General features: G+C 31.2%; 110 protein-coding genes, 1 riboswitch and 2 other annotated features (1 of these 113 only partly in view). Of the genes, 19 read left to right on the top strand and 91 right to left on the bottom strand.

What is annotated here, in order from left to right; genetic code table 11:
- Positions 1–2: 2 nt before the first annotated feature.
- The 4 genes from KQ51_RS06125 to KQ51_RS06110 all read right to left on the bottom strand — a co-directional run bounded on the left by KQ51_RS06125 (position 3) and on the right by KQ51_RS06110 (position 4,556).
- Entirely contained in the window at positions 3–908 is a 906-nt protein-coding gene (locus KQ51_RS06125; protein WP_052609284.1) for a bifunctional riboflavin kinase/FAD synthetase, read from the bottom strand.
- A gap of 1 nt (position 909) precedes the next feature.
- On the bottom strand, positions 910–1,791 hold the full coding sequence (gene truB / locus KQ51_RS06120; protein WP_038470226.1) for a tRNA pseudouridine(55) synthase TruB: 882 nt from the start codon (positions 1,789–1,791) through the stop codon (positions 910–912).
- Positions 1,792–1,855: 64 nt separating this feature from the next.
- Positions 1,856–2,164 (bottom strand): thioredoxin, encoded by a 309-nt coding sequence (gene trxA, locus KQ51_RS06115; protein WP_038470222.1) that lies wholly within the window; start codon positions 2,162–2,164, stop codon positions 1,856–1,858.
- Positions 2,165–2,237: 73 nt separating this feature from the next.
- Complete coding sequence (locus tag KQ51_RS06110) at positions 2,238–4,556, bottom strand: endonuclease MutS2 (RefSeq protein ID WP_038470219.1); 2,319 nt, start codon at positions 4,554–4,556, stop codon at positions 2,238–2,240.
- 66 nt (positions 4,557–4,622) lie between these two features.
- Here KQ51_RS06110 and rnhC point away from each other — a divergent pair, with 66 nt between their 5' ends.
- The 3 genes from rnhC to KQ51_RS06095 all read left to right on the top strand — a co-directional run bounded on the left by rnhC (position 4,623) and on the right by KQ51_RS06095 (position 6,607).
- Positions 4,623–5,549 (top strand): ribonuclease HIII, encoded by a 927-nt coding sequence (gene rnhC, locus KQ51_RS06105; RefSeq protein WP_038470216.1) that lies wholly within the window; start codon positions 4,623–4,625, stop codon positions 5,547–5,549.
- Positions 5,550–5,614: 65 nt separating this feature from the next.
- Positions 5,615–6,118, top strand: coding sequence for a ferritin (locus KQ51_RS06100; RefSeq protein ID WP_038470212.1), 504 nt, complete (start codon positions 5,615–5,617; stop codon positions 6,116–6,118).
- A 78-nt stretch (positions 6,119–6,196) separates the two neighbouring features.
- On the top strand, positions 6,197–6,607 hold the full coding sequence (locus tag KQ51_RS06095; RefSeq protein WP_038470209.1) for a hypothetical protein: 411 nt from the start codon (positions 6,197–6,199) through the stop codon (positions 6,605–6,607).
- 49 nt (positions 6,608–6,656) lie between these two features.
- Here KQ51_RS06095 and KQ51_RS06090 read toward each other — a convergent pair whose 3' ends face one another.
- From KQ51_RS06090 to KQ51_RS06075, 4 genes are all read right to left on the bottom strand, one after another.
- Positions 6,657–7,268 carry a hypothetical protein gene (locus KQ51_RS06090; protein WP_038470206.1) on the bottom strand — a complete coding sequence of 204 codons (612 nt, stop codon included), beginning with the start codon at positions 7,266–7,268 and terminating at the stop codon, positions 6,657–6,659.
- A 62-nt stretch (positions 7,269–7,330) separates the two neighbouring features.
- On the bottom strand, positions 7,331–7,708 hold the full coding sequence (locus KQ51_RS06085; protein WP_038470203.1) for a GntR family transcriptional regulator: 378 nt from the start codon (positions 7,706–7,708) through the stop codon (positions 7,331–7,333).
- Positions 7,708–8,343, bottom strand: a complete 636-nt coding sequence (locus tag KQ51_RS06080) for an ABC-2 transporter permease (RefSeq protein ID WP_038470200.1) — start codon at positions 8,341–8,343, stop codon at positions 7,708–7,710. Before KQ51_RS06080 ends, KQ51_RS06085 begins: the two co-directional genes overlap by 1 nt.
- Positions 8,340–9,188 carry an ABC transporter ATP-binding protein gene (locus tag KQ51_RS06075; protein ID WP_038470197.1) on the bottom strand — a complete coding sequence of 283 codons (849 nt, stop codon included), beginning with the start codon at positions 9,186–9,188 and terminating at the stop codon, positions 8,340–8,342. Before KQ51_RS06075 ends, KQ51_RS06080 begins: the two co-directional genes overlap by 4 nt.
- A 211-nt stretch (positions 9,189–9,399) precedes the next feature.
- Here KQ51_RS06075 and KQ51_RS06070 point away from each other — a divergent pair, with 211 nt between their 5' ends.
- Positions 9,400–10,368, top strand: a complete 969-nt coding sequence (locus KQ51_RS06070) for an NAD(P)-dependent alcohol dehydrogenase (RefSeq protein WP_038470194.1) — start codon at positions 9,400–9,402, stop codon at positions 10,366–10,368.
- A 51-nt stretch (positions 10,369–10,419) separates the two neighbouring features.
- Here KQ51_RS06070 and KQ51_RS06065 read toward each other — a convergent pair whose 3' ends face one another.
- Complete coding sequence (locus tag KQ51_RS06065; RefSeq protein WP_038470191.1) at positions 10,420–11,187, bottom strand: alpha/beta hydrolase; 768 nt, start codon at positions 11,185–11,187, stop codon at positions 10,420–10,422.
- Positions 11,184–11,477 carry a hypothetical protein gene (locus KQ51_RS06060; RefSeq protein WP_038470188.1) on the bottom strand — a complete coding sequence of 98 codons (294 nt, stop codon included), beginning with the start codon at positions 11,475–11,477 and terminating at the stop codon, positions 11,184–11,186. The genes KQ51_RS06065 and KQ51_RS06060 overlap by 4 nt, the downstream gene beginning before the upstream one ends.
- Positions 11,478–11,750: 273 nt before the next feature.
- Here KQ51_RS06060 and KQ51_RS06055 point away from each other — a divergent pair, with 273 nt between their 5' ends.
- Entirely contained in the window at positions 11,751–13,256 is a 1,506-nt protein-coding gene (locus tag KQ51_RS06055; protein WP_052609282.1) for a SulP family inorganic anion transporter, read from the top strand.
- A 59-nt stretch (positions 13,257–13,315) separates the two neighbouring features.
- On the opposite strand, the gene KQ51_RS06050 is transcribed toward KQ51_RS06055, so the two are convergent.
- The 4 genes from KQ51_RS06050 to KQ51_RS09450 all read right to left on the bottom strand — a co-directional run bounded on the left by KQ51_RS06050 (position 13,316) and on the right by KQ51_RS09450 (position 17,809).
- Positions 13,316–14,623: a DEAD/DEAH box helicase gene (locus KQ51_RS06050; protein ID WP_038470185.1), complete on the bottom strand. Its 1,308-nt coding sequence runs from the start codon at positions 14,621–14,623 to the stop codon at positions 13,316–13,318.
- Between the two features lie 262 nt (positions 14,624–14,885).
- Positions 14,886–16,397: a hypothetical protein gene (locus tag KQ51_RS06045; RefSeq protein ID WP_038470182.1), complete on the bottom strand. Its 1,512-nt coding sequence runs from the start codon at positions 16,395–16,397 to the stop codon at positions 14,886–14,888.
- A gap of 259 nt (positions 16,398–16,656) precedes the next feature.
- A complete protein-coding gene (locus KQ51_RS06040; RefSeq protein WP_038470180.1) occupies positions 16,657–17,313 on the bottom strand; it encodes an NAD(P)H-dependent oxidoreductase in 657 nt (218 codons plus the stop codon).
- On the bottom strand, positions 17,294–17,809 hold the full coding sequence (locus KQ51_RS09450) for a flavodoxin family protein (RefSeq protein WP_052609280.1): 516 nt from the start codon (positions 17,807–17,809) through the stop codon (positions 17,294–17,296). Before KQ51_RS09450 ends, KQ51_RS06040 begins: the two co-directional genes overlap by 20 nt.
- A 202-nt stretch (positions 17,810–18,011) precedes the next feature.
- Here KQ51_RS09450 and KQ51_RS06030 point away from each other — a divergent pair, with 202 nt between their 5' ends.
- The 4 genes from KQ51_RS06030 to KQ51_RS06015 all read left to right on the top strand — a co-directional run bounded on the left by KQ51_RS06030 (position 18,012) and on the right by KQ51_RS06015 (position 21,374).
- Entirely contained in the window at positions 18,012–18,635 is a 624-nt protein-coding gene (locus tag KQ51_RS06030; protein ID WP_038470177.1) for a hypothetical protein, read from the top strand.
- A gap of 177 nt (positions 18,636–18,812) precedes the next feature.
- Positions 18,813–18,979, top strand: a riboswitch (Lysine riboswitch).
- 85 nt (positions 18,980–19,064) lie between these two features.
- The gene (locus KQ51_RS06025; RefSeq protein ID WP_038470174.1) at positions 19,065–19,871 is read left to right on the top strand and encodes a transporter substrate-binding domain-containing protein; all 807 of its coding nucleotides are present in this window, start codon (positions 19,065–19,067) and stop codon (positions 19,869–19,871) included.
- A complete protein-coding gene (locus KQ51_RS06020) occupies positions 19,871–20,659 on the top strand; it encodes an amino acid ABC transporter permease (RefSeq protein ID WP_038470171.1) in 789 nt (262 codons plus the stop codon). The genes KQ51_RS06025 and KQ51_RS06020 overlap by 1 nt, the downstream gene beginning before the upstream one ends.
- A complete protein-coding gene (locus tag KQ51_RS06015; RefSeq protein ID WP_038470168.1) occupies positions 20,652–21,374 on the top strand; it encodes an amino acid ABC transporter ATP-binding protein in 723 nt (240 codons plus the stop codon). Before KQ51_RS06020 ends, KQ51_RS06015 begins: the two co-directional genes overlap by 8 nt.
- 58 nt (positions 21,375–21,432) lie before the next feature.
- Here the strand turns inward: KQ51_RS06015 and KQ51_RS06010 are convergent, their stop codons facing one another.
- The 12 genes from KQ51_RS06010 to KQ51_RS05955 form a co-directional block, all read right to left on the bottom strand.
- Complete coding sequence (locus tag KQ51_RS06010; protein WP_052609275.1) at positions 21,433–23,280, bottom strand: ABC transporter ATP-binding protein; 1,848 nt, start codon at positions 23,278–23,280, stop codon at positions 21,433–21,435.
- Positions 23,255–25,093 (bottom strand): ABC transporter ATP-binding protein, encoded by a 1,839-nt coding sequence (locus tag KQ51_RS06005; RefSeq protein WP_038470165.1) that lies wholly within the window; start codon positions 25,091–25,093, stop codon positions 23,255–23,257. Before KQ51_RS06005 ends, KQ51_RS06010 begins: the two co-directional genes overlap by 26 nt.
- A gap of 100 nt (positions 25,094–25,193) precedes the next feature.
- A complete protein-coding gene (locus tag KQ51_RS06000) occupies positions 25,194–26,156 on the bottom strand; it encodes a sensor histidine kinase (RefSeq protein ID WP_081909967.1) in 963 nt (320 codons plus the stop codon).
- Positions 26,157–26,212: 56 nt separating this feature from the next.
- The gene (locus KQ51_RS05995; RefSeq protein ID WP_038470162.1) at positions 26,213–26,926 is read right to left on the bottom strand and encodes a LytR/AlgR family response regulator transcription factor; all 714 of its coding nucleotides are present in this window, start codon (positions 26,924–26,926) and stop codon (positions 26,213–26,215) included.
- 420 nt (positions 26,927–27,346) lie between these two features.
- The gene (locus KQ51_RS05990) at positions 27,347–30,115 is read right to left on the bottom strand and encodes an AAA domain-containing protein (RefSeq protein ID WP_038470159.1); all 2,769 of its coding nucleotides are present in this window, start codon (positions 30,113–30,115) and stop codon (positions 27,347–27,349) included.
- A gap of 180 nt (positions 30,116–30,295) precedes the next feature.
- Positions 30,296–31,048 carry a hypothetical protein gene (locus KQ51_RS05985; protein WP_038470156.1) on the bottom strand — a complete coding sequence of 251 codons (753 nt, stop codon included), beginning with the start codon at positions 31,046–31,048 and terminating at the stop codon, positions 30,296–30,298.
- Positions 31,049–31,092: 44 nt separating this feature from the next.
- Positions 31,093–31,743, bottom strand: a complete 651-nt coding sequence (locus tag KQ51_RS05980; protein ID WP_038470152.1) for a hypothetical protein — start codon at positions 31,741–31,743, stop codon at positions 31,093–31,095.
- A complete protein-coding gene (locus KQ51_RS05975) occupies positions 31,743–32,639 on the bottom strand; it encodes a nucleotidyltransferase domain-containing protein (protein ID WP_232958001.1) in 897 nt (298 codons plus the stop codon). Before KQ51_RS05975 ends, KQ51_RS05980 begins: the two co-directional genes overlap by 1 nt.
- Before the next feature lie 290 nt (positions 32,640–32,929).
- Positions 32,930–33,976 (bottom strand): DUF4238 domain-containing protein, encoded by a 1,047-nt coding sequence (locus KQ51_RS05970; protein WP_038470147.1) that lies wholly within the window; start codon positions 33,974–33,976, stop codon positions 32,930–32,932.
- A gap of 101 nt (positions 33,977–34,077) precedes the next feature.
- Complete coding sequence (locus KQ51_RS05965) at positions 34,078–35,892, bottom strand: UvrD-helicase domain-containing protein (RefSeq protein WP_038470144.1); 1,815 nt, start codon at positions 35,890–35,892, stop codon at positions 34,078–34,080.
- Positions 35,893–35,896: 4 nt separating this feature from the next.
- Complete coding sequence (locus tag KQ51_RS05960; RefSeq protein ID WP_038470141.1) at positions 35,897–37,912, bottom strand: ATP-dependent nuclease; 2,016 nt, start codon at positions 37,910–37,912, stop codon at positions 35,897–35,899.
- Between the two features lie 255 nt (positions 37,913–38,167).
- Positions 38,168–39,067: a hypothetical protein gene (locus tag KQ51_RS05955; protein WP_038470138.1), complete on the bottom strand. Its 900-nt coding sequence runs from the start codon at positions 39,065–39,067 to the stop codon at positions 38,168–38,170.
- Between the two features lie 387 nt (positions 39,068–39,454).
- Here KQ51_RS05955 and KQ51_RS05950 point away from each other — a divergent pair, with 387 nt between their 5' ends.
- The gene (locus KQ51_RS05950; protein WP_038470135.1) at positions 39,455–43,918 is read left to right on the top strand and encodes an immunoglobulin-like domain-containing protein; all 4,464 of its coding nucleotides are present in this window, start codon (positions 39,455–39,457) and stop codon (positions 43,916–43,918) included.
- Positions 43,915–44,436 (top strand): immunoglobulin-like domain-containing protein, encoded by a 522-nt coding sequence (locus KQ51_RS05945; protein ID WP_038470132.1) that lies wholly within the window; start codon positions 43,915–43,917, stop codon positions 44,434–44,436. The genes KQ51_RS05950 and KQ51_RS05945 overlap by 4 nt, the downstream gene beginning before the upstream one ends.
- Positions 44,437–44,501: 65 nt before the next feature.
- Here the strand turns inward: KQ51_RS05945 and KQ51_RS05940 are convergent, their stop codons facing one another.
- The 3 genes from KQ51_RS05940 to KQ51_RS09445 all read right to left on the bottom strand — a co-directional run bounded on the left by KQ51_RS05940 (position 44,502) and on the right by KQ51_RS09445 (position 48,785).
- Entirely contained in the window at positions 44,502–45,137 is a 636-nt protein-coding gene (locus KQ51_RS05940) for an alpha/beta hydrolase (protein WP_038470129.1), read from the bottom strand.
- An 86-nt stretch (positions 45,138–45,223) separates the two neighbouring features.
- On the bottom strand, positions 45,224–46,981 hold the full coding sequence (locus tag KQ51_RS05935; protein WP_038470126.1) for an ABC transporter ATP-binding protein: 1,758 nt from the start codon (positions 46,979–46,981) through the stop codon (positions 45,224–45,226).
- Complete coding sequence (locus KQ51_RS09445) at positions 46,974–48,785, bottom strand: ABC transporter ATP-binding protein (RefSeq protein WP_052609272.1); 1,812 nt, start codon at positions 48,783–48,785, stop codon at positions 46,974–46,976. The genes KQ51_RS05935 and KQ51_RS09445 overlap by 8 nt, the downstream gene beginning before the upstream one ends.
- Positions 48,786–49,036: 251 nt before the next feature.
- Positions 49,037–49,252, top strand: a binding site (T-box leader).
- 42 nt (positions 49,253–49,294) lie between these two features.
- Between KQ51_RS09445 and KQ51_RS05925 the strand changes: the two genes are divergently transcribed.
- The 3 genes from KQ51_RS05925 to KQ51_RS05915 are packed head-to-tail and all read left to right on the top strand — an operon-like array spanning position 49,295 to position 51,454.
- Positions 49,295–49,993 (top strand): amino acid ABC transporter permease, encoded by a 699-nt coding sequence (locus tag KQ51_RS05925; protein ID WP_038470123.1) that lies wholly within the window; start codon positions 49,295–49,297, stop codon positions 49,991–49,993.
- Positions 49,980–50,696 carry an amino acid ABC transporter ATP-binding protein gene (locus KQ51_RS05920; protein ID WP_038470120.1) on the top strand — a complete coding sequence of 239 codons (717 nt, stop codon included), beginning with the start codon at positions 49,980–49,982 and terminating at the stop codon, positions 50,694–50,696. Before KQ51_RS05925 ends, KQ51_RS05920 begins: the two co-directional genes overlap by 14 nt.
- An 11-nt stretch (positions 50,697–50,707) precedes the next feature.
- Positions 50,708–51,454 (top strand): transporter substrate-binding domain-containing protein, encoded by a 747-nt coding sequence (locus KQ51_RS05915; RefSeq protein ID WP_038470117.1) that lies wholly within the window; start codon positions 50,708–50,710, stop codon positions 51,452–51,454.
- Positions 51,455–51,817: 363 nt separating this feature from the next.
- Here the strand turns inward: KQ51_RS05915 and KQ51_RS05910 are convergent, their stop codons facing one another.
- Complete coding sequence (locus KQ51_RS05910) at positions 51,818–53,089, bottom strand: RCC1 domain-containing protein (protein ID WP_038470113.1); 1,272 nt, start codon at positions 53,087–53,089, stop codon at positions 51,818–51,820.
- 551 nt (positions 53,090–53,640) lie between these two features.
- Entirely contained in the window at positions 53,641–53,958 is a 318-nt protein-coding gene (locus KQ51_RS05905) for a DUF6933 domain-containing protein (RefSeq protein ID WP_437178357.1), read from the bottom strand.
- Between the two features lie 90 nt (positions 53,959–54,048).
- On the opposite strand from KQ51_RS05905, the gene KQ51_RS05900 reads away from it, so the two are divergent.
- Together KQ51_RS05900 and KQ51_RS05895 are read left to right on the top strand one after the other, a co-directional pair.
- Positions 54,049–55,470, top strand: a complete 1,422-nt coding sequence (locus KQ51_RS05900; protein WP_038470107.1) for a pyridoxal phosphate-dependent decarboxylase family protein — start codon at positions 54,049–54,051, stop codon at positions 55,468–55,470.
- Positions 55,463–56,374, top strand: coding sequence for an alpha/beta hydrolase (locus KQ51_RS05895; protein ID WP_038470104.1), 912 nt, complete (start codon positions 55,463–55,465; stop codon positions 56,372–56,374). Before KQ51_RS05900 ends, KQ51_RS05895 begins: the two co-directional genes overlap by 8 nt.
- A 505-nt stretch (positions 56,375–56,879) precedes the next feature.
- Here the strand turns inward: KQ51_RS05895 and KQ51_RS09440 are convergent.
- From KQ51_RS09440 to parE, 41 genes are all read right to left on the bottom strand, one after another.
- Complete coding sequence (locus KQ51_RS09440) at positions 56,880–58,256, bottom strand: HD domain-containing phosphohydrolase (protein ID WP_052609270.1); 1,377 nt, start codon at positions 58,254–58,256, stop codon at positions 56,880–56,882.
- 327 nt (positions 58,257–58,583) lie between these two features.
- Positions 58,584–59,534, bottom strand: coding sequence for a hypothetical protein (locus tag KQ51_RS05885; protein ID WP_038470101.1), 951 nt, complete (start codon positions 59,532–59,534; stop codon positions 58,584–58,586).
- A gap of 43 nt (positions 59,535–59,577) precedes the next feature.
- Complete coding sequence (locus KQ51_RS05880; protein WP_038470098.1) at positions 59,578–60,768, bottom strand: hypothetical protein; 1,191 nt, start codon at positions 60,766–60,768, stop codon at positions 59,578–59,580.
- A 124-nt stretch (positions 60,769–60,892) separates the two neighbouring features.
- Positions 60,893–61,222 carry a YolD-like family protein gene (locus KQ51_RS05875; protein ID WP_038470095.1) on the bottom strand — a complete coding sequence of 110 codons (330 nt, stop codon included), beginning with the start codon at positions 61,220–61,222 and terminating at the stop codon, positions 60,893–60,895.
- Positions 61,215–62,486 (bottom strand): Y-family DNA polymerase, encoded by a 1,272-nt coding sequence (locus tag KQ51_RS05870; RefSeq protein WP_038470091.1) that lies wholly within the window; start codon positions 62,484–62,486, stop codon positions 61,215–61,217. Before KQ51_RS05870 ends, KQ51_RS05875 begins: the two co-directional genes overlap by 8 nt.
- A gap of 254 nt (positions 62,487–62,740) precedes the next feature.
- Entirely contained in the window at positions 62,741–63,244 is a 504-nt protein-coding gene (locus KQ51_RS05865; protein WP_038470088.1) for a hypothetical protein, read from the bottom strand.
- Positions 63,237–63,734, bottom strand: a complete 498-nt coding sequence (locus tag KQ51_RS05860; protein WP_158497949.1) for a hypothetical protein — start codon at positions 63,732–63,734, stop codon at positions 63,237–63,239. Before KQ51_RS05860 ends, KQ51_RS05865 begins: the two co-directional genes overlap by 8 nt.
- A gap of 72 nt (positions 63,735–63,806) precedes the next feature.
- The gene (locus KQ51_RS05855; RefSeq protein WP_038470082.1) at positions 63,807–64,136 is read right to left on the bottom strand and encodes a hypothetical protein; all 330 of its coding nucleotides are present in this window, start codon (positions 64,134–64,136) and stop codon (positions 63,807–63,809) included.
- A 2-nt stretch (positions 64,137–64,138) separates the two neighbouring features.
- Positions 64,139–64,570: a hypothetical protein gene (locus tag KQ51_RS05850; RefSeq protein ID WP_038470079.1), complete on the bottom strand. Its 432-nt coding sequence runs from the start codon at positions 64,568–64,570 to the stop codon at positions 64,139–64,141.
- A 129-nt stretch (positions 64,571–64,699) separates the two neighbouring features.
- A complete protein-coding gene (locus tag KQ51_RS05845; protein WP_038470076.1) occupies positions 64,700–65,095 on the bottom strand; it encodes a hypothetical protein in 396 nt (131 codons plus the stop codon).
- Positions 65,092–65,529: a hypothetical protein gene (locus KQ51_RS05840; protein WP_158497948.1), complete on the bottom strand. Its 438-nt coding sequence runs from the start codon at positions 65,527–65,529 to the stop codon at positions 65,092–65,094. Before KQ51_RS05840 ends, KQ51_RS05845 begins: the two co-directional genes overlap by 4 nt.
- Positions 65,522–67,123 (bottom strand): recombinase family protein, encoded by a 1,602-nt coding sequence (locus KQ51_RS05835; RefSeq protein WP_038470070.1) that lies wholly within the window; start codon positions 67,121–67,123, stop codon positions 65,522–65,524. Before KQ51_RS05835 ends, KQ51_RS05840 begins: the two co-directional genes overlap by 8 nt.
- Positions 67,124–67,270: 147 nt before the next feature.
- Positions 67,271–67,819 carry a hypothetical protein gene (locus tag KQ51_RS05830; RefSeq protein WP_038470067.1) on the bottom strand — a complete coding sequence of 183 codons (549 nt, stop codon included), beginning with the start codon at positions 67,817–67,819 and terminating at the stop codon, positions 67,271–67,273.
- A gap of 1 nt (position 67,820) precedes the next feature.
- Positions 67,821–68,438 carry a hypothetical protein gene (locus KQ51_RS05825; RefSeq protein ID WP_038470064.1) on the bottom strand — a complete coding sequence of 206 codons (618 nt, stop codon included), beginning with the start codon at positions 68,436–68,438 and terminating at the stop codon, positions 67,821–67,823.
- An 81-nt stretch (positions 68,439–68,519) separates the two neighbouring features.
- Positions 68,520–69,005, bottom strand: a complete 486-nt coding sequence (locus KQ51_RS05820) for a hypothetical protein (protein ID WP_038470061.1) — start codon at positions 69,003–69,005, stop codon at positions 68,520–68,522.
- A complete protein-coding gene (locus KQ51_RS09435; RefSeq protein WP_255350830.1) occupies positions 68,989–69,777 on the bottom strand; it encodes an RHS repeat-associated core domain-containing protein in 789 nt (262 codons plus the stop codon). Before KQ51_RS09435 ends, KQ51_RS05820 begins: the two co-directional genes overlap by 17 nt.
- Positions 69,778–70,113: 336 nt before the next feature.
- The gene (locus KQ51_RS05810; RefSeq protein ID WP_038470058.1) at positions 70,114–71,052 is read right to left on the bottom strand and encodes a zinc dependent phospholipase C family protein; all 939 of its coding nucleotides are present in this window, start codon (positions 71,050–71,052) and stop codon (positions 70,114–70,116) included.
- A 13-nt stretch (positions 71,053–71,065) separates the two neighbouring features.
- Complete coding sequence (locus tag KQ51_RS05805; RefSeq protein WP_038470056.1) at positions 71,066–71,962, bottom strand: RluA family pseudouridine synthase; 897 nt, start codon at positions 71,960–71,962, stop codon at positions 71,066–71,068.
- On the bottom strand, positions 71,944–72,438 hold the full coding sequence (lspA, locus tag KQ51_RS05800) for a signal peptidase II (protein ID WP_052609264.1): 495 nt from the start codon (positions 72,436–72,438) through the stop codon (positions 71,944–71,946). Before lspA ends, KQ51_RS05805 begins: the two co-directional genes overlap by 19 nt.
- A gap of 12 nt (positions 72,439–72,450) precedes the next feature.
- Positions 72,451–72,798 (bottom strand): hypothetical protein, encoded by a 348-nt coding sequence (locus tag KQ51_RS05795; RefSeq protein WP_038470053.1) that lies wholly within the window; start codon positions 72,796–72,798, stop codon positions 72,451–72,453.
- Positions 72,791–73,813 carry a S16 family serine protease gene (locus tag KQ51_RS05790; protein WP_038470050.1) on the bottom strand — a complete coding sequence of 341 codons (1,023 nt, stop codon included), beginning with the start codon at positions 73,811–73,813 and terminating at the stop codon, positions 72,791–72,793. Before KQ51_RS05790 ends, KQ51_RS05795 begins: the two co-directional genes overlap by 8 nt.
- A complete protein-coding gene (locus tag KQ51_RS05785; RefSeq protein WP_038470048.1) occupies positions 73,813–74,280 on the bottom strand; it encodes a deoxycytidylate deaminase in 468 nt (155 codons plus the stop codon). Before KQ51_RS05785 ends, KQ51_RS05790 begins: the two co-directional genes overlap by 1 nt.
- Positions 74,281–74,282: 2 nt before the next feature.
- On the bottom strand, positions 74,283–75,206 hold the full coding sequence (locus KQ51_RS05780; RefSeq protein ID WP_038470045.1) for a pseudouridine-5'-phosphate glycosidase: 924 nt from the start codon (positions 75,204–75,206) through the stop codon (positions 74,283–74,285).
- Positions 75,196–76,083 carry a carbohydrate kinase family protein gene (locus KQ51_RS05775; RefSeq protein ID WP_038470042.1) on the bottom strand — a complete coding sequence of 296 codons (888 nt, stop codon included), beginning with the start codon at positions 76,081–76,083 and terminating at the stop codon, positions 75,196–75,198. Before KQ51_RS05775 ends, KQ51_RS05780 begins: the two co-directional genes overlap by 11 nt.
- Entirely contained in the window at positions 76,073–77,056 is a 984-nt protein-coding gene (msrA, locus tag KQ51_RS09665) for a peptide-methionine (S)-S-oxide reductase MsrA (protein WP_158497947.1), read from the bottom strand. The genes KQ51_RS05775 and msrA overlap by 11 nt, the downstream gene beginning before the upstream one ends.
- A complete protein-coding gene (locus KQ51_RS05765; protein WP_038470039.1) occupies positions 77,049–77,729 on the bottom strand; it encodes a tRNA threonylcarbamoyladenosine dehydratase in 681 nt (226 codons plus the stop codon). Before KQ51_RS05765 ends, msrA begins: the two co-directional genes overlap by 8 nt.
- Positions 77,730–77,768: 39 nt before the next feature.
- Entirely contained in the window at positions 77,769–78,200 is a 432-nt protein-coding gene (locus KQ51_RS05760; protein WP_038470036.1) for a hypothetical protein, read from the bottom strand.
- A complete protein-coding gene (locus tag KQ51_RS05755; RefSeq protein WP_038470033.1) occupies positions 78,200–79,330 on the bottom strand; it encodes an AI-2E family transporter in 1,131 nt (376 codons plus the stop codon). The genes KQ51_RS05760 and KQ51_RS05755 overlap by 1 nt, the downstream gene beginning before the upstream one ends.
- 57 nt (positions 79,331–79,387) lie before the next feature.
- Positions 79,388–81,136, bottom strand: coding sequence for an aspartate--tRNA ligase (gene aspS / locus KQ51_RS05750; RefSeq protein WP_038470030.1), 1,749 nt, complete (start codon positions 81,134–81,136; stop codon positions 79,388–79,390).
- A 1-nt stretch (position 81,137) separates the two neighbouring features.
- Positions 81,138–82,463 carry a histidine--tRNA ligase gene (gene hisS, locus KQ51_RS05745; protein WP_071162092.1) on the bottom strand — a complete coding sequence of 442 codons (1,326 nt, stop codon included), beginning with the start codon at positions 82,461–82,463 and terminating at the stop codon, positions 81,138–81,140.
- A gap of 45 nt (positions 82,464–82,508) precedes the next feature.
- Positions 82,509–82,717: a binding site (T-box leader), on the bottom strand.
- Between the two features lie 24 nt (positions 82,718–82,741).
- Positions 82,742–83,350, bottom strand: coding sequence for a GNAT family N-acetyltransferase (locus tag KQ51_RS05740; RefSeq protein ID WP_081909923.1), 609 nt, complete (start codon positions 83,348–83,350; stop codon positions 82,742–82,744).
- Positions 83,334–84,134 (bottom strand): GNAT family N-acetyltransferase, encoded by an 801-nt coding sequence (locus tag KQ51_RS05735; RefSeq protein ID WP_038470027.1) that lies wholly within the window; start codon positions 84,132–84,134, stop codon positions 83,334–83,336. Before KQ51_RS05735 ends, KQ51_RS05740 begins: the two co-directional genes overlap by 17 nt.
- Positions 84,131–84,580, bottom strand: coding sequence for a D-aminoacyl-tRNA deacylase (dtd, locus tag KQ51_RS05730; protein WP_038470024.1), 450 nt, complete (start codon positions 84,578–84,580; stop codon positions 84,131–84,133). Before dtd ends, KQ51_RS05735 begins: the two co-directional genes overlap by 4 nt.
- Positions 84,580–86,751: a RelA/SpoT family protein gene (locus KQ51_RS05725; protein WP_038470021.1), complete on the bottom strand. Its 2,172-nt coding sequence runs from the start codon at positions 86,749–86,751 to the stop codon at positions 84,580–84,582. The genes dtd and KQ51_RS05725 overlap by 1 nt, the downstream gene beginning before the upstream one ends.
- 12 nt (positions 86,752–86,763) lie before the next feature.
- Complete coding sequence (locus KQ51_RS05720) at positions 86,764–87,276, bottom strand: adenine phosphoribosyltransferase (protein ID WP_038470018.1); 513 nt, start codon at positions 87,274–87,276, stop codon at positions 86,764–86,766.
- A gap of 78 nt (positions 87,277–87,354) precedes the next feature.
- Entirely contained in the window at positions 87,355–88,929 is a 1,575-nt protein-coding gene (recJ, locus tag KQ51_RS05715; RefSeq protein WP_052609260.1) for a single-stranded-DNA-specific exonuclease RecJ, read from the bottom strand.
- A 40-nt stretch (positions 88,930–88,969) separates the two neighbouring features.
- Positions 88,970–90,622: an arginine--tRNA ligase gene (argS, locus tag KQ51_RS05710; protein ID WP_038470016.1), complete on the bottom strand. Its 1,653-nt coding sequence runs from the start codon at positions 90,620–90,622 to the stop codon at positions 88,970–88,972.
- A 13-nt stretch (positions 90,623–90,635) separates the two neighbouring features.
- Positions 90,636–91,457, bottom strand: coding sequence for a carboxylating nicotinate-nucleotide diphosphorylase (gene nadC / locus KQ51_RS05705; protein ID WP_038470013.1), 822 nt, complete (start codon positions 91,455–91,457; stop codon positions 90,636–90,638).
- Between the two features lie 8 nt (positions 91,458–91,465).
- Positions 91,466–92,536, bottom strand: a complete 1,071-nt coding sequence (locus KQ51_RS05700) for a hypothetical protein (protein ID WP_038470010.1) — start codon at positions 92,534–92,536, stop codon at positions 91,466–91,468.
- Positions 92,537–92,670: 134 nt separating this feature from the next.
- Positions 92,671–95,184, bottom strand: coding sequence for a DNA topoisomerase IV subunit A (gene parC, locus KQ51_RS05695; RefSeq protein ID WP_071162091.1), 2,514 nt, complete (start codon positions 95,182–95,184; stop codon positions 92,671–92,673).
- Between the two features lie 11 nt (positions 95,185–95,195).
- Positions 95,196–97,124 (bottom strand): DNA topoisomerase IV subunit B, encoded by a 1,929-nt coding sequence (gene parE / locus KQ51_RS05690; RefSeq protein ID WP_052609258.1) that lies wholly within the window; start codon positions 97,122–97,124, stop codon positions 95,196–95,198.
- Between the two features lie 125 nt (positions 97,125–97,249).
- Here parE and plsY point away from each other — a divergent pair, with 125 nt between their 5' ends.
- On the top strand, positions 97,250–97,921 hold the full coding sequence (plsY, locus tag KQ51_RS05685; RefSeq protein WP_038470007.1) for a glycerol-3-phosphate 1-O-acyltransferase PlsY: 672 nt from the start codon (positions 97,250–97,252) through the stop codon (positions 97,919–97,921).
- Here the strand turns inward: plsY and KQ51_RS05680 are convergent.
- Genes KQ51_RS05680 through KQ51_RS05670 form a run of 3 tightly spaced genes read right to left on the bottom strand, consistent with a single transcriptional unit; the run spans position 97,918 to position 98,949 of the window.
- A complete protein-coding gene (locus tag KQ51_RS05680) occupies positions 97,918–98,313 on the bottom strand; it encodes a VOC family protein (protein WP_038470004.1) in 396 nt (131 codons plus the stop codon). The genes plsY and KQ51_RS05680 overlap by 4 nt on opposite strands.
- A gap of 10 nt (positions 98,314–98,323) precedes the next feature.
- Positions 98,324–98,668 carry a DUF4440 domain-containing protein gene (locus tag KQ51_RS05675; protein WP_052609256.1) on the bottom strand — a complete coding sequence of 115 codons (345 nt, stop codon included), beginning with the start codon at positions 98,666–98,668 and terminating at the stop codon, positions 98,324–98,326.
- Positions 98,669–98,724: 56 nt separating this feature from the next.
- Positions 98,725–98,949 (bottom strand): YneF family protein, encoded by a 225-nt coding sequence (locus tag KQ51_RS05670; RefSeq protein ID WP_038470000.1) that lies wholly within the window; start codon positions 98,947–98,949, stop codon positions 98,725–98,727.
- 211 nt (positions 98,950–99,160) lie between these two features.
- Here KQ51_RS05670 and KQ51_RS09605 point away from each other — a divergent pair, with 211 nt between their 5' ends.
- On the top strand, positions 99,161–99,328 hold the full coding sequence (locus KQ51_RS09605) for a DUF362 domain-containing protein (RefSeq protein ID WP_071162090.1): 168 nt from the start codon (positions 99,161–99,163) through the stop codon (positions 99,326–99,328).
- A 29-nt stretch (positions 99,329–99,357) separates the two neighbouring features.
- On the opposite strand, the gene KQ51_RS05665 is transcribed toward KQ51_RS09605, so the two are convergent.
- The 11 genes from KQ51_RS05665 to rpsU all read right to left on the bottom strand — a co-directional run bounded on the left by KQ51_RS05665 (position 99,358) and on the right by rpsU (position 108,977).
- Positions 99,358–100,140, bottom strand: a complete 783-nt coding sequence (locus KQ51_RS05665; protein ID WP_038469998.1) for a Nif3-like dinuclear metal center hexameric protein — start codon at positions 100,138–100,140, stop codon at positions 99,358–99,360.
- Complete coding sequence (locus KQ51_RS05660; protein ID WP_038469995.1) at positions 100,137–100,790, bottom strand: tRNA (adenine(22)-N(1))-methyltransferase; 654 nt, start codon at positions 100,788–100,790, stop codon at positions 100,137–100,139. Before KQ51_RS05660 ends, KQ51_RS05665 begins: the two co-directional genes overlap by 4 nt.
- Complete coding sequence (gene rpoD / locus KQ51_RS05655; RefSeq protein WP_038469992.1) at positions 100,790–102,037, bottom strand: RNA polymerase sigma factor RpoD; 1,248 nt, start codon at positions 102,035–102,037, stop codon at positions 100,790–100,792. The genes KQ51_RS05660 and rpoD overlap by 1 nt, the downstream gene beginning before the upstream one ends.
- Entirely contained in the window at positions 102,030–103,829 is a 1,800-nt protein-coding gene (gene dnaG / locus KQ51_RS05650) for a DNA primase (protein ID WP_052609255.1), read from the bottom strand. The genes rpoD and dnaG overlap by 8 nt, the downstream gene beginning before the upstream one ends.
- An 8-nt stretch (positions 103,830–103,837) precedes the next feature.
- On the bottom strand, positions 103,838–105,214 hold the full coding sequence (locus KQ51_RS05645; RefSeq protein WP_038469988.1) for a glycine--tRNA ligase: 1,377 nt from the start codon (positions 105,212–105,214) through the stop codon (positions 103,838–103,840).
- Between the two features lie 83 nt (positions 105,215–105,297).
- A complete protein-coding gene (gene recO, locus KQ51_RS05640; RefSeq protein ID WP_038469985.1) occupies positions 105,298–106,020 on the bottom strand; it encodes a DNA repair protein RecO in 723 nt (240 codons plus the stop codon).
- Between the two features lie 11 nt (positions 106,021–106,031).
- Positions 106,032–106,931: a GTPase Era gene (era, locus tag KQ51_RS05635; RefSeq protein ID WP_038469982.1), complete on the bottom strand. Its 900-nt coding sequence runs from the start codon at positions 106,929–106,931 to the stop codon at positions 106,032–106,034.
- Positions 106,931–107,323, bottom strand: coding sequence for a cytidine deaminase (gene cdd / locus KQ51_RS05630; RefSeq protein ID WP_038469979.1), 393 nt, complete (start codon positions 107,321–107,323; stop codon positions 106,931–106,933). The genes era and cdd overlap by 1 nt, the downstream gene beginning before the upstream one ends.
- Before the next feature lie 10 nt (positions 107,324–107,333).
- Entirely contained in the window at positions 107,334–107,750 is a 417-nt protein-coding gene (ybeY, locus tag KQ51_RS05625) for an rRNA maturation RNase YbeY (RefSeq protein ID WP_052609252.1), read from the bottom strand.
- Complete coding sequence (locus KQ51_RS05620) at positions 107,722–108,711, bottom strand: PhoH family protein (RefSeq protein WP_437178356.1); 990 nt, start codon at positions 108,709–108,711, stop codon at positions 107,722–107,724. Before KQ51_RS05620 ends, ybeY begins: the two co-directional genes overlap by 29 nt.
- 95 nt (positions 108,712–108,806) lie before the next feature.
- Entirely contained in the window at positions 108,807–108,977 is a 171-nt protein-coding gene (gene rpsU / locus KQ51_RS05615; RefSeq protein WP_038469973.1) for a 30S ribosomal protein S21, read from the bottom strand.
- 165 nt (positions 108,978–109,142) lie between these two features.
- Here rpsU and KQ51_RS05610 point away from each other — a divergent pair, with 165 nt between their 5' ends.
- Entirely contained in the window at positions 109,143–109,703 is a 561-nt protein-coding gene (locus KQ51_RS05610; RefSeq protein WP_038469969.1) for a hypothetical protein, read from the top strand.
- Positions 109,704–109,710: 7 nt separating this feature from the next.
- Here KQ51_RS05610 and mtaB read toward each other — a convergent pair whose 3' ends face one another.
- The 5 genes from mtaB to hrcA form a co-directional block, all read right to left on the bottom strand.
- Positions 109,711–110,997, bottom strand: a complete 1,287-nt coding sequence (mtaB, locus tag KQ51_RS05605) for a tRNA (N(6)-L-threonylcarbamoyladenosine(37)-C(2))-methylthiotransferase MtaB (RefSeq protein WP_038469966.1) — start codon at positions 110,995–110,997, stop codon at positions 109,711–109,713.
- Between the two features lie 169 nt (positions 110,998–111,166).
- Positions 111,167–112,273, bottom strand: coding sequence for a molecular chaperone DnaJ (dnaJ, locus tag KQ51_RS05600; protein ID WP_038469963.1), 1,107 nt, complete (start codon positions 112,271–112,273; stop codon positions 111,167–111,169).
- Positions 112,274–112,327: 54 nt separating this feature from the next.
- A complete protein-coding gene (gene dnaK / locus KQ51_RS05595; RefSeq protein ID WP_038469960.1) occupies positions 112,328–114,154 on the bottom strand; it encodes a molecular chaperone DnaK in 1,827 nt (608 codons plus the stop codon).
- Positions 114,155–114,171: 17 nt separating this feature from the next.
- A complete protein-coding gene (grpE, locus tag KQ51_RS05590; protein ID WP_038469957.1) occupies positions 114,172–114,711 on the bottom strand; it encodes a nucleotide exchange factor GrpE in 540 nt (179 codons plus the stop codon).
- On the bottom strand, positions 114,711–115,343 hold the 3' portion of the coding sequence (gene hrcA, locus KQ51_RS05585) for a heat-inducible transcriptional repressor HrcA (protein ID WP_038469954.1). The gene runs 387 nt beyond the window's last position; the window shows 633 of its 1,020 coding nt (coding positions 388–1,020); the start codon falls outside the window, past its right edge; it ends in the stop codon at positions 114,711–114,713. The genes grpE and hrcA overlap by 1 nt, the downstream gene beginning before the upstream one ends.

The following is a 115,343-nucleotide window of genomic DNA, read 5'->3' as shown; positions in this document are numbered from 1 at the left end:
TATTATATGATATCTTGTAAAATCTTAAGTGAATCTACACCATCTTGATCAATTTGTGCAACAAGGGCTTCAACAGAGTCGAATTTTAATTCATCTCGTAATCTTTTAATGAATTTAAGTTCGATTGTTTCCCCGTATATCTCTTGATCAAAATCAAAGAGATATGATTCAACACTAACATCTGTCATACAGTTTAATGTTGGGTTGTGACCAACACTACTCATTGATTTATGCCAAACTCCTTGAACTTTTGTTAAGGTAACGTAAACACCAGTTTTAGGAATTAAGTAATCATTCGTATCAATGTTTGCTGTTGGATAACCGATAGTTCGTCCTTTTTTAGCTCCGTGAATTACTTCACCTCTAACACTGTAGTAATCACCCATTACATCAAAGATTTGATCAACTAAACCGCTATTTATTAAATCTCTAATATGAGTACTACCAACTTTATAACCATCATAAGTGATTTCATCAACGATGATGGTATTGATTTCTGGATGCTCTGTTAAGGTTTTAACACTTCCACTACCTCTGACACCAAATTTGAAGTCAAACCCACAGACAATCGTATTTATCCCATTTAAATAGTAATTAATAAACTCATGGGGATGTAATGATGCTTTCTCTTTGGTAAATTCGATAACATATAAATAATCGATATCAAATTCTTGGATGATTTCGATTTTTCTTTTAAGTGGTGTGATATAAAAATAATCTAACCCAAATAAAATACTTTTGGGATGGATATCAAAAGTTATTACGGCTTTTTTTAGATTGTGCTTATTTCCGTATTCTACTGTTTTATTAATTAAAGCTTTATGCGCTAAATGGACACCGTCAAAAAAGCCGATAGCTGCGACTGTGTTTGGGGCTATTTTTCTACCATTTAGTTTTATTACTTCCATATTATTCAGTCCTTTTATAAATATTGATTGCTTTCATTTTTGGTTCTGTTGGATGTTTATCATAAATAGCTAATAGGTTATTGTCTTCATCAACTATTTTAGTTAAAGTGTGTTTATTAAAATATCTAAGACTTATTGCCATTCCGTTCTTGATATGATGTCTAAAGTCATCATGAATAACAACTGTTTGTAATTCGTCTAAAGCATCTGGTAGAGATATTAGTTTGTAGTTCCCTTTTTCGATTTCTTCTAAGGTATAACTATCCTCTATCTTAAACTTACCTGCTTTGGTACGATGTAGCTCATAGTTATGACTAGGATATCCTAGTTTTTTTCCTATATCATAAGATAACGTTCTAACATAAAGACCTTTAGAAGCAAGGACTCGGTAGCTGAAATAAGCTTTATCTTCCTTATATACAATATCACTTATTCTTTCGATGTCAAATACTTCGATATCCCGAGAGGGGATATCAGGTATTGTGATACCTTTTCTAGCGTATTCGTATAGTCTTTTACCTTGATATTTAATGGCGCTATACATAGGAGGTGTTTGGGTATATATACCTTTAAATGAAGCGATTACTTCATCAACATTCTCTAAGTCTTTTACAACAGCTGTATCGATAACTTCTCCGGTTTTATCTAGAGTTTCCGTTGAAGAACCAATACAAATTTCTGCGATATATTCTTTTATATCATTGTTTAAATATTTAATTATTTTTGTTCCATGGTTAACACCTAATACTAAAAGACCAGTTGCGTCAGGATCTAAAGTTCCTGTATGACCGATTTTCTTGGTTTTTAGGTATCTTCTTAAGACATTAACTACGTCATGAGAAGAGTAGTCTTTTGGCTTGTTTACTAATATAATTCCGTTCATAATATCACCGTAAGTATTATAACAAAAATGCAAAAAAAAACCAAGTTTTAAACTTGGTTATTTTTTATGCGTTTTTAGCCCATTCAACAAGAGCGTCTTTTGGCATAAATCCAGCTCTATTAGCTACATTTTTACCTTCTTTTAATACGAATAATGCAGGGATTCCTCTAACACCAAAATCTTGAGCTAATCCTTGGTTTTCATCAACATTAACTTTTACTACTTTAATATCTTCGTTTTCTTCTGCGATTTGTTCAAGTACAGGACCTAACATACGGCATGGTGCACACCAATCTGCGTAGAAGTCTAAGATGATTGTACCTTCTTTTGTTTTTTCTGCAAAGTCACTTGCATTTGCGTAAATTACTGCCATTCAAATTCCTCCTTCAATAATATTCAAATTAATTATAAATGTTTTTAAACAGTTATTCAAATATTTTGCCCATTTATTTAAAATAAACTACAGTAACACCTTGTCCTCCTTCACTACCTTCACCATCACGGTGTTTTAAAACGAGACTATTACTGTCTAAATAGGTTTTTACTAACTTTCTTAAGGTAAGCGTTCCGTACCCATGAATGATGCTAGCAAATGGCATATTTGTCATTATACAGTCATCAATATATCGATCTAGCTCTATTCGAGCTTCTTCATATCTAAGTCCTCTTAAATCAACTTCACCTTTTACGTGTTTTTTAATCTTTGATGTTACTTTACTTTTTAATACTTGGGGTTTCTTTTCTTCAATAAATTCAAAATCAGTTTCTTTAAATACTGAACTTAATGCGCCCATTTTTACAACCCATTTATTCTTCTGTTTTTTGATTAATTCACCAGTTCTACTAAACTTAAGGACGTTTACTAAATCACCTGGTTTATATTCATGGTTTTTAGTCGATGATTCTAATGATTCTTCTAAGTTTAGTTGCTTAGTTTTATACTTCATATTAGCAATCTGGTGATCTTTAATCTCCCCAGATTTCTTAATCTCTTCAATTTCTTTGATAAGGTTAAGAGCTAATTGTTTTGTTTCCTTAATAATTTGACTCTGTTCTACTGATACTTTCTTACTTAAAGACTGTTTTTCTTTAATAAGGTCAACCTTTAACTTCTCGTTCTCTTTGACCAATGATTTTGAATTAGAGATAAGATCTTCGTATTCTCTAATCTTTTGGTCGAGAGTGTTACCTTGTTTTTCTAACTTATTAATAAGGTCTGTTACTTCACTTTTTGAAGTTAAGACATTTTCTTTAGCTGCTTTAATTATCTTTTCATGAAGTCCTAGTCTTTCACTAATTAATAAGGCGTTAGATTTTCCAGGAGTTCCGAGTAATAACCTATATGTCGGACTTAAGGTATCAACATCAAATTCAACACTAGCATTTACTACTTCATCTTTATTATAAGCATAAGCTTTTAGTTCCGGATAATGAGTCGTTGCGATAACATAAACTCCTCTGATTCTAATATAGTCTAGAATACTTATAGCTAGACTTGCTCCTTCTTTTGGATCTGTCCCACTACCAAGTTCATCTAGTAAGATTAAACTACCAACACTTAAATTAGTTATGATATCAATGATTCTTGTCATATGAGAACTAAATGTTGAAAGTGATTGCTCAATTGATTGCTCATCTCCGATATCAGCGAAGATATTTTCAAAAATAATTGTTTTACTTTCTTCATCAACGGGTATCAGCATTCCTGATTGAACCATTAGTGATAATAATCCCATTGTTTTTAACGCAACAGTTTTACCACCGGTATTAGGTCCTGTGATAATTATTAATCTTTCTCCTTCATTAAAAGTAATTGTATTAGCAACAACTTCTTTTTGATTGATTAAAGGATGTCTTGCCTTCCTTAAATTAACTTCAGATTCAGTTATTTCTGGCATCAAGCAATCATATTCAAGTGCAAACTTTGCCTTGGCAAAGATTGCATCTACTTTTGTTAGCAAAACAAAGTTATTAGATAATGGCTCATGTTGATCTGCGACTTTAATTGTTAAATCTCTTAAGATTCTTTCAATTTCTTTTTGCTCATCTAATTTTAATAGACTGATTTTATTATTGAGTTCCGCAACAACTGTCGGTTCCATATATGCTGTTTCACCACTTGATGAATAATCAACGATAGTTCCCTTAAAGTTATTCTTTTCACTTAGTTTAACGGGAACAACAAAACGGTTGTTTCTTATTGTAATTAAACTCTCAGCTAATCTAGTTTTTTGAGTGTTTAAGATATTATTTAGTCTTTCGGTTATTCTTCTTTCATTTGTTTTAATCTTATTTCTTATTTTAAGTAAATCATTTGAAGCACTATCGTGGATATATCCATCGATAGAAATCACTTGTTCGATTTCTTGTTTGAGTCCGGGTAATTTCGAAATACTTAAGAAGTAATCATCGAGATATTCACCTTCTATAAGGTTATCTTTAACGTTATCATAAAATCTAACGTTATTCCTACTCGCTTCAATCAAACCAATAATATCTAAAAATTCAGTTGGTCTAAGAACTGAATAGATACGGGCTTTTTGAAGGGTATCAGATAAATCTCTAATTCCACCAAATGGTGGTTCTTTGTATTTAACTAAAATATCAAAAGCGTGGTTTGTTTCATTTAATTGTCTGGTGATTTGTAAGGAGTTATTTGTTGGTGTAAATTCATCAACGAGTACTTTCCCTTTTAAAGTATGGGCTTTTTGTTTGATAAGGGCTTTAACTTTATCAAATTCTAATGTGTTTGTATTAAAATGCATATTCATCACTCCTGAATATTATTTTAACAAATAATGTGTTAAAATAATAGAGGTGAGGTGGATTTAATGAACTTTGTGCTTAAATTAGATGAACCAGATGTATTAAGAGTCATCGCTTTCTATCAAGATTATAAAAAATCTTCGAATAATGAACATATCCGTTTTTTCGCAAAAACGGATTTTATTAGTGTATCGGTTTATAAATCAGGTAAAGTAATGTTTCAAGGTGAAGATAGTGAACCGGAATACGACATGTGGAAGATTATGTTAAATATAAGTGAAGAGCCTAAGGAAAAGAAAAAGGTAAAAACACCTTTATACAACGACTACTTCTATCCCTCAATCGGGAGTGATGAAGTTGGGACTGGCGATTTCTTTGGTCCGGTTACTGTATGTGCTGCTTATTTAAGGAAAGAGGATATCGAATTTGTTAAAGGATTAGGTATTGATGATTCTAAAAAGATATCTGATGATAAAATATTGATAATTGGTGAACAGTTGAAAGACCGTGTTCCTTTCAGTTTATTAACTTTACATAATGAAAAGTTTAATGAGTTAACAAAGCGTGGCTTTAATATGAACAAGATAAAGGCTTATTTACATAATAAAGCTATTCTTAACTTGTTAGGAAAAATAAACGGAACTCCAGAAGTTATTATTGATCAGTTTGCTGAAGAGAAACTCTATTTTAGATATTTAAATGATGAAACTAAAGTATATCGAAACGTTACCTTAACAACAAAAGCTGAAAGCAAATATGCTTCTGTTGCAATAGGTAGTATTATCGCAAGATATGCTTTCTTAAAGCATTTTGACAATTTAAGTAAAGAAGCTGGGTATCACTTACTAAAAGGTGCTAACGCCGAAGTAGATAAGGTTGCAGCTAGAATGATAAAGGATAAAGGTATTAATTATTTATATAGTTATGCTAAACTAAATTTTAAGAATTTAGAAAAAGCTAAGGCAATCTGTGAGGATTTACTAAAAAGGTAGTTATATAGTTGTTTTTAAATAATCAAAGGTATATAATATAAAACGAAAGAATGAAGGAGTGAATAATAATGAATAAAAGATTAGAAGACGCAATTAATGAACAATTAAATTTCGAAATTGAATCAGCTCATGTATATTTAGCTATGCAAGGTTATATCGCAACATTAGGGTTACCTGGATTTGAAAATTGGTTAGCTGTTCAATATCAAGAAGAGTTAGCTCATTCAACTAAGTTCATGAAATATATCAATGAACGTGGTGGAAGAGTACTAATTAAAGGATTCGAAGATCCTCGTACTGATTATAAGAGTGTATTAGAAGTATTCGAAGTTGCTTTAAATCATGAATTTGAAGTTACTGCAAGAATCAATAACATCATGAAGATAGCTCACGAAGAAAGTGATTACGCTACAATTAGCTTCATGGGTTGGTTTGTTGATGAACAAGTTGAAGAGGAAGATAACTTCTCTACATTAATCGATAAAATCAAATTAGTTAAAGATGCTGGTCTTTATATGTTAGATAAAGAATTAGCAACAAGAGTATTTGTCGATCCAAATCAAGCATAGAGTAAAAAGCGCTAATTAGCGCTTTTTTTATTTTAATTTATTTGATATAATATTAAAAAATAGGTAAAGGGGTGTACTATGCAAAGTTTAGAGCAGAATATTAAAAAATTAAAGCCAACTTATACAGTAGATTTTGTTTTTCTTACAATAGGACTAGCTGGATTAGTTGCAGGGTTTATATTGTCAAACTTAGTTTTCAGTGTTGGTGGAGGTATTATCGCTATCCTAGGAGTTCTTATGTTTGTTAAGAGCCATAGTGGGATTAGAGATTATAACTTCATATTAGAAAACTATAAAACAAGTCCAGAACAAGCTCTTGGTATTTTGAATAAAGTAATAGACCAGCAAAAGAAATCAATTGCGGTTGATCAAAGAAAAGCTGATGGTGGCGGTAAAGATTCTCGAGATAGCGCTAATGACGTTATTAGAAAAACCGCTAAATTAGAAATCATGTTAGCTGTAAAAGAGCATATTAAGCAATATAACTAAAAATAAAAAGCGCAAATTTGCGCTTTTTTTGTTAGTTATTCTGTCTCGATTAAATTAAGTCTTCATTTACAATTTCATTTTGAATTCTTGGCCCAAATAGTTTTATATATAGTTGCTTACCGAAATAGACAATAACAGTAAATAATATAATTAACAAGATACCAACATATTCAGGAATATTGTCAGTTATAAAGCTGAGTAACCCAAAATATACTAACGTGTATATTGAGTATAGAAACATATAAGCACCTAATACGGTAATAAAGTACCTTTTAAATGATAGGGTAGTAAAAGGAAAAGCTATCTTTAAAAAGAATGTTGGTACTAGCGGTAATCCGATAACAATTATGTGTTTCCATGATGGGGTTGATTCTAACCATTTCAATACATAACCACTTACTTTCTTTTTATAGAGATAGTGTTCGGTTCTATTATCAATTTTTTTAATGAATATAAATAAGATGATGATACCTAAAATGTTACTTACTATCAATAGTAAGAAACCTAATTGAAAGCCTAGTAAAGTAAAACTTAAACTCATTGTAAAGAAAGCCCATGGATTATCAATAATGGGATGAAGAAGTCCAAAGATAATTACGATTATAAAACCGTAATTTCCAAGAAAAAGCATTATTTGATCAAATAGTATATTAAAATCCATAGTATCACCTAATTTCAGTATATAAGAAAAGATGATGGAGAACCATCATCTTACTTTTTTATTTAAGTTACATTATATAATTCAGAAACCACTATGAGTAATTCTTCTTCTGACATACCCATTTGCTTACATCTATTTACGTTCTCTTCTAGAACGTTTTTTATAGTCTTCTGTCTCTTCTTTTCTAGGGATTTCTTTGTATTCTTCATAACATATGATCCTTTTCCAGCTACGGTATAAATATAGTTGTTTCTTTCTAATAATTCCCATGTTTTTTTAATAGTAATGATACTTACACGTAATTCTTTCGCCATGCCTCTGATGGAAGGTAATATGGTGTCAGATGTTAAGATGCCATTTAATATTTGTGATGATATTTGCTCATATAATTGTTGGTATATCGGCGTTTGTGATTGATTACTTACTGATAGAAATTCCACTAATTAATGCTTTCATAATTTTGGATTGATCGTTTGATTGTTATAATACTTAAGATTATTGAAATACCAACGCCTACTACCATAACAATTAATTGTGTTCCGATACTTCCTTCAAAGATATCACGTGCAATTTGCAGTTTGAATTGACTAAACTCTAATAAAAATGCATATATTAGGACAACTATGTTCCCATAAATCACTGGTTTTCCGAAATAATATCCAGTTTTGAAGTAGTTAGGTAAGAATACAATATTGAATATCGCATATAGTAATACCATTGCTCCAAAGAAAGCATAATTTATATCTAAGAAGAAATTCCATTGTCCGTAAATCATATTGTGGATTATTCCAAAGAAGAATCCTACAGCTAAATGTACTCCTTCTATAATAAATAAGGCTACTACTTTTGATAAAACAATTTCTCTCTTAGATACAGGGAGCATTGCGTTAAAACTATGATCTTGTTTTGCAATATAACCTGAGTATATTTGTGATATGGAAATCCAGAAGAAATACATAAACACAAGTGAGAATATCCAATTAGGGATAAACATTAGTAATCCCAATAATACTGGGAGTATAAAGAAAAACTTATGTATTGATAATTTCAGTTCTTTATATACTAGATTTCTCATTTGATTTCCTCCTTGTTAGCATAATATATCATGATGTCATCTAATGATGGCTGTCCATATCGTATTGAATCGCTCTTAACTACTTTATCTGTCTGTATTAAACCGTTAAACCCAAATGCATTTGTTTTATAAGAAATAAGTTTACTCTTTATTGAATCTAATTCTTTGACAGTTCCGTTAACCAATCGGTATTTATCAATTAAATCGTCCTTAGAACTTGATTCAATCATTTTACCTTTTTGGATAAAAGTGATATAATCAGCACATTTTTCTAAATCACTTGTGATATGTGTTGAAAACAAAATACTTACGTTTCCATCTTCTACTAATGATTGAAATAGTTCAAGTAATCCATCACGAGCAACTGGATCTAATCCACTTGTTGGTTCATCAAGGATTAGTAGTTCTGCGTGATGTGATAACGCAAGAGCTATTGAATACTTCATTTTCATACCTTTTGAAAGTTCTTCTAGTCTTTTAGTAGGATCTAAATCGAATTTCTTTAAATATTCTTGATATACATTATTATCCCATTCAGTGAAGAATCTTTTATATACATCAGTAATATCATTAACTTTACTTTTTAGATAAAACGAATCTCCTGATACAAACCCTATATTCTTTTTTAGTTCAAGTTCATGTTCATCTATGTTTTTACCAAACACAGTAACTGTCCCTGAATCTTTTTTTATTACATTTAATAGCGCATTGATTGTGGTAGTTTTCCCAGCACCGTTTTCTCCTATAAACCCCATAATATATCCTTTTGGAATTGAGAATGATATATTATCTAATTTAAACTTTTCATATGTCTTTGTTAAGTTTTCTACAACTAAACTATCCATAATTACACCTCTTTCACTGTGCTCACTGCACATACACAGTATATACGCAGAATATTGGTTTGTCAAGAGTTAAGATTAGGAACTTTAGGGAATCTCTATACGCTTCTGTAAAGTGTTAATTTTTACGCTTCTTCTTTATATATTAGCGTACTTGGCCACTGAAAAATAATATTATGATATCATTATGATATATAGTAAAAAGGAGAAATATATGAAGGCAATTATAAGAAATAAGTATGGTGGTTATAATAACATTCAATATACAGATGTAGAAGAACCAGAACTTACAGATGATTCAGTTCTAATTAAAGTTCATGCTGCTAGCATCAATCAAGCTGATGTTTATATGCTTCAAGGAAAACCATTACCATTACGCTTTATGACTGGTTTATTTAAACCTAAGAATAAAGTTCTTGGTTCTGATGTTTCTGGAGTAATTACTAAAGTTGGTAGTAATATTACAGACTATAAAGTTGGAGATGCTGTTTTTGGTGAACTTTTGATGAATCAAGCTTCAGGTTATTCTGAATATGCTGTAATGATTCCAAAGCAAATGACATTAAAACCTGATAACGTTACACATAGTGAAGCCGCTGCTGTTAGTATGGCTGGTTTTACAGCATTACAAGGTGCAAGATTAGCTAACGTTAAAGAAGGGGACAAGGTATTAATCTATGGTGCTTCAGGTGGGGTTGGTACTTTCATGATCCAAGTATGCAAATACTTTAAAGCACATGTTACTGCCGTAGTTTCTACAAGAAATATCGACGTTGCTAAAGCTTCTGGAGCGGATATAATTATTGATTACAAAGTTGAGAAATGGGATGCTAGTAATATTAAGTACGATGTCATTCTTGCTTGTAACGGATATAACAAGCTATCAAGATATCGAGATGCTTTAAAGAGTGATGGAAGATATGTTATTTCCGGTGGTTCAATGAAGCAAATAACTGATATTATGATTAAGAAACCTTTCTTAAGAGGAAAGAAAGATATGCTCTTTACAAACTTTGTTGCTAAAATTTCTAAAGACGATTTAGATTTAATGGCAGATTTGCTAAATAAGAAATTGATTGTTCCTCATATTGATAAGGAATTCCCCCTTGCAGCTGGAAAAGATGCAATTAAACACTTCATGGAAAACAAAACAATTGGTAAAACAATCATAAGAGTAATATAATATGTAAAATAAAAAAAAGCCCTCGGGCTTTTTTTATTTTACTATTTTTACCTAATTAAACAGGTATTTAATTATACTAGGGAAACGTTTATCCCAATCTTCTTCTATATGTTGCGAACCTTCTATTAATTCAAATTTGATTTTATCTGGGTGGGTTTTATCTTTTAAAATATTAGCTATTGTCTGATTGGTATCGACATATAATTTACTAACATTCTCATTTGGTGATTCATTCGTTCCAACATCTAGATACATTTTATTGATATTAGAAAAATCACTTTCTTCCATCAACTCAACCATTTCGTTATAGTTAGGTCTTAGAGCACTTGAAATACTGGCAAACAATTTGAAATGCTCTGAATGTGAGGTTGCTGCATACATCGAGCATACTCCACCAACTGAGATCCCTAAAATTCCTGTTTTATCTGGTGTTGTTAATACTCGATATTTTTTATTTATTACCGGCATCAATGTATTTACGATATAATCCAAATAATCCTTTGCCTTCCCACCAAACACTGCATCACTCTTACGAGATTTAAAAGTGAATGGGAACAATTCATTATTTCTTACTTCTGCTGACATAATTCCAACTAATACTACTTCTGGTGAACTTGGATCAGTTTTAAAACTTTCCATAATTCCCCAACTCTTACCAGTATATCCGTCGTAATCATTAAACAAGATTTCGCCATCATTCATATATAGTACTGGATAAGATTTGTCACTATTGTGGTAGTTATCTGGTAGTGAGACATATACTTTTACGTCTCTTTCTAATTCTTCTGAATAAGTAATTATTACTGTGTATTCTTTCATTTAGTATCCTCTTCTTTTTTTATTTTTTGAACCCAGTTATGTAGTGTTGCTACTTCCTGAATATGACCATTCAATGCATGATCTGGCATTTCTTTACTGATTAAACATACTTTTACTTCATTTTGATCGAAATCATAAATGACATCAATCACGCTTTTGTGTTCGACAAATATATTGTCTTTTACTTTTTCTCCGATGTTAGGCACAACACTTGCGTCATACATTTTATTAAAGATGAACCCGTTTGGTCGTTCTTTACTAAATACTTTTATTTCTAATTTTATCTTCACTTTTCACAACTCCCTAATTACTGAATAGTAGTTTATTTTTCTAACTATTAAAATTTTACTACAGTTCTATTAAATCAACAATAACTAGAAAATTGAATTTATTCAACTGGTAGTTGAACTGCTAAAATTGAAGTTGATATTACCTAAAATTTGATCATTTGATAATACAAGCGTTTTCTATTCTAGAATGTAATAATTACGCATAAAAAGGGTGTTTTCGGACTCTGAATATGGTACTATTTGTCTTGTGTTTTTTCGAAAGGCGAGGATTTTATGACAAGAATTATTAATAATCTCTTTAATAGAAAAAGAGATATCAAAACAGAATTATTAGCAGGAATTACAGTATCGTTAGCATTAGTTCCTGAGGCTATAGCATTTTCTTTTGTAGCCGGAGTTTCTCCTTTAGTAGGATTATACTCTGCCTTCATTGTAGGTTTACTAACAGCAATTTTTGGTGGTAGACCAGGAATGATTAGTGGAGCTACTGGTGCATTAGCAGTTGTTATGGTTGAGTTAGTATTTGAACATGGTGTTGAGTACTTATTTGCTGCTGTTGTGGTAATGGGTCTAATTCAAATATTGGTTGGTCTATTAAAATTAGGTAAATTCTCTAGAATTATCCCTGAAACTGTTATGTTAGGGTTTGTTAACGGATTAGCTATCGTAATATTTTTGGCTCAACTTGGTAACTTTAAAACAGATGGCGTTTGGGTATTTGATTTACGTTTTGTAGTTACTATCATTATTGTTATTATTACGATGTTGATGATGCAATATTTACCGAAGATTAAAAAGAGTATTCCTGGAGCTCTAATTGCGATTGTCGCAATTAGTTCAATTGTCTTTATCTTTAATATTGATGTAACTACAGTTGGTGATTTAGCGAGTGTTAAAGGTGGTCTTCCTTCTTTCCATATTCCTGTAGTCCCTTTTAAATCAGAAACTTTAAGCATCATTCTTCCATATGCATTTATCTTTGCATCAATTGGATTAATTGAATCACTAATGACCCTTAGACTTGTTGATGATATTACCGATACTAGGGGTAGTACTGATAAGGAATGTATTGGCCAAGGTATTGCCAATACAGTAACTGGATTATTTGGTGGTATGGGTGGTTGTGCTATGATTGGACAATCTATGATCAATGTTGAGAATGGTGGTAGAACAAGATTATCTGGTATTTCAGCTGCATTGTTCTTACTAACATTTATTCTATTTGGTTCTACTCTTATTGAGCAAATTCCTATTGCTGTATTAACTGGTGTAATGTTTATGGTAGTTATATCTACTTTTGAATGGTTAAGTTTTAGAATCATTAGAAAAATACCTAAAAGTGATGCTTTTGTTATCATCTTAGTAACAGTCGTAACAATCTTTGCCGATTTAGCAATTGCTGTTGGACTTGGTATTGTTGCTTCAAGTTTAGTATTTGCCTGGAAGAAGGGTAATAACATTTTAATTGAATATGCTGAAAGCAAGAATGGTTGTAAAGAATACCATGTAAAAGGTGTTTTATTCTTTGGTTCAGTCGCAAACTTCAATGAAAGATTTGATCCTACAAATGACCCAGAAAAAGTAATTGTTAATTTTGGGCATGCTAGAATCTTTGATTATTCTGGTGTTGAAGCATTAAGTTTACTTACTGAGAAATATGAAAAACTAGGTAAAAGAATTTATGTTAAAAATATCAACAAGGATTGTAAACGTATAGTTAAGAAAGCGGAGAATCTTGGTAAGATTTACTTGTATAGTGATTTTGCTTTTCCTGAGTAATTATAATTAAAAAAAAGGACAACTTTCTATAAGTTGTCCTTTTTTATTTTTTAAAAGTATTATCTATTTCTAGAGCGATTCTTATTGTCGTATTTTGAGTAGTTCTTAGGTGTCACTTTCTTATTTCTTGCTCTTTTACGAGAATATGATTTATTGTTTTTACTTTTATTAGATTGATTGCTGTTTCTTTGATTGCTTTTACTTTTTGATTCAATTGGTAAAGCACTTGGTTCTATTGCATATACTGAATCTGTCTTTACAGTAATTTGCATTTGGATATGCTTTTGAATATCTTTTAATAAATCTATTTCATCATGAGAACAAAATGAAATAGCAACTCCCCCTAGACCAGCTCGTCCAGTTCTACCGATACGATGAATATATGTTTCTGGGACTTCTGGTAGGTCATAATTGATAACATGAGATAACTCGTCAACATCAATTCCTCTAGCTGCGATATCTGTTGCGACTAATACTCTTGTTTTTTTCTGTTTAAATGAGTTTAGGGCTTTTTGTCTTGCACTTTGTGATTTATTTCCATGAATTGCTGCTGAAGCTATATCTAATTGATCTAATAGCTTAACAATTTTATTAGCTCCATGTTTAGTTCTTGAAAATACTAAAACAGATTTTAGATCTTTCTTTTTAAGAAGATCAACTAGTAAATCAATCTTTTTCTTTTTACCGACATAGTAAATAGATTGCTTGATTTTATCAATCATTTCTTCTTCTGGGGTTACCATTATTCTTACTGGTTTATGTAACATTTCATTGGAAAGAGTTACAATTGCCTGTGGCATTGTAGCTGAGAAGAACATTGTTTGTCTTTCTTTTTTAACCATTGCGACAATTTTTCTTACATCTTTAACAAACCCCATATCTAACATTCTATCAGCTTCATCTAAAACTAGATATGTGACATGTGCAAGAGTAAGTTTTCTTTGTTGGATTAAATCTAATAATCTACCTGGAGTAGCTACTAAAATATCAACACCGTTTTGGAGGATTCTAACTTGCTTAGATTGTGGTACTCCTCCGTAAATTACGGTAGTTCTTAGTCTAATGTTTCTACCGTACTCTTTGAAGTTGTCATGAATTTGTAAGGCTAGTTCTCTTGTTGGTGCAAGTACTAGTGCTTTGATATTTCTATTTGAAGGGTCATTAACTTTTTCAAAGTGTAGATTTTGAAGAATCGGGATTGCAAATGCTGCTGTTTTCCCTGTCCCTGTTTGAGCACTACCTAGGATGTCTTTTCCTTGTAACAACACCGGGATAGATTCAAGTTGAATCGGTGTTGGTTCAGAATATTCCTTAGCTTCTAATGCCTTTAATATTGGATCGATAACGTATAGTTCTTTAAATGTCATTTATTTGATTGCTCCTTTTTGTAGATTACATATATACAATCAAATGAATTATCTTTTGAAGATACATATCTCTATTATTCTAATCAATCATAACACAAAACAAATATTTTGCATTGTTTTTCACTTTATATCGTAATTCTATTTGATGTAAACGTTTTGATAGATTGCTTAAATGTAGTTACATTAAGGGGATATTTTAAAAAAAGACCGATAACATCAGTCTTTTTTTTAATTTATAGTATTTAAAGATATTGGATAAATCCTATTTTTTCGATTTAAACCATATATACATACCACCAATCGAAGTAATAAAAAGTGTAGTGATTATTATTATATTCATTGATGTCCTAAATTTAATATATTTATTATGTGATATTATGTCAAAACTGATTGGTACATTATTAGTGTATCCTTCACTATCAAGTTCTATAACTCTGTGGAGCAGTGTAGTTGGAGAATATATTACTAATTTATCGTCTTCCATGGTAAACGTTAATTTAAAATCAATTTCATCAAGTGTATTTATTGTTTGATATGAAAAAGATCTCTCATAATTACCTGATATAAACTTGTATCCTATATAATCGCCATTAGGATTGAACTTTTGAATATGGAAGTCGTACCGCAAAGTCTTTTGTTGACTTACTAAGTCAGTATCATAAGAAATTACGTAATAGTTATTATCCTTATCAACTATTATATCTCTACTTACGAGATTAATGTCTATCATAGTTGTTGCTTCGTTGTTGTCTTTTGAGATTTCGTCATATGTATATCTGTTAGACCAATTAGTATCGCCATCGGTAATACTTAGACTTTCTGTTGTTATAGTCCGAACAAAATTTGGTTCACTATTGTATTGAAATAATGAATCCTGTTCATATAAAACTTTAAGTCTATTACCGGTAACTAACACTTCTCTATTATGCAGATTGAACCCAGAAACGGTAAAGTCAGGTGTCGTTTCCCATTTCAATGTACCATCAGCATTTAAGCAAGTTATTTTGTTGCTAGCTAAATAGTAATAATTTCCATTTTTATAATGTAGAGTATCAATATGTTCAACTTCTATACCCTCTTCAATTCTTAGGTGCCATAGTTTTTCTAACGCATTGCTATAATGAATTAATAGGATTCCATCATGTAATTCTGAATACTTAATCGTGAATCCTCCATCGTCTGTATTAACAATTTCGTAGTTATCATGTATTCCAAGATGATCATATCCATATTCTTCTGTATCAACAAACTCTTGTTGAATAATTTCCCCTATTGGGCTGATGACTAATAAGGCATTTGCAAATATATCATTGTCTAAATTAACTGTTCTACCAAATGCAATAGTATTTCCATTTTCAATCATATCTACTGCATATGCATGAAACTGATAGTTATTATAAGGAATATTTTTGTCTATTTGAGAATAACCTCCTAAAGACCATATTAATTCATATTCATTATCATAAAGACTTATTTGCGAACTACTATCACTGTAACCACCTAAACAAACTTCATCAAAATCGGCATAACAATAGAATTGGCTATTTGAATATGAGACTAAATAGTTATCTTCGTTTACTACTTTAAAATCATAATCAGCAAAATTAGGATTATTGAATAATTTTGTTTCTTGATTAATTGTGTTATCAATACTGTCATCATTTAAATCGAAGCCTTCAATATAATATCTCGGAAAAACATTTATCAAAATAAGTAAAAATACAATAAAAAATAGTAACCCAATTAGATATCTTTTTCCTTTAATCATTTCCATAACAACCTCCAAAAAAAATAGTCATACAAGGACTATTTAATTTTCTCCCTTGATTTCTCTAATATATTATATCATATTTTGCTATTTTAAAGAATTCCTTTGGGGCCTATAGAAGAAAGCCACGGATATTGAATGAAGTACTACTTTTAGTCTTAATTAATTATGATATGCAATGCTATTGCGTGCTTAAATCTAAACTAAAGAATTCATATAGAAAAGGAAGCAATAATTTTCATTATTGCTTCCTTGATTTACAATATTATTTTGATCTTTTATACGGTTTATCATATCTCTTATCAAAAGCATTATTTTGGTTCAGCAAATATGAGAAATATCCCGTTTCACCATTACTTTCCTTTATTCCTGTTTTGAATTCTTCAGGAGGTAGTTCGAATCCTGCTAGACTCTTCAAGGTATTTCTATTAAATTCTATACCTTTTGAGATATCCTTTGATAATTCAACAAAGTCATTCTTAATATCAAGCATGGTGTTTTCAGGCATTAGTCTAATACCTTCTGAACTAGGTTTTATTGCTGTTCCCATATATTCAAAACCAAGATATTCAGACAGGTAAGTTAGATATTTTTCAACAGCTCTACTGTGTTTTGCTCCCATAAATCCACTATGAACAATAAAGTACATTTTTACGTTCTCTTTTCTATTTGCTACAAGCTCTAATTCTTCAAAAAATAACTTAGTTACTCCAGGCATCGCATCAACATAGAGCGGGAAAATTACTAATATAGTAGAATTATTGTCAACTGCAGTTACTGCTTCTCTTTGAGTAGTTATTTTAGCTGTATAATACTTATCTACTTCGATACTTTTATCTAGTGCAGTTGCGATCCAATTTGCAATAACTTCAGAGTTTGACGCTTTACCTCTGGGAGAACCATTAATAATTACTAATTTCATTTTTCAATCCTCCTAGAAGTGAATTATCCTTGATAACGAATTTTACACTAGTTCTCATGTTATGGGAGAATCTGGTGTACCAGTTTTGGATAATATCAAAAACTGGATCACTTATTTCTTTATCACCGGTTAAGACTAATGCAATTTCAGGATAACTATCATATCTTGCTGCATGGTGTACTTCACCATGAATAATATCGAAATATGGATGAATTAAAGGTATTGTTTTATCTAATACTTTCTTTAGTTCGCTACTAACAAAGCCAACTTTAACATCTGATATATATACGGTTAAGTCAGAGTTCATAATGGTTTGAAGGATTAAGGGCATATCATCTTTTTGAATACATAATCCTGGTGTTTTAGTCCAACAATCAAAACAACCTTTACAATACTTAAGATTAAGTGTTCTTGTATTGATAATACTTATTTCTTCATTATTAAAGTCGGTTTCTGTAAGGATATTTTCTGTGGTATTTATAATTGCAGTTTTCATTATTATCACTCCATCTCTTATTAATTATATTCTTAATGAATTACTAATTCAATACTATTGTCAACAGCTCCTGCTTCTCTATCATGGTTCAAAACATTTTCTTGTAAAGCAGTTAGATATTAAATATACTTTATAGTGTAAGTAACCATGGAGTATATTTCAAAAACTACAATTCAAAATAAACTATGTAAGGAGACTACAAATGAGCCCAATTTCTTTAATTGAAATCGAAAGAAACAACATGAAATCAAATCATAAGTTATACGCAAATGAGAATGGTAATTCTCTAGTTGTTGTTTTTCCAGGCGGAGGTAATTCTTGTGACAGACCGCTTCTTCAGTATTTAAGAAGTTATTTTTTAAATGAGAATTTTGATGTATTATGTGCTTCTTATCGAAACTTATTTAGAAGTGAGGAAACTAGTGACGAAATAATGGATAGTATCGCTGATGGCGTAAATAATGCTATTAATGAGGTTAGCAAAGGTAAAGACTATAAAGACATTATTTTCATATCGAGAAGTGCGGGGAATCTTGCTTCATCAAAATTAAGAGTGAAGCATTCTATTAATGTTAAAAAGAGTATTTACATATCACCAACTGTAGATGCTATTGAATACATTAATGAATATCCCGGTATTGTTGTCACAGCTTCTAATGATACATATCTTAATAATGACGAAGTTATTAAATTGAGTAATAGTGGAAAAAGTGAAGTTATTGTTTTTAAAGATGGTAATCATGGACTTGAAACAGAAAACACTCTTGAATCAATGGATTTTCATAAATTAGCTATGTCAAAAATAATCGAATACTATAACAAATAGATAATAAAAAAATAAGTTTTCTATAGCTGATTACTTATTTTTTATTTACTGTTTTTTTGATTAATTGCTATATTTCTTGTTGTTCTTTTCCCCCTCAAGGGGGAGAAATTATAAAAACACTTACATCCTAAAAATGATTGACGAGTAAGATATATTCTTGTTAGTATTGGTTTATCATAAAATTTTAGAGGCAGCGATGCAAATTAGTACTTTGTTGAGACGGTAGTCTATGAAGCAAACGAAAGGTAATCATCGCCGAATGTAAAATGTAGACATACATTTTATATGGGATTATAGGAAAAACCTATAATACTCCTACAAAAAGTAGAGGCGCTAATCCAATCCAATTTTTAATTTGATTGAAGCACAGCGTCCGGTTGCGCTTTTTTTATACATTTTTTGTGAAAAAACAAATCGGAGGAAAAGAAAATGAGAAAGATTTTAAGTTTATTTTTAGTACTGTCTTTAGGAGTTGTACTAACTGGTTGCGGTGAGAATGAGCAGGCAAATGTATTAGTTGTTGGGTTAGAGTGTAATTATGCGCCATTCAATTGGACAGTGTCAGACAGCAATGAAGTTGCAGTTGAGATTAATGGGGTTAATGCATATTGTGATGGATATGATATTAAAATAGCTCAGGAAATAGCAGATGAGTTGGAATATGAATTAGTTATTCGTAAAATTGAATGGGATGGTTTAATTCCAGCATTATTAGCAGATGAAATTGATGTAATCATTGCTGGTATGAGTCCTACACCAGAACGTTCTCAAACTGTAACTTTCACGGATGAGTATTATCGTTCTGAACAAGTCCTTGTTGTTCAAGAAGGTTCATCATTAGCATCAGCATCAAGTTTAGATGATTTTATTGGTACTGCTATTGTTGCACAATTAGGGACATTACAAGATGGCTTAATTGATCAAATCAATAATGTAAATCATTTAACAGCATTAACTGATTATCCAAGTTTAGTTCAAGCTGTTTCTAGTGGTATTGCAGATGCTTTAGTTGCTGAATTACCTGTAGCTGAAAGTATTATCGCTTCAAATGGTGACTTAACTATTGTCTATTTAGGAAATAATGGTTTCACTGTTAGTGACAATGATGTATCAGTAAGTGTTGCAGTACGTCATGAAGATACAGAGTTATTAGAGCTAATTAATAGTGTATTAGATAGTATTAGTTCTGAAACAAGAAATTCTTGGATGAGTGAGGCCTTAACTAGGCAACCATAATGAATGTAAATACTATACTTACAGCAAATATCCCCGAAGATTTTATCGGGGGTATATTGCATATTTTTTCTAATAACTATGAACTTTATTATGAAGGATTAAAATACACATTAATCATTTCAATTGTTGGAACTTTTTTTGGTTTATTTTTAGCTTTGTTCATAACTATCTTTAGAATCCAAGAAATGGATCAAAGAGATACATTACTTTCTAAAATCGCAAAACGATTCAGTATTATTCTTAGTTCATCATATGTTGATTTCTTTAGAGGTACACCAATGATGGTACAAGCTGCTATCTTCTATTATGGACTAGCGACACTCGGTGTTAGAATGCCTATCTTGGTCGCTGGTTTAATTATTGTTACTTTGAATACTGCAGCTTATTTAACAGAAGTTTTACGCTCAGGAATTAACTCTATTGATAAAGGACAGATAGAAGGTGCCAAATCAATAGGTTTATCTAAAAGACAGATGTTTCAATATATTATATTCCCACAAGTATTAAAGAATATGTTACCTGCAATAGGTAATGAACTTGTTGTAAACATCAAAGACACTGCTGTTTTAAGTGTTATAGGCGTAAGTGAACTGTTTTATATGGGGAAAAGTGTTGCAGGTACATATTATCGATATACAGAGTCATTTGTATTGGTAGCACTAATATACTTAGTAACTGTATTAATAACAACAAGACTATTAACCCTGATTGTTAAATTCATTAATAAACGAGATGATTATTCTATGCCAAACTCTCAATCAGTTCCTATAGAGGTATCTCATGGATAATATATTAGAGATAAGAAATGTCCATAAATCGTTTTACCAAACTGAAGTTCTTACCAATATAAACCTAACATTCAAGAGAGGTACTGTAACTACTATCATTGGACCTAGTGGGAGTGGTAAATCAACCTTACTCCGTTGCATCAATCAACTTGAAACAGTAACTTCGGGAGATATTTTGTTTCATAATAAAAGTATTACCAGTATTAAAGCTGATTTGAATCAAGTTCGTAGCAAAATTGGCATGGTTTTTCAAAACTTCAACTTGCTTGATAATTTAACTGTTCTAGAAAACTGTGTTATAGGACCCGTGAAAGTACTAAAAAGGAATAAAACTGAAGCAAATAAATATGCACTAAAGTTATTAGATCGTGTTGGTATGTTACAGTTTAAAGATCGTAAAGTTACTACATTAAGCGGAGGTCAGAAGCAACGAGTTGCTATTGCTAGAACACTAGCAATGGACCCCGAAATTATCCTATTTGATGAACCTACAAGTTCACTAGATCCAGAAATGGTATCTGAAGTACTAGAGGTAATGAGAGATGTTATAACACCCAAAATATCTTTTATCGTAGTTACACATGAAATGAGTTTCGCTAAAGAAGTTAGTGATCGTATTATCTTTATGAACGATGGAGAAATAATTGTTGATGAAACACCAGATATTGCTTTCAAAACAACTAATGAGAGATTAGCAAGATTTATTAACAGATAAAAAAAAAGGTAAAAACAAATCTACTAACACGACTTGTTTTTTACCTTTTTTTTATACATTACATATTGTAGTACTTTGCTTGGGCAGACCACATATTATGATATAACCCTTTTTGGTTACTTAGTAATTTTTCATGATTTCCTGATTGAATTATTTCGCCTTTATTAAAGACGATTATGTTATCACAAAACCTACAAGACGACATTCTGTGGGATATATATATTGCTGTCTTTCCTTTAACCAAATTATCAAATTTTGTATATATTTCATATTCAGATATTGGATCTAATGCAGATGTTGGTTCATCGAGGATTACTAATGGTGAATCTTTATATAGTGCACGGGCTATCGCTATCTTTTGTGATTCTCCACCTGATACTTCTACTCCTTGTTCCCCGAAGTTTGAATACAAGTATGTATTAATTCCGTTAGGTAGTTTCTCAATACGTTCGCTTAATCCAGCTTGGTCTAAATATTCAAGAATTTCTTCATCAATGCCTTCTAGTCCACCTTTAACGTTATCTTTTATCGTTGATGAAAACAGTTTAAAGTCTTGGAATACAATTGACATCAAGTCAATGTATTCCTTGTGATCGTACTTTTTAATGTTAATCCCATTTAGGAGAATTTCTCCTTCTGTTGGATCGTATAACCTACATAGTAATTTTATAAAGGTTGTCTTTCCGGCACCATTAGGGCCAACTATAGCTAGTTTCTTTCCTGTTTCAAGTTTCCATGAAACGTTGTTTAAGATTATTTCCTCATTGTTTGGATAATGGAATGTAACATTCTTGAATTCAAATTCATATTTCCCATCATCGCGTTTTTCAATAGGCAATGTCCCTTTATATAGTTTTGTTGATGTTTCTAGATATTGCTTATAGAGAGCTAAGTATTTAGTTTGGGTTGCTGCAGAGGAGATATTGCCAATGAATCTAACTAGTGCAGTATTAAATAATGTTACTGCACTTACAAGTAATAACACATTACCTACTGATATAAGTCCGAGTAATGCTTTAATTCCGATAACTGTATATGCTGTATATAAGACGATATTGTTTAATACCCCACCTTCTGCTGTCATGCGTCCGGCTTTTTTAGCAATGTTACCATAAGATTTACCAAATCTATAACATGTGTCTTGGATTTTATTAGATAGTAGTGTATCTATATGAAATAATCTAATATCCTTACTTATTTTGTAATCCATTGAGGAATCACGTAAATATAAGAACATTCTATTTACTGTAATATTCTCTTCATATATATCAAAGTGTAACTTATTGATGTTTCTGATTATTCTAAAGTTCAACAACATTGAGATAATTATTAATCCAATTATTCCTAACCCTATTAAAGGACTATTAAATATTTTAGTTATAATATCCGGGTTGTTTAGATCTACACTTATGAATAAAGCTACAATTAAAGTTAGGGAGTATATAAATGAAATTATATTCTCAATTGATAGTCCTAATAAGTTTATAAATGAGCCAATTCCTCCTGAGAATAAAACACCTTGATTTGCTCGTGAGATTTTATCTTTAATTTCTTGTGATTCCAATTGTTCAAAATCTAAATTCAAAGTCTTTCTAGATATTTCACTATTAAGTTTTAAGCTAATAAGATTTGTTTTTTGCTCACAGAAAAAGTTAAGTATTGTTCTACTGATTAAGAGGATTGCGCTTATTATTATCATTTGATAAACGTAGGACATTATAACTACTTTATCTAGTTCATCAATGAACCCATCAAGAATTAAGGCACTGTAGATTAAGCCTACAAAAGGAAATGATGCTGTTATCAATGATTTAAGAACTGTTAAAGGGAAATAGAGTTTGTCTGATTTATTAGATATTTTTATAACGTCAGTGATATCTTTAAATACTTTGCGTTGTAGTTTCATCTATAGATCCCTCCTGTTTATTCTCTTTATAGTACTGACTTTGTATTTCAAACATTTTGAAGTACTTTCCATTTTTTTTCATTAACTCTTTATGACTTCCTGTTTCTAAGATTGTCCCATCTTCTAAGTATATGATTTTATTACAAAATTGGGTAGATGATAGTCTGTGAGAAATAAACAGGGAAGTTTTATTTTCTGTTAGTGAATTATATTTTAAGTATAATGCTTGTTCTGCTAGTGGATCTAGTGCGGCAGTAGGTTCATCTAAAACTAGGATTGGTGAATCTTTATATAATGCTCTAGCGAGCATTAGTTTCTGGAGTTCCCCTCCAGAAAGCATGATTCCTTTATCATCGATAACTTGGGTTAAATTAGTATGTTCTTTCATTTCTAAAGAAGATACTTTTTCTTTTAATCCAGCTTGCTCTAATACATTATTTACTCTCTGATAATCAGTGTCTTCACCTGCTCTTCCTGATATATTCTCAGCGATGGTAAATGGTAGAGTATTAATATCTTGGAAGATTACTCCAAATAATTTGTAGTAATCGTATCTATTAAACGAATCAACTGGTTGGCCGTTAATTAAGATTTTACCTTCAGTTGGATTGTAAAGACCTGTCAGTAATTTTACTAATGTTGTTTTACCAGCTCCGTTTACACCTACAAGGGCAAGTTTTTCACCCGGTTCAATTTTAAGGTTTAGGTTACTAATTGTTGGTTGTTCTGCTTTTGGATAAGTAAATGAAACATTTTTAAATTCAATTGATAGTTTCTTATTTAATAATGGTTCAACTGCTTCTCCTTCATCCATATTGATATCTTCATCTATATCCATATAATCTCTAAAGTGATTGATTCTAATACTGGCTTCTTTTAATCTTCCATAACTTTCTGATAATTGATTTAGCCATACAGCAAATCCAATGACGATCCCGATCATAAATGTGAATTCAGCGACATTGATAGTGCCACTTAGGACCATTGTTACCAAGATTGTGTATGCAATTAAATTTCTAATGATTGAAAAAACTGAATCTGATAAACTTGCGAATGCATAGCGCATTTTTTGTTTCATAACTGTTGTTGAGAATTTATTTGTGAAAAGTTTTATGCCGTTATAAAACCACTTTTCTAGTTTATAAATTCTAATATCTTTTGCGTTTGATAATTTATTAGCTTCATCTTGATAGTATTTCAGTTTGGTTCGGTAAGTATTAAGTTCACCTTGGGTTCTTTCCTCGTATTTACGGGCATAAGCATTTAATAATAAGTTCATTGCTGCCATCCCTAACAATACTAATACTATGGTGAAGTTTATTGTTAGAATATATGAACTGTATAATAGAATTCCTGCAATACTTGTTATAAAGATTGGGAATACTTGGAGGAGGAGTTCAACTCCCACTCTATTTACTTCGATTGCACCTACCGCTTTCATTAGTTTCTCGCGGCCTTTTTCAAACTCGATGTTTTCATATCCTGTTGCCATAGCTTTATTGCTTAGAATTTCGAAAAAGGCATTTGTTCTAATAAAGACCTTATCAAAGAATAAGATATGCGAAAAGTATGAGTTTAAATAATTAACAAATGTATAAGCTAATACAATAAACCCGACAATTAAGGCAAAATTAATTATTTCATATCCATTTATGATTAAGTAAACAACTACTGTCGGAATGAACGTTGCAAAAACGGGTATGAGTAATCTAAGTAATATGCTAAATATCAATTTGAATTTATAACTTTTATTAAATTTATTTGCTTGTGAATATACATATAGTGCATTTTTAAATATATTTGTTTTTTCCATTAGTTTCCCTCCTAATATCTTTCACCTTAACTATATAGCAAAATCTCTTCTCATAAAAAAAAGTGCATGAAATGTAAAATTTCGTGCACTAATGGTTATTTTATAGGGGTAATAGTACTTCAGAAGCAAATACTCTTGGTTCATTTTGTCGATTAATAAAACCATCATATTTATTAACGATGTTATTAATTCTTTTTAAACCATGTCCGTGATTACCTCGTTTTGAGGAAATATATTCAGCATCTAGTTTCTTAATAATCTCATTGGTCGAATTTGCGACAGATATATATAGTTGTTTTTTAAATATTCCGATGTAGACTCTAACAAATTTAGAGCTATTATCTTTAATCTTTTCACAAGCTTCTACAGCATTATCAATTAGATTACCGATTAACACACATAAATCAATATCTGATATTGTGAGTGTTTTTGGAACTTTGGCTGTATAGTTTATATCAATATTATTCTTAATAGCTAAGGAAAGTTTAGAGTTAAGAATTGCATCAAGATTGATGTTCCCTGACTCAACTAATTGGTTAACGTTATCTAAATCAATTTCTAATTCATTCAGATATTGATTAGCCTCTTTTATTTGATCCATCATGATATGAGCCTTTAGCTTTTGTAGATGATTATGATAATCATGACGCCAACTTCTCATAGTTAGGTATATATTTTGAACTTCTTCTACTTGTTTATCTAAGATTTTATTTTGATACTCGGTTGCGGATTCTTCATAGGATTTTCTTATAAAGATTTGGTTATTCCCAGCTAACAGAAAAAGTGTCGCAACTAAAAAACTAAGGTATATAGAAGTTTCGTTAAACTTATAACTAAGAAATACTAACAATCCAATTGAAGAAATAAACAAAATTAGAAAAATAAGTGTAATCTTATTCTCTAATCGTAACAAGAAAAATATGATAAGGGTATCTGCAACAAGTAACGTAATTAGATTATTAGATAATGATAGTGACGATTTTAAAAGAAAGAATGTTACTACAGTGGATATAATAATTACTACCCCAATTATTAAGGCATTTAGTTGTTGGTTTTTATTCATTAAGAATATTCCATATAGGATCACTAAGAAAATCGGTATTAATATCAAGTATTCCATTATCCTATTTTTCCTTTGTAGTAATTTATAAATCTCTCGTTCACTGATTTATAAGAGTTCCTGCTTAAAGGAACTTTTATATTATTGATTAATTCACACTCATTCTTAGTGATTCGTTCTATATATTTTGCATTTACAACATATGAACGGTGAGTTTTAATAAAATCTGAATTAGCTAATTCATTACATAAATCACTTATATTATACTTATAATCAAATTCCTCATTTTCTAAGTGTAATACGATATAATGTCCCATTGATTCAAAGTAAATAATGTCTTTATAATTGATTTTTTTCTTTCCTCCAGATATTGACAAGATTAGATATTTCTCTTCTTGTGATATATGCGTTTTAGCATAGTCTAATAATTCAAATATTTGCTCCTCTTTTACTGGTTTTAATATATATCTAATTGCTTGAACTTCATAGCCATCAAAAACAAAATCAGCCATTCCTGATAGGAATGCAATTGTAACATTCTTATCTGTTTCTCTGATTTTTTTTGCGAGTTCAATCCCATTTATTTTACCCATTTGGATATCTAAAAGAATCATATCAAAAGGATACGATTCATTATTTTCAAACAACATCTCTTCTGAGCTGTGATAGAAATCAATGTGGAAATTTACATTGTTATTATCAGCCCATTTCTCAATTATAAGTTTTAAGTAATCTAGTTGTGTTGAATCATCATCGACTAAGCAAATACGCATATGAATCCCCCGTCTAATAAGACTTACTAACTGTTTACTTTGATCCTTATTTGTATTATACCATATTTATTTATAAATAAAAGATGCGCAAAATTCAGAATAGTATGCCCAAAATGGCTTCGAGAGATGATTATTATAAAGGTATCTAATAACTTTTGCAATAATGTTAACTTCTTATCAATCTATGATAAAGGGATAAATATTGGATAAGTGATGTAATGTGGTTGAGTATAGTCCTCGAAATTTAGTCTTGTCCGTGCACTCCTGAATGAGCCCACCACCGTAAGAATCCTGTTTCAAAAAAAGACCAATTTTTTTGGTCTTTTCACTTGTGATACATCTCGTTGTATTATTTTTAATTGCAACTTATTATGAGATTCATATGATTACCTAGGTATCAATTACTTTAACTTCATCACTTTACCTCATAGCATTAATTATTGCATCTCTTATTCTACTTTTCTCATTACTTTCGTTGGTTTTCAATCTAAGAATAGGTATATTATTTAAATTCAGAGCTTTATTCTTTATACTATCTCTCTCACTTTGCTTTGCATCTTGTTCGTGGAACGAAATCCCATCAACTTCAATAACTATTACAGGTTCTTTTGTCAACGTATTTAATACAGCATAATCCACGTGTGACCATTTATGTTTAGAATAATTTATTTCTCTTTCATTAAGCTGTTCTAAGTTTGTTATTAGATGTTTTAATGGATAGTGAGGTATGGCTTTCAAAGTATCTAGATTCAACTCATCTAGGATTTCATTAATCAGTTTATCAACAAGTTGTTCTGTTGCAAACTCTTTCTTATTTTTGCCCTTCCTAAATTTTTTGTATTCTTCACTATAATCACTATAAAGAATATCAAAAATTGAATGAACCTTCCCATGTTTTATACTGTCTTCAGGAGAATTGTACCTAATATACTTTACTAAATCGGAAATAGCATTATTCTTGCTAAAAAAAACTTTGTCCGAAACAACTAGTTTTAGTTGTTTTTTTGCTCTTGAAACTGCGACATTCAATAAATCATCTCTTGAAACAAAATCACTTTTACTATTATCCTCTAAATCTCTTGACTGAATATCATTAACTACTGTAGATAATATTATTACATCCTTTGCTCTTCCTTGAAACTTGTGCACTGTATCTACTTCTGTATTATTATCTGACATTAATTGTTCATTAAGTAAATCTGCCTGATATCTATAAGGAGTTATTACACCAACAGGTTGCTTGTCAATTTCCTCCAACAATACAATTATTTCATCTATCTCCCTTTGATTATACATACCACTTCCGTTAGGATTCTTACGGGCGTGGTTGCCTGGTACTGTTTTATGTATCGATAGTGGTTCATTACTTACATCCTTATTAGTAAGAATGATTAATTCATTATCATAGTATCGCTTATTACAAAAATTGATAATGTCTGGATGACATCTATAATGTTCTTTCAGCATTACTCTTGGAGCATTACTAAATACTTTCATTGATGAAGTAAGAATATTGTTAGTTAGATAATCATATTCATTTGAAACAAGGTAATGTTGCTTTAATTCTTCATTTACATTTATGAGTGCTTTATTCTCAATATGAGGTAATTGTTTAGTATCTCCTACTACTATCATGTTCTTTGCACAAGACATAGCTAAAGTTGAACTTAACAGATCTGTTTGAGATGCTTCATCGATTATTAAGTAATCAAACAAAAAACCTCTATCAGCACTTGGAATTAAAGCATAAGAAGTACTTAAAACAATTGGGTATTCTGTAATGAAGTGATCAAACAAAGAGCGATAATTATCATAAGTGTATTCTACAGATTGAATACTTGAGTACTTTTTATGAAGAACCTTCTTCAAATAATCAATTGAATCCTCCTGATATGATTTCTTGTTACTCTCGAAACTACCTCTTTCTAAGTATTTATATAATCTATTTATACTTGTAGTAATCTCACTAATCTTAAGCTCATAGTATAACTCATCTAACTTAACTAATAATTTCGGTAATACTTCTTCAATAACCTCATTCAGTTTTACTCCATACTTAAATCGCAAAACTATTTTCTCAAAGAAGTTAAGCTTTTCCTTGTTTTCAAGCATAGCTCTTACTGTTAAAGCATTATTTGATTCCTTTATTTTCTTTAATCTGATTAAATCATCAGGAATAACATTTCCAGCATTTTCTCGTTTGAAATAAATGTATTCCTTCTTATATGAATTAACTTTTTCACTTAATTTAGCTAATGTATTCTCTGCCTCATATAGTTTAGGCAATTCAGTTTGATACATCTTCAATGACTCACTTAACACTCTTAAGCTTATGGATGAAGATTTTTCTAGGAAATCAATCGGTTTGCATTTATTTACTGTTTCATTGAAGAATAATGATTTATTTTCAGAGTTACCTAGCAAAGCAAGTAAAAAATCGAGATTATACTCAACTAATTTGTCTCTTACATTTTCAATAGCTGCATTATTATTTGATACTACTGCTACGGTTTTATTTCTTATTACTGCATTCGCAATAATGTTAAGTATGGTCTGAGTTTTTCCTGTTCCTGGTGGACCTTCAATAATCGAGACATCATTATCAAATGCATTCTCAACTGCCTTCTTTTGACTTAAATTAAGTCCAAATGGAAAGATATTTACTAAGCCAGTGTTATTAACTGAATATCTTTTTTTACTGAGAAGCTTGTAAAGCATGTTATTTCCTTCAATGTAATCAAGACCTTCATACATACTTGCAAGGAAATCATTCTCATATACAGCAGACTCAGTTGCAAGTTCTTTAAAGTAATTGAATCTTAAAATACTATTAGGTCCTTTAGATTTCAAATCTTTATAACTAGTAATTTGATTTTCATTCACTACTCTTGTAAATCCATTTTTATAAAATACTTTTACCCAAGAATTAAAACCCAGAATTCTCGTATGGTTAACCAACTTGTGTCCATTTAAATAGACCTTTTCGTTAATTTTCAACTCTTTCGGATTCCTTAAAATATCCATATCACTATATGAGATATTATAGAACTTTTCATTATTGTAGAATTTAACTCTGATTGAGTTGTTGTCCTCAGAAAACCATTGAATTGAGTTAGTTTTATCAGCATACTTATTCCTTTTCTTGTCATAATGCATTATTAGAATTTTTTTTTCATTGTACTTACCCATATTATCCTCCTACCTAAAATAACTGTACTCCCAATTAGATAATATCACTAAATATGAAATAATATTAAATAGACTGAACAAATCAGCCTATTTGTATTAACATTCTCTCATTGTTATTGATGATAAATGCATTTTATACAGAAATACTTATTATACAAAGTATAACCACATAGTGCTTTATTACTGTAACAATAACTCCTCAAGCATATTGAATCTAGGATTCAGGAAGTATACTTTATCATAATTCTCCTCATCCCTCATATATTTGTGAAGAGCATATGCAAATAGTTGAGCTCTTTCCTTTTTTGATAACTTAAAATCCTTTTTCGTCTTAAAGTCAATCAGGCAATTATTAATAAGCAAATCGGAATCTCCCTTAATTGCCAAATCACCTTTATATAGAACATGTCCATCTGGATGAAAGTCGATTTCATTAATGATTGGAAAAGTTTTGCTAATGAGTTCGAGTGCAATTTTTGCCAATTCCGATGCTTTTTTGATGATATTATTCTTATGTTCGAAAATTTCTGGAGTATATCCATATCCTGATCGATATACAATATCATGTTCATACATCACAAAAGCTAATTCCTCATCACTTAAATTCGAATATTTTTCCTTGTTCACATCGTCAAAAAAACGTAGTTCCACAAGGCTTTTACCTAGTTTACGAGCTAACTTGATTTTCGTAATATATTCTGTAACTCCACCACATATTGTAGGATGTTCTTCTTTTGTAACATCTACATATTCACCAGGTTCTAGTTTCCGTGCATACATTAAGTTGTTTTCATTATAAAAATCCCTGAATCCAGTTACCTTCAATTCTTTTCTAGATAAATAATGTGTGATTGCTGCTTTTCCAAACAATGGTGTTTTTGATAAATAGTCTAATCTTTGCTTATACTCTTTTGCGCACTTTGATACATCCATAATTACCCCTCCTTTTTTCTTAAGATATCAAATGATTCAAGATATTATTTAGCTAAAGGATGCTTTGGCACTTCTTCCGGAATTGAATCATGTTGTTTTCTCGATTTAAAAGTCACATCAATTTCTCCTGTTGTTTTTCTCCCTGTAAAATAATAACCTTTTAGTTTCATATTGCTTTCATTCTTTATTAACTCCAGTATTGCTGTTCCTTCATGTATGGGACTTCTATCAGCCAATAATAAGTTGGGTTTACTTGTATATGTATATGAAATCCTTTTAGTGTTTGTTTCTCTGTCAAAGAAAATTTCCTCAGAGAATGATTCACTAACCATTTCTCCAGTATATACCTTGATTGAAATACTTTTATAGTTGTGAGTAATGGTAATCATACATGGGATTTGATCTATTTGCCTTTTTGTTTCAGGATTTATCCAACTTGATTGAATTTTTCCTAGCCATGTACCTGTCAAATCAGGAAACGGAACTAGCCACCTGGAAAATAGTCTCCATTTCCAAGCATAGTACTTAAATATGATATAAAATCCTAGTTCTAAGCTAATAACTTTCGGTATAACAAAAAACCATGATTCCATTGTTCCAAGATTTCTATTAAATAGAAAAGCTATTATAACTGAAATAACCACAGTAGCTATGACCAAAACAGAAATTAGAAATCTATTATTCTTGTCTCTCATTATTCGTACCCAACGTAATTCCAGGCTGCAGCAATGAAAGCATGAACACCACTAATAGTCCAACCCTGATTTCTGGTGAATAAATATTTTCTTCCACTAACTTCAGTCCATTTATCACAATAAGTAGTAGTACGTGTATTATTATATAAATGTGCTAATACCGCTCTTATTGTATCCTTATATGAAGAATATTGTAAATCATTATCAGGAGTATTATAAACTAAACACTCTATTAAAAAACTTGGAATGTTTTTCGCTTGAGCAATATTTCTTTCTAACATTTCATTTCTTAATTTTTTCATAATTCGAACTACTCTTTTATATCTTCTTCCAGTTCTTCCGTTCTTTCTAACTCCATTATCATAATGTTGAGTTGGCCAATTCAATATTTCAGATGGAACTCTATTATCGGGTAATAGTTTAACGCCTTTCAAGTAATTAGTCGTTGTTGTATAATATCGATAATCAAAGAAAGGAACAACATCCGAATCAACTCTATATGTATTTTCATTAACATCAATAGATTTATTTCCTCTATTTACTGCATTATGACCAAAGTAATCTTTTAATGCCTCAAACACTTCTCGTTTAAATACTGCATAGTCATATGTTGCTGGGCTTATACCAGATTTTACGATTTCCTTGTCAGTTTCCTCTTTTACTTCCCAATAAAATGTATTGTGACATAATATTCCAACGTCTACATCACTATCCTGACTGACATTAACTCTATTTTTGTACGACCCTTGTACAAAAACATCAATATTCCTGTCTTTTAATTTTTCACTTGCATCAATGGCTTTTCTAATCTGTCTTACTGCGTTATCTATTTTCGTCTGCTCTGTACTCGATGGTCCTGACGACCAATTCGAGAAAATTTGATCCCAATTCCTCATCATTACTCTCCTTATTTTAATTTAAAAAAGACCGTACAAAAGGCAACTTCTTATGAATAAATCTTATTTTCATGAAATCACGCCTTTCAACTGGTCTTTTCTCCCTTGTTTCCTTATTTATATTATATCACACTTTATTATAAATAACAGGTCATATAGGACCAAAAAGAAAAAGCCCAAAAGGGCTTTATTATGCAGTATATATCATTAGTTGCAATTTATTATTATATTCATATGATAGTATTCGGAAACAATGTTTAACTTCCATCCCTGAACCCACTCTAATCAAATTAGTTATTCCTATCAATTTTAGTACCTTTATATATATCTGAAAATGGACCAAAATCCACTTTTACACCATGACCATTCTTTTCTAAATCTCTAGGCCTATCTATTCTAATCTTATCAATCAATTCAAACTGATTAAATCTAGATATAATAACATTTTCCGCTGTACTAACGGCAATGTGATTCACTCTAGTTACATTTTCAACTCTTGCCTTTAGCATAATTCCATAAGTATCTGTCAGAAATTTTTGCGAATACTTTTCATCATTAATTAAGAATCTAGAATCAACCAAATGCACACAATATTTTGGTGATAAGGGGTAATAGAGTTCCAATCCATGAGAACAAAAACTAGTACCGCTATAAAAGTTATTACTTAAACATGTTCTCAGAATAGGTGCATCAGTTGTATAAAAACCCGTATTAGTCTCGTTTTTCATTATAATAAGATAACAAGAAGACAGGCAATCATGCATCTCTTTATGTAGTTCTTGATCCGTCAAATTCTCAATTTGCTCAAACTTTAACCATTTATTGGAATATAACACATCTTCAACATCCATACCATTCAGTTTTTTCAGAGTACTCTCGTATGCATTTCTCATATTAATAATTTCTTGTCTTCTCTGCTTAGTTCTAAGATATTGTGTAATCAATATCATAAATAAATCTCCTGCTAAGTGATTTGGGAACATCTTATGTTTATCAGTATATCTAATAATTTTATCTATGATACGTTTGTACCCATCATCAATTGGTGCAAGATTTTGAGTTTCGAATAAATAACCTTGATTCCAATACTCCTTAATTTCTTTTACGTTTTTTAATTCACTTTCTTCAGGAATATCATTATCGTTAAAATTATCTTTCACTTCGTTCCATGGAGGTAAAGTATAAAAATCAGTTTCACAGCATATATCATTTATATTTGCTGGTCTGCTTTTCCCTAAATTTTTATCAAAGACATATGTTTTGCCTTTTTCATTAGCAAATCTCTTCAAATACGATTTTGGTACATAATGTTGTTTTTTTGGCAATGTTTTTCTCATATTACCCCTCCTTTGATAACCTTTTTTTTAACTATATCATTTCATCAATAATATTTATCTTGATAACTCAACAGATTTTCATTATTATTCACTTTTCAGAACTAATTCATTTTATGTTGTAAAACCAAATCATATATTTCACTGATGTTTCGATGTGATTGATTGATACAGTTGAATCTCTTCAAAGGTGGTTTGAAGTTTAATCTTTTCGAACAGTATGTAAAAGAAATTTCTTTTTTTGCCCTAGATAATGCAACAAAAAAAGTGCTTTTGTCTTCCATAGGATTATTACTGTAATTCCAAAAAGCTGAATCCTCAAGACCTAGAAAAAATACATGTGTAAATTCCAATCCTTTACTCTTATGAATAGTCATTATAGGAATAGAATGTTCTCCTAAAAAAGCTTCATTTATAAGATGAATTTTTGATGTGTTTAGCCTTATATATTCTCTACAGTAGAGTTCACTAAACTTTTTAATGATATCCATTAGATAATTCCCTTGTGAATACTCAGTAAATACCATTTTAATTTTATTAACATCAAGTAATGCAACTAAAGTGTCAATTAACTCTACTAAGTCTTCTTTTGAGTTAAAATTCATTTTACTAGAACTTATATTTCTTATGTTTTTATCTAACTCAATCATATTTTCAATTTTGAAACCTGAAATATGTATTTTGTCAAAGTAATTTGATATTATGAGCCATGAATTTGGATTAGTATTGCCCTCAACTAAATCTAAGAGAGAAATTATCAACTTTACTATAGGCTCTTTAAGCAAATCTTGATACTCATTTTCAATACGAGCATAAATACATTCCTCACCTAATAATTTTATTATGTTTCCAGTATATTCTATTGGTAGTTGCTTTGTTAATATGCAGATATCCTTTGGATTAGTACCTGATTTAATTTTCTCAATAATTTCATTAGATATACAAATAGACTCGAAGTTATTATCATCAAACTCATATAGTGAAATATAACCTTCATCCTCTTTATATAGAGGATTATGCCCTATACTTATCTTATTAACATTCAATATATTGTAAACCTCTAATTGAAATTCGATCAACTTAGGAGCTGATCGGAAATTGAACATAAGTTCTTTTCTTTCAGCCTGAAAATCTGAGGTGAATTTAGTAAATGCTTGATTATCTGCTCCTGCCCAGAGCATAATTCTTTGTTTTTCATCGCCTACAGCAATCAATGTTATATCTGAGTCTTTAAAGATATTCCTAACTAACTCATACTGAAGGGTTGTTGTATCTTGAAATTCATCTAGGAAAACATAGTCATATGATGAGGAAATAATGTTTCTTATAATAGGGGAGCTACTAATCATTCTTAATACTAAGATTGTTATCATAGAAAATGTCAATCGTGAAGGTTTTGAAGTTAACAACTCATCCCAAAGTTTTAGGCCCGGTTGATTTAGCATACTGATTCTTGTAGAGTCAAGTTTCTTTCTAATATTTTTTAGTGTTATCCAATCTGAACGGTTATATGAATCGATTGAAAACTGTTTAATAATGTCTCCAACTCCATCTTCGATGATATAGTTAATATCTGGGCGGTTATCATCCGGTAGTATTCTATAGTATTGGTCGAGAATTTGTTTTGCAAAAGCATCGTAGGTATATGAATCAAATGAGTCTTCGTACTTCAACCCACAGCGTAAAAGTACTCTATCTTTTAAATTAACTGCAGCATCTCTTTTAAATGAAATCGCCAAAATCCTCGTTTCTTTTCTCGTAGTTTCAAAAATAAAACTAGACTTTTGTGCTAAAATTTCGGTCTTCCCGGCACCAGGTCCGGCAGTAACTAGTAAACTCTTTTCAGATTTTATAATATCGTATGCCACGCTATCTAATATTATGCCTTCAACAGCGGACCAGTCTTCTTTTCGTTTCATGTTTTTATACCAGCGATTCTTTGATTGAGTCTACTAACCTATTTAGCATTTCAGGTAGATGATCTATCAAAGTTTTCTTATCTATCACACTTAATGCACGATAATGACTAATTGGTTTACCTTTGCCTAAAAAGAAATATTTGTACCATATCATAATTTTTTTTTCACTATTTGAAAAACTAGAACCATCTCCTCCATCTCCTTTAAGTACCGCTTCCAAGTCTTGCTCAACTCTATTTACGTACTCATCTGGTTTTTCTTCCATCTTCTCAATTTCAGATATCTTACCTATTTTTTTAATTCTTGGTCCTTCATTGTTTTCCAATAAATTCTTGTATGAATTTTCATAAGCCCTAAGTAACATAAAATCTAAATCAAGTGGGTAACTCAAGAACACATTATACTTTTCAAGATATTCTATCCATGATAGATAATCTTCATCCTTATTTTCACCCCAATCTTTCATTTTATCGATAATATTATCTTTAATTAAACAAGTTCCATCCTCAAATTCAAAATCCTCAAAATCCTTCCTGAATTTTGATAATTCTTTAATTAAATATGAAATAGTCTTATATCCTCCATGCACACGTTCAGAGTCTAAATCCAGCAGTGTTAAGTAAGGAATTTTGTACTGACTCAGGAACTTCCAATAGTTAGTTACGAATCTTGAATCAATGGAAACTACCGATATATAAAATTCATCTATATTAACATCAGAGTCTTTGAGAAGTCTTGGTATAAATAGCTTCTCAGATTCACCTTCTACCAATATGACTAATTTGGAAAAGTAAATACTAGGTGTTTTCATTATTGTATTCTTAATGTACTTAAAATTCTCAACATCATCTGAGCTCAACTCCAAAGAGTAAGCATCACTAGAATAAGTAGATTTTTTATTAAATAATAATCTAATATCTATTGGATTGATCCTACTAATAATACTAACAGAATGTGAAGAAATAATTGCCTGGCACTTATGTTTAGTAGAGACATCCATTATAGACTGAATTAACTGTCCTAGTAAATGTGGAGCTATATTGTTTTCGGGTTCTTCAGCTATAAATATGGTATGCGAAGGTATTTTTATTTCATCATTAAACTTCAATTTAGAAAGTTCACTTTCAGCATCAAGAAGTGCAGATATCAATGAAAAATAGAGTAATGATTTAGACCCATCCCCCATCTCTTCTACAAGAAAATCTCTTTCAGTTACACTTGGTGTAAACCCAATACTCACTTTCTTAAGTATCTCTGTAATCTCACTATTTGAAAATAATATTTGCGACTTGTTAAATCTATAATCCGAATTAAAATTACCCCAATTATGCATTATTGAGTCATTAATTACTTTTATTTGGTCCTCGCTAGTTACTATACTGTTCAAAGATGTAGAGGCTTTCTCAACTTCATCTATCTTATCATCATTCCATTTTACAAGGTTAAACAACCTCATAAAAATAGAGTCAGAATTCAATTTAATCTCTTTTTCAACATTACGATTAGCTGGAATATAAATTAATCGGATTTCATCAAGTTCTTTTCTTTTTGCATTTATTAACTTGTCCTCCGTATATTTCTCACCTTCAGGACATACAACGTACACTACTCTTGACTCAATTGAACCTTCAGGGTTAGAACTTCTTTCCCATTCTGCTTCTAAACGAATTCTAATATATGGATAACTTTTTGGGTCTGATACAACAAAATGTCGTCTAAATATTGGAATTGCACCCATATCTTCCGAACTCCTAGTAACTTCTGGAAATTCAAACACTAATTCTATCGACATTTTTTTTGATTGAATATCTTCAGGTTTTTCGCTCTTCCCCAAATGAAAATCACTTCGCACTAACCCTCTATCTTTAGGATTGTTACCAAGTATTTTTTTTATTGCATCAAGCAATGCTGTTTTACCAGAACTATTGTCTCCTACCAAACAGGTCAAATCACTCATTTGAACAGTAATCTCTTCACCAAAACACCTAAAGTTGCACACTTTCATTTTTTGTAGTTTCATATTTCCTCCTAAAAAAAGTAGTCCATACAAGGACTTCTCTTTTTTTCCCTTGATCTCTTATTTATATTATATCATAAATTATTATAAATAACAGGTCATATAAGACCCAAAAGAAAAAGCCCAATAGGGCTTTGTTATGCTACGCATATCATAGTTGCAATTACTTATGGTACGGCTCATCTTTGTTTATTCTAAATGAACGAGTTATTGTGTCTAAGCCTTGTATCTTTTTATATTAATATCATACTAGGAATATTAATTAGCTCCTGGTGCGTTGTAATTGATTTCAGTTTCTGGAACATCGAAGTAATCAAATACGTTTCTTTCATTCAAATATATTTCAGTTGCTAGAGCAAAGAACTCTTGATCTACATTACTATCAAAATTATATAAATCTTGGATTGTATCATAGACAATTTCAGATTCAACAGCTTGATATTTATCAACTGTTCTAAGATAGATATATTCTGTTGTTCCATCACTTATGGTGAACTTACTATTGTCTAAATCTATTTCAACGTCCCACACCGCATTATTAAAGTTCAGTAACTGATCTTCTAATGTATATATTAATTCCGGATAATGTGACAAAACAAATTCAATTGCGGTATATTGAATATACTCAGGTATATCAAACTGAACTTCATTGAAGTCAGACATTTCTATCAATAATCCATACTCATCACTTTCAGCCTTGTAATATGTAATATATCCATCACTATCTACTCTAACAGTTATATTGACATCTTCAACACTTGCGTAGTAAACGTTATTCTTACTATCAAAGTCAAACTCAGGAAAATACTCTTCACCAACAAGTACTCCACCATATACCGGCATAAAGTCAGCACAAATATTGACACTGTTTTCTTTTTCAAGAATCCCAATGTAACTATCTTGATATGGATAGACTATATACCTTTCATCTTGATTAGAATCCATATACACTGAGTAATCAGAAAACTCCATTAAACATTCATCACCGATTACACTTACCTCAATCTCAGGTGTAACCCAGATTCTATATTTCATCGAAATCATATCTGATTTAGGTAATAACTTTACCTCTTCTACTTCTTGATATTCAGAGAGATTACACCCACTTAATAAAACTAGTATCGTTGATAGATAAATAATTAAACTTATTCTTCTCATTTCATTCCCTCCTAATTATCAGCACTTATTTTAAATCTATTATAACATATCGATGTGACAAGTATATGACAATACTGACAAGTCCTTTGATAAGTATAGTCACAAAATAATTAGTTTCTATACTTACAGATTCTAAGTTCTTCTTAATTAATTTTGGTGGATAAAGAAGATTATAAAAAACAAATCTCCATTTCGCAAAAAAAAAGATTTTGGAGATTTACTTAATAATGTGCTAAACTAAAAGTAGTTAGAAAAAGCAACTACAACTTGATTTTATAGGGATATAATTCGTGTTGATGTTTGATTACTAACACAACTATAACTTTGAAAAGCTATCAACTAATTTGTTGATGGCTTTTTTTATTTCTATTAGAAAGGATGATTTAAATGAAGAAGCTTTTGATACTTGCTTTATTTTCAATAATATTTATTGGATATCAAGCAAATGTTAGCGCTGAGATTTTGAAATTTGACGATTATGAATATTATGATGAAATATACTTGGACTTCTTAGATGTCGGAGACCATGCTGTTGCTGGAATATCTACTGATAAAAGAATATATACTTGGGGTGATGGTTCTAACGGTCTTTTAGGTACAGGTGAAACTGAGACTTACGGCTATCCTCAGGATATAACTGATAGTTTTAGTTTAGGAGTAGATGAGGAAATTATACAGGTTTCAGTCGGGGAAGCTCATATGCTTGCTATAACAAACGAAAACAGAGTTTTTGGGTGGGGCTTAAACACTGGTGGTAGAGTTGGTGACAACACTTTAACAACTCGTTTATCACCAGTTGATATAACTGCTAATTTCTCGTTTGATGTGGAGGAGAATGTTATTGATATCGCTGCTGGGGGAGATGCCAGTTTCCTCTTAACTGATGATGGTAGAATTTTTACTTGGGGATATAACTTTGATGGACAGTTAGGTGATGGTAGTTATACTACCGGATATAATGTTACTGATCAAACTAGTAATTTCAGTTTAGATGTTGACGAAATATTAATCGATATTGATGTTAATTACCGTTCAGTCCTTGCTTTAAGTAATCAAGGTAATATATATGGCTGGGGGAGAAATCAGAACGGGGAATTAGGGGTTGGTGATCAAACAGATAGAACAACTGCTGTTGATATCACTCCTAACCTATCTTTAGGTGTTGAAGAAGATATCACTGCTTTTGCTGCTGGTTATGCTCATAGTGTAATAGCTACCTCTGATGGTAATGTCTTTAGTATGGGGAGTAATGCTTACGGTGAAATTGGTGATGGAACTAGTATCAGTAGAACATTACCGACTAATGTAGCTAGTGGTTTAAATCTAGTTGCTGGTGATTATATTGTTGATGTTGATGCTAGTAATCTGACTTTAGTAGTTTCTGATTTAGGTAGAGTATTTGCCTGGGGGGCAAATCGTTCGTATGATATCCATGATAATGCTGAATTTAATCAAAGGCTACCTTTTGAACTTACATCATATCTAAGTAATAATGAAGGAGAAAAAGTGACTTCGGTCTATGCATTTGATCAAAATAGTTATTTGATGACAAATCAAAAAGCTCTTTACGTTTGGGGAAGCAATGCATATGGACTACTACTTTTAGGTAATTATGATTCAAAGGACAATTACCGTTCTCCGTTTAAAATTGATGGAACATTAAATAAAGTAAATATTAGAGATTTACTTTATTCAGAAATTGATATATTTGCGACGGGCCAATCACATGCTTTGGCATATACAGAAAGAGATAGACTATTTACTTGGGGAAAAAACCAATACGGGCAAATTGGTAATAATACAGTTGCAAATCAGTTTTATCCAATTGATATAACTGATAATTTACAATTAGAGCCCGGTGAAACTATTGTCCAACTTCAGGCTTCTAATCATTCATCAGCTGTCCTAACTAGTAATAACCGTGTTATTACATGGGGTGGTAATGTGTCAGGACAAATTGGCGATGGTACATATACAAATAGTTTAGTACCAAAAGATGTTACTGGTTATATTCCTTTAGATGCCGAAGACTACATTAAAGACATCTATATTGGACATTATACTAGTTATTATGTTTCTAATAATGAAAAGATATATGCCGTTGGTAATAACCATTACCGCCAAATTGGTAATGGGACAACAACCAATGCACTTGTTCCTGTTGATATCACCAATAAATTCACTTTTGAACCTGGTGAAATCGTTGAAAACATCGTTAGTGATGGCCATGCAATATTACTAACAAGTTTAAAACATACGTGGAGCTGGGGTAATAACTCGGGCGGCCAAACAGGAGTTGGCGATGATTATCCTGTTATCTATCCGGAAAGAACAGATACTTATATTACTTTCAATGCATCAGAAACAATCGAGGATGTTTATGCTGGATATCGTTTCTCAGCATTAATCACCACTGATGGAAGGATTATGACTTATGGTGAAAATAGTAATGGCTGTTTAGGAGAAGGAACAACGAGTGATCATCACTCGCCTTATGATATTACGAATCAATTTAACCTTGGTCCTTCGGAAGAGATAATCACATTAGATATTGGTGATTATCATGGATTTATTACTACAAACGAAGGTAATATATGGTCGTGGGGAGATAATTACCGGGGACAATTAGGTGATAATACAACTTCTGATAAATCAACCCCAATTGATGTTACTTCGAACATGGATATTGGTAGTGATACACTTGATACTATTATCTTAGGAGGATATTCCACATATCTTCTGACAGATGAAAATAATCTTTATGGTTTTGGTTCAAATGTTAGTGGTGAACTTGGAGTTGATTCTGATGAACTTGGTTTAGATCCAACTCAAAAGATAACTAACGAGGGAATTGATATAAAACAACCAAGATTCACATATGTTTCTGAAGAATCACATGTTGACGCAGATTATATCAAGTTCGAGATTTATTTTGAATTTGATTTAGAAAGTGTTATTGATTCTATCACAATAAGTACAGTAGAATATGAACTTGCCCAAATAGAGTTTGATGTTGGGAAAGTAACTGTCCTTATTCCTAACACATATAGTTTAGGGGCAGATCCTAACTTCGAACTTGAAAGTATTGAACTATACGACACTTCAGTTCATGTAATTTCTGATATGATTAACCATGAAACGGTTATTGTTGAAGATAATGAAGCACCAACATTTTTTGTTGAAGAACAGATATTTGAAGTTGGTGGTAGTTTCACAGGTGACTTAGTTCCATATGTTTTTGAATTAGATGATAATTTTGATGAAGATATAACTGTAGATTTCGTTGAAGATATAGACATTGATTTTCCAGGAACATATGAAGTTACTGTTACTGCGGTTGATGATTCAACAAATGAATTTACTGATACATTCATAGTTCACATGGTAGATACTACTGCTCCTGTTATTCAAGTAATTGGTGATAACTACATAGAAGCAACTCAAGACGATACATTCCACTTTGAAGATTTAGTATCAATTACAGATAATGTTACCCCTAACGGAGGAATAGTATTAGATATAACCGCAGATTTTGATTTAGGTGAGGTTGGTAATTATCAAGTTGAATACGAAGCAACTGATTACTATGGAAATATCCATACTTTGGCAATGTCATTCTATATTTATGATCATATACCTCCACGATTTGATTTAATTGAGACCCAATATATTGAAGCGGCTGAATATACTGATTTTGATTGGAGTACGCTAATTGTCAACATGAGTGATAACGCTAATGGAGCGTTATCACCAAGTGAAAACATTGATAATGTTGATTATGATACACCTGGTGCTTATTCAGTAACAGTACGTTTAGCTGATAGTCATAGTAACTTTACTTATCAATCATTTATGGTAATTGTAGAAGACACTACTAATCCAAGTGTAGATGATATTGATGATCAAACAATTGAAGCAGGTGAATATCTTGATTTTGATTGGACTTCGTTAATTACTAACTACTCAGATAACAGTGATACTGCTTATGTATCATATGAAGTTGTTGATGAAGTAGTCTATGATACTCCTGGTTCATATCCAGTTACTATATCGATTATGGATAGTTCGATGAATCTAATCGAGAAATCATTTGCTGTCTATGTTGAAGATACAACAAATCCAATCATTACCTTAATTGGTGATTCAGTTATTTATATAACAAAAGATGGTAACTATATTGATGAAGGAGTTACGATATGGGATAACACTTCTGAAATATTGGTTCCTTCTATATCATCAAATGTAAATACAAACAAAGTTGGTTCTTATACAATAACTTATAATGTTAGTGATGAATCAGAAAATGCAGCAGCAACAGTTATAAGAACAGTAATTGTTACTGAGACAATAGTCTTATTTGCTGAACTTGATGAAGGTGTCGATTCAATTGGTATCGGTGAAACCCATATTGATGCTGGTGTTGAAGTATTCTCCTTCTTTGCTGCTACCGTTTTAGTAGTTAGTGATGTTGATAATACAACTGCTGGTACTTATGAAATAGTTTATACAATTACTGATACTGAAGGTAGTGAAGTAATTCTAACAAGATTTGTTACCGTATATGATAAAACACCTACTGTTTTATTTAAACTAAGTGACACACTAACAACATTAGCTGTCGATGAAACATATGTTGATGGTGGTTGTACAGTATTAATCAACGGTATTAGTTACACTTGTACTATAAAAACAAACACGGTAAATACAGCTCTAGCTGGTACTTATACAGTTACTTATTCTTATACTTATAATGAAATAGAATATACTTATAATCGATATGTCTTTGTTCATTCCGATACATCGGTAGTAACATTCTATTATCGAAAAAGGGAAGAAGGTGTTATCGTATGAAAAAACTTATAGTCATATCAACACTACTACTTGTAATTGTCTTATCAGCTTGTAATGGTGGAACACCAGAAACAATTGATTTTATATTAAATGATGGTAATGATACTGTAGAAATAAATACTTTATGGGAAGATATGGGTGCATCATTAACTGATGGTGAAAATACCTTTATCATTTACTCAGATGATACCCTAAATTCTTCTATACTAGGTTTGAATGAAATTACCTATGAACTTATATATCTTGAAGAAACATTTGAACTAACAAGATATGTCATCGTTACAGACCAAACTCCACCTGAATTAACATTACTACCAGGATTAGATACTTTAACAAAAGGTACGGAGTGGGAAGATACCGGAATTACTGTTACTGATAACTCAAATGAAACATTAACTTATCAAGTAGAAGGAACTGTTTTACATAATATTGCAGGTGTATATGAAATAACATACACTGCGACAGACTCATCAGGTAATACAAATACTATAAATCGATTTGTTACGATAATAAATTAGATAAAGTAAAAGCCCTCAATTTTTGAGGGCTTTTTAATTATCTCTATTTTAAAAGGTACTACTTCTTATTTCTTTTGTTTACTTTCAATGTATTCCATTGTCTTTGCGATTGCCTGTTTACAATTCTCAATTGTTTCAAGGGTATCAAAACATTCAATTCTATGATCTCCACCTTCAAAAACGATGACTTCATGTTTTGAGAATGATTTGATAGTTTCTAAGTCGCCTTCTTTTAGAGTTTCATCATCGGTTGATGTAATTACTAAGCCAGGATACTTTTCAATTCTTTTAAGTGCTTGGCTTGTTGGTGAAGCGTAAATACTTATTACATCTTCATATTTGTAGTTAGTTCTTGTTTGATCAGCAATTAAGTTTCCAATACTTCTTGCTTCAAAGACATACTCTTTGTATTTCTTTAATTCTTTGACACTTTTTATGGCCTTATGTACTGAATGGGTAAGTTTACGTATTTGCTCATCAGAAGAATCATCACTATCAACTATGTTCCTATATGATAGAGCTAGAACATCATATCCTGCTCTTAAGAAATAGTATCTACTGTAATAAAAGAATGGAGCTCTAGTATTACTTCCTGCTCCAGGAAATAATACTGCTAGTTTATGTGCAGTTACATTTGATGAAAAGATATGTTCTGATGTTTTACCATATAATTCTATTTTTATTTCTTCTCTTTTAATCATAAATCCTCCATTAAAAACAGTCCTCAAAAGGACTGTTTTTTTCTCCCTTGTTATATATATTATATCATATATTTATATAGTAATACTTATATTTGATAGTAATCAGCCTGTGCTGTGAACAATTGTGAGTATTTTGTGTTTTCTTTACTAAGTAAGTTTTTATGAGTATCAATATCTTTAACAGTCATATCATCTAGGACAATGATTCTGTCACAAAAGACACTTGATGACATACGATGGGATATAAATATTGCTGTTTTGTTTTTAATAAGTTTTGAGAATTTCTCATAAATTTCTGCTTCTGAAATAGGGTCTAAAGCACTTGTCGGTTCATCAAGGATAACAAGTGATGCATCTTGATACATTGCTCTGGCAATGGCTACTTTTTGCTTTTCTCCGCCTGACATATCAATGCCTTCTTCTGAATAAATTTTTGATAGAAAACTATCAATATTATTTGGTAAGGATTCCAGTTTATCTTGTAGTCCTACTTTATATAGACATTCCTTAATATAGCTTCTATCTTTTTCTTCGAGATCAACGTTCTCACTAATTGTTAATGCAAATAGTTTAAAGTCTTGAAATACTGCTGATAACTGATTGATATATGATTGATAATTATAATCAATAATATTTTTATTGTTCCAAAGGATTTCTCCTGAATCAGGTGTGTAAAATCTACTTATTAGTTTTACTATTGTAGTTTTACCAGCCCCGTTTATTCCGACGATACTTATTTTCTCACCTTTGATGATTTTAAATGAGACATTCTTTAATATTATCTTATCGGTATCAGGATATGTAAATGTAACATTTCTAAATTCTAATTCTTGGAATGGCTCACACTGATATCCTTCTTGTGAGATGGTTATATCATCTTCTTTATCTAAAACTTCAAATATAGAATTAAGTAAAACAACGTTTTGCTTTATTTGGATAAACCTTGAGGCAAAACCATCAATCGCCGCTGACACTTTCATTGCTGAAGCTGTTAGTAAAATGTATGTACCAACACCAAGACTTTGTGTCACAGAAATATATCCGATAAAACCATAGATACCAATAATTTGAATATAGTTTATTAGCATAAAATATACTTGAAACTTTCCGACGTTTTTTCGGTAAGTTATTATGTTATTACATGTTTTATCTAGGAAGTAATTAAATCTTTGATTCATTAATTCACCAAGACTATAGATTCTAAAATCTTTTTGGTATTTCGTCTCTGTTGCTACTTTTGAATAATAACTAAAACGTCTATTAACAGGTCCTAATTCCTTGTAGTATTCTTGTTGTTTTTTTGATGAGATTTGTCCGACTATAAAGTGAATAGATACACCGGTTAATATTAAGACAATTATGAGAGGATTAAATAGGACTATTAAAGTAATTAAAGAACAGATTGTTATAAATTGTGTAATTAACTCTATTGTATGTCTTAAAAATATATTAAGAGCATCAAAACTGTCTATCGCAAATTTTGCTTTACTCACTGAGTCTAAAAACTCAGGTTGCTCGAGATATTTATATTCAACATTCATCATTTTTTTAGCCATGTATGCTTTTACTTTATGTTCTAGTTTATCATGAGCTATTTCTGTATAAGTAGATAATGTAATATCTAGAAATCTTAAGATACATTCTGCTAAAACAATTGCACCTGCATATATAAATGCAGTATTCATATCTTTATTAACTAAACTTGTAATGATTAGAGATAGCCCGTACACACCAACAATTGTTTTAGATGCCATTACTAGTGCTTTAATTAGGGATAACGTGTAAAACCATTTAGATAGCTTGAAAGTTAAACTTATTAGCCTACCAGTATTAGATTTAAGCATCATAATTCACCTCATCATTTTGATAATATTTTCCTTGAGTCATAAACATGTTTTTGTATTTCCCATTGTCATAATTCATTAATTCATTATGACTACCTTCTTCGTAGATCATACCATTCTCTAGAAAAATAATTGAATCACAAAACTTAGTTGAAGCTAAGCGATGGGAAATCATTATCGCTGTTTGATTATCGACTATTTCACTGAATTTCTCATAGATTCTTTTTTCAGCGATAGCGTCTAATGCGGCAGTTGGTTCATCAAGGATAATTAGTTTAGTGTTTTCTTTATAGATTGCACGTGCTATTGCTAGTTTTTGTGCTTCACCACCACTTAAATCTACACCATCCTTTTCAATCACTTTAAGTAAGTTCTGGTTTTCTTGATTCTTATATTCTTTTACTCTATCTAATAACCCAGCTTGATTTAAAGCATCAATTGCGCGGTTTTTTTCTTCTTCACTTGGGTTTTGTCCGGTAATATTTTCGAGGATTGTCGCTGCATATAGATTTACATCTTGAAAAACAACTGCGATATTTTCTTGATAGGATTTTAAATTGATATCTTTGGTATTTATCCCGTTTATGAAAATATCACCTTTTGTCGGAACATAGAATCCACAAAGTAATTTTACTATCGTTGTCTTTCCACTTCCGTTAATACCAACAAGGGCTATTTTCTTATTATTTGATATCTTAAATGATACGTTTTTCAGTACCTCTTGACTACTAGATGGGTATTGAAAACTTACATTTCTAAATTCAATATTAACATCTTCAAATTTACAAACTGTACCATCTTCTGAATCACAGTCATATTCCTCACTGAAGAATGATATATACTTCATGGTTCTAGCAGTTTCTTCTTTAAGCCTTGCGATTTCTTTAAAGGTTGTTTGTAGTTTTATTGTGATAGCTAGGACTGTCATTATTGCCATTGAAATCGTTCCAAGTGAAACTGAACCTTGGAAATAGGCTCTAATAACTAAATAATAAGTTAGTCCATTAGTTATAAGTAGAAATGGAACATCAAATAAGCTAAATTTATGTTCATTTAGATCTTTTGCTTTTAGCAGTTCTAAAAACTCTTTAGTTTTTAGAACAAACCGATTATATAATGAATTTGCTAAGTTATTAATTCTAATATCCTTACCAAATGCCGAATCGTGGGTTATATCATAATAGTATTCTCTATTTCGATCACGTTCTGCTAGTTCACCATGATTATGAATCATAAAATCTTTTGCCTTTAAGGCTAATAAAAATTGTGCTATGGCACAAATAAATGCAGCAACAATTACAATAGGATTAAATAACCCTAAAATAATTATGAAGCCAATAATACAGAAAATTTCTGGTAATTGTTGAAATACAATTGTTAGGGTTCCATGAAATCCTCTATTAGAGTATTTCATAGTATCAAATGCTTCGTTTCTTTTAGCATGAAAATTAGCATCTTCTAAATGGGACATTGAAACATTCTTAAATTTCTCCGCATAGTTTCTCTTTCTTCTCATACTACTTGCTTGAAATCTACCATTAGCCATAGCATTAAGTTTAATACTAAACAATGTGAGTATCATTGAAACAACACCAAATAAACCAATAAATATTAATGTCATCTTTAAATCAGAACTACTAATTGAATCAATAATATATTTAGGGAAGATAACAGCAACTAAGGGAATAGAGCCAGTTATTATCATGTTCAATATAAAAATCAATATCATAAACATTTCTTTATCTTCTTTAAATACACCAATATGAAAATTATATACATCCTTTTTGGATATCGTTTTATTCATCTTTCACCTCGTTATTGAATTATATCTAAATAGTAGGATACTTACATTACACTTACAAGCAACTGCTGGTTGAGTTCTTTTTATGTCTTTTGATTTACTACTTCTTCTATAGCATTACTACCATTATTTCAAGATTGAAATACACATATAAATCAATAAAGTCTCATAATTTAAATACATAACAATTAATTTATGAAAACTTTTACATTAAATACTTTCTTGAAATAATAATTGTTGTATGGTTAAATACTATCAAAACGTTGAACAAGAGTAGTAAGAGAATTTATATACACAAAGAGAGCTATTGGTTGGTGTGAAATAGTAGATGTGAATTTCTGAACGTGCTTGGGAGTTTAATTATCGAATTATATGAGGTAATTACGTATACCTGCGTTAAAGGATAGAGTGCTTTGTATTTTTACATACAAAGAATTTAGGTGGTACCGCGATATTTAATCGTCCTTTGTTTTTGAGGACGATTTTTTTTATACCTATATGGAGTTGATTTGATGGAAAAATTATTTGATTATGGAAGAATTAAGGAATGGATACCATTTTTGTTTAATGGTTTAAGTATTACAATAACTATTGCAATTGTTGCAGGGATATTTGGTGTTACTTTAGGCGTTATTTTAGTTATTATGTCAAAAAATAAGATAACAAATAGTATTGCTGTAGCATATATTGATATCTTTAGGGGAACACCTTTAATTTTACAGTTATCAATTATATATTTTGCTATACCGCAAATATTAGATTTAGTTATTAATGGAGTAATAGGGATGAATGTTGATTTCCAGTTGGCAGGGATAACAGCAGCGTTTATAACATTTAGTTTGAACTCAGGTGCTTATATTAGTGAAATAATAAGATCGGGAATTAACAGTGTTGATAAAGGTGAGATTGAAGCTGCAAAAGCTTTGGGTATAAGTAAGTTTCATACATATAAAGACATTATATTACCAATTGCATTTAGGAAATCATTCCCATCATTAATGAATGAATTCATTACTTTAGTAAAAGAAAGTTCAATTGTTTCAATTATCGGAATTCAGGATTTGATGAGAAGACAACAGATTGTTACCTCGCAAACCTATATGTATTTCGAACCACTAATAGTAATTGGGATAATTTATTATGTTGTGATAAAAATACTGTCATTTACAGGTAGAAAAGTTGAGGTGAAAATAAACTATGGTAGAAGTTAAAAACATATATAAAAGTTTTGGCCCGTTAAAAGTTCTAAAAGATGTATCTTATATATTTAAAGAAGGTAAAACCACGGCGATTATCGGAGCAAGTGGTAGCGGAAAAAGCACCCTACTTAGATGTATTAATCAGTTGGAGATTATTGATCATGGTGATATATTAGTACAGGGAAAAAATATCGAAACATTCAAACATAGAGATTTAGTTTCAAAAGTAGGAATGGTTTTCCAACATTTCAATTTATTTAGTAATATGACAATTTTAGATAATGTCATGTATGCACTCATGAAAGTAAAAAAGATAAAGAAAAGTGTAGCGAATGAATTAGCTATTAAAGCTTTAGAAAGTGTAAATATTCAAGATAAGAAAGATGCTTTCCCAAGCACCCTAAGTGGAGGACAAAAACAACGGGTTGCCTTAGCCCGTGCGATGGTAATTAAACCAGAGATTATGTTATTTGATGAACCAACAAGTGCTTTGGACCCAGAAATGGTAAATGAAGTTCTAGATGAAATAAAAAAGTTAACCCTTACAGGATTAACTAATATTATAGTAACTCATGAAATGGGTTTTGCGAGAGAAATTGCTGACGAGATCATCTATATGGATGAGGGAAAGATAATCGAAGCAGGAGATTGCAAATCATTCTTCGAAAACCCCCAAGAAGAGAGAACAAAACAATTCTTAAATAAAATATTATAGGAGAGATTAAAATGAAAAAATTTATATTAATTATGTTAGTTATATTTAGTTTCACTTTAAGTGGTTGCAAGGAAAAAAGTGATACAATTATTGTGTTAACTTCAAGTGGGTACGAACCATATGAAATCATTGATACCAGTGGAAATTTAACTGGTTTTGATATTGAATTAATGGAGGCCTTGGCTTTGGAAGCAAATGTAGAAATCGAATGGAAAGATGTAGATTTTGATGGGATTATAGCCAGTTTACAAGCTGGACAAGGTGAGTTAGCCATTGCGGGAATTAGTCCAACAGAAGAAAGAAAAGAGATGGTTGATTTTAGTAACATCTACTATAATAGTGATGCAGGACTTACAAACTTCTTATTGTTTGATTCCAGCAGCAATATTACAGGACTTGATGATTTAGATGGTCTTATTGTTGCAGCTCAGCTTGGTACAGTACAAGCAACACTATTAGACTCAATTAGTGATGAATATGGGTTTACAGTTGATCTTAGAAATACATATACGCAAATTGTCGAGGAAGTAAAAGCCGGTAGAATTGACGCCTTCGTTGTTGAAAAAATCATTTCAGAATCAATTCTTACAGTTAATGATTCATTAACTAAGGTTGGATTTGAAAGTAGTTTAGATGATGTTACAGGAAATGCTATTGCATTTAGTAAGGATTCTGAATATGTAGATTTATTTAATACTGCATTACAAGTTTTAAAAGATAATGGTGTATTGGATCAATTAATCGAAAAATGGTTCTAAAAAAACAGCAAAACTAATTATAGTTTTCCTGTTTTTTTTCTTTGATATAGATAAAAAGAATGTATATAGGTTGCCCAATAGGGCTTTGCTATACTGTGTATAAAAACAGCTTCTCCTATTTGTGATACGGGTTTCATCACTTTTAATTGCAACTTACTATTAATAGATTATCATTTGGTTCAACGTTATCTTTTGGTAAACCATCCATCATATGAACCCCATCTAGATGAAAAAAAATTATAATAAAACACCTCTATACTTTGTCCTGTATAGAGGTGTACTTGTTTATTCTTTGTCCATTAGAGTTGTTCGTAATTATATTATTACAATTCTAATACTTATCTTAAAAGATTCTAATAAATTTTAATTAATCAGTATTGGAAGATTAATAATATACGAGTATCCTGGTACGATTAATGAACTGTAATTATAACCCCAGAAGTATAAATCACCATTTGATGTTAGTAAAACACTGTGACTAAAACCTACTGAAATATGTTGAGGATTGATATTTTTATCGTTGAAATTTGCAGTTATATTAGATGCATAATGTGGGTCATGAGTGTTTGTTCCCATGTTTCCGTAATAATTGTAATATCCATAAGTAAATACATTATTTTTATTTGTAATTGCAACTAAATGTCTAACTCCTAAATCAACTTTCTGTATTTTTTCAGATTTTCCTAACATAAATTGATCAGTTACTTCAACTGGATATCTTGAGTATGGGTAGAATGGGTCATTAATATTTGGAAAATGATACGCAGACCACATAAAAATCCTTCCCTTATTTGTGACAATCACTGTAGTTAAGTCATAAGATTCTATCAAATGAACATTCTCATTTTCTTCAAAATTAAAATACTCAGTAATGTCATATGGAGTTCTTCTGGTAGTCATTGTTCCATCACCTAGTTTATAATAATAGTTGTCTCCCCAAGCAAAAACTCTTCCCTTGTTTGTTGCAGCAAATCTTGTATGACTTCCTGCTGAGATGTGAGTAATTTTTTCATTCACATCAAGTTGGAAGTTACTTGTTATATCTACTGGAGCAAACGCATGGTTATTACTATTATTTCCAACTGTTCCATAGTAATTAATTCCCCATGATAATACTCTACCAAATGAAGTAAGTAACATACCACCATATAATCCTAGCGATATATCCTTGATTTCTTCATCCTCTAGTAGATTAATGTGTTCATTTTTTACAGGGCTTCGGTGTAGGTTATAATAACTATCTCCAATCCCCAAAGCACCGTAAGCATTTCTTCCCCATGTATAAACATATCCTTTTTCTGTAGTAACCATATTTACGAGTCTAGAAGAGTAAATATGATTAATTTTATCATCTTCCTCAAGATTGAAATGTTCGGTAATATTGATTGGTTCTCCTGAATAATAGTGGTTTCCATCACCTAAATAACCATCTGGATTGAATCCCCAAGAATACAGTGTTCCATCTTTAAGCAACACCAATAAACTGTGAGCACTTGATGCGGTTTCTTTTATATTTTGCAATTCTTCATGAATTGGTTCTGTTTCCGTTTCTTTCTTAGCAGCATATACACTTGTATTTGTTGACATCGAGAACACAAGAAGTAAAGACGTGATGATTATTAATACTTTTTTCATAATTCCTCCTTATTTTTTTTATTTTTTTTCTGCACGTCACTGTGTATGCTATCCAATTTCAGTTTAGCACAACCAAGAATTGAAAACCATAAGAAATAATTGAAACATAAATTACAATTGAATAGAGATTTGAACTTTTTGAATAGCATTATTCAAAGTCTCTGAGAACAGTCAATTTTTGACCAATTGTTAGGTGCGGAACATAAAAATGGTATTAAAAAACTCCTAATAAGTAAAGTGAACCCTATATAGTGGACACTAAATAAAAAAACACTTTTATAAACCATATCAATTATGAGCTACAAGTGATACGACTCATTGTTAGTTTCTAAGTTGACAAAAATATTATGGAATTAATACCAAAACAAAAGACCTAAATAATAGGTCATTTCACTTATGATAAGGTTCGTCGTATCGATATTAGTTGCAACTTATTATGTTATTCATATTAATAATTGTTGTGATTTATGGTTGTTCATGTACATAAGTACAAACTCCATGCTCTTCCATATGGGAAAAAAAATAATCTCTTAACCTCACAATTCTTGAAATCATTTTTCTATTCTTTTTTTTCCAAAAGTTACTTTATCATAATTGTCTAAGTATGCTTTTATCATAAATCCACCATAAGCTTCTGATTCCATTGTTACATATATAGTTTCCTTAATAATCTTTGATAAATTATTTTTATCATTCTTCTTGATGCCATATATTAAGACACGAAAACGAGAGATATCATGCATTAGAATAAGTAGTTTTTTTCTATTCACTACTTCATAATTTGTATGCCATGCAAAATTATCATTGTCGGTATTTTTATTATATGGTTCTATTCCGAAAAAGTCTAAAACTTTTTTTGAAGATTGTATATTGATTATAATGATTTGAATTTCAAAGTATTTTTGTTGATACCACTATTAATCTTTAGTATACTAAATTTATCGAGAATGGGTGATTAAGTGAGTAGAAATTTTGAGAGTGATAGACTAAAAAAAATAAGAAATTATGACTTAAGAAAAGACTTAGATATTGCAAAAGAATATGCTTGGGAATATTTGAACAATATTCATAAAAGAAGTGTATATCCAAATCAAGTGGACATTGACAATATCCAGGAGTTTAGTGAGGAATTAAATGAAGAACCATCTTCTCCAACTGAAATCATAAAGAAATTACATAAGTATGGTTCACCTGCAACTGTAGCTCAAAATAGTGGGAGATACTTTGGATTTGTTTGTGGAGCTATGCTACCATCATCTATACCCGCAAAGTGGTTAGCAGATGTATGGGATCAAAATCCTGCAATATATGTAATGTCCCCTACTGTCTCAAAGATAGAGTCTATTGTTGAAGGATGGTTGATAGATTTATTTAAATTTAATAAGGAATGTACAATAGGATATGTTGGTGGTAGTGCCACAGCAACATTCGCTGGACTCGTTACTGCTAGAAATTATTTACTTTCAAAAAAAGGATATGATCCATTTAATAGAGGAATAACGGATTTGCCCAAAGTTAAAGTTGTTGTCGGGGAAGGTGTTCATTCTACTGTATTTAAAGCGTTATCATTATCAGGAATGGGATATGATAATGTCATACGGGTACCTATGGATCAAGAAGGTAGAATGATTTTTAGTGAACTTCCTGAACTTGATGATATGACAATAGTTGTTGCACAAGCAGGACATTTATCAACTGGGGCATTCGATCCTATTAAAGAAATTTGTGAAAAAGCACAAAAGGCAGGAGCTTGGGTCCACGTTGATGGAGCATTCGGCTTATGGGCGAGAGTAGATAAAAGGTTCAATCATCTTACAGTAGGTCTAGAACTCGCAGATTCCTGGAGTGTAGATGGGCATAAAACATTAAATGCACCTTATGATAATGGAATGATTATCTGTAAACATTCAAAACTACTTTTAGATGCAATGAATGTAGAAGGTTCCTATATTATTAGGAGCAAGTTTAGAGATGGTATGTTATTTACTCCTGAGATGTCTAGAAGAGCAAGGGTGATCGATTTGTGGTCTTCGTTAAAAGGTTTAGGTAAAAATGGACTGGGTGATATGATATATGAAATGCATGCTAAGGCAAAATACTTTGCACAAAGATTGAATGATTTAGGGTTCGAGATTATGAATGAGATTCATTTTAATCAAATAATAGTTCATTATAGTTCCAATGATGAAACATTGAAACTAATTGAATTGATTCAGAAATCAGGAGTGATGTGGTTAGGTGGTTCTAAATGGCAAGGTAAAAACATAATACGAATTAGTATTAGTTCATACAAGACCACATATGAAGATATTGATATGTGTATAGATGACTTTGAGAGCCAAATGATGCAACTACTATTTAGTGGCAATCAAAATGTATAAACAAATAGAGTTCCCTTCTCTAGGTGTTACCCTAAGAGGAAGACTTTATATACCTGATAAATATTCCAGACAACATTCTATAATAATTATGGCACATGGATTTACAACTACGATTAGTGGTATGACAGCTGATAGATATGCTGAGAAATTTCATGAAGCAGGATTCGCTGTACTACTATATGATCACTGTAACTTTGGAATGAGTGATGGTCACCCGCGTCAAGAACTATGTTTTTGGATACAAGCAAGAGGATATATTGATGCAATTGATTTTGTGTCTACTATACCAACAATTTGTAAGGACAATATTGTAGTCTGGGGTGCAAGTCTAAGTTCTAGAGAATCATTTATAGTTGGGGTTATAGATGATAGAGTGAAAGCAATAATAAACTTAGTCCCTGCATATGGTGATGATTTCCCTATAGTTATTTCAAATGAAGATGCTTATTCATTTGCAAAAAAAACAATCTTAAATAATGACATTTACAAACTTCCACATACTGTTAGTAAACCAATACCTATTGTCTCGTCAGATCAACTAGGCTCTCCATCTGCTTTAATTGAGATTTCTGCATATCGTTGGTTTATTGAGTATGGCGGAAGGTATGGTACAAATTGGAAAAACTATGTATCTTTCCTAAGTATTAAACAACCGGAGAATTTCCATATTGGGTGCTTAGCTGTACTTATAAAAGCTCCAGTCCTTATGGTTATAGCAGATAACGATGAAATGAGTGGAGCTAGTAGTGATGTTGCAATAAAAATTTATGACACAATTGATAGTCAAAAGAAGAAAGTAATGATAAACGGAGGGCATTTTGGCTTGTTACACTACCCAAGCACATTATTTAATCAAGTCTCTGAAATACAAATAGATTTCCTTAAAGAACATTTAAGAACTTAACAATCAAAAATAAAATTAGTAATGAGAAATTTATCATAAGTAAAAACCCGAGATAGTCGGACTTTTGAATTAAATCAGTATTCGATAATATTTTGTCATTGTTTAGCAATATACTGAGTCGTACATATTCACTATTAGTATCGAAAGACAACATATATTTCATTATAGTGTTGTCTCTTTCTTTTGGATTTGGTTTCGCATGGTCGAGATCTCCACCATGTGTACACGTATACGGTTAAATTTCTGGGACTATACTGGGCTCGAACTTGTGACACAGGTATTTAAGCCGAATTTCTATGTCAAATACAATAAATAAACACTTACCTTAAAGGGTTTTGTTATACTCTACATACCTATAGTTGCAACTATTTGTGATACGGCTCGTTGTTGTTTATTCTAAATGAGCAATATATTAGTTCTAGTAACATACTAAATATATAAAAAGCATTCTTGTAGGATACAAGAATGCTTTTAAAGATAATTTTATATTTGTCACTGAATTACTTTACATCTTTTTTGTGAATATACTCGTATTCCAACCATCGAGTTTTGAAGTACCATTTCTAATAATATCAACACAAATATCTACTACATTTTGATCATATAGTGTTCCACTATTATCTTGTAATTCTTTAATACATTCCTCTAGTGGCAACCCTGGTCGATAAGGGCGGTGATTTGACATTGCTTCAAAAACATCTGCAACACATATTATCTTTGCCTCTAATTTAATTTCATCACACATAAGTCCTTCTGGGTAACCACTACCATCACATTTTTCATGATGTTGTTTCACAACTTCTGCGATTGGTTGCTCAAATTGAATCTGTTTGATAATATCATATCCTACTTGAGGATGTTCTTTAACAAGTGATTCCTGTGAATCACTTAAACTACCAGGTTTTGTAAGAATCTCCAGTGGGATTTGGATTTTACCAACATCATGTAATAATGAGCTAAATCTAACAATTTCTAATCTCTTTTCTGAGAAATTCATTTCTTTACCTATTTCGATAGCTAATGAAGCAACTCTATTCTCATGTCCAAAAGTATATGGATCTCTAAATTCCGTTATTGCGCCAATGGTTGTTATCAAAGACTCTAATACATCTCTTGTATTTTCACGACTCTTGGCAATCTCGCTGATATCAACTGCGATTCCCGCAAGATATTTCTCATTATTTATAGATTCATATAAGAATTTATAAACTCTTAGCCATTTTTTAGGTGAATTTTCCGTCTCTTCAATATGTAGTTCAAACTCGACATTTCTACCGTTTTTTAAAAGCAATTTATCATAATCTGCAACTATTTCAATATTCTTCTTACTCAATATACCCTGTGTTTCTGTTATTACTTTATCCTCTAAATCTCCATTTACATTTCCGGTGATAATTTTTCTTGCCTCTCTATTAGAGTATACATATTTTAAATTCTCATTTTTAATATATATTGCTCCTGGAAAACAGCTCATAAATCTATTATATCTGTCTTCAATCATTTTTGATTCTGTAATATTTGTCAAAATAGCTATTAGTACATCGCTATTTTGATCAAACTTTTTTAAAACTACTTTGAACCATAATTTAGTACCCGATTTAGTTCTATGTAAGAATTCAAATTCATGATTGCCTTTTTCCAAGGCAATAGCGCAATGTTCAATTGCACTTTTTTCACTATCTTTACCATCTAGTTGAAATAATGGTGCAAAAAAACCAGGATTCAATCCGATTAATTCACTGCTATCGTCATATTCTAGCTCTTTAGCAGTTATTTTGTTAACCTCTTTAATCACATTATCCTTAATTGCCATTAATGCACAAGGAAACCCAAAAAATACATTTTTTAATAGAGTATCCTCAAAAGTTAATCTATTCTCCATAGTAATCCTCCTCGTAAGCTATTACAAATTATATCATACATACAGCAATCCGAAAACAAACTTTTTGTAAAACTTATCCGGTAAAGCACTAAATATAGATATTTGACTTAACGCAACATAATACTTTGAAGTAAAAAAAAGAAACACCTTTTCAAGGTATTTCCATAATCTACTCATTAAATATTGAGCATCATATCTTTTTTACTTAAAAACTTATTATATTACTAAGAGTTAAATCCCACATCTTTATATTACTTTCATTTTACTCTTTAAGTCATCCACTCGATAACTCACATACTAAATGAACTAATAATTAGATCTTAATATCTAATACTCTCTAATAAGTTCTTTTAAGATTAGAGACTGTGTTTGAATTGTATCCTCATGTTTATATTTAAGTTTATTCATTACTGATATTGCGTTTTGAATACCTTTTGTGGATTTAGAGACTTGACTTAGTCCACTCTCTATTTGATCTCTGATAGCTAGATTTGTAAAAATATTATCAAACCAGAAATCGGTAGTTCTATCTACTGCGACATTACCAGATGTAGAAACAACTACATCTGCTTTTATATCTTTTATTTCATTATTAAATATTTTGATTTTTTGTCTAGCTCTTGCGATGGAACTATTAGCACTATCTAAACTTTCGTGTTTTAACATATGGTTATATAGTCCTGTCTTCTTTGTCCAAGTATCCCATGAATGTAATCTTCTAGCTTTTTCTAATGAGGACTCGGCTGAAGATAAGTATTGAACAACTTGACGTCCGACCTTTATAGCATCTTCTACTTCAATAAGTTGTTCATTGGCTGAATTTAGTCTTGTTGTAATTGTTTCATATTCTTCTTTAAAAGCAGGTGAAGTTTTTATTAGTAGTTCTTCTTTATTGTTTAGGACTTCTTGTTTAGTATTTTGATAATTTGGTAAACTATCTAATTTACTTTTTTTATCTAAATAGTCTTCTTTAACTATTAGAAGTTCTTCTCCTAGAGCTTCTTTCTTAATAGCAGCATCCATTAGGTCTTTTTGTTCTTGTGATAATTTCTCACTTTTAGTTCCTATGATCGTGGTGAAGATATTTTTAAAGGTGAATGTTTCTAACTCTTTAACATCTTCTTGCTCTTTTATTATTTGTTCGTTATGTTTCCTTACTTCTAATAACTTTTCTTGATATAGGTTATTCGCATCCTCTGCTTTTTTAGAGATGCTTTTCTTTTTGATTATTAACGATTCAAGTTCAATTAACTTTTCGTTTAATTCCTTTACATTCATAATGTCCTCCTACCTCTTCTTTAGATATTGAATATCCATTATTTTACTCATTTGAGCCATCAACGACAAATGAATGATTTTCATCAAATGAGAGTCTTTCTTTTGATATAAATGTTGTCTCAAAGAGATCACCTTCACCACTTATGATATAAAAGTATTCAGTGTCATAATCATTAGGATAAAAATAGATAACAGATTCACTATAGATTGTGTAGTCTACAAGTACATAATCTATATCTAAATTCTCATCCTTATTACGAAATTTTATTGTAATCTCATTATCACTTAATTTTTCGATGAAGATTACTAGTTGTCCGTCAACACTTGCGCTATAGACATAACCATCATTAGTTTTTAAACTAGTTTCTTCTATAAGATTAAACTTATGAGTAATACTGGCATATTCTGGGTATTCTCTTATCCTCGAAGAGCTTGTTATAATAAACATATATGTTAATACTAGTAGAAAAGGAAGAGTTAGTAGGCCTTTTACCCATTTTTTTATTTTTGAAGAATTTTCTTTTTCCCCTTTAAATCTGTCAATAATAGTAAATAAAGCTATTATTGGGAGTAACAATAGTGGTAAGAAGGGATTCTTGTAGATGATAGAACCTATATTGGAAAATTCTTTAAATCTTGGAAGAAATACAATCTCATTGTTTATAAAATACATATAGAAAATGCTTGTGTTAATTGTCAGTATAAAAAAACTTAATGCTCCCATAAATCTCTTATTTCGTAAGCTTTCAATATTTTCTCTTTCATTAATTTCTCCTGTTTCATCTTCTTTACTAGGAGTTTTCTTTTCTACTTTTGGCATCAACATGACTATAATGGCAGAAATGATTGGCAACATTAGAATTTTAAAAGATAGACCATATAATTCATAGCCTATTCCATCAGGTAAGAAAATAAAAAGTAACAAGGAAGGTGCGAATACACTAGTAATTCTCCATAGCAATCTAAAGCTTAGAATAAAAAAATGCAGGACAAGTATTATACTAAATCTTGATGTTATAAAGAGGAAACTTTTTGGTAATCCCTCACTTGTTGAGGCAAATAATTGATTACCATAAGTAAGATAACCTGTAAGAAATAAAGTTAGACATAAAGAGAACAGAATAAAACTACCCAGTCTAAATTCTTTATCACTTTTACCCATATTAAATAAAACGCAAAAAGATAGTATTATTGCGACTAATCCAAGTAGTGCTTTTACTTGATACTCTTCCATGTCTGCACCTCATATAGTTCCTAATAAAAAGGGACCACAATATAAAAAAGTGGTCCCTTTACACTGTAAAAATATTATACCATAAAAAAGTAAGTAGCGCATATAGAATCTAATGAATGAATTACTATATAACTTCAATATTGGTTATCTGAAGAGCACTAACACTTTTCTCTCCAATAAAGATTAGTTTATTAAATAAGTCTGTTCTGGTGATATGTCCTTTAACTTTTTTAATTTTATGAGATTCAAAGTAAGATACTTCTATTTCATAGTTAAATAGATAAGCTGATTCCAATTGTCTATTTAATTCTTCTAACTGGTCCACACTTAACACAGGCATGGTTTTTCTTTCTCTACCGTGAAGTAAGTCATTAATATAATCTCCTTGTTCTAAGAGGGCATTAAAGGGCATCCACTTCATCATTTTGCGGTCATGGTATGTATAATCAGGCATTATGTCCACCTACCATATCTGTTCTAGCTATTGCGGTTGAGGTTTCATCTAAACTGGAAGCTCTAAAGATTGCTTTTTTACCGTGTCTAAATTTGATATTATCAATGGATGACATTAGTTTATGATCTTTTAATACTTTATTCATATCTTTAAAGAGATTTAATTGAACATAGAATTCTTCAACTAATTTGGTAACTCGTATAGTGACTTTTCTGATGGGTGAATCCCCATCATAAAATTCATCAAAGAGTTCCATACAGGAATTATATATTTCGGCCTCATTACAAGTTGGGAATGGTAATGTCATTTGGCGATTAAATCCGCCACCACCGTGATTTCTAGAATAAGATATTCCGAGATTAATTGTATAGGCTTTTCTGTTTCCTGCGCGGAGTCTTTTAGTTACTTCATCAGTCATCTCTAAAATGATTTGGACAATTTCTTCAGCATTATAATCATGGTATAGGGTTTGCCCCATACCATAACTTTTAGAAACTGGTTTATATACTAGTTTCTCATTAATAACTGACATATCAATTCCATGCGCATGATGATAGAGTTCTTCTCCCATAATTCCGTAATATCTTTGGAGTCGTTCTAATGGGTAATGAGCTAAATCATAGATAGAATGAATACCTAATTGGTTTAGGTTACGTTCCATATTGATTCCTATACCCCACATTTCACTTATTGGTGAAATAGGCCATAGTTTTGTAGGAACGTCATCATACGTCCATTTAGCGATGAATGTCGGTGACTTTTTACTTTCAACATCAAGTGCAATCTTGGCTAAAAGTAAGTTCGGACCGATTCCACATGTTGCGGGTATTTTCGTTGTTTCTAAAATATCCGCAAGAATCATTGCGGCGATTTCTTCATCGGTCTTTTGATAAAAATTAAGGTAAGTGGTCAAGTCAAGAAAGACCTCATCTACACTATAAACGTGAATATCTTCAAATGAAACGTACTTTAGGTAAATTTCTAAGATTCTTGTCGAGTATTCTAAGTACTTACTCATTCGTGGTTTAGCAAAGATTATTTTAGGATCTTCAGGTAATTCAAACACACGGCACCTTGATTTCACACCACGTCTTTTAAGATAAGGGGTAACCGCAAGAACAATACTACCGTTACTACGTGATTTATCTGCGACTACTAAAGGAGTTGTAAATGGATTAAGCCCACGTAAAGCACATTCTACTGAAGCGTAGAAACTTTTTAAATCAATACATAGGATATTTTTATGTAAACGATATTCTTCCATTCTTGCACCTCCTTTTCTTACTTACTAACCTTATTATAATCAATAATTATCTATAAGACAAGAGGGCTGAATTTATGAAAATTCGTTTACACTTAGTATCTGTGCGATGAACTTATGTGGATAAATAATTAAGTTTATTTCTTACTTGAAATTGTTTATATTATAGTGTAACAATCATTATATAAAGTGGTTAAAGTTGATTAAATCAAAAGAGAAGTCAACCGACTTCTCTTACGTTTGTATTATTGTTTTTTCTATGAAACACTTTGCTTTCTAGGTAATATTTTAAAGAACACATATAGATTATACATCAAATGCGATAAAATAAACAAAAATAATAAAATAAGTTCATTTCCTGTCAAATCGTCATAATAAAGCCAAAAAGCAAATATATCAATAATAGCAATTACAACAACTACTATTTGATTATATAATCTTCTATCTGAGAACAAATTGATTAATACCATCACAAATGTAAATGTTGGAATTTCATAGTAGATTGCAAATACATTATATCCAATCCCTATATATTTAAGTAAAATGTACATATATATATTTAGCATAATAATTCCAACACAATGTAACAATATATACTCTTTACTTCTTTCTTTGTATAACAATATAATAATTGCAAGTATCAAAGTACATAGTGTCAGTGACGAGCTTAGAAGACTATCAAAAGATACTGAGAAATAATTAATAATTAACAGCACCCCAAATAAGAGAGTCACAGCAATATTCCGCTTTACTTTAGTCATTATACATCTCCTTCCAATAATTATATCTCACAATATAATAGTCGATTAGTATGGTTTGATCAGTCTGATTAAGTCTTGGATTTGAAGTTAATGCAATTGCGTCTAATTCCAAATCAACATCAATGACCATGGTTATTTCTGGTGATAGTGCCTTACCGAAAATAGAATCAACATTGGCTGCCCCAGCAATGCTTTGAAGTACTAATTTCAATCCATTAAAAATTGGAGTTGTTTTAGCAGCATTCTCATACACAGCAAATTGAGCTTCTTGATCAATGTACAATTTCGCAATTTCAATATCACTTAAATCTGCATCACTAAAATCAACCTTTGCAAAACTTAATCGTTCTTCAGCTGCATTGTTATAAGTTTTCGCCATTAACATTGAGATTACTAAGGTCCCCACTGTAATACATCCTAGTATGAATAATAAGGCAAAATCTCCATTTGGGTCTACAAACATGACAGGAGTCATGACTACATGTAGCACCAATATATCTTGTCAATAAGTGTGTAATGCATCTCAACTAAGCTCTCGAGTCATCTAGCCCAAACTTATATTTTATTTTGAGTTAGTATTCTTCTTAGGTAGTAACCATATGTTAAATCCCATTATTGTACTTACTAGAATTGGGACTATAAATGATTTAGGGTAAGGCATATTACTATATATCATGTATATTAAACTAAATGTTAGGCTTATTGAATAAAGCATAGTCATGATTATTTTGTTAAATCTACTTATACTTCTAAATTCATCATCATATAGTGTGTATAAAATTATTGTTGAAGATAGCGCATAAGGAATTAACGCTAAATATATCAAATCAATAAACAAGTATGATAAACTTACAATTATAGCAATAAGTATCAAGACGTTATACTTTTTCATAATCAACCTCCAATTAAAACATTTTTAATACATCTAGCCAGTTTTTCCTCAGGTGTTACTGCAATTGAATCAACAACAACATATGTTATACCACTATAAAAAGCTGTTCCAACAACAATGATTAGAATAGACCCAACTACTTTGGTAACTGGTTCTGGATTGGCAGCAAACCAAACTTTTGCTGTAACAATAGCTAGACTACTACCTACTGCAACAGATGCCCAAAACACATTATAATCCCTATTATTATTGTAGTAATCATCATAACACTCACCTATTGAGCAATACTCATCATGACTCAATTCATCAGGTACCCCAATATTTAGTATATCATCGTAAGGTCTATACTCCTTGGAATCATCGCCAGTGACACCTCGTACAGGACTAAAGCCGGTGCTGTCTGTAAGCATGACTGGAGTAATGTAATTAAGCATAAGCATGCACTAGTCGGATATTCGTATAATAGTGCTTAACTATGTGTTTCCTGTGTTTATTCATTTTTCGAAGTTAACTATTTTTTTGATAAATAAAGTTATCCCGCTTTTATATTTATATATTTAAATCTACACTACTTCATACTTAAACTCAATTGGAACACCAGAATTAACCTTTAAATAATCAATATATCTTTCATATTCATTATTCTCGTTCTCTATATCAACATAACTGACATCATAAATATCGATTCGCTCGCATAAGTTATTCTCATAATAAATTTGAAGACTCAAAAAAATGATATACAAGTTACTCTTTAATAAGTCTTCAAGCTCTTTATAACTATAAACTCGATTATATAGTTTAATAGATTCTAATATTTGGTCATTGCTATCAAGAGTATAAATTTCAATAATATCCCCAACTACTTTGTACTCATTTGACATTGTGTTTAAGTCCAATATCATTTTTAGAAAAATCGAATTATCCTTTACTTCTTTTGTAGCTTCTATACTCAATTTCATTCTTCATCATCTCCATTTTTATCATCTGGATACTTATCGTAATCTACATTTAAATGCTCATCTTTTCTTTTGCCATCAACCCAATCGTGGTCGTGTGGCAAATCCATACTTCCTGGATGATCATAATCTCTATCTCGTTCTGGTAGCCCATCTTCTCCATACCATCTTTTTTGCTTTAAATTTCCATTTTCATCATATAAACGACCCGGAACATTTGCATCACCTCTATATGGTAAACTACTACTCTTACTTATGTAACTCAATAGTTTCTTTGTGTAATAAAAATCATTAACTATTTCCAAAATCATAACTGTTACAACAACTACAACAGCTACTATCAATACAAGTTCCAACATGGTCAATCCTACTAATATTCCGATAGCGACAGCAGATTCCCCGCTTATGTCTGAATACATTACAGGAGTGTTATTCACCAATTGCAGCAAGATCAATAATGCCTATATTCTTAAGGTATAAGTCAACTCTATCTTTGTTGTATATACCATTCCCTCTTGAGGCAATAGTAACCTTCTCTATCAAATGTTCAGCCATTCTATATGTAAGTTTGTTGATACTTTTTTGTAGCCCTATTTCTTCTACCATGTTTATGATATTTTGTTTCATTGTTTCCATATATAGTGTTGTTTCAGTATGTACGTTAAGTTTTTCTGTTATATCATTCTTCTCTTGTCTGAATTGATTAAGCAACTCATTGAATGTCTCTTGATCAATTCGCTTCAATGCAAAATCCTCATACAATGTTTTCAATAGGGAACTTATTGTTGCCAATCGAGTTTCACAATCATCCTTGAGTACTTCCGAACTACCGAAATCTTTTTTTTGAGGTACTATGTAAGAATATAGTTTGTCTATTACATTTTCCTTATCTAGATTTATTTGTTTATGTAATTTTACAAAAATAGTTCTTACACTCTCCACCGCATCTCGGTATCTCATAAAATGTGAAGTACATCGTTCTGTGCCGTGAACACGATATGTACTACATACATAAGCTGAGCTATTAACTCTGCGTTTATCAACAGCATAAATCATCATGCCCCCACAATCACTACAACGAATCTTACTCTTGAAAAGATGTTTATGGCGAATGACTCTTCGCTTTGGTTTTGATTGAAGATACTCTTGCACTTGATAAAACAATTTTGCATCAATGATAGCTTCATGAACATTCTTTGTTATAATCCAATCTTTTTCAGGGATTGAACAGAGAGTTTTGTCTTTGAAAGATTTTGTTTGATGTTTATTGCATACAATATTCCCAATATATACTTCATTGCATAATATACTTAGTATAGTCTGTGGCGACCAAGAGTAAGGGTATTTTTGTGCATTATCTAATTTGTACTTAGATGTTTTTTTGTATGTGTCAGCTCTTGGAGTTAAAACTTGATCTTCTTTCAATTGTTGAGAAATTCCATAAATTGTGCTTCTTTTAGAATACATTTTGAATATTAACTGGATTATACTAGCTTGCTCTGAATCGATGATAAGATGGTTTTTATCTATCGGGTCTTTAGTGTACCCATAAGGAGCCACAGCTCCAGTAAACTTTCCATTTTCTGCTTTTGTTCGATATGCACTACGGATTTTCTGCCCAATATCTCTTGCATACCATTCATTTATAATGTTCTTAAACGGTGTAAAATCATTAATTTTTTGACTTGTATCAACGTTATCGTTGATTGCGATAAATCTCACATTTTTACTAGGAAAATAGTGTTCAATGTAATATCCGGTTGATAAGTAGTTTCTTCCTAATCTAGATAAATCTTTCGTTATTATTGTTGAGACTATTCCCTTTTCGATATCTTCGATGAGTTTCTGAAAACCTGGACGATCAAAATTTGTTCCAGAGTAACCATCATCAACGTAATTCCTTAATTCTGTGTAAGAGTTTCGATTTGCATAATGCCTTAAGAACTCTTTTTGTGTCTTTATACTTGAACTAAAATCATTTGCTTCGTCTTCTCGTGAAATGCGGCAATATAGCGCTGTTGTTTTATTCATAATAATCCCCTAACAACAGACATACTATTCCATAACGAAAAGAGTTCTAGGAAAGAACAGACATTCTAAATATTTATCTTTAGTGAAAAACTCAATTATAGTCTGTCTGTTCTTTTCATTTATTTTTTATTGAATTTCAAAGTTTCTTTATAGTCTCTCACGAATCTTCAAATTCTCGTTATTCATTTTCATATAGTTTCTTAGTATATGCAAAACTTCATTATTAGATATAAACTCATTATTAAAAGTTAAGTTGACACTCCAATCTAAATCTATATAGATAGAATAGTCATAAGAATCAAACAATCGATTTGAATCCACTATTGGATTCTTAGTTGAATTGATATAGTAATCAAGTTTCATTGGTCCATTACTAGAAATGAAATGTGTATTTAAGGAGTGCGACTTTAATATCATTTTAATTATATCTAAGCCTGGAAAACTCCCGATTATTAAGCAATAGTCTGATTTACTCTTTGTCTTATTTGAATACATGTTTAATGAGAGACTTTTGCTTATTTTACAAATGTTTTTGTATGCGTCTTCATTTATTGCCTGCCAAAAGAACACATAATTGTTTCTTTTGTTTGGAAATTGCCCATAAATGTAACTTATAAATTTTGAAGCAGCTAAGCATAAATCGTTATGTCCATTTTCGAAATCCACATAGTAATGCGAATAATTAGTATTTTTCATTTTACTCTCCTCTATTAAGCGCTACATCAAAGAAATTATATACTCCATTAACAACCGGAACTGCAACTTCGACTATCAAAGTTCTATGAAAGTTAAACCCATGTGCAGCAGTAACATAATGCATATGAATACCCTGACTTAAACTTGCGTCAAATCCAAAAGATTTACCAACCCTTAGGAATGTATAATTTCCACTCTGTGTACCAAACATTCCTCTTACAGTATTGTTCATATTAACCGGCCGATGAAAACTGCTCAACTTACTTGCTGCAGCCAAGGACATTGAAACACCGTAAAACAGTCCTCCCAACATAAAACCATTTGAGAAGCTGTCAACTGCGGCATCTAAAGCTTTGTCTTTAAATCCTTCCATTCCTTCACCACTAATCGCCATAGAAACAGCCAATCCACCTACTCCCATGCCTGCTGAGACGACCCCACTTATTAGTGCCATTTTTAATCCTGCTGCTAATATTGGTAATGCTGCCCCTCCAGTTGCTGCTACAAGTATAGCTGCAATTGCAATTGCCCCGATACCAATTCCGATTTTCCAACCATTGGATAGATAACCGCTGTAATCAGTATACATTACTGGATTGTTTTGAGAGTATGCATACATGTTGGTATTAACAAATCCTCTTATTCTCCAAGTAGACCACAGGCGCTGATGAATCTTAGTGATTTTGACTTATAATATCTGCTAATTGTTAAGTTTGTCAATAACTCCTATCAAAACATAACTAACTATCAAATAACACAATGACATTGTTGAAAATACTATAATGTTTAATGTGCTATCTAAACTAAAAAACATAAGCATTCCATAGAAGAATAAAAACACTTGTAATGAACTAAACAAAAGTTTAATTAGTGAAATACCTTTTGCTAAATATCTTACAAACAGGCACAAGGTTGTTACCATTAATACTATTGCCACAAGGTTAGTCACATCTACATTATCTAAAACAAAAGAACCAAGAAAAACAAGTACTATGTTTAGAGCTAAAATCATACTCCATAAATACACTCTTTTCTTTGAGTATATAACAAGTATTGTTGGAAACACGGATATTGAAAGGAGAATAATAAATATATAACCATTAAGATCTGTTGAGTAGTTCCCAACTATTAAAAATAATAATCCACTGGTTAAAACCAGTACGGTTTTCTTAATGTAAATCAGCATAATACTTCCTCCAATAATCAAATCTATTTTTATAATATTCCACATTTTCTGGATTAAATGAATCAGCTTCACTTGTGTAACTATTAATAATCCCATCTAATTCATAATCTATATCAATAATTGATACTTGCTCAACTCCCCATGAATCAGAAAATGCACCATCAACACGTGCTAATTTGGCAATAGATCTTAATGTTAATCTTAACCCATTCATAATATTTGTTGTTAGGCTTACGTTATCTATCGCTGCAAATCTTGCATCTTGATCAAGTTTCATTTTAAGTACTTCATCATTACTTAAATCGTAGTCATCATAGTTTATTTTCGAAGTGCTTTTAAGCATTCTAGACGATTTCATCAGTTTAAAAGTGTTACCAATAGCTGTACCTAAACTTATTGCACCAACAATACTTACACATACAGCAATAACTGCAATAACACCAAAAAACTCTCCACTTGGATCAGTATACATCACTGGATTGTTTTGACAATATGCATACATGTTATGTCCTAAGATGTTTCCAGCTTCTCCTAGTAAACCATCTGAATTAATGAATCTACCAATATCAGGATTATAGAATCGACTATTCAAATAGTACAAACTTGTCTCTTCATCATATCTATATCCTCTATAGAAGTAACGATTGTATGAGTGCGCAGCTTGTGCAGCACTTAAATATGCGGAATTGTATGAAACATCAATGATACTTCCCCAAGTATCATAAAGATACTCGACAAGAACTACGCCGTTCTTGTTAACTAATTTTGTAATATCCCCTTGTTGATTTCTAACATAGAAGATATCACCATAACTACTAACTCCATTATCATAGTAATAACTTATGATTGTACCATCATTCTCATATAATAACTTGTTTCCACTAAGCCTTTCCTATTTGCAATTCAATCAATTTTCAAGAAATATAAAACAGCACAAAAAAATTGTGCTGTTTTTTTTAATATACACTTTACCCGATCAGCACATATCCAAATAATTCTTCCTATTCTTATTGTACTATTAGTAAATCTGTTTGTAAATATGTTTCATATTTGCAAATTAATTCGTATATCAAGTATGAGTAATAAAAATAGTGAATACTAACATTCACTATTTTTTGTATATATTGAAGTATTTAAAGTCCATTCCTAGTTTACATTCTTTACCACTATTAAATGATAGGTCAGTAAATAGATTATCCAGATTTACTTTTTTATTATGATTAATATATTGATCTACTTTTGTAATTATGTATAAGGCAAATGCTTTTGCCTCATTAAATAAGTCTTCTACTGTTGAAGTGAATTCTTCTCCTGTTAAAGGGTGAAGCCAGATGTTTTTAGAATCATTATGAAAATCGTATTTTTTTGTGTTTTTAAATAATGATAAATCACTCATAAACATATCAGTTTTTTTATTAAATAAATCTACTAGTTTATAAAATAGTTTTTTTAGTCCTGTTTTATCTGTGACTAAGTACTTTAATGTTTTATACATTGCTTTTGAACTTTTATCGTACATTGTATATCCATTTGATACTTTATATTCTTGTTTTAAAGTGTGATGCATTAAGTATAATACATCTTGTGGTGCTTCTTTTAATGGGTAGTATTTGTTTGTTAGATTCATTTTACGTGATGGGATGTTTAATTCCTTCTCGATTTGTCTACAATCGATTGTACGCTCAAATTTGAGGTGTAAACCTCTCATATGATGAGTACTAGGAATGTTTTCATGATAAATCCCTACATTATAATATACAAATGGATGAAGGAAAACATCCATTGCATAGTGAGAAATAAATCCAACTAAGAATGAGAATGTTGTTTTATTGTTATTGTCTTTAACATAGTTAACCATTGTTTTAAAGAAATCTCTAGTTCGGTAGCGGTGGATATTATCCGCTATCGTACGGTATTCTGTTCCTCCAGTATAATAAAGAGGATCAGGTCCTTGGGAACCTAAAAAAGCGATATTAATATCGATATCACTTTTTAATTCTTTTAGTAGTTCTTCTGTTAATCTACTATGTAAATAAACATCAGCCATAATCTATCCCTCGTTATTCTAAAGTTTCTAAATGTTCTTTAAAGTAATCTGGTAAATCTGCGTTAAATTCCATATACTCTTTAGTTGTTGGATGGATAAATCCTAATGTTTTAGCATGTAAGAATTGTCCATTCGTAGTATCAGTTTTTCTTCTACCATATTTGGGATCACCAACAACAGGGTGATCAATATATGCGAGATGAACACGAATTTGATGGGTTCTACCTGTTTCTAAGACACATTCAATTAAAGTATAATCTTCATATCTAGATAATACTTTAAAATTCGTTACTGAAGCTTTTCCACTATCAACGCATTTCATCTTTTGTCTATTTTTAGGATCTCTCCCGATTGGTGCATTTACTTTACCTAAGTTATGAGGAATAACCCCATCAACTAAAGCAACGTATTTTCTTGTTACTGTTTTTAAACGTAATTGATCGGATAAGTCTTCTAATGCTTTAGCGTTTTTAGCAACAACTAATAACCCACTAGTCTCTTTATCAATTCTATGAACAATTCCCGGTCTTATTTCCCCTTTAATTGCATCTAAATCTTTCACATGATAAAGTAAGGCATTTACTAAAGTACCAGTATAATTACCTGGTGCAGGATGCACCACCATATTATAGCCTTTATTAACAACTAGTAAGTCTTTATCCTGATAGACGATATCAATAGGGATATCTTCAGCTAGTACATCAACTTCAACTTCTTCAAATGGTGTTAGTACAATAACATCATCTGTTTTTATTTTGTAGTTGTTTTTAACACTCTTTTCATTCACTAAAACATTACCTTGTTTGATCAAAGCTTGAACTGTACTTCTTGAATGATCGGTAAGTGTTGTTAAATATTTGTCTAATCTTTCAAAATTGTTTTCTTCTAAAACTATGTATTTTTCTTCCATTTGAACACGTCCTCAATTAAGATATCGATAGCGAAGATTACCATCCCGATTACCAGGAAGATATCAGCGATATTAAAGATACCAAATAACTCTCTATTAAATATAATTAGAACTAACATATCTGTTACTTCTCCTAAAAACAAACGATCAATTAAATTACCAATCCCACCAGCTATCATCATTGTTAAACTAAATGAGTATAGTTTCTTTGAAGTGAAGTTAATGTCTTTTGCTAAGTAAGCAAATACCGCAATAGCAGCAACATAAACTCCAATAAAGAAGAATGGTCCGGCATCACTAAATCCACCATAACTAATACCAGTGTTTTTAGCGTGGCCAATCACAAAGAAATTATCAATTACTGTGATTAGTTCTCCTTCAGTTACATTGTTAATGATAATGAGCTTTGATACTTGATCTAGTAAAACCATAATAATGATTGTGGCAATCATTATTATGAGATGCTTTTTATTCATGTTAGTCACCTCTTAGTGAAGGAAGATATAAACAACAAAGACAATAATAAAAATAATTAAAGTCATTACGGTACTACATCTTACCTTAAATTTATCATAATCTATCAAGTCCGAGACTTGATAGGTTTTTAATGTATCAACAAATATTTTATTAAAATACACACTTGTTAAAGATAATGAAATATAAATCCCAATTAAGAAATACTCAACATACGGGATATATAAGTATATCATTTGTATTGTTGGAATCAAAATGATTCCAGCAATTATTGCAAAGAATAATAATGCGGTTAAGAATGATGATAATATATCTAGTTTTTTATATGTTTTAAAGATGTTTTTGATTTCAAGCTTACTCATCAAAGGCACCTCCAAATTTACTTTCTAAATAACTTCTAGCGTCATCAAATGAATCTACAGGAATTAGTTTCATATCGGTATCTAATGTTTCTAAAATAGCTTTTGCCATAATATAGTTATCAAACTCACTATCACTTAGATGTGGAACAAAGAAGATATCAATTCCGTTCATTGCGCTTGTTATAATCTTTTGTTCAATTCCGCCAATAGCTCCAACCTGACCTAAGTCATTGATTGTACCGGTTCCTGCGATCTTTTTACCACCTGTTATATCATTTGGTGTTAAAAGGTTAAACACATAAAGGCTTTGCATTAAACCGCCACTAGGTCCCATTGTAAAGTCATTATGAATTTTATAATCTACTTCACTAGAGATAATTTCTGTAAGAGGATTAATATATAATCCAAACCCACATTTCTCATCATCATAATAGTTCTTAGTTAGTTCAAATAACATTGTTTCATCATTTCTTACTATTTCAAAAGTAGCTACTTCTTCACAACCTACTAGTGGTGCTTCAGTATAAGGATTACCGTCATTAATAGAAATAACGATATCACCTATTTCTAATGTATCCTCTGTCATATAGTTATAGATTAAATAGACAACATCATTAACAGTATATTCTATTTCCTGATTAGATGCTTCAATTCCAACGACAAGTGCGTTGGCGATTGAATCGTCTTTCATTTGATAACCCATAACGTTGATATCACTATGATCATCAACGTATGTATAATAAGTAGGTATTTCATCTACTTCAATTTTATCTTCTTTATCAGCAAAGTACTTTTGTAAGATTGACATTTCTCTCACAACAATAACACTTGTTGTGTGGAAAGAACCTTCTTGTTCATAAGAATCATCAATTGTAATAAAGCTACTCACTTCATTGTTATAGCCAGGGGCTGTCATGGTGTAATCAACTTTGATTGAAGTAATTAAGATCATTACAAGCAGAAAAAACGATAAAATAGCTAGTTCTACTTTATGTTTTAAAAATATAGTTTTCATTATGTTAAAGTTACTTCAACTTTATCTAGTTGACGGTAGGTAACACCACTACTGTCAAACATTCTTCTAGAAGCAACAAAGCTATCTCTTTCATGGTATTTATCTTCCATAAAGACAACTTCTTTAATTCCTGATTGAATGATTAATTTCGCACATTCATTACACGGGAATAATGTAACATATAAAGTTGAATCGTCTAGAGGAACTGTTGCATTTAAAATAGCGTTTGGTTCCGCATGGACAACATATGGATATTTAGAATCTAACCATTGATCGTTTTTACCCCAGTTGTAGTTATCGTCTTCTACACCATAAGGAAAACCATTATAGCCAATCCCTACAATACGGTTTCGTTTATTTACAATACAAGCACCAACTTGAGTTACTGGATCCTTACTGCGCATCGCACTAAGTATCGCCACACCCATAAAGTATTGATCCCAGTTTATATAGCCTTCTCGTTTCATAATTACACCCCTAGTTTTTTAAGTTCCGTTGCAATTTGAGCTGCTAACTCACAATTATTATATACTAGTTTGATATTTGATTCTAGAGATTTTCCTTTTGTTAGTTCAACAATTTTACCTAATAAGTACGGTGTTGCTTCTTTTCCTTTAATTCCTAATTTATCCATTTCGACTAAAGCTTCATCAATAGCTTTATTGATGACTTCTTTTGGCATTGAATACTCTTTTGGGATTGGGTTAGCAACAAGCATACCTCCGCGTAGATTAAGTTCTAATTTTGTTTTAATTAGTTTAGCAATTTCATCTGGGAAATCGATTTTGAAGTTCACTTCAAAATCACTTTCTCGTGAATAGAATGCTGGTAAAGATTTAGTACCATATCCAATAACAGGAACACCTTTAGTTTCTAGATATTCTAAAGTTAAACCAATATCTAAAATACTTTTAGCTCCAGCTGAAATCACGGTAACTGGTGTTTCTGCTAATTCTTCTAAATCAGCAGAAATATCCATTGTAGTTTCCGCACCGCGGTGAACACCACCAATTCCACCTGTCGCAAAGACATGGATATTAGCTAAACTAGCAATGTACATTGTTGCACTTACTGTTGTTGCACCATTTATTTTATTAGTAATATTATAAGCAATATCTCTTCTTGAAGTCTTTTGGATTTTAGTTGCTTCTTTTCCTAAGAAATCAATTTCTGATTCTGATAAACCAATTTTAAGTTTACCATTTAAAATTGCAATCGTCGCAGGTACTGCTCCGTTTTCCCTAACAATTCTTTCACACTCTAAAGCTGTCTTAACATTTTCAGGATAAGGCATTCCGTGAGAAATAATTGTTGATTCTAAAGCAACAATTGGTAGATTGTAAGCTTTAGCTTTTGATACTTCTTTACTTAATTCAATATAATCATTTAACATTTATATCACTCTTTTCAATTGTACTTATTGTACTTTGTAATGTTTTGTTTGCTAAGGTATTAGCATTTAAGATTCTTTCAGCAATTGGTTTTTGGTTGATCAATGCTTGAATATATCCACTGATAAATGCATCACCTGCTCCTGTAGCGTTTACGATGTTATTACATGGTATTGTTTCATACTTCTCAGTATAATCGTTAGAAGCATAAAATACAGGGTTTTGTTTATTAGTTACAAGGAGTTCTTTTACTCCTTGTTTTAGTAAATCATTAATTTGGTTTATCGTAGTATCTTCTTTTGATAAAACGTCTAACTCAATTTGATTTACTTTTAGAACACTTATATATTTTAATAATGATTGTAGTTTAACAACTTTTTTAGCACTAACTGCATCTAATATTAGGGTTTTGTTTTGGTATGTTTTTAATAAGTACTCTAATGTTTCTTTGGCTAAGTTATTATCAATCACGATATATTCAAATTGATTAATATAATCGTGTTTGGTTTGTAGGAAAGTACGATCCATTTCCTTAATGATACTCATGTCATTTAAGCCTAGATATAGGTCATTAAGTTCATCTAAAACACCTAAATAAACACTTGAATTACTATCTAAACTTGTATAGGCATTTGAAGTATCTATCCCTAGTTTTTGGTAGTGATTATAAAGCATATTACCAAGTAGATCACTACTAAAAGCTGTGATAAAAGAGACTTCTAAATTTAGGGTATTTAAGTTAGTTGCGATATTACCACCAACGCCCCCAAATCCTAAAGTTATCTTAGCTAGATTAGAATCTTCTAAGACATATTTTTCTTCTGTATTCGCAAAGATATCAATATTAACCGCACCAATTACTAAGACTTTATTTGACATTTTTATGTGAGTTTAAATCAATATGGCAGTAGCCATTTTGATTTTTTCCTAAGTAATCTTGATGGTTATCTTCAGCGGGATAGAATGTCAGATTCGTTACTGTTTCGATACGGATTGGTTTTTGATATTCTTTTTGACGAACAGTTATGTAATTCTCAATAAACGGTAGTTGCTCAGGTTGATAGTTATAGATTCCTGTGCGGTACTGAACACCAACATCATTTCCTTGTTTATTGATGCTTGTAGGATCGATTATATTAAAGAAATGATCTAATATTTTTTTAATTGAGATTACTTCTTCATCATATCTTAATAAGACAGCTTCAACGTGGCCACTACCAGCACATACTTCTTTATAGCTGGTTTCACCGTTACCGTTGATATAACCAACTTCAGTAGTTGAAACTCCTTCCAACTGTTTAAAATATGCTTCTACTCCCCAAAAGCATCCTCCTCCTAAAATGATTGATTTCATTAATGATTCCTCCTTTAGGATTCTTGTGATTAAACTTGTTTTACCATTTGTGTAAAACTCGCGGTCTTGTTTACTATGTTTGATTAAGCTTTGTTTTAAGTCTTGGTACTGTTTTCTATATTTCGAATTATTTTGTAGTGCTCTTTTTAAGGTAAGATGATTATTTAAATTATCACTACCTTGTTTTATAACGTAGAGATGATGTTCATAAAAATCATCTTTAAGGTATTTAAAAGCATGACGATCTTCAATACCTTTAGTTCCTTCATATAGATAGTTATTTGTTTCTAAAATCTTAATAATGAACTCAAGATTTTCTGAAAAGATAACATCAATGTCAATAATTGGTTTTGCCCCTAATGATTCGACACTAGTACTACCAACATGAACTATATCAATGATGAGAGTTGTTAGTAGTGAATCAAGGTGCGTTTTTAGTTTATGAAATTCTTCTTTCCAAAGCGGATTATAATTACTATATCTTAGTGTATTACTCAATTGCCTTATTAAAGATATAACTAGCAGCGATAATTCCTGCTGTATTTGGAACAAAGGCATTGGAAGAAGGTGATTGGGTTGTAGAATCAGTTTTTTCTGGTATTTCTTTTGAAGCGACAACGATTATTTCATTTAGTTTGTAATCGATTCTTAGTTTCTTTCTCATTACTTTTGCGATAGGATCATACTCAGTTTTTGATAAAGGCATAATCTCTAGTTTTTCGGGATGATATTTATTACCTGTCCCCATTACACTAATATGAGGTATTCCCTTATCTTGACAAACTTTCGCAATATCAATTTTGAAAGTTATGGTATCGATACAATCGATGACATAATCAATTTTGTTTTGCCAAATTTGGTCCTTAGTTTCAAAATTATAAAACATATTATAGGTTATGACATTACATGCTGGATTAATATCTAAGATTCGCTTTTTTAGAACTTCAGTTTTAGTATGGTTAATCGTTGAATGAAGGGCTACTAATTGTCTATTTATATTTGATAATTCGACTGTGTCTTTATCAACTAAGATAATCGTGCCAAACGCACTTCTAGCTATCGCTTCTGTTGCACTTCCACCAACACCTCCTAACCCAAAGATAAGAACTGTTGATTTTTTTAGTTTTTCTAGTTTCTCTTCACCAATTAACTGGATTAATCGTTCAAACATAATGTCACCTCCTTAACAAAATGGCTACCAGGGTAGCCATTATTTTCTGTTTAATAAACTTACGTTGAAATAGCGTACTCCGACAAAATAGAGAATCGCGTACATAATTATTCCGATTGGGGTAACGACATGTGGTACATAATATGATGGTCCCCCGAAATACATAAACATAATTCCTAGTCCTAATACTCCTACTGCGCTAACAGTAATTGTGATTGTCATTTCTCGTGGATATGATGGTTTTAGTCTTCTTTCAAAATGTGGTCTTGTGATTAATAAATAGACAAGTCCAATAACGAAAAAGATTAACAATATAATACTAGCAATTAAAATAATTGAATTCGTTGATGCATATAAATGAAAATCAAATAAGAATGAAATCACTGTCAAAATTGGTACTAACATAATACATGTAATATAAAACATGATTAAGTTTATTTGGAAGACATTGTAAACTTTTCTATGATTCATTAAGGTGAATTACCCGAGGCGAGTGAGGCAGCCTCTCTTTCTGATTTTTTCTCACGGTAAAATGCAAATAATACCCTAAGTGCAGCAGCGATAGGTGCAGCAAAGATAACACCAAGTGTTCCAAATAAACTACCAAAGAACATAATTGACATAATGATTACAATGGCATGAATTTCTAATTGTCGTCCCATAATGATTGGTTGGAAGACATTTCCTTCAATCATTTGCAGTCCAACATTTACTAAAACTACAGCGATTGGTCCAGGACCAGTATCTGCGGTAATAATTGCATAAGCAACAACCGGGATCATTGCGATAATCGCTCCGAAATATGGGATGATGTTGGTGATACCAACAATAATACCAAATACAAAGAAGTATTGGAGTCCGATTAAACGGTATAAAATTGTTGCCGCAGCTCCGATGGCTAACATTAATAAGATTTGCCCGCGGACATAAGCTCCAACTGTACTATTTAATCTTGAACCTAAATCAGAAGCTGATTTTTCATATCTTTTCGGAATGATTGAACGAAGTGTATCGTTAATCATTTCGTAATCTATTAAGTAATAAATAAGCGTTACAGGTAAGACAACTGCGATACTAATAACATTTATTAATGAACTTGATAATGAAGTAGTTAACCCATCAACAATTCCACCAACAGTATCTTCAACAATTGTTGATTCGTTGATAAATCCTTCAATAGCATCGAATATATCAGTACCAAAGATAAAGTCTCCTCGTAAATCATTTGCGAAATATGATTGAATTGCTGGCCAATCTGTTTCGAAGAATAATCGTACTTGGGTTAAGATATAAGGTACTAAGAAGTAAATTATAAAGAAGATAACAGCAATTGTACTAATAAAGATTACTGCTACACTAAGTCCCCTTGGACCTACTCCTCTACGTTCTAGTAATTTGATAAGTGGAAACATTACTAACGAAACAAGCCATACGAGTGCTAGCGGAACCGCTACCCTTGAAATGGCACTGGTAATACTTATCCAAATATTACTAAATTGTGATGCTAAAAGAATTACGCCTAATGATAGTATGATAACTACTAAGACACGTATTGCTTTATTTAGGAATTCATCACTGAGGAATTTATTTCTGTTGTTCATTACATCACGCCCTTTTTTTCCTTTTCTAATTATACCATAAATTGTAAATTATTTAAATTATTTAATCGTTTTGATATTGAGTTCAACTAGTTGGTCGTCAGCGACTAAACTAGGCGCTTCTGTTAATAAGCATTGGGCACTGTTTGTTTTCGGGAATGCGACAACGTCTCTGATGTTCTCAGTATGAACTAATAACATAACTAGACGGTCTAAACCAAATGCAATCCCCCCATGTGGTGGTGTTCCATATTTTAAGGCATCTAATAAGAACCCAAATTTAAGTTGTTGCTCTTCTTTAGAGATACCAAGGATATCAAAGACTTTGTTTTGGATTGCTTCATTGTGAATACGAATACTACCGCCACCTAATTCTTGTCCTTGAACTACAAGGTCATAACAATAAGCTAGAGCTTGATCTGGCTTTTTATCTAACATAGGAATATCTTGTTCTTGAACCATTGTAAATGGATGGTGTAATGAGAAGTAACGTTCATGTTCTTCTTTATATTCAAACATTGGCCAATCGATAACCCATAAGAAATCATAATCATCGTTACTATATAGTTTTTGTTCTCTGGCAATATGGTTACGTAAGTTACCAAGTGATTGGTTAACAACACTTTCTTTATCAGAAACGATTAATAGTAAATCACCGTTTTCTAATTTTGTTTCTTTGATTAGTTTAGCTTGTTGTTCTTCTGTGAAGAATTTAACAACTGAACCACTAAGTTTATCATCATTAAATTTTAAGAATGCTAAACCTTTAGCACGGTACTTCTTAACGAAATCAGTTAATTTATCAATCCCTTTTCTTGAGTAAAGAGATGCTCCACCTTTAACGTTAATTGCTTTAACAATACCACCGTTTTCAATGTTTGATTTAAAAACAACAAAATCAGTTTCATCAGCGATTGCTGTAATGTTTTCTAATAACATTCCAAAACGAGTATCTGGCTTATCAACACCGTATTTGTCCATAGCATGAGCGTATGTCATGATCGGGAATTTTTCAGTTAAATCAACATTCTTAACTTGTTTCATAACGTGTTTAATCATACGTTCTGAAATATCAAGAATTTCATCTTGATCCATAAATGAAGTTTCAATATCAATTTGGGTAAATTCAGGTTGACGATCACTTCTTAAATCTTCATCTCTAAAACATTTAGCGATTTGATAGTATTTCTCAAACCCACTAACCATTAATAATTGCTTAAAGATTTGTGGTGATTGTGGTAAAGCGTAGAATTCTCCTTTAGAAATTCTTGAAGGTACTAAATAATCTCTAGCTCCTTCTGGTGTAGATTTTGTAAGTATCGGTGTCTCAACATCGATAAAGTCTTCTTTATTTAAAAATTCTCTTACTGCCTGAACTGTTTTATGTCTAACGATAAAGTTATTTTGTAAGACTGGTCTTCTTAAGTCTAAATAACGATATTTTAATCTTGTATCTTCTAAAGCATCTGTTTCATCAGCAATAATCATTGGGGTTAATGCTGCCTTATTTAAGACATTTAATGCAGACACTTCTACTTCGATATTACCTGTTGGTAAATTAGGATTTTTTGAAGTTCTTTCAATTACTTTACCAGTAATTTCAAGAACGTATTCTGATTTAATTTCTAGTGTTTCTTTATATAGTGGTGATTCAGGGTTAAAGGCTAATTGGGTAATCCCGTAACGGTCACGAAGATCGATAAATACTAATCCTCCTAAGTCACGTTTCTTACTAACCCATCCTTTTAAAGTTACTGTTTCATTTTCATTAGAGATTCTTAGTTCTCCGTTATTATGTGTTCTTCTCATTTTATACGTCCTCACATTCATCACAGCTTTCAGTACTGCAACCTTCACAATTTGATGAAGGTTTCATTAATTCAGCTACGACGTAATTATATAGTTGTGTTTTCTTGATTGTTTCTTCTTTTCCAGTTTCTTGATCTTTAATATTTATTGTGCCATTCTTTTGCTCTTCTTCGCCGAAGATAGCAACGAATCTAGCTTTTAAGTTAGCAGCTTGTTTCCATTTACCTTTCATTCCTTTATCAAGGAAATCAAGGTCGGTGTATAACCCACCTAAACGACAACGATTAACTAGTTGTAACCCATCTTCTTTTTGGTCTTCTCCTAAAATCATCATATATAGGTGTAAGTAATCAGGATCACCAGTAAAGTTAATTGATTCAAGTGCAAACATAAGTCTTTCTAGACCAAAGGCAAAACCAACTCCTGGTGTGTCTGGACCTTCTAATGATTTAACTAAATTATTATAACGTCCACCACCACATATAGTGTTTTGGGCACCTAGGGTATCAAGGTTAGCTTTTACTTCAAATACTGTGTGTGTATAATAATCTAAACCTCTAACTAAGCTTGTATCAACTGTGTAGTTGATACCCATAGCTGTAAGGTAATTACATGTTTTAACAAAGTGGATTTTAGCGGTTTCAGTTAGATAATCAAGTGGTTTTGGGGCTTTTTGTAAAATTGGGTTTTCAGCATCAATTTTACAATCCAAAATACGTAATGGATTCTTTGTATAACGAACTTGACAATCAGAACATAGTTTGTCGATGTCAGGAGCTAAGTAAGTTAGTAAAGCTTCTTTATAGTTCTTTTTACTTTCCGCATCACCAATACTATTGATGTGAACATTAACATCTTTTATTTTTAGTGCTTTTAAAATACTTACTGCGTAAGCAATTATCTCAGCATCTAATTGTGGGGAATTACTTCCAAATGCTTCAGCACCGAACTGACTAAATTGACGATAACGTCCTTTTTGAGGACGTTCATATCTAAACATATTACCGACATAGTACATTTTTTGAACAGGGACATTTGAAGTATATAGTTTATTTTCAATATAACTTCTTACTACTCCTGCGGTACCTTCTGGGCGTAGTGTATTAGCTCTTTTCCCTCTATCAATAAAATCGTAAGTTTCTTTACTTACGATATCAGTGTCTTCGCCTACACCTCTGTGGAACAATTCACTTTTCTCAAAGATTGGTGTTCTTATTTCTTTGTAGTTGTAGATTTTCGATACATTTCTAATGACTTTTTCTAGTTTTTGCCATTTGGCAACTTCTGTGGGTAAAATGTCATATGTACCTTTCATTTTTTTAAACATAATAAAACCTCCTTAAATATATAAAAATCGTCCTTAAACAACACGTTTAAGGACGAATAAGTATCCGCGGTACCACCTTAGTTCCTAGTAAGTCTAGGCCCTTATCTCTTAACGCGAGTGACGTCTTTTCCTACTATGTTTCAGAAAAGCCTTTAGAAGTGTCTTTCTAACTTTAAAACTACTTAGATACTTTCAGCCGTGGTATCTTTCTCTTTGAAGGTTTTTAGTTATACTTTCTTCGTCTTCAGTTTACTTTGTAAATTATACTAAAAATATCTTTAATAGTCAATCAATAAGTCCTTTTTGAATGATTTTAACCAAGGAAGATTTGTTTCGTTATAATCTTCTGTGGTGATTGAATAAACAACATCATCTAAAACTGTTCCATCATAGAGTAAATATTTGTTTCTTAAAACTCCTTCAAAGGTGAATCCTAGTTTCTCACAAACTCGTTTTGAAGGTGTGTTATGAGGGAAGTGACAATATTCTAAGCGTTTTAGATCAAGGAGTTCAAAAGCATAGATAATGCATGCTTTTGAAGCTTCTGTGGTGTATCCTTTATTCCAGTATTCTGGGTTAAGAACAAAACCGATTGCGCCTTTTTGTTCTTTATAAGAATGGATTTCGATTGTTCCAATCATTGCTTTTGTTTCTTTTAAGATAATACTATATACACCAGGTTGTCCATAATCTTTTTTACGGAGGGCATAAGTTATAAAATCATACGTACTCTTTAATGATTCATGTGGCTCCCATCCTGCTAATGGTCCAACTGTTGATAATTTAGCATAGCTATATATACTAGCTGCATCACTTTGTACTAATGGTCTTAAGATTAGTCGTTTTGTCTCCATTACTGGTTGGATGACTTTAGTTGCCTTCAACATCGCTCATCATTACCCATTTGCCAACATCCTTAAATCCGAGTCTTTTATAAATCTTTCCGGCTTTAGGGTTGTCATAAAATAGACAGAGATCTTTCTTTTTATTGATGATATACTCTTTCATTAGACTAATCATTAATTGTGAAGCATATCCTTGTTTTCGGTAATTAGTATCAGTTGCTACTCCTACAACCATAGCATTGATTGTTGTATCTGCGGTTGTCGCAACTGTTGAGACCATTTTACCATCTTTTTCAACATAGAGTTTTGTCCCCATTTCAAGTCCTTTTTCTGTACTTTTTATGAAGTCTTCTAAAGATTTATGTTGGATCCCAAATTCATTGATTGTGATAAGTAAATTATATAGTTTTATGACATCTTCTTTTGTTTTAACTAGCTTGATTTCTTCAGTAATTTCGACTTCGATATCAATTGATGTTGCTTGACAGAAATGCATTGGCTTAAAGTTAAATTCTTGAGATAGATGTGGTTTGATTAATGTCATTAATTCTTCTTTACCACTCATATAGTTAAATTTGTGATTCTTATATATGTCTAAGTAAGCAGTGTTAAATACTGTTTTATTGGCATAATAAATAGCGTGTTCATTATAAAATAATTGAACACTTATAAATTCATTGTTTTCAATCTCTCCGTAAATAGTTTGGAAGTCTTTATCGAAGCCAAACGCTTCGATGTCACCAATAATGAAAATATTGTATGATGCTTCCTTGTAGAGATAGTCTAGAACTTTGGTGCGATCTAATTCAGTTAGTTTTCTAATCATTTTTCTTTACTTTCTAACATGACAGTAACGGGACCATCATTAATTAGTTTGATGTCCATATAGGCACCAAATTCTCCGTTCTTAGTTTTTATATTGTATTCGTTATTTAAGATACTAGTTAGTTCTAAATATAGTTCTTTGGCTTTTGTTGGTACCATTGCTTTGGTGAAAGAAGGACGATTGCCTTTTTTAGTGTCACCGTAAAGTGTGAACTGAGAAATATTTAATATTTCATAGTTCATATCTTTAATACTTTTACTCATTTTATTATATTCATCCTCAAAAACGCGTAAGTTCGCCACTTTTTTAGCTAGGTATTTTACATCTTCAATTGTATCAGTGTGGGTAAAAGCTGTGAATAGTAAAAAGCCGTTGTTAATTTCGGAAATTATCTCGTAATTAACACGGCAGCTAGATTGTTTTACTCTTTGGACTAAAATTCTCATTATTTCATCATTCTTTCAATCGAATAGATATCACTGATTTTTTGCATATTAACAATCATGTTATCTAATTCTTTTTTATTTGCGATGCTAACTTTGAGTTTTATAATCGCTTCTAAGTTTTTATTTGTTGATGCGGCTACTTGAATTACTTTACCTTTGGTTGAAGTAATTGTATTGATAACTTCCGCAAGAACATTATCCCTATTTGAGGCGATGATTTTTAAGTTTACTGAATATTGTCTTGAGGTATCATTACCCCAAAATACTTCGATGTAACGCTCTTTGTCTAAAGATTGAAGGTTATTACATTTTGTTCTATGAACTGCAATACCGGCTCCTTTAGAGATATATCCGGAGATTTTATCACCTGGTATCGGTGTACAACAGTTTGATAATTTAATTGATGGTGTTGTTAACCCTTCAACAATTATGTTAGTATCACTTTTCTGATCAAGATAAACAATAGTATTAATTCTTTCCATTAAATCTTCTGGAGTATATTCTTCTTTATCTACAAATGAGTTAACAGCGTTACCTGGAGAAATTGTATTTTTACCAATTTCGTAGTATAGGTCATCTACACTGTTAGCACCTTTTTTATGGAAGAGTTCTTTGACACGTTTATCGTTTAATTCAACGTTAACTTTGCGCGATTGAAGTTCTCTCGTGAAGTCTTCACGACCCATTTCAATTAGAACACTTCTTCTTCGTTTGTTTAAATAGTTTTTAATTTTTGATTTTGCGTTTGATGTTTTAACAATTTTTAACCAGTTATCATTAGGTCCAAAACTGTTTACAGATGTTTTCATATTAACGATGTCACCTGTTTTTAGGACATATTCTAATGGCACAATACGACCATTAACAATTGCCCCTACTGTTTGAATTCCTACTTGTGAATGAATTCTAAAGGCGAAATCTAATGGTGTTGAACCATTTGGTAAATCGATAATATCTCCGTTGGGAGTAAAGACGTAAACATTTGACTGGAAGATGTCGTCTCGTAAAAGATTAAGAACGTCGCCATCATTGTCACTTTCTTTGGTGAATTTAACTAAATCACCAAACCATTTAAGTTTTTTGATTGCTTCATCAGTCATTTTACGACCTGTGATGTCTTCTTTATAAGCCCAGTGAGCTGCGACTCCGTATTCGGCTATTTCATCCATTTCTTGAGTACGTATTTGGATTTCATAAACTTTACCATTCGCAATTACTGAAGTATGGAGTGATTGGTAAAGGTTTGGTTTTGGCATTGCGATATAATCTTTAAATCTATTTGGAATTGGTGTCCATTTAGAATGAATTACACCAATTGTGCGGTAACAATCCTCAATCGAATCAACTTTGATTCGTAGTGCTATTAAGTCATAGATATCTTCAAATTCCTTTTTACGATCAACCATTTTTTTATGGACTGAATATATGTTTTTAATACGTCCTTTAACACTTGAATTCACATTGTTTTCTGAGAGCAAATACTCAATATTTGTTCGCATTAATTCTAAGTCTTTTAGACGGTTATTTTTTGTGTCAGATATTAATTGAGCGATTCTTCTATACGTTCCTCGTTTTAAATATTTAAAACAAGTATCTTCCAGTTCTGCCTTCATTATATTCATCCCTAAGCGGTGTGCTAGGGGTGCATAAATCTCCATTGTTTCTCTGGCAATTCTTTTTTGTTTAACTTCCGGAAGAGATGATAGAGTGCGAATATTGTTTAATCTATCGGCTAGTTTTACAATGACAACTCTAATATCTTTGGCCATAGCAACGAGCATTTTTTGGGCATTTCTTGCTTGAGCTGCAACTTTATCAGCTTCGGCGTCATCACCTTTGAATTTATACTGTCCTAATTTGGTAACTCCTTCGATAAGTAAAGCTACTTCCTCTCCGAATTTATCTTTAACATCTTCGAAAGTGGCTTCAGTGTCCTCAATTACGTCATGAAGTAACCCAGCAATGATTGTTGTTGGATCGGTATGATATTCACTTAAAATAATGGCAACATCTACAGGGTGAACAATGTATTCTTCCCCACTCTTACGATACTGTCCTGTATGCATTTCTTTGGCATAACGATAAGCATCTTGAATTAAATCAAGATGCTCATTATTTTTGATGTATTTGGATGTTTCTCGAATAAGAGCATCGATTCTTGCTTTGCTCATAGAACCACCTTCTTAGTATTTCATTAGTGTAAGTACGTTATATCCGTCTAATTTCTTTCTTCCGTTTAAAGCGATTAATTCAATTAAGAATCCCATACCAGCGATAATTCCACCTGATTCTTCAACTAGTTTAATTGTGGCTTCAATTGTTCCACCTGTCGCTAGTAAATCATCAATGATTAACACTCTTTGTCCTGGTTTAATATCTCCTTTATGGAGGCATAATGTATTACTACCGTATTCAAGATCATAACTAACTTCAATTACTTCTCTTGGTAATTTTCCTGGTTTTCTTACTGGAACAAATCCTAATCCTAATTGTGTAGCAACAGGACATCCGAAGATAAACCCTCTTGCGTCTGGACCAACAATAATATCTGCGCCAATTTCTTTTGTAAAGTTAACAAATTGTTCTGTGGCATACTGGAATGCTTTTCCATCGCCAATTAATGGTGTAATATCTTTAAATTGAATTCCCTTTTTTGGGAAGTCTGGTACATTAGCAATATAATTTTTTAAGTTCATAAGTTCCTCCAAATGAGTAGTTTTGATTTGGTACTTTTATATTATATCAAAATATGTAGTATATACTATATAAATTTGCTATTTAATATAATAATCGTCGATTATTATTTGCTTTTTATATTTACCACGGAAGTAATTTACGTCTAATCTTCCGAGTAATGTCACTGTATTCTTATTATATAGTTTTGAATAAAGGTTTTTATTATTAAAGAATAAAGCCTCAGATCCACCGTTTAAGATAAGTTTAGTATGTTCTCCTTTGATTAGATATCTATTCTCTGGATAGATATCTTCAAAGACAAATAGGGTATCTTTTAAGTCGTATTTATCTAATTCAATAATTTGCTCTATGGTTAGTTTATGAATATCAATTATTCCTTCTGCTATGACAATGTCATCACGTATTGCGTCAGGGATTAATTCGTTGAATCTTGTTTTGAATTCGTTTAAGTTTTCTTTAACGAATTCTAAACCAGCAGCATTTTGATGTCCACCGTGTCTGATTAGTAAATCTTTTAACTCGTTTAGGATATAGATAACATCGACACCGTTATAAGAACGAATACTACCTTTAAAAGTGAATTCATCCTCTTTTAAAACAACAGTAACTTTTGAATACTCATTAGCCAAACGTGACGCTACAATACCAATAACCCCTTCATGCATTTTAGGTGAATGAATGATAATGCTTGGTTGATTGTGGTTTACTGTGCTTAGAGATTCAGAATATAGGTCTTTTGTTAGTTGTTTTCGTTTATTGTTTGTTTCTTCAATTTCACTAAGAATTTGAACAGCGACAGCACTATTTTCACTTTGGAATAATCTTACTGCGAGTTTTGCACTTTTCATGCGCCCACATGCGTTTATTCGTGGTGCTATCTTGTATTGAACATCAGCGACACTAGGATTAATAATGTCTAAAAATGAGACTAAACTTCTAGCTCCAACATTACTTGAATTCCTTAATTTACTTAAACCAACATTAACTATCGCTCTATTTTCACCTTCTAGAGGCATCATATCGGCGATTGTACCGAGCGCAACTATATCAGTATATTCTAGAGCTTCTTCACCGATTAAAGCTTGAGACAGTTTAAAAGCAACACCTACTCCTGCCAAAGGTTTGAAGGTATATTTTTTTGATAAAGAAGTATGTAAAATTGCGTATGCATCTGGTAAGACACCTTCTTTTTCATGATGATCAGTAATAATAATGTCAATATTATTTTCTTTGAAGTACTTCACTTCATCAATACTCTTTATCCCGTTATCAACTGTTATTACAAGATTGTAACCTTCATTGATAATGTCAAATGTCTTAGAATATGATAAACCATACCCATCAACAAACCTGTTGGGAATATCATAATTGATATTTGCTCCTAAGTTTTTTAATGTATCATAAACGACAAATGTTGCAGTGATACCATCTACATCATAATCACCATAAACAAGAATTTTTTCTTTGTTTTTAATAGCTTTCATGATACGGTCAACTGCTTTGTCCATATCGTTAATAAGATATGGATCGAGGAATGCTTTTTCATCTAAACTGAATAGTTCTTGATAGTTCTCAATCCCTCTTGCTTTATATACTTCTTCAACAAGGTTAGTTTGGTCAAGGCTATTGTTGCGTATTTTCCATTTATACATTCAAGGCTCCTTACTAAAAAAGTGGTATTACCACTTTTTTTTACATTTTGTTTGGTGCACTTACTCCAATAAGAGAAAGACTATCTTTTAAAATTATTTTTGCTGCATTAAGAAGTGACAAGTGTTCTCTAGTTTTTAATTGGTCAGTAGTTATTACTTGTTCTGCATTGTAAAAACTATGGAATGCACTTGCTAGTTGTTGGATATAGTTTGTTAATTTATGTGGTGCTCTTTGTGTTGCTGATTGTTCGATTATGTTAGGATAATTTGCTAATATGTTAACTAACTCAAATGCTTTCGGGTTAGCTATTGTTTTGAATTCTGTTGGTAGATTTGATATATCTACTCCTTTTGTTTTAGCAGCTTCAAAAATACTGTTAATTCTGGCATGAGCGTATTGTACATAGTAAACAGGATTTTCATTAGTTTGTCTTATTGCTAAGTCTAAATCTAAATCCATTTGTGTACTAAGACTTCTAGCTGCAAAGAAATATCTAATTGGGTCGCTACCTACTTCTTCTACTAAATCAGATAGAACGATTGCCTTACCACTACGTTTACTCATTTTTACTTCGATACCATTTTGTAACACTTTAACCATTTGAAGGAGTTCTACTTCAAGTAAATCACTTTTTCCTCCAACCATTTCAATAGCAGCTTTTAAACGGTTAATATATCCATGATGGTCTCCACCAAGAATATCAATTAGTTTAGTATAACCTCTATCTAGTTTGTTTTTATGGTAAGCAATATCAGGTGTTAGATATGTAAATGTTTTATCACTTTTGATAATTACACGATCCTTCTCATCTTCATAATCGCTTGTTTTGAGCCAAATTGCACCTTCTTCTTCATAGGTGTAATCATTCTTAATTAAGTAATCAATTGTTTCTTTGACAAGTTTGTTATCGTATAATGATTTTTCACTAAACCATACATCAAATTCGACATTAAAAGCTTTTAAGTCTTTACGTAATAAAACAAGAAGAGATTCAACCCCATATTCTCTAAAGAACTCATATCCGTCCTCGTTTAAGAATTTATCATTGTGGATTGCTTTTATTTCCTTTGCTGTTTCAATTATTTCTGGTCCACGATATCCATCTTCAGGTAAATCAACTTTTTGATTAAACAATTGTTTGTATCTAGCATCAATACTTAAAGCCAGGTTATGTATCTGGTTTCCAGCATCATTAACATAATATTCCTTCGTTACTTTATATCCTGCTTTTTGGAGGATTCTACTTAGAGAATCACCAGCAGCTGCCCCACGGGCATGTCCTATATGAAGTGCACCTGTAGGATTAACAGAAACAAATTCGATATTATAGTGTTCATCTTTTCCCATTTCCAAGTTACCAAAGTTACTACCAAGCTTATTTATTTCAGTAATTGTTTCAAGTAAAAATGTTTTATCTAAAAAGAAATTGATAAAACCTGGCTTAGCTACAACTACTTCTTTTACAAATAATCCCTTTGTGTTTAGAGCATTCTTTATTTCTTCAGCAATCATAAATGGAGCTTTTCTAGCAATTCTTGCATAACGCATCGCCACATTAGAAGATAAATCTCCATTTGTTTTGTCTTTTGGAGTTTCGAGTATTATCTCAATGTTCTCATCAAAGTAACCTAACTCAGTTAAACATACTTTTAGAGAGTCTTTTACTTTTTGTAATAATTCATTTAGTTTCATAATTCTACCTCAATTAATTAAATTTTAGACTTATGTTTAGTGGTTTATAAGTCTGTGTTAAAGCCTCGACGCTGATAAAATCAACACCGGTTTCAGCAACACTTTTAATTCTTTCTAATGTTATATTTCCACTTGCTTCAAGTAGTTTGTTTGTATTGTGTTCTACACATTTTCGGATTAATTCATTGTTCATGTTTTCAAGCATTATAATATCACAATCTGTATGTATTGAATCCAAGAATTGTGTGAAGTTGTTTACAACAACTTCAATCTTAATAGATTGGTCAACTCTTGCCCTAATTAGTTTAACGGCATCTTTAATATTTCCTACTGTTTTGATATGCTTCTCTTTCAACATTACTTGGTTACTTAGATTCATCCGGTGATTAATACCTCCACCATCTAAGACCGCTTGTTTTTCTAGTATTCTTAAATTGGGAGAAGTCATCCTTGTATCAATAATCTTAGTAAATCTATTGCCAATTTCGTCAACATATTCTTTTGTCAAAGAAGCTATCCCGCTCATTCTTCGAATGATATTTAAGACTAATTGCTCACCTTTCAAAATTGATTTTGCTCTACCACTAATAATGGCTATAATGTCACCTTTTTCAACGAAGGTAGCATCACTATTAATTACCTTAATATATATTTCATCATCCAGTATTTGAAAGACTCTTTGCATAATTTTGATACCACTTAATACTCCATCTTCCTCTGCTATGAGAACTCCTTCTGAGAGTTGATCAGAAAAGATGTTGTCAGTTGTTACATCAATAGTTGGAATGTCTTCTTCAAGTGCATCATATATTATCTTGTCAATTTTATCATTCATAACGATACCTAAATATTAAGATCTAATTGTTCATATTTTAATTTATCACTATCAGTCTTGATCAATTTTATCCATTTAGCACTTCGACCTTTACCAAGTGGTCGAATTTTGCCTTCATCTCTTAACCGTTTCAAAGTCCTATTAATTGTTGAATCCGAAATGTACGGATGCACATTTCTGATGTCATCTTTACTGAATGTATCTTCTAATTTTATGATGGTATTTTCAACATTATTAGACTTATTTAATTGCTTATCAAACTCATAATCTCTGACTAAGAAATTAAGTGTTTGATACGAATCAAGTGATACGTTAATTACAAAACTATGAAGTGGTATTATCTGTGGATATCCAACTTCCCAGTTAAACGAAGATTGCAATACTGCATTCTCGAATACACTTTTAGATTTAAAGATTTTCTCCATGAAACTAATATACTCATATACTTCAAAGCCATTAGTTAATAGCAAAATGTACATCAAAAGAATTCCAAGTTCTTCATTTTTATCAACAAATGGTTTGATCTTAATAAAATCAATGTAAAAGTTCATAATTATGAATGATAACTCATATGTATTCTCTTTTACCGCTTCATTAAACAGTTGAATTAGATAATCAATAGATTCTCTTGTACTTGAGTACTTGCTATTTAACAAGTTAACATTCCGATCTTTTCTTTCAATTTTCCTGAATTGCATTTTACTAGCTGAGATAATGTCTGTATATAAGAATTTCATTAAATCTTGAATTTCATTAACTAACAACTCAAATGAAGAGGTTTCTTTATGTATCTTGGTAAAGGCATTCTTCAAATTGATAATCAGTTTTTCATCTTTGTTTTTAGGTTTTACATTTTTATAAATTAATGATTTAAACCTAGAATCGGTTACATTTGTATTAAATAGTTTAGCAAAAAAATACGTATCATTACGTACAGTTTGGCGCACCATTGCTTCATAATCACTAGTAAGTATTTCGTGATTAAATTGATTTACTCCAACCGATTTATATAGCTTTATGTATTTCATTACTACATCGTTTGGTATTTGTGTACGGTTTAGATTTTCCATACAATTCATAAAATCACCTCAAATATAACATTCATATATATATTTTACTATATTTAGAGATATTTTCAACATTTTTATTAGTTATTTATAGTCATTTTTGATTTATTTTGACTATAATAAAAAAAGTAGCGTTAGCTACTTTTTTATTCGAATAATTTTTGTTGAATCACTTCATGATCATCTTCTTTTACATAATCACTAACAGGAGTTATTGAAGGATCTTCTTCAACTTGCTCAATATTAATAAACAATGAATTTCCTAAAGACTTTTTGACAAATGTTTTTCCATTTTCTGTCTTATCATGTTTTATATCAAATGAACTAATATCGACAGAGGTTGTTGTTGTATTGACTGTAATTTTAGCTCTGTTCTTGTATTGAGTTGCATTTAATAAACACAGATCTTGTACCAAATAAGGATTTGATCTAACTTCTTTATAGATTTGAACCCCTTTATTAGTACGCTTTTTCTTAGGAATTTCATTAACATTGATTCGTTTAATCGTTCCACGGTTAGTTAACAATAATAGATCATGATAATCTTTTAAAACAATACCTGAAGCAAGTTCTTGCTTTTGTCCTAAGTTCATACCTTTAACACCCTTGGCAGTTGTTGAAGTTACTGGAATCTCACAAAGATTAAATCTTAGTGCTTGTCCTTTTGCTGAGAATATTACTAATTCAGCATCTAAACTTTCAGTTATATCAACACTTACAACTTCGTCATTTTTTGATAACGAGATTGCTCTTACAGGTTTTGTGTAACGAGAGACTTCAAATTCTTTTAGTTCAGTTTGTTTTACTAGATTATTCTTAGTAACAAATAGAAGATTTCTTTGTTCTTTAAAATTTCTTATTTTAAGAATCTTCACAATGCTTTCATTCTCAGATAATTGAACTAAGTTATTGATATGAGTTCCTAAATCTTTCCATTTAAAAACTGGCATTTTATATACTGGTAGATAAATATAATTACCTAAGTTAGTAAATAATAGCATAACATCTAATGTAGAAACTTCTCCTGAGAACAACATTGAATCATTATCTCTAAGAGATATTTGCTCTGTTGCCTTAAATGAACGGATTGATGTAGATTTTACATATCCTTCTCTAGTTATACCTATAATTACTTGTTCTTCAGTAATTAATTCTTCTTCAGCTATAGTAATTTTTTCAATTTCTTCTTCAATTACTGTTAAACGTTTTGAGTTTAATTTCTTCTGTGAAGCGCGTAATTCGTCAATTATTACTCTTTCTAATTCTTTTTCATTTTTCAGAATAAGATTTAGGTTCTCGATTATACCTTCTAGTTCACTTTGCTCAACTTGTAACTCATTGATGTCTGTTGAAGATAAACGATATAGTTGTAATATAACGATTGCTTCTGCTTGTTCTTCTGTGAATTTGAATGCTTTCATTAGTTTGTTTTTAGCATCACGTTTATTTTTTGAAGAACGGATTAGAGTAATAACTTCATCTAATACATCCATCATTGTTATGATACCTTCAACAATATGAAGTCGCTTTTGAGCTTTTCTTAATTCATAGTTTGAACGATTAGTTATTACTTCTTTTTGATGAATAATGTATGCATCAAGGATTTGGAATACACCCATTAACATAGGTCGTTTATTATTAATAGCAACCATGTTATAGTTGTAAGACTTTGTTAAATTTGTTTTCTTATGTAAGAAGTTTAAGATTACTTGAGGTTCAAATGCTTTTTTAACTTCAATAACAATTCTTAAACCTTCACGATCTGATTCATCTCTAACTTCTTTGATTCCGTCAATTTGCTTTTTAATTCTTATATCATCCATTTTTCTAACTAGTGTGGCCTTATTAACCTCATAAGGTAGTTCTGTGACGATAATGTCATGATCGATAATTTCTGTTTTAGATTTAACAATTATTCTACCGCGTCCTGTTTCAAAGGCTTGTTTTATTTGCTCTTTACCTTGAACAATTGCCCCTGTAGGGAAATCTGGACCACGCATCACTTTAATTAAATCATCTATATCCATTAACGGATTTTCAATTCTTTTTACTACTGCATTAATTACTTCACGTAAATTATGGGGAGGAATTTCAGTTGCATAACCAGCACTAATTCCTGTTGCCCCATTACATAATAAGTTAGGGAATCTAGCAGGAAGTACTGTTGGTTCGTATTCCTCATCGTCAAAGTTTGGAATAAAATCTACTGTTCTTTTTTCAATATCTTTAATAAGCATTTCACTAGCTAATGACATTCTAGCTTCAGTATAACGCATTGCTGCAGCGCTATCTCCATCTATAGAACCATTATTACCATGCATATCTACAAGTAAATTTCTCATTTTCCATGGCTGACTTAATCTAACCATAGCATCGTAAACTGAAGAATCACCATGAGGGTGATACTTACCAATTACGTCTCCGACAATACGGGCTGATTTCTTATAAGGTTTGTCTGAAAACATTCCTAGTTTGTACATTGAATATAACACACGTCTTTGTACTGGTTTTAAACCATCACGAACGTCTGGTAAAGCACGATCTTGAATAATATATTTAGAATATCTACCGAATCTTTCTCCAACTATATCTTCTAAATTTTCTTGAAGTATTTTTTGATTTACGAACTCTTCTATGTCTTTAATTACTTTTTTCGCCATTGTTAGTCTCCTTAAATCCTAAAGTCATCTTCAGTAGAGAATACAACGTTATTTTCAATCCATTCTCTACGAGGTTCTACTTTATCACCCATTAAGACGTTGATTCTTTGATCAGCATCCCCAAGGTTTTCAATTTTTACTTGGATAAGAGTTCGTGTTTCTGGGTTCATTGTTGTATCCCAGAGTTGTCCGGCATTCATTTCACCTAAACCTTTGAATCGCTGGATATTGTATCCTTTTAAAGACTTAGTAATTTCTTCTAATTCTTCATCGGTCCATGCATATTCAATATTGTTTTTATTTTTTATTTTTTTAGTTACTTTATATAACGGTGGTAAAGCAATATATACTTTACCTGCTTGCACTAATTCTCGCATATATCTAAAGAAGAATGTTAATAATAACACTTGGATATGTGCTCCATCAGTATCAGCATCTGTCATGATTATTACTTTGTCGTAGTTACATTTTTTTAGGTCAAAATCAGGACCTAAACCTGCACCTATAGTATGAATAATTGTGTTTACTTCTTCATTCTTTAAAACATCTTCAATTTTAGCTTTCTCGGTATTTATTACTTTACCACGTAAAGGTAGAATTGCTTGAAAACGTCTATTACGTCCTTGTTTAGCACTACCTCCCGCACTGTCACCCTCTACTAAATATAGTTCATTTCGTGCAGGGTTTTTTGATTGGGCTGGTGAAAGTTTACCAGAAAGGTTTGTTTCAACTTTGGCTTTTCTTTTCTCTAGTCTTGCTTCTTCACGTGCTTTACGAGCTGCATCTCTAGCTAATTTAGCTTTTAATGACTTTTCAATCAATGTATAAGTTAAATTGTTATTTTCTTCGAAAAAGTAAGTAAGTTTTTCACTTATTACTTGTTCAACTGCAGTACGTGCATCAGGAGTTCCTAATTTATTTTTAGTTTGTCCTTCAAATTGAAGTAAGTCTTCAGGAATTCTAACAGATAATACCGTTGTTAATCCCTCTCTAATATCTGCACCTTCAAGTTTATTACCATTTTTTATTAAACCAACACGTTGTCCGTATTCGTTAAATAGCTTTGTTAAGGCAGATTTGTATCCTGTTTCATGAGTACCACCATCTTTTGTACGGACATTGTTAACGAACGATACTAATTGATCTGAATATGATTTAGTAAATTGAAAAGCCATTTCAACTTCTATTTTCATACTTGATCCTTCTAAAAATTTAGTATCATGAATCGCTGTTCTTTTCTCGTTAATAAAATCTACATATGAGATGATACCATCTTCATATAAATATTCTTCTTTGGCATTCGAACGTTCATCGATTAATACCATTTTAAGTCCTTTTAACAAAAAGGCACTTTCTCTTAATCTTTCTGAGATTGTTGTGAAGTTAAACACTGAAGTTGAAAACATTTCACTTGTCGGTTTAAACCATACGATTGTCCCTGACTTTTTAGTGTCTCCAATAACTTCTAACTTCGTAACTTCTCTACCACCATTATTAAAACGAATGTGGTGTGTTTTTCCATCTCGTTGTGCTGTTACATCGACATAATCACTTAGAGCATTAACTACACTGGCACCTACACCATGTAACCCTCCAGAAACCTTATATCCTCCAGCTTGGCCAAATTTACCACCTGCGTGTAATCTTGTATAGATGATTTCTACAGCACTAACACCGCTCTCATGCATCCCTACAGGTACACCACGACCGAAGTCTTGGACTACTACAGAATTATCTTCTTTAATAGTAACTCTGATTTCATTACCATGTCCTGCTAACACTTCATCAATTCCGTTATCGACAATTTCCCATACCAAATGATGAAGCCCTCTTGAGTCAGTAGAACCGATATACATACCAGGTCTTTTACGGACAGCTTCTAGTTCTTCTAAGATTTGAATCGACGTTGCATCGTATTTAATTTTGTTCTCTAACATCATGTAACACTTCCTCTTCGTCTCAACTACTTTAATAATTATAACAAATAGAAATTGATTTTTGTAGTGTAAATTGAAATTTAGTATGATATAATATGTTGTATTTAAAAAAAATGGAGTTGATTTTGATGCTTTTGAAATACGGACTTTTGGTCTTAGCTTACCTCTTAGGCTCTATTCCATTTTCGGTGATTTTAGGTCGAAAATTTAGAGGAATTGATGTCCGAGAACATGGTAGTGGAAACCCTGGTGGAACTAACTCTTTGCGATTTTTAGGTAAATCTATTGGATATTCAGTACTAATTTTAGATGGTTTAAAAGCTGGTTTGATTGTTTTATTGATTCAGTTGGAAGTTTTTGATGGTAGTACACTCTTTAATCCTCTGGCTTATGGTGTTGCTGCTGCATTTGGACATGTATATAGTGTATATATAAAATTCAAAGGTGGAAAAGCCGTCGCTGCTACTGTTGGTATTATGATTGCTTATAACCCGTTATTTGCCTTTATTATGATGTTTGCATTCTTGATATCGTTACGAATATTCAAATATGTTAGTGCATCTTCAACAATAGCTGTTGCTACTGGCTTTATCCTGGGTATTTTTGCTTGGATAAGTGGTTCAATGATTAGTTTTGTAGGAATGGTTTCTTTAGAGCCAAATACATATAGTGTTGCTCTATATTTAGGATTACTACTTCTGTTAGTTGCATTTAGACATAAAAAGAATTTCCAGAATATTAAGAATGGTGTCGAACCAAAAGTAAAATTATTTGATAAGAAAAAGGTAAACTCAAATTAGAGTTTACCTTTTTTATATTGTACAATTTCTTTTTTTACCATTTCGATGTACTTATCTGTAAATGGTTCCCAAAGTTCAATAATATTTCCAAAAGGATCTTTAAATTGTCCGAACTTACCATAATCATATCGTTTGATATCATCAACAATTTCAATACTATTATCTACAAACTTTTTGAACATTGCATCTATATCATCTACTCGTAAATTAATAAATGGACTATTTTCATTTGAACGTTTAAAAGATAGCAAAACTAACTGCTCTCCTTCATAAAACCCAGTTCCATATTCAGTCATATCAAGTCCCATAAACTCATTATACCAATTTTGAACCTCTTTTTTCTCACCTTTAAATTGTAAGAAAACTCCACCAATACCAACAACTTTAGCCATTTAATTCTCCTTATTCCGTTAAAGTTCCTTGATGAAACAGCAATTGAAAACTATCTCTACCTATCCATATGCTAGATCGATTGCTTTTAATGGATTTAGTTTTTTCGATTACTTCTGCTTGATATGTAATTAAATAACTGATTTCGTCAATTTGCTTAACTTCTAAATTTTTGAACGGAAATTTAGATTCCAAGTTCAAATCTAAATTATTTAGAATATCTTCTTTTGAAAAGATACTCCCACTCATCCCAAATTCTTTAAAGTTCTTGTGCAGGATCTTATCTAAGTAATCATAGTTATTTCTAGTTTCCTTTATCCAAAGAGACATTTCTAATTTTAATAATAATTCAATCATGTTACCACCCCTTAATATTTTAGCATATTATAAAAAAAATAACCTCAAAAATGAGGCTATTTCGCTTGATTCATTGATTGCATAACTTGTCTTACTTGTTTTTCAGACGGTTTTCTACCCATTTGCATCATCATTGCTCTGATCATATTTTCATTTACAGGTGGATTGTCACGTAAATACTTCTTGAAATATCTTTGTGATAGGAAGAATCCTAATGCCCCGCCTACTAAAAGTACACCTACTAATATTAATACAAATGCCCAAGTTGCTAAACTAACCATAATATCACTCCTTTTATTCTTTTTTATTCTACAAGAAATTGAGTAATAATACAAGGAATATCGTACTTTATAAGCATTTTAGTAATTAGTAATTTAGAACTCATTGTAAATAAAATAAAAAGTTTTTAAATTTTGCTTTTTTGTGTTTACAAAACGGCTTAAATAGACTAAAATATAGTTGAATAATTAGTACATAAAGGAGGAATGAACTATGCCTAGAAGAATTAATAATGACTGTATTGCATGTGGTGCTTGTGTAGCTGAATGTCCAGTTGACTGTATCGCTGAAGGTGATATCTACGTAATCGACGAAGACGTTTGCATCGACTGTGGTGCTTGTGAAGTTGTTTGTCCTGTAGACGCTATTTCTGAAGTTTAATAAAAAAAAGAGTTTTCAACTCTTTTTTTTTATACAATTTTATATGGATTAACATCTAGATTACTTAGAAAAACTCTGTAGTCTTGTGAGAAAGTTTCGAGTTGACTTTTAATACTTAAAATACCGTGTCTTTCAACATGATGCCCAACGTCAAGAACAGTTAAACCTCTATTTATGGCATCCAAAGCATGATGATATGTGACGTCTCCTGTTATGTAGATATCACAATATTTAAGAATGTCATTACCCAGCAAACTACTACCACTTCCACCGCATATTGCAACAGTTCCTATCATATAATTCATTTTCTGGTTACTTATCAATTTGACTGTATCCAGGTTGTACACATTCTTTACTTTTTCAATAAACTTACCAAGTGACATAGATTCGTTCAAATTACCATAACGACCTAATCCTTCGTCCAAAGTTTCTAGTTCAATTATCTTTTGATCTTCAATTTCCAACATATCAGCAAGTACCTTATTCATACCAAAATTACTTAAATCAAAATTCGTATGAGCAACATAAATATTTATGTTGTTTTTTATTATTTTAGAAAGCAGATTTCCTAAATAGGTATTTGTGTTAATTTGCTTCAATGGTGTAAAAATAATAGGATGATGAACAACTACAAAATTAGCATTTTTTTCAATTGCCTCATCAATTATTTCGTTTGTAAGGTCTAAAGATAGTAAAATATTAGTTATATTTTCTTCATCACTACCTACTTGAAGGCCTACATTGTCCCATTTATAAGCCAAATTACTTGGAAAATATTGTTCGAATTTTTTAATGAATTCACTAACTATCATGATAACACTTCCTCAATTTGATTTAGACGTGTCTTTATTTTCTCTTTTTCTACTATATTTTCAACATTTTTTACTACTAGCTTCAAATATTCGTATTCTTTGTTTAATCGCTTCAAAAAATAATGAGATTTATTCTTTAGGTTAATTGGACCGAATTCAATTTCAATTTCTGTTAAATCACTTTCACCCTGTTCGATTACAATAATATCGTACATTTTCTTTTGATCTTCGAAAACTAGTTCATCATAAATTTTATAATTTATCGATTTCAAAATCGCTCTAATTATTTCAGGATTATTATTCGGTTGCAAAATGAATCGCTTAACATTTTTTTTGTCATCTTTTGATAAAATTTGTGAAATTAAATCTCCACCCATTCCTGCAATTACAACGACATCAGTATCTTCATCAATTTCACTGATCCCATCACTTAGTTTTACAGATATTCTATCTTGCTGATTATATCTTTTTACATTACTAAATGCTATAACAAATGGTCCTCTTTTATTGTCAATTGCCTGTGCTTTTATAACGTAACCATTCTTAACACAAACGATCGGCAAAAGAGCGTGGTCAGTCCCTATATCCGCCAGATTTAAGAAACCATCTGTATATTTGGCACATAGCGAAAGACGACGCGATAATTTCATTATTTACCACTCATAAAGTCTTTTAACTTTTTACTTCTTGAAGGATGTCTTAGTTTACGAAGAGCTTTCGCTTCAATTTGTCTTATACGCTCACGAGTAACTCCAAATTCTCTTCCAACTTCTTCTAAAGTTCTACTACGTCCGTCTAATAATCCAAAACGCATTCTTAGAACTTTTTCTTCTCTATCTGTTAATGTTTCGAGCACATTATCAAGTTCTCTTTTAAGCATCTCTTTAGACGTATACTCCATTGGAGTAAGGGTATCTGGATCTGCTATAAAATCTCCTAAACTTGAATCTTCTTCTTCACCTACAGGTGATTCTAAACTGATTGGTTCTTGTGCAACTTTTTGAATAATTTGCACTTTCTCAACACTGATTCCCATTCTCTCAGCAACTTCCTCTGGATGTGGTTCACGCTTTAATTCTTGAATTAATTGACGTTGAGTACGGACCAATTTATTAATAGTTTCAACCATATGAACAGGGATACGAATAGTTCTTGCTTGATCCGCAATAGCTCTAGTTATGGCTTGTCTAATCCACCATGTAGCATATGTAGAAAACTTAAATCCTTTAGTGTGGTCAAACTTACCAACAGCCTTCATAAGACCCATATTTCCTTCTTGAATTAAGTCTAAGAATTGCATCCCACGACCGACGTATCTTTTAGCAATAGAAACTACTAAACGAAGGTTGGCTTCAACTAATTTATTTTTCGCTAATTCACCTTTATAAATCATTCTTTCTATCTCTAATTTGTATTCTGGTGAAATCTCTTCCCCAGATAACACTAAGTCATCAAATTGCTCTTTAGCAACTTCTGCATTAGCTATGTCTGTAGCCAATTCAACCTCTTTTACTCCTTGAAGTAAATCAACACGACCAATTTCTTTTAAGTACATACGTACTGGGTCATCTACTTTGATTGAAATTTGGTTTTCAAATGATTTATCTTGTAATAATTCCTCTTCAATGTCTTTACTAAAGTTTAAATCTAAAACGATAGATTCATCAAGTTCTTCCTCTTGAACAGGAACTAATTCATCAGTATCATTCTCAGGAACTTTGTAGTTCACCATTTCCTCTTCACTAACAACATCTACTAGTTTTTTCTCTAATTCAGCAACAATTAAATCAAAATCTTCGCTGTCATCACTGACAAATTTAAGGATTTCCTTAACTGCTAGATATCCTTTACTCTTACTGATTTCCACTAACTCTTGGACGATTTTATCTTTATCCATTATGTTTTCCTCCTTTTTGTGGTCTTAGTACTGAATCTCTTTTAATTGCTAATGCAATTTTTACATCAGAACTTGAGGCCAAAGCTATTTCTTTTTCTATTTGTCGAATCTGTATTTCATTGTCAAAGTAATAATGTAGTACCTCTTTGAAGTCCATATATTCATCGTCTCTTAAGTCGATGTTCTTTGTGTATTTTACTTCATTTAAATAGTATCTATATTCATCATCACTCAGCACTGATTGCAGTTCTTCAAGTGTTATTACCTTTGATTCTTTTTCTTCATCATAGATGTACAAATCTTCTACAGCTATTTTAATATCTCTTACTTCTTCAGAAATAAAGAATAAAACATCAAAATTAGCATTAAAGTCCTCTACATAACGATAACCCTCCATAAAATAGTTTAATATACAACGCTCTGCGTTAATAAATTTATCTGTTATATGCAGTCTATTCATAGGTTGATATATTCTTTTTCTACCAGTTTGATTTTGTGATCTTCTTGTATACTGCTCATAATCTTGTCTTACAGAAACATCTGAAAGATGTGCATCTTGAGCTAATAATTGAAGATAGATATCAACGTTGGTATGTGATGTATTTTTTATTAAATCAAAGACATTTTTCTTAAGTCTTTCAATATCTAACATTTGTTTTAAATCGGTTGATTTAAGTTGCATATTATATTTGAATTTTACAATATCAATACTTTTATCATTAATGAAATTTGCTAATTTCTCGACACCGTATTTTGTAATATAATCATCTGGATCTAGTCCATCCTCGAGATTGACAATTAGTACTTGCATGTTCTCGTTTGCAAATAAGGTAATTGCTCTTTCAGTAGCTTCAATACCCGGTTTATCTCCATCATAGCAAATAACAACATTGTTAGTATATTTCTTCATTAACTTAACTTGTTCTTTAGTTAACGATGTACCCATTGATGCGACACTTTCCTTTATACCAGCTCTATGAGCTGCTATAACATCCATGTATCCTTCAAATAAAACAACACGGTTATTCATTCTAATAGCATTTAACGCATTATGAAGATTATATAAGATATTTGATTTAGTAAACACCTTGGTTTGAGGACTATTGATATATTTAGGAGAGTCTTTATCCTTATCTAAATATGTTCTCCCGCTAAAAGCAACTGTATTCCCCTTTTCGTCTTTAATAGGGATAATGATACGTTCTCTAAACAAGTCATAGAACGTCTCCTTCTTGCTTTGCTTGGATAGTCCTAAATCATATAGGTCTGAGACTAAAATACCGTGAGAAGTCAATGTCTTAGTTAATAACTCGAATTCGGCAGGTGCTAATCCAAATTCAAATGATTGGATTATCTCGTTAGAGATACCACGGTCTTCTAAGTACTTTTTAGCGACTGTCCCAGGTTTAGTATTTGACAAATATAACTTATAAAAATTAAGAGCTTCTTCATTAATATTGTACAATCTTGAAAGAGGATTTACCTTTTTCATATTTGATAGATCAATTTCAACATTAGCCCTATCAGCTAAATCTTCTATTGCTTCTACAAATGATAAGTTACTAGTTTTTTGAAGAAAAGTAATGGCATTACCTTTTTCTCCACAAGAGAAGCAATTATAGATTTTTCTTTCTGGTTCAACACTAAACGAAGGTGTTTTCTCATTATGAAATGGACACAAACCAAAATAACCCTTTCCTTTTTTCTGAAGAGTTACTTTTTCACCGATAAGATCAACGATATCTGTTTTACTCAGTATTTCATTGATTTTTTGTTCGCTAATTTTTGCCATCTATTCTCCTAGTAATATAATTTTTCTAATAGATATGGTACTAATTTTTCTTTAGATAATGATACTTGTTCCATTGTGTCTCTATCTCTTACTGTAAAGACATTTTCATTGACACCTTTATCATCAATAGTAATAACAAATGGTGTACCAATAGCGTCTTGACGACGATATCTTTTACCAACTTTACCTGATTCATCATAGGTAACTGAGAATATTTTACTTAAGTATTCAACCATTTCTGAAGCTTTTTCTTTATGGTATTTTTTGATTAACGGTAAAACTGCTACTTTATATGGCGCTAGATGGGGAGCTAATTGTAAATTAATACGTGTGTCTCCACCTTCTAAAGTTTCTTCTTTGAATGCTGAAGTAAGAATCGCTAAGAATAATCTTTCAACACCTAAAGAAGGTTCAATAACGTATGGTAAATATTTTGTATTATCTTCTGGATCTAAATAAGTTAAGTTTTGCTTAGAATGTTCTTGATGTTGCTTTAAATCGTAATCAGTACGAGAAGCTATACCCCATAATTCATCAAATCCCCACGGGAATTTAAACTCTATATCTGTTGTTGCGTTAGAGTAATGAGATAATTGTTCTAGATTGTGATCACGTAATTTAATATCTTCATCTTTTAATCCTAAAGATAATAAGAATTTATGTGATTCATTTTTCCAATAATTAAACCATTCCATTTCTGTTCCTGGTTTACAGAAAAATTCTAATTCCATTTGCTCAAATTCACGAACTCTAAAAATAAAGTTACCTGGGGTAATTTCATTTCTAAACGATTTACCAATTTGGCCAATTCCAAATGGTATTTTCTTACGTGAAGTTCTTTGGACATTTTTAAAGTTAAGGAAAACTCCTTGTGCTGTTTCAGGGCGTAAATAAATATCATTTGATGAATCAGTAACTACACCTTGAGATGTTTTAAACATCATGTTAAACTGTCTGATTTCGGTATAATTTAATTTACCGCATTTAGGACAAATTATATTGTTGTCATTAATGAACAGCATCATTTTTTCGTTACTCCAACCATCAGCATTAATTGTATTATCAAAATCTTCAATTAATTTATCTGCCCGATATCTTGAATTACAACTTTTACAATCAGTTAATGGATCGCTAAATCCACCAATATGTCCACTTGCTTCCCAAGCTTTAGGGTTAAGAAGAATACCACTGTCAAGTCCAACATTATGTTCGTTCTCTTGCACAAATTTCTTCCACCATGATTGTTTAATGTTGTTTCTTAGTTCAACACCTAGTGGTCCATAATCCCATGTATTGGCTAAACCACCATAAATTTCACTACCTTGATATACGAATCCGTATGTTTTGGCATAGTTTACTAAATCTTCCATTTTAATTTTGCTCATAAATAACCTCCTGGCTTACATTTTTGGACATAATTATGCAGTATATATTATACCATAAAAACAAAAAAAAGAGGCAAGCTCTTTTAGTATTTTTCAATTTGTTTAATAATCTCTCGTGATTTTGTTTTAAAACTTATAAATTCATTATACAACATATCAATGATATTACGGATAACTGCTTTTAGTGGAGTATCTAGTTTAGGGATATCAGTTACACTGATATCAATCATGTATAAATCCTGTAAAATTAGATAAATATCTCTATCATAAGAAGGATCTTTAAAGTTTAAATGTTTACTGCAGGTTAGACCCCCGCTACTTGGATTGAAAACTAAATTCTCATTATCATTACACACATTACACTTTTTAAAATTTAGTCCGTAACCGACAAAATATAATAGCTTTAATTCAAAAATAAAACTTAATATATCTGGGTCTGTTCCTTCATCCATTTTAATAAACAGTTTTTCTAAGAAACTAAACATCTTTTCATGATTTAAGTCATCACTAATAACACTTCGTACTAATTCCATAATATGGTTCATATAAGTATATTTGTAAATATCCTTTTTGATACTTTCATAGTCATTAACTAAATGTCCTTCTTTTAATGAAGGAAACTTTCCTTTTGAAATCGATAAGCTAATTAAATTACCATTTTGGCTTAAAAAACGATTGATACTATTAAGTTTTTTAACACCATGTGCAAGCACACTTAAATGACCATTAACGGTATATAGATAAAGTATTTTACTGTTATCTTTATAGTCCAATGAATTTAACACAAACGCTTTATCGATGTTCATAAGTTCACCTCTTATAATTCTTCAATATACCCGTAATTACGTAAATGAAAATCTTTATTACGCCAGTTTTTTACAACCTTACAATGTAAATCTAAGAATACTTTATTCCCAAGTAAGTATAAAATATCTTTTCTAGCTAAAGTCCCAATTTCTTTTATCATTGCGCCACCTTTACCTATAATTATACCTTTTTGAGAATCTCTCTCTACAATAATTGAAGCATGGATATTGATTAAACGAGGATTCTTTTCGTCATACTCCATGTAATCTATTAAACACATAACACTATGAGGAATTTCCTCTCTTGTTAGACGGAGAACTTTTTCTCTCACTAATTCACTAATAATAAATCGTTCTGGATGATCTGTTATTTGATCTTCAGGATAGTATTTCGGACCTTCTTCAAGTTCGTTTTCAATATCCTCAAGAAGTCTTTCAATATTGTCTCCACGTTTTGCAGAGATTGAGAAGATACCTTTAAAATTATATGCTGCTTTAAACTTATCAATATTTCTTTTCAATCTTGTAATATCTTCCGTTAAATCAGCTTTATTTACGATTAAGAATACTGGTATTCTTACTTTTTTAAGTTCTTCAATAATGAATTGATCACCACGTCCAAACTCTTCATTTCCATCTGTCATAAATATGATTAAATCAACACTTTTTAAAGTGTTGATTGCTTCACTAGTCATAAATTCTCCTAGTTTATGTTTAGGTTTATGAATACCAGGAGTATCAATAAAAATAATTTGTGAAGATTCTCTTGTGAAGATTCCTGAGATATTATTTCTAGTTGTTTGCGGTTTATCACTTGTAATAGTGATTTTCTTACCGAGTACTTTGTTTAAAAATGTTGATTTACCAACGTTGGGTCTTCCAATGATAGTTACAAAACCTGATTTAAACATTATAAATCCTTCTCAGTAAATGCGAATGGTAACAAGTCTTTATTTAAAACAGTTTTAGTTTCACCGTTTACAGTAGAGAAATGAACTTTTGCATCATCTGGCATTAATTCTCTCATTACTTGTCGACAAGCACCACAAGGAGATATAAAATCTTCTTGTTCGGTTGTTATTAATATTTCATCGATGTCTTCTTTACGGTATCCTTGTGAATATGCTGTAAATAGTGCACTTCTTTCGGCACAATTCGTTAAACCAAAAGATGCATTTTCAACGTTGACACCAGTAATTATTTCACCATTTTTTAAACGTAGCGCTGCTGCTACTTTAAAGTTAGAATATTGTGAGTAAGAGTTTGGTAAAACTCCCTTTGCTATTTTGTATAAATCTTTCATCTTTAAACACCTACCTATATAGTTTTGCTGAATTTAGTATTTTGTCTTGTAACTCGGTCATCACTTTTTCTTCTTCATCAGTATGATGATCATACCCTAGAGTATGTAAGAAACCATGGATTGTTAAGAATCCAAGTTCTCGTTCTTTACTATGTCCTAAGTCTTCACTCTGTTCAATTGATTTAGGAATGGAAACAAAAACGTCTCCTAAGTTATTTAAATAACCATCAGGAAATGTTAGAACATCAGTAGCGTAATCTTTATTACGATACTCTTTGTTTAATCTTTGTATTTCTTTATTATCAACTAAGATAATATTAATACTTTTGTTTTGATTATTGGTAATATTTCCAGCTTTTGTTAAAACTAGATTGATTGTTTTTGAATAGTCTTCTTTATTAAAAGAGTTTATTATATTTATTTTCATAATTCTCATATCTTTCTAGGACTTTTTGTACTAATGGATGTCTAATAACATCAACACGTTCAAAAGCAATGATTTCGATTCCGTCAACATTACTCATAAGATCAACAGCCTGAACTAAACCACTGTATGTTTTCTTAGGTAAATCGATTTGAGTAATATCCCCTGTTACAACCATTTTAGAATTAAATCCTAAACGAGTTAGGAACAACTTCATTTGGTTTGTCGTAGTGTTTTGGGCTTCATCTAAGATAACATAAGCATTTTCTAGTGTTCTCCCTCTCATGTAAGCTAGAGGAGCAATTTCAATAGTGCCTTTTTCTATTAAATCTTCAGTTTGTTTATTACCAATTGCTTCATATAATGCGTCATATAATGGTCTAAGATATGGATCTACCTTTTCTTTTAAATCACCTGGTAAAAACCCTAGACTCTCACCAGCTTCAACAGCTGGTCTAGTTAAAATGATTTTCTTGATGCTGCCATCTCTAAGTTTACTTACTGCGTTCATAACTGCTACATATGTTTTCCCTGTACCAGCTGGTCCTATCCCAAAGACTAGATCGTTATTATTAATAGCATTAATGTAATGCTTTTGGTTTAATGTTTTTGCATAGATTGGTTTCCCTGTTAATGTCTTTGTAATTAATATCCTATTAGTGTAGATTTCAGAGATTTTTTTAGGTTCCATATCCTCTGCCAATTTAGCAACATAAAGAACATCTCTTTCTGAGATATTAACATTGTTTCCAGCGATTAAAATAAGCGTTTTAAAGATTTTCTCGATTAAAGTAATTAAGTCAGAATCATCTGTATTAACAAAGATGTCTTCTCCCTTACTAAAGATATTGATATTTAATAACGAGTTTAACACCTTGATGTTACGGTCATTACTTCCAATAACCATACGGAAGTTATCATAATTAGTAAATCTCACTTCAAGTTTATTTAATTCAACCAAAATATCATTCTCCCATCCTGTAACGATACTACAATTATATCATAATCTCGTTTTAAAGGGAAAAAAATAACGGTAAAATTACCGTTATTTTTAATTTATTATTTTCTTTTTGCGTTTGCTTTACGTCTCATTTTTTTCGAGATACTAGGTTTTACATAGAACTCTCTTTTTCGAGCTTCTTGCAGGGTACCTGATCTAGAAACATCACGCTTAAAACGTCTTAAAGCGTCCTCGATTGATTCATTTTCTTTGACTACAGTCTTTGCCATCTTTGGTCCCTCCTTTCACTCTTTAATTGACTTCTATTTGCCTTATATATAATAACAAAATAAATTACTAATGTAAAGTTTTTTTGGAAATACCTCGGTTTTTCTCTAAAAAGTAGTCAATTATTTACAAATATGTTAAAATAGGTGTGATAAGGTGGTGGTATCATGAATTTCGATGCAATAATACAAATCATAATGGATAATATACTAGTAAGTGTTTTTGTAGGTGTTATCGTTATCTTTATAATCTTCAGATTAATTAAAACTGCAAGAATGTATCTTGGTGCTAAAAGTTATGTAAGAAAAGCACGAAGATTGGATAAAAAGAAGTTTAATGGACTTAATTTAGTAGAGAAAACTGCAAAAAGACGTAAAAAGAATACAAACACGTTCAAGAAGCTTAGAAACCGTGGTAAAAAGTGGGTTAGAAAGTATTTAACACATAAGTTTGATGAATTACCTATCATAACTAGATACTCACGCGGAAAGCTATTTAAGCGTTCTAAGAATAGATTGATCATAATTGTTAAGAACGAAAAGAAAACAATTAAGAAAATATCTACAAAACGTGGAATGAAGCAAATAATTGACATTTCAAATAAGTATGAATGTTTAGATGAGGTAATTACTTTTTTACACCATCTTCCTGAGGCAATCCTCAATGAACAAGAATATGATATTTTCTTCGGAGAAGAAGGAATGTTATTAACTTATCAAATAAAATAGGCTAAAATTAGCCTATTTTTTTTACGTATAGATTGCGATGTGTTCCTTTAATGATTTTAGTATCAATTAGTTTATTGTGTAGCGTTAGATCTTTATCAGTTTTGACATATAAGTAATTATCCGAATGACCATATGTGAACTCACTATCTGATGTCTCAAAAATGACACTTAAAGTATTTTGTGCGTCAATATAGTTATTGGCTAGTTCTTCACTTAGCACTAGTAATTGATTTACTCGATAACTCTTAATGATTCCGTTTATTTGATCTTTCATTTTCGCAGCTATAGTTCCGCTTCTTCTAGAATAAGGGAAGACATGCAGTTCGGAGAACTTCATTTCTTTAATAAAATCAAACATTTCTAAATATTCTTCATCGGTCTCACTTGGATAGCCAACAATAACATCAGTAGTAATAGCAATATTAGGAATTATATTTCTAATATTAACTATCATATTCCTAAATTCATCTTTTGTATATTTTCTTCTCATTTCACTAAGGACTCTCTCACTACCACTTTGTAGAGGTATGTGTAAGTGTTTGGCGAATTTCTTATTAGAAGCTATAAGGTTTAAGATATCTTCGGTTAATTCATTTATTTCAATTGAAGAGAGTCTAATTCTGTCAAGATTATCAATACTACTTAAGTCTTCTAATAAATCATAAAATGAATAACCCTCTAAATCTGTACCATATCCACCTGTATGAATCCCCGTTAAGACAATTTCATGATATTTATTCTTAACTAAATCTCTAGCTTCTTCTAAAATAGAATCTTTGTCTCGACTTCTTACTGGTCCTCTAGCAAAAGGAATTATACAATAGCTACAAAAGTTATTACAGCCATCTTGTATTTTCAAAAATGCTCGAGTATTTTCGGTAAAATTAGTAACATGAGTTTCATCAAATACACGGTATTTTGAAACATCTGTTACATTTTTAATTCTTGTTCGTTCTCTTAAAACTTTCTCAACTAGAGGATAGATTTGCTCGCGGTGTTTAGTACCAATCACAATATCTACACCGTCTATCTCGTATACTTTTTCCGGATCCATTTGCGAATAACAACCCATGACTGCAATGACGCTTTCGGGGTTGTTTTTTATTAGTTTTCTAATCGCTTTTCTACTTTTAGAATCACCACTATTAGTTACTGTACAAGTATTAACAATATAGACGTCAGCATATTCATCACTTTTTACACGGTTATAACCGTGACTTTTAAAGATCTCCCAAATACTTTCAGTTTCATATGTATTTACTTTACAACCTAATGTATAAAATGCGATTTTCATGATAAATCACCTTTTCGTACTATTTTAATATTTTTAACATGTTGAAAACTACCATTTATTATTGATGTGGTAGTTGTTTTGTGATTTAGCTTTTCAATGAAGTATTCTTGCATTATGATCACCTTGATTTATTATAACATAAACAAAAAAAGTTTCAGTAAACTGAAACTTATTTTCTTAAGAATTTCTTAAACTTATCAAATATTGAATCTCCTGATAAATCAGTTTTAGCTAATTGATCAAATAGTTTTGCTTGTTGTCTAGTAAGTTTCTTAGGTGTAACAATATTAATTACAACATGTTGATCACCTTGTCGTTTTGATCTAACGTTAGGAATCCCTTTTGAACGTAAACGGAAGGTTGTTCCATTTTGGGTTCCTGCAGGTATTTTAAGTTTGACGTCACCGTGAGGTGTTGGGATTTTTATTGTGTCACCTAAAGCTGCTTGAGTAAATGTCAACGGTGCTTCTACTACAATATCATCACCATGTCGTTCATATAATTCATGCGCTTTTACATTGAATAGAATATACAAATCTCCTGAAGGTCCACCGTTGTATCCTTTGTTTCCGTAACCCTCTAAACGAATTTGTTGTCCTGTATCGATACCAGCAGGTACTTTCACTTCAACTTCCTTGTTATGAGTTTCAATACCTTCACCGTTACATGTAACACATTTTTTGGTTATTTCTTTACCTTTACCTCGACATCTTGGACATGCTGTTTGTGTTCTAGTACGTCCGAATAGTGATTGTTGTTCAACAACTACTGTTCCTTTACCATTACACTGTGAACATGTTTTAACATCATTTCTTGAATGTGCTCCCGTTCCATGGCAAGTATGACACTCTTCATGAACGGTTACTTTAACTTTCTTCTTCGCACCGAAAACAGCTTCTTCAAAACTTATGTTCATACGGCGTTGCATATCTTGTCCTTTACGTCTTTGATTAGTTCTTTGCGCTTGTCCACCACCAAAGAAACTAGAGAAGATATCATTGATATCAAAATCAAATCCACCACCAAATCCTCCTTGAGAGAATCCTGCTCCGTTGTTAGCTTGGTGTCCAAAACGATCATATTGCGAACGTTTTTGTGAGTCACTTAAGACTTCATAAGCTTCTTGGACTTCTTTGAATTTGCTTTCTGCATTATCCTCAGTTGAAACATCTGGGTGAAACTTCTTTGCTAAGGTACGATATGCTTTTTTTATAGATGCGTCATCGGCTGCTTTTTCAATTCCTAAGACGTCATAATAATCTCTTTTGTCGCTCATTTTCCATCACCTCTAAAATATAAAGATAAGAAGCAGTTGCCTGCTTCAAATCTATTAGTCTACTTCTTCAAAATCTGCGTCAACTACATTGTCATCGCTAGCTGATTCTTCAGCTGGTTCTGCGTTTTCTTGTTGTTCTTGTTGTGCTTGTTGCGCTTGTTGATATGCTTTTGTAGCTAATTCTTGAGCTATGGTATTTAAAGCTTCTTTTTTAGCTTTGATATCTTCTAAGTCTTTACCTTTTAAAGCTTCTTCTAAATCTTTGATTTTATCTTCAACATTTAGTTTTTCTTCACTAGTTACTTGTTCGCCAAGATCTGTGATTGCTTTGTTTGCAGCAAAGATTAATTGATCTGATTCATTACGCAAGTCTGCTTCTTCTTTCATTAATTTGTCAGTTTCAGCGTTCTCTTCAGCTTCACGAACCATTCTTTCGATATCGTCATCACTTAAACTAGTATCACTTTGGATAGTAATTGATTGTGATTTTCCTGTACCTAAATCTTTAGCGTGAACATGTACGATTCCATTAGCATCGATATCGAATTTAACTTCGATTTGAGGAATACCACGTTGTGCTGGTGGGATGTCCGTTAATTGGAAGCGTCCTAATGTTTTATTTTGCGCTGCCATTGGTCTTTCACCTTGTAATACATGTAAGTCTACAGCTGGTTGGTTATCAGCTGCGGTACTAAATATTTGTTGTTTAGATGTAGGAATTGTTGTATTTCTTTCGATTAGTTTTGTAAATACTCCACCTAAAGTTTCAATACCAAGTGATAATGGTGTAACGTCTAATAATAATACATCTTTAACGTCTCCACTTAAAACTCCACCTTGGATTGCAGCACCCATTGCTACTACTTCATCAGGGTTAACTCCTTTATTTGGTTCTTTACCTAATTCTTTTTTGATTGCATCTTGAACAGCTGGGATTCTTGTAGATCCACCAACAAGTAATACTTGGTGAATATCGTTTTTAGTCATTGACGCATCTTTTAAAGAGCGTCTAACTGGTCCCATTGTTTTTTCTACTAAATCATGAGTTAATTCATTGAATTTAGCTCTTGATAATGTTTTTTCTAAATGGACAGGTCCACTTGGTCCAACACTGATGAATGGTAAGCTGATATGAGCAGATGTAATTCCACTTAAATCTTTTTTAGCTTTTTCAGCAGCATCTTTTAATCTTTGTTTTGCCATTTTATCAACACTTAAGTCAACACCAGTTTCTTTTCTGAACTCGCTGATTAAGTAATCCATAATTTTTTCATCAAAGTCATCTCCACCAAGACGGTTATCTCCAGCAGTTGATACTACTTCAAAAGTACCATCAGCTAATTCAAGAATAGAAACATCAAATGTTCCTCCACCTAGATCATAAACTAAGACTGTTTGTGTTTTATCTAATTTATCAATCCCATAAGCTAATGCTGCAGCTGTTGGTTCATTGATAATTCTTTTTACTTCTAATCCAGCAATTTTACCAGCATCTTTTGTCGCTTGACGTTCAGCATCATTAAAATATGCAGGAACTGTAATTACTGCTTCAGTAACTGCATGACCTAAATAATCTTCTGCAGTTTTCTTTAAGTTTTGTAATATCATTGCACTTATTTCTTGTGGTGTATATGTTTTACCATTTACTTTTACATTCTCTTTTGTACCCATTTTTCTTTTTACAGATGAGACAGTATCTGGATTAGTAATTACTTGTCTTTTCGCTACTTCTCCTACTTGTATTTCTCCATCTTTAAATGCCACTACTGATGGTGTTGTTCTTGCTCCTTCAGCATTTGCGATTACTTTAGCTTCTGCACCTTCCATAACAGATACACAAGAATTTGTAGTTCCTAAATCAATTCCGATAATTTTTCCCATTTTAATTTCACTCCTTGTTATTCGCTTATTTTTACGATGACAGGTCTAATAACTCTGTCTTTAAACATATATCCTTTTTGTAATACTTCAATTACTTTGTTTGGCTCTACGCCTTCTCTTTTTTCAGTCATGATAGCTTGATGGAAATTCGGATCATAATCCTCATCTAACGCATCAATCTCACTTACGCCTTCTTCTTCTAAGGCTTTTTTTATTTGGTCTTGAATCATTTTAAATCCTTGCAAGAAGTTCTTTGTTGCTTCGTCATCGACTTCGTGACTCAATGCAAGTTCAAATGTATCAAGGGGACTGACTAATTTCTTAGCGAAATTCATCGCTGCGTATTTACGTTCTAATGTACGTTCTTTTTCTAATCTTTTTTTAATGTTTTCTAAATCTGCTTTTTCTTTTAAATACTCATTTTGTAAATCTTTAATTGCTAGTTCCAATTTCTCGATAGCTAGTTGTTGTGCTTCTTCTAGAGTTAGTTCTTCTTCCTCTATAAGTTTGTCTTCTTGTTCAGTTACCTCTTCAGTAACTTTAGTTTTTTTACTCATTACTTTCTCCTCTTATATAACTTCGACATATGTGAAGCTAAATATTTTACTAGGGGTATAACTTTTTGATACTCCATTCTTGTCGGACCAACAATTGCAATAGTTCCTGATTCCTCATCATTCAAATCATAGGGAACAGTAATTACTGTACAATCTCTCATTGCGGTTATTTGGTTTTCTTTCCCAATTCGAACACTCATTTCCTCGTTTTTGGTATTTTCTACTAAGCGGAAAATATCGTTTTGCTCAAAGAAAGTAAGTAACTCGCGAACTCTTGTTAAATCACTAAACTCTGGTTGATATAATACTTTATTCTTACCAGATAAGTAGAATTTGCTTTGTGTAAACTTAGTAAAAGCTTCTAAGAATGAATCAATAATTGTTTGATTGTAAGATAGAATATCTTCAATCTTTTTAGCATTCATTTCATAATGAAGTTTTTCACTAACTTGATTGATAGGACAATCGTAGAGAATATCATTTAAAACTTCAATTACACGTTTCATATCATCTAAAGTAGTGTTTTCAGGTACAATAATTTGTTTACTTTCAACATGTCCCTGGTTTGTTATTACTAGTAAGATACAAGTGTCTTCAGATAATGGTACTAATTCGACTTTTTTCACTTTCGA

The sequence above is a fragment of the Candidatus Izimaplasma bacterium HR1 genome (assembly GCA_000755705.1).
Lineage (GTDB): Bacteria > Bacillota_I > Bacilli_A > Izemoplasmatales > Izemoplasmataceae > Xianfuyuplasma.
This window is presented reverse-complemented; position numbering and strand designations above follow the sequence as displayed.

Coding starts and splice junctions, on each gene's coding strand:
- KQ51_RS06125 (WP_052609284.1), bottom strand. CDS start 908: ATGGAAGTAATAAAACTAAATGGTAGAAAAATAGCCCCAAACACAGTC.
- truB (WP_038470226.1), bottom strand. CDS start 1,791: ATGAACGGAATTATATTAGTAAACAAGCCAAAAGACTACTCTTCTCAT.
- trxA (WP_038470222.1), bottom strand. CDS start 2,164: ATGGCAGTAATTTACGCAAATGCAAGTGACTTTGCAGAAAAAACAAAA.
- KQ51_RS06110 (WP_038470219.1), bottom strand. CDS start 4,556: ATGCATTTTAATACAAACACATTAGAATTTGATAAAGTTAAAGCCCTT.
- rnhC (WP_038470216.1), top strand. CDS start 4,623: ATGAACTTTGTGCTTAAATTAGATGAACCAGATGTATTAAGAGTCATC.
- KQ51_RS06095 (WP_038470209.1), top strand. CDS start 6,197: ATGCAAAGTTTAGAGCAGAATATTAAAAAATTAAAGCCAACTTATACA.
- KQ51_RS06090 (WP_038470206.1), bottom strand. CDS start 7,268: ATGGATTTTAATATACTATTTGATCAAATAATGCTTTTTCTTGGAAAT.
- KQ51_RS06080 (WP_038470200.1), bottom strand. CDS start 8,343: ATGAGAAATCTAGTATATAAAGAACTGAAATTATCAATACATAAGTTT.
- KQ51_RS06075 (WP_038470197.1), bottom strand. CDS start 9,188: ATGGATAGTTTAGTTGTAGAAAACTTAACAAAGACATATGAAAAGTTT.
- KQ51_RS06070 (WP_038470194.1), top strand. CDS start 9,400: ATGAAGGCAATTATAAGAAATAAGTATGGTGGTTATAATAACATTCAA.
- KQ51_RS06065 (WP_038470191.1), bottom strand. CDS start 11,187: ATGAAAGAATACACAGTAATAATTACTTATTCAGAAGAATTAGAAAGA.
- KQ51_RS06055 (WP_052609282.1), top strand. CDS start 11,751: ATGACAAGAATTATTAATAATCTCTTTAATAGAAAAAGAGATATCAAA.
- KQ51_RS06050 (WP_038470185.1), bottom strand. CDS start 14,623: ATGACATTTAAAGAACTATACGTTATCGATCCAATATTAAAGGCATTA.
- KQ51_RS06045 (WP_038470182.1), bottom strand. CDS start 16,397: ATGGAAATGATTAAAGGAAAAAGATATCTAATTGGGTTACTATTTTTT.
- KQ51_RS06040 (WP_038470180.1), bottom strand. CDS start 17,313: ATGAAATTAGTAATTATTAATGGTTCTCCCAGAGGTAAAGCGTCAAAC.
- KQ51_RS09450 (WP_052609280.1), bottom strand. CDS start 17,809: ATGAAAACTGCAATTATAAATACCACAGAAAATATCCTTACAGAAACC.
- KQ51_RS06030 (WP_038470177.1), top strand. CDS start 18,012: ATGAGCCCAATTTCTTTAATTGAAATCGAAAGAAACAACATGAAATCA.
- KQ51_RS06025 (WP_038470174.1), top strand. CDS start 19,065: ATGAGAAAGATTTTAAGTTTATTTTTAGTACTGTCTTTAGGAGTTGTA.
- KQ51_RS06020 (WP_038470171.1), top strand. CDS start 19,871: ATGAATGTAAATACTATACTTACAGCAAATATCCCCGAAGATTTTATC.
- KQ51_RS06015 (WP_038470168.1), top strand. CDS start 20,652: ATGGATAATATATTAGAGATAAGAAATGTCCATAAATCGTTTTACCAA.
- KQ51_RS06010 (WP_052609275.1), bottom strand. CDS start 23,280: ATGAAACTACAACGCAAAGTATTTAAAGATATCACTGACGTTATAAAA.
- KQ51_RS06005 (WP_038470165.1), bottom strand. CDS start 25,093: ATGGAAAAAACAAATATATTTAAAAATGCACTATATGTATATTCACAA.
- KQ51_RS06000 (WP_081909967.1), bottom strand. CDS start 26,156: ATGAATAAAAACCAACAACTAAATGCCTTAATAATTGGGGTAGTAATT.
- KQ51_RS05995 (WP_038470162.1), bottom strand. CDS start 26,926: ATGCGTATTTGCTTAGTCGATGATGATTCAACACAACTAGATTACTTA.
- KQ51_RS05990 (WP_038470159.1), bottom strand. CDS start 30,115: ATGGGTAAGTACAATGAAAAAAAAATTCTAATAATGCATTATGACAAG.
- KQ51_RS05985 (WP_038470156.1), bottom strand. CDS start 31,048: ATGGATGTATCAAAGTGCGCAAAAGAGTATAAGCAAAGATTAGACTAT.
- KQ51_RS05980 (WP_038470152.1), bottom strand. CDS start 31,743: ATGAGAGACAAGAATAATAGATTTCTAATTTCTGTTTTGGTCATAGCT.
- KQ51_RS05975 (WP_232958001.1), bottom strand. CDS start 32,639: ATGAGGAATTGGGATCAAATTTTCTCGAATTGGTCGTCAGGACCATCG.
- KQ51_RS05970 (WP_038470147.1), bottom strand. CDS start 33,976: ATGAGAAAAACATTGCCAAAAAAACAACATTATGTACCAAAATCGTAT.
- KQ51_RS05965 (WP_038470144.1), bottom strand. CDS start 35,892: ATGAAACGAAAAGAAGACTGGTCCGCTGTTGAAGGCATAATATTAGAT.
- KQ51_RS05960 (WP_038470141.1), bottom strand. CDS start 37,912: ATGAAACTACAAAAAATGAAAGTGTGCAACTTTAGGTGTTTTGGTGAA.
- KQ51_RS05955 (WP_038470138.1), bottom strand. CDS start 39,067: ATGAGAAGAATAAGTTTAATTATTTATCTATCAACGATACTAGTTTTA.
- KQ51_RS05950 (WP_038470135.1), top strand. CDS start 39,455: ATGAAGAAGCTTTTGATACTTGCTTTATTTTCAATAATATTTATTGGA.
- KQ51_RS05945 (WP_038470132.1), top strand. CDS start 43,915: ATGAAAAAACTTATAGTCATATCAACACTACTACTTGTAATTGTCTTA.
- KQ51_RS05940 (WP_038470129.1), bottom strand. CDS start 45,137: ATGATTAAAAGAGAAGAAATAAAAATAGAATTATATGGTAAAACATCA.
- KQ51_RS05935 (WP_038470126.1), bottom strand. CDS start 46,981: ATGCTTAAATCTAATACTGGTAGGCTAATAAGTTTAACTTTCAAGCTA.
- KQ51_RS09445 (WP_052609272.1), bottom strand. CDS start 48,785: ATGAATAAAACGATATCCAAAAAGGATGTATATAATTTTCATATTGGT.
- KQ51_RS05925 (WP_038470123.1), top strand. CDS start 49,295: ATGGAAAAATTATTTGATTATGGAAGAATTAAGGAATGGATACCATTT.
- KQ51_RS05920 (WP_038470120.1), top strand. CDS start 49,980: ATGGTAGAAGTTAAAAACATATATAAAAGTTTTGGCCCGTTAAAAGTT.
- KQ51_RS05915 (WP_038470117.1), top strand. CDS start 50,708: ATGAAAAAATTTATATTAATTATGTTAGTTATATTTAGTTTCACTTTA.
- KQ51_RS05910 (WP_038470113.1), bottom strand. CDS start 53,089: ATGAAAAAAGTATTAATAATCATCACGTCTTTACTTCTTGTGTTCTCG.
- KQ51_RS05895 (WP_038470104.1), top strand. CDS start 55,463: ATGTATAAACAAATAGAGTTCCCTTCTCTAGGTGTTACCCTAAGAGGA.
- KQ51_RS09440 (WP_052609270.1), bottom strand. CDS start 58,256: ATGGAGAATAGATTAACTTTTGAGGATACTCTATTAAAAAATGTATTT.
- KQ51_RS05885 (WP_038470101.1), bottom strand. CDS start 59,534: ATGAATGTAAAGGAATTAAACGAAAAGTTAATTGAACTTGAATCGTTA.
- KQ51_RS05880 (WP_038470098.1), bottom strand. CDS start 60,768: ATGGAAGAGTATCAAGTAAAAGCACTACTTGGATTAGTCGCAATAATA.
- KQ51_RS05875 (WP_038470095.1), bottom strand. CDS start 61,222: ATGCCTGATTATACATACCATGACCGCAAAATGATGAAGTGGATGCCC.
- KQ51_RS05870 (WP_038470091.1), bottom strand. CDS start 62,486: ATGGAAGAATATCGTTTACATAAAAATATCCTATGTATTGATTTAAAA.
- KQ51_RS05865 (WP_038470088.1), bottom strand. CDS start 63,244: ATGACTAAAGTAAAGCGGAATATTGCTGTGACTCTCTTATTTGGGGTG.
- KQ51_RS05855 (WP_038470082.1), bottom strand. CDS start 64,136: ATGAAAAAGTATAACGTCTTGATACTTATTGCTATAATTGTAAGTTTA.
- KQ51_RS05850 (WP_038470079.1), bottom strand. CDS start 64,570: ATGCTTAATTACATTACTCCAGTCATGCTTACAGACAGCACCGGCTTT.
- KQ51_RS05845 (WP_038470076.1), bottom strand. CDS start 65,095: ATGAAATTGAGTATAGAAGCTACAAAAGAAGTAAAGGATAATTCGATT.
- KQ51_RS05835 (WP_038470070.1), bottom strand. CDS start 67,123: ATGAATAAAACAACAGCGCTATATTGCCGCATTTCACGAGAAGACGAA.
- KQ51_RS05830 (WP_038470067.1), bottom strand. CDS start 67,819: ATGAAAAATACTAATTATTCGCATTACTATGTGGATTTCGAAAATGGA.
- KQ51_RS05825 (WP_038470064.1), bottom strand. CDS start 68,438: ATGTATGCATACTCTCAAAACAATCCAGTAATGTATACTGATTACAGC.
- KQ51_RS05820 (WP_038470061.1), bottom strand. CDS start 69,005: ATGCTGATTTACATTAAGAAAACCGTACTGGTTTTAACCAGTGGATTA.
- KQ51_RS05810 (WP_038470058.1), bottom strand. CDS start 71,052: ATGGCTGATGTTTATTTACATAGTAGATTAACAGAAGAACTACTAAAA.
- KQ51_RS05805 (WP_038470056.1), bottom strand. CDS start 71,962: ATGGAAGAAAAATACATAGTTTTAGAAGAAAACAATTTTGAAAGATTA.
- lspA (WP_052609264.1), bottom strand. CDS start 72,438: ATGAATAAAAAGCATCTCATAATAATGATTGCCACAATCATTATTATG.
- KQ51_RS05795 (WP_038470053.1), bottom strand. CDS start 72,798: ATGAGTAAGCTTGAAATCAAAAACATCTTTAAAACATATAAAAAACTA.
- KQ51_RS05790 (WP_038470050.1), bottom strand. CDS start 73,813: ATGAAAACTATATTTTTAAAACATAAAGTAGAACTAGCTATTTTATCG.
- KQ51_RS05785 (WP_038470048.1), bottom strand. CDS start 74,280: ATGAAACGAGAAGGCTATATAAACTGGGATCAATACTTTATGGGTGTG.
- KQ51_RS05780 (WP_038470045.1), bottom strand. CDS start 75,206: ATGTTAAATGATTATATTGAATTAAGTAAAGAAGTATCAAAAGCTAAA.
- KQ51_RS05775 (WP_038470042.1), bottom strand. CDS start 76,083: ATGTCAAATAAAGTCTTAGTAATTGGTGCGGTTAATATTGATATCTTT.
- KQ51_RS05765 (WP_038470039.1), bottom strand. CDS start 77,729: ATGTTTGAACGATTAATCCAGTTAATTGGTGAAGAGAAACTAGAAAAA.
- KQ51_RS05760 (WP_038470036.1), bottom strand. CDS start 78,200: ATGAATCATAGAAAAGTTTACAATGTCTTCCAAATAAACTTAATCATG.
- KQ51_RS05755 (WP_038470033.1), bottom strand. CDS start 79,330: ATGAACAACAGAAATAAATTCCTCAGTGATGAATTCCTAAATAAAGCA.
- aspS (WP_038470030.1), bottom strand. CDS start 81,136: ATGAGAAGAACACATAATAACGGAGAACTAAGAATCTCTAATGAAAAT.
- hisS (WP_071162092.1), bottom strand. CDS start 82,463: ATGTTTAAAAAAATGAAAGGTACATATGACATTTTACCCACAGAAGTT.
- KQ51_RS05740 (WP_081909923.1), bottom strand. CDS start 83,350: ATGTTGAAGGCAACTAAAGTCATCCAACCAGTAATGGAGACAAAACGA.
- KQ51_RS05735 (WP_038470027.1), bottom strand. CDS start 84,134: ATGATTAGAAAACTAACTGAATTAGATCGCACCAAAGTTCTAGACTAT.
- dtd (WP_038470024.1), bottom strand. CDS start 84,580: ATGAGAATTTTAGTCCAAAGAGTAAAACAATCTAGCTGCCGTGTTAAT.
- KQ51_RS05725 (WP_038470021.1), bottom strand. CDS start 86,751: ATGAGCAAAGCAAGAATCGATGCTCTTATTCGAGAAACATCCAAATAC.
- KQ51_RS05720 (WP_038470018.1), bottom strand. CDS start 87,276: ATGAACTTAAAAAATTATATTGCTAATGTACCAGACTTCCCAAAAAAG.
- recJ (WP_052609260.1), bottom strand. CDS start 88,929: ATGTATAAATGGAAAATACGCAACAATAGCCTTGACCAAACTAACCTT.
- argS (WP_038470016.1), bottom strand. CDS start 90,622: ATGAAACTAAATGAATTATTACAAAAAGTAAAAGACTCTCTAAAAGTA.
- nadC (WP_038470013.1), bottom strand. CDS start 91,457: ATGAATGATAAAATTGACAAGATAATATATGATGCACTTGAAGAAGAC.
- KQ51_RS05700 (WP_038470010.1), bottom strand. CDS start 92,536: ATGAATTGTATGGAAAATCTAAACCGTACACAAATACCAAACGATGTA.
- parC (WP_071162091.1), bottom strand. CDS start 95,184: ATGGCGAAAAAAGTAATTAAAGACATAGAAGAGTTCGTAAATCAAAAA.
- parE (WP_052609258.1), bottom strand. CDS start 97,124: ATGATGTTAGAGAACAAAATTAAATACGATGCAACGTCGATTCAAATC.
- plsY (WP_038470007.1), top strand. CDS start 97,250: ATGCTTTTGAAATACGGACTTTTGGTCTTAGCTTACCTCTTAGGCTCT.
- KQ51_RS05680 (WP_038470004.1), bottom strand. CDS start 98,313: ATGGCTAAAGTTGTTGGTATTGGTGGAGTTTTCTTACAATTTAAAGGT.
- KQ51_RS05675 (WP_052609256.1), bottom strand. CDS start 98,668: ATGATTGAATTATTATTAAAATTAGAAATGTCTCTTTGGATAAAGGAA.
- KQ51_RS05670 (WP_038470000.1), bottom strand. CDS start 98,949: ATGGTTAGTTTAGCAACTTGGGCATTTGTATTAATATTAGTAGGTGTA.
- KQ51_RS09605 (WP_071162090.1), top strand. CDS start 99,161: ATGCCTAGAAGAATTAATAATGACTGTATTGCATGTGGTGCTTGTGTA.
- KQ51_RS05665 (WP_038469998.1), bottom strand. CDS start 100,140: ATGATAGTTAGTGAATTCATTAAAAAATTCGAACAATATTTTCCAAGT.
- KQ51_RS05660 (WP_038469995.1), bottom strand. CDS start 100,790: ATGAAATTATCGCGTCGTCTTTCGCTATGTGCCAAATATACAGATGGT.
- rpoD (WP_038469992.1), bottom strand. CDS start 102,037: ATGGATAAAGATAAAATCGTCCAAGAGTTAGTGGAAATCAGTAAGAGT.
- dnaG (WP_052609255.1), bottom strand. CDS start 103,829: ATGGCAAAAATTAGCGAACAAAAAATCAATGAAATACTGAGTAAAACA.
- KQ51_RS05645 (WP_038469988.1), bottom strand. CDS start 105,214: ATGAGCAAAATTAAAATGGAAGATTTAGTAAACTATGCCAAAACATAC.
- recO (WP_038469985.1), bottom strand. CDS start 106,020: ATGAACATCGATAAAGCGTTTGTGTTAAATTCATTGGACTATAAAGAT.
- era (WP_038469982.1), bottom strand. CDS start 106,931: ATGTTTAAATCAGGTTTTGTAACTATCATTGGAAGACCCAACGTTGGT.
- cdd (WP_038469979.1), bottom strand. CDS start 107,323: ATGAAAGATTTATACAAAATAGCAAAGGGAGTTTTACCAAACTCTTAC.
- ybeY (WP_052609252.1), bottom strand. CDS start 107,750: ATGAAAATAAATATAATAAACTCTTTTAATAAAGAAGACTATTCAAAA.
- rpsU (WP_038469973.1), bottom strand. CDS start 108,977: ATGGCAAAGACTGTAGTCAAAGAAAATGAATCAATCGAGGACGCTTTA.
- KQ51_RS05610 (WP_038469969.1), top strand. CDS start 109,143: ATGAATTTCGATGCAATAATACAAATCATAATGGATAATATACTAGTA.
- mtaB (WP_038469966.1), bottom strand. CDS start 110,997: ATGAAAATCGCATTTTATACATTAGGTTGTAAAGTAAATACATATGAA.
- dnaJ (WP_038469963.1), bottom strand. CDS start 112,273: ATGAGCGACAAAAGAGATTATTATGACGTCTTAGGAATTGAAAAAGCA.
- dnaK (WP_038469960.1), bottom strand. CDS start 114,154: ATGGGAAAAATTATCGGAATTGATTTAGGAACTACAAATTCTTGTGTA.
- grpE (WP_038469957.1), bottom strand. CDS start 114,711: ATGAGTAAAAAAACTAAAGTTACTGAAGAGGTAACTGAACAAGAAGAC.